At 38.1% G+C, this 101,028-nt stretch carries 94 protein-coding genes and 2 pseudogenes; 90 read left to right on the forward strand and 6 right to left on the reverse strand.

Features of this window, described 5'->3' with window-relative positions:
- A pseudogene (locus tag P9L98_04305) lies at positions 1-515 on the reverse strand (transposase).
- Positions 516-761: 246 nt separating this feature from the next.
- Between P9L98_04305 and rplU the strand changes: the two are divergent.
- From rplU to ilvC, 11 genes are read left to right on the forward strand one after another with little or no spacing between them, the layout of a single operon-like run.
- Positions 762-1,076 (forward strand): 50S ribosomal protein L21, encoded by a 315-nt coding sequence (gene rplU / locus P9L98_04310; protein ID MDP8216519.1) that lies wholly within the window; start codon positions 762-764, stop codon positions 1,074-1,076.
- A 1-nt stretch (position 1,077) separates the two neighbouring features.
- Positions 1,078-1,326 (forward strand): 50S ribosomal protein L27, encoded by a 249-nt coding sequence (gene rpmA, locus P9L98_04315; protein ID MDP8216520.1) that lies wholly within the window; start codon positions 1,078-1,080, stop codon positions 1,324-1,326.
- Between the two features lie 15 nt (positions 1,327-1,341).
- Positions 1,342-2,304, forward strand: a complete 963-nt coding sequence (gene obgE, locus P9L98_04320) for a GTPase ObgE (GenBank protein MDP8216521.1) — start codon at positions 1,342-1,344, stop codon at positions 2,302-2,304.
- Between the two features lie 37 nt (positions 2,305-2,341).
- Positions 2,342-3,427, forward strand: a complete 1,086-nt coding sequence (proB, locus tag P9L98_04325) for a glutamate 5-kinase (GenBank protein ID MDP8216522.1) — start codon at positions 2,342-2,344, stop codon at positions 3,425-3,427.
- Positions 3,424-4,677, forward strand: coding sequence for a glutamate-5-semialdehyde dehydrogenase (locus P9L98_04330; protein ID MDP8216523.1), 1,254 nt, complete (start codon positions 3,424-3,426; stop codon positions 4,675-4,677). Before proB ends, P9L98_04330 begins: the two co-directional genes overlap by 4 nt.
- On the forward strand, positions 4,658-5,257 hold the full coding sequence (gene nadD, locus P9L98_04335; protein ID MDP8216524.1) for a nicotinate-nucleotide adenylyltransferase: 600 nt from the start codon (positions 4,658-4,660) through the stop codon (positions 5,255-5,257). The genes P9L98_04330 and nadD overlap by 20 nt, the downstream gene beginning before the upstream one ends.
- Complete coding sequence (locus P9L98_04340) at positions 5,254-6,489, forward strand: hemolysin family protein (protein MDP8216525.1); 1,236 nt, start codon at positions 5,254-5,256, stop codon at positions 6,487-6,489. The genes nadD and P9L98_04340 overlap by 4 nt, the downstream gene beginning before the upstream one ends.
- Positions 6,486-7,457 (forward strand): CNNM domain-containing protein, encoded by a 972-nt coding sequence (locus tag P9L98_04345; GenBank protein MDP8216526.1) that lies wholly within the window; start codon positions 6,486-6,488, stop codon positions 7,455-7,457. Before P9L98_04340 ends, P9L98_04345 begins: the two co-directional genes overlap by 4 nt.
- A gap of 53 nt (positions 7,458-7,510) precedes the next feature.
- A complete protein-coding gene (gene ilvB / locus P9L98_04350) occupies positions 7,511-9,184 on the forward strand; it encodes a biosynthetic-type acetolactate synthase large subunit (GenBank protein MDP8216527.1) in 1,674 nt (557 codons plus the stop codon).
- Positions 9,185-9,223: 39 nt separating this feature from the next.
- Positions 9,224-9,700, forward strand: a complete 477-nt coding sequence (gene ilvN / locus P9L98_04355) for an acetolactate synthase small subunit (GenBank protein ID MDP8216528.1) — start codon at positions 9,224-9,226, stop codon at positions 9,698-9,700.
- A gap of 11 nt (positions 9,701-9,711) precedes the next feature.
- Positions 9,712-10,698 (forward strand): ketol-acid reductoisomerase, encoded by a 987-nt coding sequence (gene ilvC / locus P9L98_04360; protein ID MDP8216529.1) that lies wholly within the window; start codon positions 9,712-9,714, stop codon positions 10,696-10,698.
- 206 nt (positions 10,699-10,904) lie between these two features.
- Here ilvC and P9L98_04365 read toward each other — a convergent pair whose 3' ends face one another.
- Positions 10,905-11,804, reverse strand: coding sequence for a DUF1189 family protein (locus tag P9L98_04365; protein MDP8216530.1), 900 nt, complete (start codon positions 11,802-11,804; stop codon positions 10,905-10,907).
- A 217-nt stretch (positions 11,805-12,021) separates the two neighbouring features.
- Between P9L98_04365 and P9L98_04370 the strand changes: the two genes are divergently transcribed.
- Together P9L98_04370 and P9L98_04375 are read left to right on the forward strand one after the other, a co-directional pair.
- Positions 12,022-13,425, forward strand: coding sequence for an MBL fold metallo-hydrolase (locus tag P9L98_04370; protein ID MDP8216531.1), 1,404 nt, complete (start codon positions 12,022-12,024; stop codon positions 13,423-13,425).
- Positions 13,426-13,445: 20 nt separating this feature from the next.
- Positions 13,446-13,817, forward strand: coding sequence for a translation elongation factor-like protein (locus P9L98_04375; protein MDP8216532.1), 372 nt, complete (start codon positions 13,446-13,448; stop codon positions 13,815-13,817).
- A 346-nt stretch (positions 13,818-14,163) separates the two neighbouring features.
- Here the strand turns inward: P9L98_04375 and P9L98_04380 are convergent, their stop codons facing one another.
- Positions 14,164-14,592, reverse strand: coding sequence for a hypothetical protein (locus P9L98_04380; GenBank protein MDP8216533.1), 429 nt, complete (start codon positions 14,590-14,592; stop codon positions 14,164-14,166).
- Between the two features lie 140 nt (positions 14,593-14,732).
- Here P9L98_04380 and P9L98_04385 point away from each other — a divergent pair, with 140 nt between their 5' ends.
- The 4 genes from P9L98_04385 to P9L98_04400 all read left to right on the forward strand — a co-directional run bounded on the left by P9L98_04385 (position 14,733) and on the right by P9L98_04400 (position 18,613).
- Positions 14,733-15,551 carry an AsmA family protein gene (locus P9L98_04385; protein ID MDP8216534.1) on the forward strand — a complete coding sequence of 273 codons (819 nt, stop codon included), beginning with the start codon at positions 14,733-14,735 and terminating at the stop codon, positions 15,549-15,551.
- A gap of 1 nt (position 15,552) precedes the next feature.
- Positions 15,553-16,008: a phosphohistidine phosphatase SixA gene (gene sixA / locus P9L98_04390; protein ID MDP8216535.1), complete on the forward strand. Its 456-nt coding sequence runs from the start codon at positions 15,553-15,555 to the stop codon at positions 16,006-16,008.
- Positions 16,009-16,071: 63 nt separating this feature from the next.
- Complete coding sequence (locus P9L98_04395) at positions 16,072-16,614, forward strand: hypothetical protein (GenBank protein ID MDP8216536.1); 543 nt, start codon at positions 16,072-16,074, stop codon at positions 16,612-16,614.
- Entirely contained in the window at positions 16,583-18,613 is a 2,031-nt protein-coding gene (locus tag P9L98_04400; GenBank protein ID MDP8216537.1) for a hypothetical protein, read from the forward strand. The genes P9L98_04395 and P9L98_04400 overlap by 32 nt, the downstream gene beginning before the upstream one ends.
- 259 nt (positions 18,614-18,872) lie before the next feature.
- Here P9L98_04400 and P9L98_04405 read toward each other — a convergent pair whose 3' ends face one another.
- On the reverse strand, positions 18,873-19,316 hold the full coding sequence (locus tag P9L98_04405) for a hypothetical protein (GenBank protein ID MDP8216538.1): 444 nt from the start codon (positions 19,314-19,316) through the stop codon (positions 18,873-18,875).
- 550 nt (positions 19,317-19,866) lie between these two features.
- Between P9L98_04405 and P9L98_04410 the strand changes: the two genes are divergently transcribed.
- From P9L98_04410 to P9L98_04685, 56 genes are all read left to right on the forward strand, one after another.
- Positions 19,867-20,853, forward strand: coding sequence for an aldo/keto reductase (locus tag P9L98_04410; protein MDP8216539.1), 987 nt, complete (start codon positions 19,867-19,869; stop codon positions 20,851-20,853).
- A gap of 62 nt (positions 20,854-20,915) precedes the next feature.
- A complete protein-coding gene (locus P9L98_04415; protein MDP8216540.1) occupies positions 20,916-21,155 on the forward strand; it encodes a hypothetical protein in 240 nt (79 codons plus the stop codon).
- A 122-nt stretch (positions 21,156-21,277) separates the two neighbouring features.
- A complete protein-coding gene (locus tag P9L98_04420) occupies positions 21,278-22,678 on the forward strand; it encodes a DUF2779 domain-containing protein (GenBank protein MDP8216541.1) in 1,401 nt (466 codons plus the stop codon).
- Positions 22,679-22,999, forward strand: a complete 321-nt coding sequence (gene cutA / locus P9L98_04425; GenBank protein ID MDP8216542.1) for a divalent-cation tolerance protein CutA — start codon at positions 22,679-22,681, stop codon at positions 22,997-22,999.
- Positions 23,000-23,062: 63 nt separating this feature from the next.
- Positions 23,063-24,091 carry an anthranilate phosphoribosyltransferase gene (gene trpD / locus P9L98_04430; GenBank protein ID MDP8216543.1) on the forward strand — a complete coding sequence of 343 codons (1,029 nt, stop codon included), beginning with the start codon at positions 23,063-23,065 and terminating at the stop codon, positions 24,089-24,091.
- Positions 24,075-24,872, forward strand: coding sequence for an indole-3-glycerol phosphate synthase TrpC (gene trpC / locus P9L98_04435; protein MDP8216544.1), 798 nt, complete (start codon positions 24,075-24,077; stop codon positions 24,870-24,872). The genes trpD and trpC overlap by 17 nt, the downstream gene beginning before the upstream one ends.
- Positions 24,859-25,497 carry a phosphoribosylanthranilate isomerase gene (locus P9L98_04440; protein ID MDP8216545.1) on the forward strand — a complete coding sequence of 213 codons (639 nt, stop codon included), beginning with the start codon at positions 24,859-24,861 and terminating at the stop codon, positions 25,495-25,497. Before trpC ends, P9L98_04440 begins: the two co-directional genes overlap by 14 nt.
- Positions 25,473-26,009 (forward strand): DUF4416 family protein, encoded by a 537-nt coding sequence (locus P9L98_04445; protein ID MDP8216546.1) that lies wholly within the window; start codon positions 25,473-25,475, stop codon positions 26,007-26,009. The genes P9L98_04440 and P9L98_04445 overlap by 25 nt, the downstream gene beginning before the upstream one ends.
- A 3-nt stretch (positions 26,010-26,012) precedes the next feature.
- Positions 26,013-27,188 carry a tryptophan synthase subunit beta gene (trpB, locus tag P9L98_04450; GenBank protein MDP8216547.1) on the forward strand — a complete coding sequence of 392 codons (1,176 nt, stop codon included), beginning with the start codon at positions 26,013-26,015 and terminating at the stop codon, positions 27,186-27,188.
- Between the two features lie 20 nt (positions 27,189-27,208).
- Positions 27,209-27,985, forward strand: a complete 777-nt coding sequence (trpA, locus tag P9L98_04455; protein ID MDP8216548.1) for a tryptophan synthase subunit alpha — start codon at positions 27,209-27,211, stop codon at positions 27,983-27,985.
- Entirely contained in the window at positions 27,978-28,400 is a 423-nt protein-coding gene (gene ruvX / locus P9L98_04460) for a Holliday junction resolvase RuvX (GenBank protein ID MDP8216549.1), read from the forward strand. The genes trpA and ruvX overlap by 8 nt, the downstream gene beginning before the upstream one ends.
- Positions 28,384-29,454, forward strand: coding sequence for a site-2 protease family protein (locus tag P9L98_04465; protein ID MDP8216550.1), 1,071 nt, complete (start codon positions 28,384-28,386; stop codon positions 29,452-29,454). Before ruvX ends, P9L98_04465 begins: the two co-directional genes overlap by 17 nt.
- 7 nt (positions 29,455-29,461) lie before the next feature.
- Complete coding sequence (rpe, locus tag P9L98_04470) at positions 29,462-30,166, forward strand: ribulose-phosphate 3-epimerase (protein MDP8216551.1); 705 nt, start codon at positions 29,462-29,464, stop codon at positions 30,164-30,166.
- Complete coding sequence (locus P9L98_04475; GenBank protein MDP8216552.1) at positions 30,163-31,572, forward strand: phosphoglucomutase/phosphomannomutase family protein; 1,410 nt, start codon at positions 30,163-30,165, stop codon at positions 31,570-31,572. Before rpe ends, P9L98_04475 begins: the two co-directional genes overlap by 4 nt.
- Before the next feature lie 9 nt (positions 31,573-31,581).
- Positions 31,582-33,372 carry a translation elongation factor 4 gene (gene lepA / locus P9L98_04480; GenBank protein MDP8216553.1) on the forward strand — a complete coding sequence of 597 codons (1,791 nt, stop codon included), beginning with the start codon at positions 31,582-31,584 and terminating at the stop codon, positions 33,370-33,372.
- Between the two features lie 10 nt (positions 33,373-33,382).
- Positions 33,383-33,964: a nitroreductase family protein gene (locus P9L98_04485; protein ID MDP8216554.1), complete on the forward strand. Its 582-nt coding sequence runs from the start codon at positions 33,383-33,385 to the stop codon at positions 33,962-33,964.
- Position 33,965: 1 nt separating this feature from the next.
- Complete coding sequence (locus P9L98_04490; GenBank protein MDP8216555.1) at positions 33,966-34,856, forward strand: glycosyltransferase; 891 nt, start codon at positions 33,966-33,968, stop codon at positions 34,854-34,856.
- Positions 34,841-35,614: an ABC transporter permease gene (locus P9L98_04495; protein ID MDP8216556.1), complete on the forward strand. Its 774-nt coding sequence runs from the start codon at positions 34,841-34,843 to the stop codon at positions 35,612-35,614. Before P9L98_04490 ends, P9L98_04495 begins: the two co-directional genes overlap by 16 nt.
- Position 35,615: 1 nt before the next feature.
- Positions 35,616-37,505 (forward strand): ABC transporter ATP-binding protein, encoded by a 1,890-nt coding sequence (locus P9L98_04500; GenBank protein MDP8216557.1) that lies wholly within the window; start codon positions 35,616-35,618, stop codon positions 37,503-37,505.
- On the forward strand, positions 37,502-38,161 hold the full coding sequence (locus tag P9L98_04505) for a hypothetical protein (protein ID MDP8216558.1): 660 nt from the start codon (positions 37,502-37,504) through the stop codon (positions 38,159-38,161). The genes P9L98_04500 and P9L98_04505 overlap by 4 nt, the downstream gene beginning before the upstream one ends.
- Complete coding sequence (locus P9L98_04510; protein MDP8216559.1) at positions 38,154-38,921, forward strand: hypothetical protein; 768 nt, start codon at positions 38,154-38,156, stop codon at positions 38,919-38,921. The genes P9L98_04505 and P9L98_04510 overlap by 8 nt, the downstream gene beginning before the upstream one ends.
- Positions 38,918-44,671, forward strand: a complete 5,754-nt coding sequence (locus P9L98_04515; protein MDP8216560.1) for a radical SAM protein — start codon at positions 38,918-38,920, stop codon at positions 44,669-44,671. Before P9L98_04510 ends, P9L98_04515 begins: the two co-directional genes overlap by 4 nt.
- The gene (locus P9L98_04520) at positions 44,672-48,607 is read left to right on the forward strand and encodes a radical SAM protein (protein ID MDP8216561.1); all 3,936 of its coding nucleotides are present in this window, start codon (positions 44,672-44,674) and stop codon (positions 48,605-48,607) included.
- Positions 48,608-48,610: 3 nt separating this feature from the next.
- Entirely contained in the window at positions 48,611-49,792 is a 1,182-nt protein-coding gene (locus P9L98_04525; GenBank protein MDP8216562.1) for a glycosyltransferase family 4 protein, read from the forward strand.
- Positions 49,773-50,870, forward strand: a complete 1,098-nt coding sequence (locus tag P9L98_04530) for a glycosyltransferase family 4 protein (protein MDP8216563.1) — start codon at positions 49,773-49,775, stop codon at positions 50,868-50,870. Before P9L98_04525 ends, P9L98_04530 begins: the two co-directional genes overlap by 20 nt.
- A complete protein-coding gene (locus P9L98_04535) occupies positions 50,867-52,339 on the forward strand; it encodes a radical SAM protein (GenBank protein MDP8216564.1) in 1,473 nt (490 codons plus the stop codon). The genes P9L98_04530 and P9L98_04535 overlap by 4 nt, the downstream gene beginning before the upstream one ends.
- A gap of 3 nt (positions 52,340-52,342) precedes the next feature.
- A complete protein-coding gene (locus P9L98_04540; GenBank protein ID MDP8216565.1) occupies positions 52,343-53,278 on the forward strand; it encodes a glycosyltransferase family 2 protein in 936 nt (311 codons plus the stop codon).
- Positions 53,266-54,123 (forward strand): 3-methyl-2-oxobutanoate hydroxymethyltransferase, encoded by an 858-nt coding sequence (gene panB, locus P9L98_04545; GenBank protein ID MDP8216566.1) that lies wholly within the window; start codon positions 53,266-53,268, stop codon positions 54,121-54,123. Before P9L98_04540 ends, panB begins: the two co-directional genes overlap by 13 nt.
- Positions 54,116-55,309: a YihY/virulence factor BrkB family protein gene (locus tag P9L98_04550; GenBank protein ID MDP8216567.1), complete on the forward strand. Its 1,194-nt coding sequence runs from the start codon at positions 54,116-54,118 to the stop codon at positions 55,307-55,309. The genes panB and P9L98_04550 overlap by 8 nt, the downstream gene beginning before the upstream one ends.
- A gap of 29 nt (positions 55,310-55,338) precedes the next feature.
- The gene (locus P9L98_04555) at positions 55,339-55,698 is read left to right on the forward strand and encodes a hypothetical protein (GenBank protein ID MDP8216568.1); all 360 of its coding nucleotides are present in this window, start codon (positions 55,339-55,341) and stop codon (positions 55,696-55,698) included.
- Positions 55,699-55,719: 21 nt separating this feature from the next.
- Positions 55,720-55,875: a hypothetical protein gene (locus P9L98_04560; protein MDP8216569.1), complete on the forward strand. Its 156-nt coding sequence runs from the start codon at positions 55,720-55,722 to the stop codon at positions 55,873-55,875.
- Complete coding sequence (locus tag P9L98_04565) at positions 55,872-56,660, forward strand: M48 family metalloprotease (protein MDP8216570.1); 789 nt, start codon at positions 55,872-55,874, stop codon at positions 56,658-56,660. Before P9L98_04560 ends, P9L98_04565 begins: the two co-directional genes overlap by 4 nt.
- Positions 56,661-56,783: 123 nt before the next feature.
- Positions 56,784-57,752, forward strand: coding sequence for a hypothetical protein (locus P9L98_04570; GenBank protein ID MDP8216571.1), 969 nt, complete (start codon positions 56,784-56,786; stop codon positions 57,750-57,752).
- Positions 57,753-57,809: 57 nt separating this feature from the next.
- Positions 57,810-58,259: a hypothetical protein gene (locus P9L98_04575; GenBank protein MDP8216572.1), complete on the forward strand. Its 450-nt coding sequence runs from the start codon at positions 57,810-57,812 to the stop codon at positions 58,257-58,259.
- 686 nt (positions 58,260-58,945) lie between these two features.
- Positions 58,946-59,374 carry an integrase core domain-containing protein gene (locus P9L98_04580; protein ID MDP8216573.1) on the forward strand — a complete coding sequence of 143 codons (429 nt, stop codon included), beginning with the start codon at positions 58,946-58,948 and terminating at the stop codon, positions 59,372-59,374.
- Positions 59,375-59,405: 31 nt separating this feature from the next.
- Positions 59,406-59,690, forward strand: a complete 285-nt coding sequence (gatC, locus tag P9L98_04585) for an Asp-tRNA(Asn)/Glu-tRNA(Gln) amidotransferase subunit GatC (GenBank protein ID MDP8216574.1) — start codon at positions 59,406-59,408, stop codon at positions 59,688-59,690.
- Complete coding sequence (gene gatA, locus P9L98_04590) at positions 59,691-61,142, forward strand: Asp-tRNA(Asn)/Glu-tRNA(Gln) amidotransferase subunit GatA (protein MDP8216575.1); 1,452 nt, start codon at positions 59,691-59,693, stop codon at positions 61,140-61,142. It begins immediately after the preceding gene.
- Positions 61,139-62,563: an Asp-tRNA(Asn)/Glu-tRNA(Gln) amidotransferase subunit GatB gene (gene gatB / locus P9L98_04595; protein MDP8216576.1), complete on the forward strand. Its 1,425-nt coding sequence runs from the start codon at positions 61,139-61,141 to the stop codon at positions 62,561-62,563. Before gatA ends, gatB begins: the two co-directional genes overlap by 4 nt.
- Entirely contained in the window at positions 62,560-63,855 is a 1,296-nt protein-coding gene (locus P9L98_04600) for a S41 family peptidase (GenBank protein ID MDP8216577.1), read from the forward strand. Before gatB ends, P9L98_04600 begins: the two co-directional genes overlap by 4 nt.
- Positions 63,855-64,898, forward strand: a complete 1,044-nt coding sequence (locus P9L98_04605; GenBank protein ID MDP8216578.1) for a divergent polysaccharide deacetylase family protein — start codon at positions 63,855-63,857, stop codon at positions 64,896-64,898. Before P9L98_04600 ends, P9L98_04605 begins: the two co-directional genes overlap by 1 nt.
- Positions 64,895-65,893, forward strand: coding sequence for a tRNA (adenosine(37)-N6)-threonylcarbamoyltransferase complex transferase subunit TsaD (gene tsaD / locus P9L98_04610; protein MDP8216579.1), 999 nt, complete (start codon positions 64,895-64,897; stop codon positions 65,891-65,893). The genes P9L98_04605 and tsaD overlap by 4 nt, the downstream gene beginning before the upstream one ends.
- Positions 65,884-66,537, forward strand: a complete 654-nt coding sequence (locus P9L98_04615; GenBank protein ID MDP8216580.1) for an MgtC/SapB family protein — start codon at positions 65,884-65,886, stop codon at positions 66,535-66,537. Before tsaD ends, P9L98_04615 begins: the two co-directional genes overlap by 10 nt.
- A gap of 12 nt (positions 66,538-66,549) precedes the next feature.
- Positions 66,550-67,059, forward strand: coding sequence for a polymer-forming cytoskeletal protein (locus P9L98_04620; GenBank protein MDP8216581.1), 510 nt, complete (start codon positions 66,550-66,552; stop codon positions 67,057-67,059).
- A gap of 11 nt (positions 67,060-67,070) precedes the next feature.
- Positions 67,071-67,424, forward strand: a complete 354-nt coding sequence (locus P9L98_04625) for a helix-turn-helix domain-containing protein (GenBank protein ID MDP8216582.1) — start codon at positions 67,071-67,073, stop codon at positions 67,422-67,424.
- A gap of 37 nt (positions 67,425-67,461) precedes the next feature.
- Entirely contained in the window at positions 67,462-69,126 is a 1,665-nt protein-coding gene (locus P9L98_04630; protein MDP8216583.1) for a hypothetical protein, read from the forward strand.
- Positions 69,123-69,704, forward strand: coding sequence for a hypothetical protein (locus tag P9L98_04635; protein ID MDP8216584.1), 582 nt, complete (start codon positions 69,123-69,125; stop codon positions 69,702-69,704). The genes P9L98_04630 and P9L98_04635 overlap by 4 nt, the downstream gene beginning before the upstream one ends.
- Positions 69,705-69,741: 37 nt before the next feature.
- Positions 69,742-70,212, forward strand: a complete 471-nt coding sequence (locus P9L98_04640; protein ID MDP8216585.1) for a tetratricopeptide repeat protein — start codon at positions 69,742-69,744, stop codon at positions 70,210-70,212.
- 3 nt (positions 70,213-70,215) lie between these two features.
- Positions 70,216-71,010 carry a tetratricopeptide repeat protein gene (locus P9L98_04645; protein ID MDP8216586.1) on the forward strand — a complete coding sequence of 265 codons (795 nt, stop codon included), beginning with the start codon at positions 70,216-70,218 and terminating at the stop codon, positions 71,008-71,010.
- Positions 71,011-71,034: 24 nt separating this feature from the next.
- A complete protein-coding gene (gene polA / locus P9L98_04650) occupies positions 71,035-73,635 on the forward strand; it encodes a DNA polymerase I (protein ID MDP8216587.1) in 2,601 nt (866 codons plus the stop codon).
- A 16-nt stretch (positions 73,636-73,651) separates the two neighbouring features.
- Entirely contained in the window at positions 73,652-75,058 is a 1,407-nt protein-coding gene (gene glgA, locus P9L98_04655) for a glycogen synthase GlgA (protein ID MDP8216588.1), read from the forward strand.
- Positions 75,051-75,650: a dephospho-CoA kinase gene (gene coaE, locus P9L98_04660; protein MDP8216589.1), complete on the forward strand. Its 600-nt coding sequence runs from the start codon at positions 75,051-75,053 to the stop codon at positions 75,648-75,650. The genes glgA and coaE overlap by 8 nt, the downstream gene beginning before the upstream one ends.
- A 91-nt stretch (positions 75,651-75,741) precedes the next feature.
- Entirely contained in the window at positions 75,742-77,019 is a 1,278-nt protein-coding gene (rho, locus tag P9L98_04665) for a transcription termination factor Rho (protein ID MDP8216590.1), read from the forward strand.
- Positions 77,020-77,031: 12 nt separating this feature from the next.
- A complete protein-coding gene (locus P9L98_04670) occupies positions 77,032-77,676 on the forward strand; it encodes a TIGR00730 family Rossman fold protein (protein ID MDP8216591.1) in 645 nt (214 codons plus the stop codon).
- Between the two features lie 146 nt (positions 77,677-77,822).
- Positions 77,823-81,020 (forward strand): hypothetical protein, encoded by a 3,198-nt coding sequence (locus tag P9L98_04675; protein MDP8216592.1) that lies wholly within the window; start codon positions 77,823-77,825, stop codon positions 81,018-81,020.
- Positions 81,021-81,098: 78 nt separating this feature from the next.
- Positions 81,099-81,638: a lipid-binding SYLF domain-containing protein gene (locus tag P9L98_04680; GenBank protein MDP8216593.1), complete on the forward strand. Its 540-nt coding sequence runs from the start codon at positions 81,099-81,101 to the stop codon at positions 81,636-81,638.
- Positions 81,639-81,667: 29 nt separating this feature from the next.
- Positions 81,668-82,018: a hypothetical protein gene (locus P9L98_04685; protein ID MDP8216594.1), complete on the forward strand. Its 351-nt coding sequence runs from the start codon at positions 81,668-81,670 to the stop codon at positions 82,016-82,018.
- A 4-nt stretch (positions 82,019-82,022) separates the two neighbouring features.
- Here the strand turns inward: P9L98_04685 and P9L98_04690 are convergent, their stop codons facing one another.
- A complete protein-coding gene (locus P9L98_04690; GenBank protein MDP8216595.1) occupies positions 82,023-84,284 on the reverse strand; it encodes an MMPL family transporter in 2,262 nt (753 codons plus the stop codon).
- A gap of 307 nt (positions 84,285-84,591) precedes the next feature.
- On the opposite strand from P9L98_04690, the gene P9L98_04695 reads away from it, so the two are divergent.
- From P9L98_04695 to P9L98_04730, 8 genes are all read left to right on the forward strand, one after another.
- The gene (locus P9L98_04695; protein MDP8216596.1) at positions 84,592-85,098 is read left to right on the forward strand and encodes a hypothetical protein; all 507 of its coding nucleotides are present in this window, start codon (positions 84,592-84,594) and stop codon (positions 85,096-85,098) included.
- Positions 85,070-85,243, forward strand: coding sequence for a hypothetical protein (locus P9L98_04700; GenBank protein MDP8216597.1), 174 nt, complete (start codon positions 85,070-85,072; stop codon positions 85,241-85,243). The genes P9L98_04695 and P9L98_04700 overlap by 29 nt, the downstream gene beginning before the upstream one ends.
- A gap of 22 nt (positions 85,244-85,265) precedes the next feature.
- Positions 85,266-85,616 (forward strand): hypothetical protein, encoded by a 351-nt coding sequence (locus tag P9L98_04705; protein ID MDP8216598.1) that lies wholly within the window; start codon positions 85,266-85,268, stop codon positions 85,614-85,616.
- A 130-nt stretch (positions 85,617-85,746) separates the two neighbouring features.
- Positions 85,747-86,226 (forward strand): peptidylprolyl isomerase, encoded by a 480-nt coding sequence (locus tag P9L98_04710; GenBank protein ID MDP8216599.1) that lies wholly within the window; start codon positions 85,747-85,749, stop codon positions 86,224-86,226.
- Between the two features lie 21 nt (positions 86,227-86,247).
- Positions 86,248-86,697 (forward strand): hypothetical protein, encoded by a 450-nt coding sequence (locus P9L98_04715; protein MDP8216600.1) that lies wholly within the window; start codon positions 86,248-86,250, stop codon positions 86,695-86,697.
- Positions 86,698-86,903: 206 nt separating this feature from the next.
- A complete protein-coding gene (locus P9L98_04720) occupies positions 86,904-87,770 on the forward strand; it encodes a hypothetical protein (protein ID MDP8216601.1) in 867 nt (288 codons plus the stop codon).
- Between the two features lie 135 nt (positions 87,771-87,905).
- Positions 87,906-88,400 (forward strand): YajQ family cyclic di-GMP-binding protein, encoded by a 495-nt coding sequence (locus P9L98_04725; GenBank protein MDP8216602.1) that lies wholly within the window; start codon positions 87,906-87,908, stop codon positions 88,398-88,400.
- Between the two features lie 223 nt (positions 88,401-88,623).
- A complete protein-coding gene (locus P9L98_04730) occupies positions 88,624-88,872 on the forward strand; it encodes a bacteriophage holin (GenBank protein ID MDP8216603.1) in 249 nt (82 codons plus the stop codon).
- Between the two features lie 137 nt (positions 88,873-89,009).
- Here the strand turns inward: P9L98_04730 and P9L98_04735 are convergent, their stop codons facing one another.
- Entirely contained in the window at positions 89,010-89,198 is a 189-nt protein-coding gene (locus P9L98_04735) for a hypothetical protein (GenBank protein ID MDP8216604.1), read from the reverse strand.
- Here P9L98_04735 and P9L98_04740 point away from each other — a divergent pair.
- The 9 genes and pseudogenes from P9L98_04740 to P9L98_04780 all read left to right on the forward strand — a co-directional run.
- Positions 89,191-89,415: pseudogene (locus tag P9L98_04740) on the forward strand (RNA-binding protein). The gene P9L98_04735 and the pseudogene P9L98_04740 overlap by 8 nt on opposite strands.
- A 122-nt stretch (positions 89,416-89,537) precedes the next feature.
- Positions 89,538-90,929 (forward strand): DEAD/DEAH box helicase, encoded by a 1,392-nt coding sequence (locus tag P9L98_04745; GenBank protein MDP8216605.1) that lies wholly within the window; start codon positions 89,538-89,540, stop codon positions 90,927-90,929.
- Complete coding sequence (gene typA / locus P9L98_04750; protein MDP8216606.1) at positions 90,871-92,706, forward strand: translational GTPase TypA; 1,836 nt, start codon at positions 90,871-90,873, stop codon at positions 92,704-92,706. Before P9L98_04745 ends, typA begins: the two co-directional genes overlap by 59 nt.
- Positions 92,707-93,181: 475 nt before the next feature.
- Positions 93,182-94,504, forward strand: coding sequence for a hypothetical protein (locus tag P9L98_04755; protein MDP8216607.1), 1,323 nt, complete (start codon positions 93,182-93,184; stop codon positions 94,502-94,504).
- Positions 94,501-95,895 (forward strand): radical SAM protein, encoded by a 1,395-nt coding sequence (locus tag P9L98_04760; GenBank protein MDP8216608.1) that lies wholly within the window; start codon positions 94,501-94,503, stop codon positions 95,893-95,895. The genes P9L98_04755 and P9L98_04760 overlap by 4 nt, the downstream gene beginning before the upstream one ends.
- A gap of 244 nt (positions 95,896-96,139) precedes the next feature.
- Complete coding sequence (locus P9L98_04765) at positions 96,140-97,243, forward strand: hypothetical protein (protein MDP8216609.1); 1,104 nt, start codon at positions 96,140-96,142, stop codon at positions 97,241-97,243.
- Between the two features lie 320 nt (positions 97,244-97,563).
- Positions 97,564-100,095 carry a PKD domain-containing protein gene (locus P9L98_04770; GenBank protein ID MDP8216610.1) on the forward strand — a complete coding sequence of 844 codons (2,532 nt, stop codon included), beginning with the start codon at positions 97,564-97,566 and terminating at the stop codon, positions 100,093-100,095.
- Positions 100,096-100,113: 18 nt separating this feature from the next.
- On the forward strand, positions 100,114-100,359 hold the full coding sequence (locus P9L98_04775) for a hypothetical protein (protein MDP8216611.1): 246 nt from the start codon (positions 100,114-100,116) through the stop codon (positions 100,357-100,359).
- 308 nt (positions 100,360-100,667) lie between these two features.
- A partial coding sequence (locus P9L98_04780; protein MDP8216612.1) for a hypothetical protein occupies positions 100,668-101,028 on the forward strand: 361 nt, incomplete at its 3' end.

Here is a 101,028-nt window from a genome sequence, read left to right on the forward strand (position 1 = left end):
GGCCTATTCTTAACTCCATTAGACTCTTTTACATGAACCCAGATTCCGTCTACCATTAGATATTTATACTCATCGTTTATTTTCTTTGTTCTGAATTCAGTTAAGCTATTATCCAATATCTTCATTAATCTTGATGCTGTTCCATGGCTTACAGCATCTCCTATAAACTCTTTGAAGAACTTATGCTGTTTCCGTGTTGAAAATCAAAGTATCATAGACATTACTACCATCTGATCAAACTTCTTCTGTCTCCTCTGGTATTTCTCAAACAATGAATATCTTATCTTTGTCTTACCTTGTGTTCTGGGTATTTTTATTCTTGAACAGCCGAATGTTGTAGTTAAAAACCTTTCATACTCTCCTTTACGATTATCTTCTCTTCTATCATTTCTTTCATATTTGGCTGCTCTTATCTGTCCTGTAAATTCATGATAGATATCACTCTGAATAAGCTCTTCTACTGCTTTATGTGCTCTCTTCTCAAACCCTTCAACATACTCACTCAAGATCCCCATATCCCTAAAATTCCTCTTTACATACTTCCACTGAATTGCTAAATTGTCTTTTGAGAAGTTAACAGGCCTATTCATGGCATACTCTCCTGTCCACATATAGTGGACTGTTAATGTTTGTTATCTACAGGGTATGCCATCTCTTTATCCTTTTCAAAGAACTTTTAATCTCAAAGTGTCCAAAATATGTTACACTACTCATAACAGCTCCTTGACAAATTAATTTATCTGTGGCATATTCTTAAGACTATGAAATACGCAATAATAGAGACAGGCGGGAAACAGTATAAAGTTAAAGAGGGTGATACTCTTAATGTTGAACTTATTGAAGCCGAGAATAATAAGGTTGAGTTTGACAAGATCTTAGCTTTATCAGATGGTTCTAAATTAACTGTAGGCAGGCCTTATGTAGAGAATGTTAAGGTTGCTGCAGAGTTGATAGAGAATAAAAAAGCTGATAAGATTACAATCTTGAAATATAGAAGGCGTAAGAGTTCGCAATCTAAGAGAGGACATAGACAGATTCTGTCTAAAGTCAAGATAGAGTCTATTCCGGAGGCTTAATATGGCACACAAAAAAGGCGGCGGAAGTACCAGAAACGGTCGTGATTCTAACTCTCAGCGCCTTGGTGTTAAGAGTTTTGGCGGAGAACGTATATCTGCCGGCTCCATAATTATAAGGCAGCGCGGCACCAGATTTAAGCCTGGCTGGAATGTAGGCAGAGGCAGAGATGATACGCTCTTTGCTTTGAAGGACGGCGTTGTAAAGTTCCGTTCTCAAAGAACGGTTGATATTATCCCTGAACAATCCTAATAATCCTTCCTTAAGTTGAGTTTTGTAGATAGAGCTAAAATTTACGTTAAAGCAGGAGATGGCGGCAGAGGTTGTCTTAGCTTCTATTTTCACAAACCCAGTTCAAGAAGAATCCCTGACGGCGGAGACGGTGGCAGAGGCGGAGATGTTGTAATAAAGACAGATACCAATCTCTGGGATTTAACCCATCTTAAATTTCAAAAACACCATAAAGCTGAGAAGGGGAGACATGCCAGCAGCAACAACAAGAAAGGCAGGAGAGGTAAGGATAGGGTGATATCAGTGCCTTTGGGAACAGTTATTAAAGATTTAGAGAGCGGGTTTTTGATCCGTGATATGGCATCTGAGGGTGAGTCTCTCATTGCTGCAAAAGGCGGGGAGGGAGGGCGAGGTAATGCATTTACGAAGTCTGAGCTTGTTCCGAATAAAGAAGGTGAAGAAAAGGTATTAACCTTGGAGTTAAAGCTGCTTGCTAATATCGGCCTGGTCGGTTTTCCCAATGCAGGTAAGACTACTTTTATAAATACGCTCTGTAAAACAAAAAGTAAGATTGCGTCCTATCCTTTCACGACCTTAGAGCCTCAGCTTGGCGTCATCTGGTGTAAAGATAAGCCTATAAAGATAGCAGATATACCGGGGCTGATAGAAGATGCACATAAAGGCAGGGGTCTTGGAGATCTGTTTTTAAAGCATATCCAGAGAACTCAGGTGTTGATATTTGTTCTCGGGTTATCCGATACTGATATAAATCCGGATCAGGCTTTTAGAAAACTGAGAGCCGAACTTGGGGAATTTGACCCTACTCTCTTAGAGAAAGAATATATTTTAATTGCAAATAAGATGGACCTACCTGAGGCAGCTTCAAAATTAGAAAATTTAAAGCAGAGCCTGAAAGCTGAAGATATATTGCCTGTCTCTCTTCTGGATAAAACAGGCCTCGATAAGGTAAAGACCATGATGGGCAGTTATTTTAACTGATTGCAGAATAGAAAAGATATATTACAATAGTAAACAAATGTATAAAAAGATAGTCATTAAAATCGGTTCCAGTATCTTGCGTAAAAGCGGCGGCTCTCTCAATCTTGGCAAATTCAAAGATATTGCGAAAGAAGTATCTTCTCTTATAGAAAAAAACAGGAAGGTTGTGATTGTCTCATCAGGTGCTATTGCATCCGGTATGGGTAAGCTGGGTCTTAAATCTCGGCCTCAGATGATGTCACGCCTCCAGGCTCTTGCTTCTTTAGGTCAGATAGAGCTTATGAAGAGTTATCAAGACTCTTTCTCTAAATACAGGATAGAGATAGGCCAGGTTCTTCTTAACTGGGATGATTTTTCAGATAGGAAGAGGTATTTAAATGCAAAAGATACGATAGAACAGCTGATTAAGCTAAAAGTAATTCCTGTAATAAATGAGAATGATGCTTTGGCAGTTGAAGAGATAAAGCTTGGAGATAATGACAGGCTTTCAGCTATGGTTGCCTCTCTTATATCCGCAGATCTCCTGTTGATTCTTTCGGATGTAGACGGTATATATGACGGGGAAGGAAAAATTATAAGAAGAGTATCCGATATTAAGGGTGTAAAAAAACACTGTTTTGATACCGATAAAGATTATTGCGTAGGCGGTATGATCACCAAGCTTGAAGCTGTTGAGATTGCCGCTTCTTTAGGCATACCTTCTGTCATAACTAACGGCAATGATAAAAATGGAATTAGAGAGGGGATTGGGCTAGAGAGCGGTACTTTTATTGAGGCAGAGAAGAGACTCTCTGCTAAAAAACATTGGATTACCTATCTTTCAAAGGCTAAAGGCGTGATTACAGTTGATACTGGTGCAGAGAAGGCAATTGTTGAGAGAGGCAAGAGTATTTTGCCTATGGGTATTCTTAGTATCAACGGCCACTTTGATGCCGGGGATTTAATCACTGTAAAAAATGAAATAGGAACAGAGATTGCAAGAGGTATCTCTGGATACTCTTCTTCAGAGATAGAAAAGATAAGAGGGCGTAAGAGTAAAGAGATAGCGGAAGTCTTAGGGTTTAAAAGGCGGGATGAGGTTGTATATAGAGACAATCTGGTACTCTCTGAGGTTAAAAGATGAATTTAGACAAAAGGATTGAAAGAATAGCAAGAGAGGCTAAGGATGCTTCTTTCAAGATTGCAATACTCTCAAGCAGCAGCAAGAATAAGGCTTTAAGAGCTATGGCAGCTGCCATAGATAAGAGTTCAAGTTATATTAGTTCCGAGAACGAGAGAGACCTAAAAAAAGCTAAAAGAGATGGACTTAGTTCTACGATGATTGATAGGCTCTATCTCAGCTCTAAAAGAATAAAAGAGATGTCGAGGTCGCTAAGAGAGATTGCAAAGCTTAAAGATCCTTTAGGCGAAATCATCAGTCTTTGGGATAGGCCGAATGGTCTTAAAATAGGCAAGGTTCGTGTTCCAATAGGTGTGATTGCGATTATATATGAATCACGTCCCAATGTTACGAGTGACTGTGCTGGGCTCTGTCTTAAAAGCGGTAACTCTGTGATTTTAAGAGGGGGGAGTGAAGCTTACAGCTCTAACCGCGCTATACATCAAGTTTTAACAGCTGCGGCCTCTCCTATAATACCTAAGGATGCCATAAAGCTAATTCCAACGAAGGATAGAAAAGCGTTGGACTATCTTCTGAAACTTGGCAGTCAAATAGATCTTCTAATACCTAGAGGCGGTGAATCTCTGATAAGATATGTGACAGAGCATGCTGCTATGCCTGTAATAAAGCATTACAAAGGGGTCTGCCATCTATTTGTTGACAGATCGGCAAAGATAGATATGGCGATAGATATTGCTTTAAATGCCAAAGTACAGAGACCCGGCGTCTGCAATGCTATTGAGACGCTCATAGTCCATAAAAATATAGCTAAAAAGCTTCTTCCGCTTCTTGGAGAAAAATTAAAAGATGCCGGAGTTAAACTTAGAGGCTGCAGTAAGAGCAGAGCGGTTCTTCCTTGGATAGAGAAGGCCAAAGAGGGAGATTATTACAGAGAGTACCTAGATTTGATTCTCAATTTGAAAATAGTTGACAGTGTAGCTGAAGCCATCTCTCATATAAATAAATACGGCAGCAGTCATTCAGATGCAATCGTAACAGATGATCATGAGAGTGCTTACAGGTTTTTGAGAGAGGTTGATTCTGCTTGTGTCTATCTCAATGCTTCTACTCGTTTTACTGATGGTTTTCAATTTGGAATGGGGGCTGAGATGGGTATATCAACAGATAAGATACATGCTAGAGGTCCTATGGCGCTTGAGGAGCTGACAACATATAAATATGTAGTTTTTGGAAATGGTCAAATCAGAGTCTAAGCTTAAAAAATCAAAAAAAATTGGCATCTTAGGCGGAGCCTTTGACCCTATACATATGGGGCATCTTTTATTAGCGGAGTATGCTTTAGGTGAGTTTGAATTAGATAGGGTAGTATTTTTGCCTTATAATATCTCTGTTTCTAAAGAACCTCCTCAAGCATCATCTCAGGATAGATTGAATATGCTTAAATTGGCAACCATGGATAACCCTTCTCTCTCTGTCTCTGATATTGAGATTAAGAGGGGGGGAATCTCTTTCAGTTATGAGACTTTGAGAACTTTTAAAAAAGAAGAACCTAAAGATGAGACATCTTTTTTAATAGGCTCCGATGCTTTCTCTGAACTCAAGAGCTGGAAGAATTATAAAAGCTTAATCGGAATGACACGCTTTATAGTGGCTGTTAGGCCGGGAACAAAAGTCAAAAGTATTAAAGGGGCTAAATATGATAGGCTTCTTATTCCTCAGATAGCAATCTCTTCATCTTCTCTTAGAAATAGGGCAGAGAGCGGCTTTTCGTTGCGTTATCTTGTACCTGATAAAGTTAGGGATTATATTGTAAATTTCAGGCTCTATAGATGAATCTTGCTATACACTTTTTTCTTTTGCCGCTATTCTTATTTTTATCCGCGCTCTTCTCTTCTTCAGAGAGTGCCATTTTTTCTCTCACTGAATACGAAAAAACAAAATTCAAGTCCAGACACCCCAAAACTTATCAGAGACTTTCCTCTTTTTTAAAAGATTCTACCAAAACTATATCTTTGATCATAACAGGTAATACAATAGTCAACATTGTAACTACCAGCATAATGGGGATATTGCTCTATTATCTCTTTCCCAATATCTCAGTTATTCTTTTAATCTTTATTGTAACTTCGACAATACTTTTTTTTGGCGAAGTTATCCCAAAATTGTTGGCCTTAAGATTTGCAGGTAATTATTCCTTTTTTTCGGTGTATTTTCTTACTATAGTTTCTAAGATAATATTTCCGCTGGAGAGATTGCTTAATAGGGCAGCTATAAGGGTCTCATCACTCTTTTTTTCAGAAGGCGTTGAGATTCTTGAAGATAAGCCTGCACTATCTGAGATATATGCAATTGTAAAATCAGGAGAGGAGAGAGGGCTATTAGAGAGAGAGGAGAGAATCTTAGCCGAGAGAGTTCTTGATTTAGGTAAGAGCTGGGTAAAAGAGATAATGACACCGAGGATTGATATTGAAGCTCTAGAAGAGAGAAGCTCACTGGATGAATTAAAAGTATTAATAAAAAAAACAAAGCATACAAGATACCTAATTTATAGAGAGAGTTTGGATTCTGTTATAGGTGTTGTATATTCAAGGGATCTTCTTTTTTCGAAATTTAGTATTTGGAATAATCTAATCCATCCCGTTTTAACCGTACCCGACTCTATGGATATAGATGAGCTCTTGATTCAATTTAAGGAGAGAAACGAAGAGGTTGCCTTAATTGTTGATGAGTATGGCGGTACAGCCGGAATAGTTACCTTGGAAGATATTCTAGAAGAGCTTGTTGGAGAGATAGAGAATGAGTACAAGAGAGATAAAAACAAAATTAAGAAGATTAACTTAGATACTTATGCTGTTATGGCAAGCGTATCGCTGTCTGATCTCGGTGATGAACTGGGCATAGATTTGAAAACTCCTGGAATAGCATCTCTGGGAGGATTATTGCTCAATCTCTTCCAGAAGGTTCCTTCCAGCGGACAGTCTATCGAGTATAAGGATTTAAGATTCTTCATTAATGAGGTAAGTAGAAACAGAATTAAAAAAGTAACTATAAAAATAAGCAGATGAGTCTCTTAACGTTAATTATGACTATTGTTTTTTTTCTGCTAATTGCCGGCTTCTCTTCTGGTTATGAGACGGGGTTGATATCTATTCCGGTCTCTGTAGTCGAGGAGAGGCGAAATTTAAACAGAAAATCGGATCTCTGGTTAATAGATAAGATGCAGTATCTTGAAAAGCTTGTCTCTGCAACGCTTGTCATGACAAACTTTGCTCTAAGCGCAAGCACGATACTCTTTCTCTCTGCAATCGTGAGGTTTTTTACTGAATCACAGGCTGAGATAATTACTATTATTGTACTTGCACCATTGAGTATTGTCTTTTCAGAGATAGTACCAAAAAGTATTTTCAGGACAAAGCCGTCTCTGATTTTTAGAACAGTCAAAATATTCCGGATTTTATACTACGCTATCCACCCTCTCTCTTATCTGTTCTATCTCTTTCCCTCGAAGATGATTGACAGGTTTAGCAAGACACCTGCTAGAGTACGCTCTCTTGGTTCTAAAGAACAGATCAAAGTTGCGATAGTTAAGAGCGAGGAGAGAGGTGTTCTTCAGGAACATGAAAAGACAATTCTGCACAAGGTTTTTCATCTTAGAGAGAAGCAGGTAAAAGAGATAATGATACCCAGGAAGAGGGTTGTTTCAGTTTCAAGTGATTTAGATACGAACGTTGTTATAGCCGAGTTTAAAAAATATGAATTTTCACGTCTGCCTGTCTACGATAAAGATAAGCAAGAGTATCTGGGAGTTATAAACTATATGGACCTGCTGATTCAAGATATTGATAAGAATATAGATTTAAACAATTTTCTTCATGAGATCTTCTATGTTGATGATAATACATACCTGGATGATCTTCTGATTCAGATGCTTAGGAAGAATATCCATATGGTTGGGATACGCAGTTCGTTGGGTAAAGTTATAGGTATGGTAACCCTGGAAGATGTGATGGAAGAGATAGTAGGTGAATATTAATTTGTTTAAATAGAGTTGCGCTGAAATGATAATTTTGATATATTAATCGAGCTATGAAGATGACCGGTGCAAATATTGTAATAGAGGCTTTAAAACGCGAAGGCGTGAAGGATATCTTTGGTTATCCAGGAGGTTCCGTGCTGCCTCTCTTTGATGTCTTATATGATGCTCCTGTAAACTTTATCTTAACACGCCACGAACAGGGTGCGGTTCACGCTGCTGATGGGTATGCAAGAAGCACAGGCCGTGTTGGTGTCTGCATTGCCACTTCAGGTCCAGGGGCTACCAACCTTGTTACCGGTATTGCAACTGCTTATATGGATTCTATCCCGATAGTCTGTATAACGGGTCAGGTTAAGACTCATTTGATAGGAAACGATGCTTTTCAGGAAGCAGATACAACCGGTATAACGCGGCCGATAACAAAGTATAATTATCTGGTTAAAGATATAAAAGATTTAGGTAGAATAATAAGAGAGGCCTTCTATTGTGCTTCTACCGGCCGGCCTGGACCCGTTGTTATAGATCTACCTGTAGATATAACTTTAAAGCAATATGATTACAAATATCAGGAGAAGGTTTCGATAAGAGGATATAAGCCTGTCTTGAAAGGCCATCCTTTGCAGATCAAAAAAGCAGCTGAGATGATTGAGAAATCGAAACGGCCTGTCCTCTATACGGGTGGCGGTATTATCATATCTGAGGCAGATAGAGAGCTTAAAAAGTTATCCGATAAATGTCAGATACCCGTAACAACTACGCTTATGGGCTTAGGAGGGTTTCCTGAAGATGCGGAGCTATCTTTAGGTATGCCGGGCATGCATGGTACTGTCTATGCAAACCTTGCAATACAAAAGTCAGATCTTCTTATTGCGGTTGGGTCAAGGTTTGACGATAGAGTTACAGGTAAGATTGAAGCTTTTGCACCAGAAGCAAAGATTATTCACATAGATATCGATCCTTCGGCTATAAGTAAAAATGTGGATGTTGAAATTCCTATTGTCGGTGATGCAAGGAAGATATTGATTGAACTAAATAAAATAATTAAAAAGTCAGATTCTGCTGATTGGGTTAAACAGATAAAGAGCTGGAAAAAAGATTTTCCTTTAAAATATGAAGAGACTGCAGCTGGTCTAAAACCTCAATATGTTATAGAGCAGATCTATAAGCTGACAAAGGGTGATGCCATTATAACAACAGAGGTGGGTCAGAATCAGATGTGGGCAGCTCACTGGTATCAGTATACAAAACCCAGAACGTATATCTCATCCGGCGGCTTGGGTACTATGGGTTATGGTTTCCCTGCTGCGATAGGCGCCAAAATAGGTAATCCCGATAAAGTTGTAGTAGATATAGCCGGGGATGGCAGTATCCAGATGAATATACAGGAGCTTGCAACAGCTGTGAGCTATGAGGTCCCTGTTATAATTGCTATTTTGAACAATGGTTGCCTAGGTATGGTTAGGCAATGGCAAGAAATGTTCTACAAAGAGAGATACTCTTATACCTGTCTTGATAATCCTGATTTTATAAAGATAGCCGATGCTTACGGAGCAATCGGCATAAGAGTTAAAAAACAATCCGAGGTTGGGCCTGCGATAAAGAAGGCTTTAAAGAGCAAGAAGAAGCCTGTGGTTATCGATTTCATAGTAGATGGTTTTGAAAACGTCTTTCCTATGGTTCCTGCAGGCGAAGCTATAGATAGAATGATAGGCGGGATGGCTTAATTCTGTCAATAGCCGGGCAGTGAATAAGGAGATAATACCATGAAAAATTACGTATTATCGGTTTTGGTTGAAAATAAGGCAGGAGTTCTTGCGCGCGTATCAGGGCTTTTTAGCGCCAGAGGCTTTAATATTCGTTCTTTAGCTGTTGCTGAGACAGACTCTCCATCGGTATCGCGTATGTCTTTGGTTGTTAATGCTGATGAGAAGACATTTGAGCAGGTAAAAAAGCAGCTCAATAAATTAATAGATGTTGTGGCTGTGCAAGATTTTACAAAAAAAGATTTCTTTGACAGAGAACTGTTGCTTATAAAGTTACGGTATACATCTCAGAGCCGCTCTCATATCATAAAGATTATAGAGTTGCTTGAGGGTAAGATATTACATGTCGGTACCAAGGTAATCTGTATTGAGGTTGTTGGAGACAAAGAGAGAGTTGCTACATCTTTGCAGCTTTTAAAGCCGTACGGCATAAAAGAGGTTATGAGAACCGGTGTCGTAGCTATAGGAAAAGAGTGAGGAGGTTAAAAATGGCTAAGGTATATTATGATAAAGACGCAAATCTGGCGTTTATAAAAAAGAGAAAAGTTGCTATTATCGGCTATGGTGCCCAAGGCAGGGCTCAGGCCTTAAATTTACGTGACAGCGGAGTTGAGGTTATAATAGCGGAGTTAAAGAAATCTCCTAATTATAAAATTGCTCTTAAGGACAAGTTTAAACCGGTAACTGCAGTTGAGGCGGCGAAAGAAGCAGATATTATACATATGCTTGCTCAGGATCATATTCAGGCTGCTATATATAAGAATATTAAGCCATACTTAGAGAAGGGCAATGCAATAAGCTTTTCGCACGGTTTTAATATTCATTTCTCACAGATTATCCCGCCTGATTATGTCGATGTCTTTATGGTTGCACCTAAGGGCCCTGGAACACTCGTTCGTGATATGTATCTAGAGAGAAAAGGTGTACCTAATTTAATAGCAATATATCAGGATGCAACAGGCAAAGCAAAGAAGCTTGCCCTGGCTTTTTCCAAGGCTATAGGCGGTACGCGTGCAGGAGTTATTGAGACAACATTTAAGGAGGAGACAGAGACAGATCTCTTTGGTGAGCAGGCTGTTCTCTGCGGTGGAGCAACAGAGCTTGTTAAAGCAGGATTTGACACTTTGACTTCTGCGGGTTATCAGCCTGAGATTGCATATTTTGAATGTTTACACGAGTTAAAACTCATCGTAGATTTAATCTATAAGCATGGTATTCAAAAGATGAGATATGTTATATCAGACACTGCCGAATACGGAGATTATACCCGCGGCAAACGTGTTATAGACGCAAAAGTTCGCCGTGAGATGAAAAAGATCTTAAAAGAGATTCAATCAGGTTCTTTTGCGGAAGAGTGGATTAAAGAGAATAAAACCGGCAGAAAGAAATTTCTTGCAGATAGAAAGAAAGCAGAGGGAGAGAAGATAGAGAAGGTCGGTTTCAAACTTCGCGAAATGATGCCCTGGATAAAATAGCAGTATTAAAAAATCTGGATTTTAAAGTTAAGTGCAGTATCTTTAACAATACTGCACTTTTTATATTAGCAGCATTATAGTTGAAGATAGCGGGGTATAGTTTTATATTTTTAAGTGAGATTTAAGCTTTATTTATAAGTTTGCATGAATGCTGCTCTGTAGATTATTTGTTCAATTCTCAGCCTTGTAGCTGTCAATAAAATTAATTAAAGATTGATATTTTCCGAACTAGAGCTACTGTTGTTTTTAAAATCAGATTCAGTTTCTAATGGTATTTTTATAGGCTTAGCATTTAGTTTAATTACTTTATATATTAGCATGATGTAAATAGTGCTGTATAATACCCAACTTAAAGGTGCTTTTAGGTTTAATGTTTGCAAGATTATAGATAGAGTGGTAGGAGGCACTAAGGCGTATATCCCTATATTTAGAAGCTGTTTGTATCTAAGGTTTGCATTGAGTCTGTTGTTAAACATTAGACCGAAGATGCTAAAAAAGAAAAGATGTATTAATTTAGAGAAGAACAGAGTTGCTAAAAGTAGCATTAATAGTATTGGGAAAGCAAATACTGCAAGGCGCTTCATAAGGCGGTTTATAAAATCAGGTGTTAGGTCAAATTTAAATTCTCCGGAAGATATACTGATCCCTTCTTCGATTGGTGTTATAAGAAGCTCTTCAATATTTTTTAAGTCATAGACCTTAATCTCTGATTCAATCTTCTCTTTTTTGGATTTTGTAATCAAATTCTCTTTAGTCAACCCCAGGAGAGATTCTGATTCTCCAAGTATTTTATAGGGGTCGCTTTCATTTGGTGCGATTATAAGCGAGAACTCTTTCCACTTTTTTTGATATCTTTGGTCCGGTTTTATTGTCACACCGTCTTTAATCTCTATTGCAGGGATATCTGTTATGTTTTTCTCAAGAACTTGCTTTGCTTTGTAGGCAAGGCCAGGAAGCTCTCTATTTACAAATAAGGTTAGCTTAAATGCAAATAAGAAGCTTATTAGAAAAGTAAAAAAAAGTAAAAAAGAGATACTCTTTGAGAGTTTTTTGTCTTTTAAGAACTGGTATTTTTGAAGATTGAAGCTATCTGCTATCTCTTTCATGTTATTACCTCCACTTTGAATTTTGAATCATTATATAAGAAATTAACTTAAGATGTAACCGCTAAAACTCTCTTTATCCTGACTCTTTATTGATTAAGCAATTAATAAGAAGTATAATATAAAACATAGATTTAAAAAGGAGGCGAAGTGAAACTAGATGTTAAGGCTTTTGGTGTCAGCTGTTGACAAAATAAATATTTTACAATTGAGGTGATAGGTGGCTATATCTATTAAGTTTTGCGGCGGTGCTCAGACTGTTACTGGTTCAATGCATCTTATATCAACCTCTAAGTCTAAGATACTTCTTGATTGCGGTCTTTTTCAGGGTAGGAGAGATGAGTATTATAAGGTGAATTCTAAATTTACTTTTAACCTAAACAATATTGATGCCTCTGTTCTGTCTCATGCTCATATAGACCATTGCGGTAATATTCCAAACCTCGTAAAACAGGGTTATAGAAACTCAGTTTACTGTACCTCGGCTACAAAAAACCTTTGCCGTTTTATGCTTTTAGATTCTGGTTATATTCAGGGGGAGGATATTAAGTATGTTAATAAGATAAACAAGAGACGTGGATTACCTCCCAGGGAGCCGTTATATACTCAGAGAGAGGCAAGAAAAGCGTTAAAGCATTTAAGGTCTATTAGTTACCACAGGAATTTTCCTTTAACGAAAGACGTTAGCCTTACTTTTTATGAAGCAGGTCATATTCTTGGTTCAGCTATACCTTTGATTGAAATAAAAACAAGAAGAAGACCTATAAGGATAGCCTATGCGGTTGATTTGGGCAGAGTCGATATGCCGTTGCTTAAAAACCCTGAGATTCCTGGCGATGTGGACTATCTTATGATTGAAGGTACTTATGGAAACAGGGAACATAGCAGTATAAAGGATGCAGAGGTTGAGCTTGCCAATGCTATAAACAAGACTATAAAGAGGGGTGGCAAGGTTATCATACCGTCTTTTGCTTTAGAGAGGACCCAGATAGTAGTCTTCTTTATAAGTCAGCTGATGAGAAAGAAGAAGATCAAAAAGATTCCCATTTATGTTGATGGTCCTTTGGCTGTTAATGTGACTGATGTATTTAGAGAGAGCGCAGACTATTTTGACGTAGAGACCGCTAAAGAGTTTTTAAATAGCGGTGATCCTTTTGGTTATGATAATGTTACTTACGTTAAGGATGTTAGTAAGTCAAAACAGCTTCACAATGTAACAGAACCCATAATATTGATCTCAGCATCGGGAATGTGTGAAAACGGGAGAATATTGCATCATTTGAAAAACAATATTGAAAATCCCAAAAATGCTATAATAGTCATCGGTTTTATGGCAAATAATACCTTAGGTAAAAGAATAGTTGAGAGAGCTAAAACAGTGCGCATATTCGGCAGGATATACGAACTTAATGCAGAGGTTATAACAGTCAATGCTTTTAGTTCTCATGCGGACAAGAATGGATTATTAAACTATGTTAGAGGTATAGGTAAAAAAGTCAAAGGGGTTTTTCTGGTTCATGGTGAAATAGAACAGCTCAAAATGTTAAGGACAGACATAAGGAAGAAACTTAATATAAACCCTCAGATTCCTGCTAAAGGAGATACCATATATCTTAAGAGCTAAGATAGGTAGAGGAGGATTAGATGGCGTTATTTGGAATTTTTAAATCAAAATCTGAAAAAGCTAAAAAGGTGGCGATTAAAACCACAAAGAAAAAGACTATCTCCAAGAAGAAGGTTGAGTCAACTAAGCCAGCAAAAAAGGTAAAACCTAAAGAGATTGGCAGGATAACACATTATTTTGGTAAGATCTCAGTAGGTATTATCAAGCTTAAGGCCCCTCTTGAGGTAGGCACTAAAATCCATATTAAAGGTGCTAATGATGATTTCAAGCAGACAGTTAAATCTATGCAGTCCTATCATCAGAGTGTTACTAAGGCCAAAAAAGGGGAAGAGGTCGGAATAAAGGTGTCTAAAAAAGTTCACGAGAATGACAAGGTTTATATGGTTGAATAATGAAAAAGTGTCCTTATTGTTACGAAGAGATTCAAGACGAAGCTATAAAGTGTCGATTCTGCAATGAGTTTTTTAAAAAAAATACTCAAGAGAAGCGATTTTTTAAAACTTCATATTTGGTAATAGCATTTATCTGTTTTGGGCCTTTTGCTCTACCTCTATTGTGGTTAAACCCTAGATTTAGCAAGAAAAATAAAATTATTGTTACAGCTATTATTCTCGTGTTAAGTTATTTTTTAGGAAAATATTTAGCTCATTCAATTAGCACGACAATCGATTGCTATAAGTTTATTTTCTCTCAATTTTAAAATTAGTGCATTTTTTCAATCAGACTTGATGAAGAAATTTATTCTAGTGCTTCTGGATTACTATAAGTATAGGTGGCGATATTAACAGTCTTAAAGTTTTTATCGCAAAGGTGAATTTCAACCTGATTGCCATCAAAGACACCTTTTGATATAGTAGCGGCAAACATTGCAGCATTTTTAATAAAATCTTTATCGTTGAGAGAGCTTTCGTTAACAACTATACGAAATTGGTATGTATCGTTATCTTTTGTTATCTGCGAGCTGCCTTTAAAATCTTCATGGAAAAATCCTGCCTCAAACAAATAGTCTCCTAGTCTCTTGGCGTCATCCTTAGTTATTTTTGATGTGTAGTAGAGATCGCTCCCTTTATACTTGATGGATCTGCCCCATTCGGAATCTGTTTTGGAGCAAGATAGATTTAATAACAGTAAACAAATGATACATAGATAGTTTAATATTCTATGCATAGATCCTCCTTTAAGATTACTGCTTCAGCATACTCTATACAGCTGGTTTAAATCAACCTTTTTATCATGTCATTTCTATTGCTTGGCAAATCATATTTAGATACAATATAATCCACAAAATCGATAAAAGGAGGTTAGAGATGGCGAAGCTGTTTAAGGTGTTATTCATTCTCTGTATTTTAGTTCTAGTTTTAATTGGAGCTATGTTTGTATTTAGAGATCAAGTGGTGAAATTTGTGGTTTCAGCCGGAGTCAAGAAGATAACAGGATTGAGGCTTGATATGGCAGATTTAAATCTAGATATTCCAGAGACTATTATAAGTATAGAAGGTATGCAGCTTTATAATCCTAGAGGTTATGAAGATAAGCTTATGGTTGATATACCTGAAATCTATATTGATTACGATCTATCTGCAATATTAAAAAATGATATCCATCTTAAAGAGGTAAGGATCAATCTACGCGAGATGATTGTTGTCAAAAAAAGAGATGGCGAGTTGAATCTCGATTCTCTTAAAGTTGTTAAATCGGCAGATAGAGAGCAGGTTGCCGCTAAAGCTAAAGAAGAGAAGCCTGAAGAGAAAAAGAAGACAAACTTCAGGGTTGACCATCTTAAGTTAAAAATAGGGCGGGTTATATATAAAGATTATTCCTCCGGACCAAAGCCGGTTATTAAAGAGTATGATCTTAATATCGACGATAGTTATGATAATATAACTGACCCACAAGCATTGGCCAGATTGATCCTCGTAAGAGCACTTATCAACACAAATATTGCCAATTTTAAGATTAAGAACCTTCAAAGTTTAACTGCTAATACACTTAATATGACAATAGGAGAACTTGAAGGCGGCGTGAAGCAGGGAATTGGAATTAGTGAGACGTTAGGAGAGAGCGCGAAAGATATAACGGAAAAAGCGGGCCAAGCTATAAAGAATATCTTTAATCTTGGAGAGTAAGGTGAGGCTCTACTTGGTTAGGCATGGTGAGGCAGCTTCCGGCGGAGGCTTAGCAACTGATAGACCTCTATCGAAAGAAGGAATAGGAGAAGTCAAAAGAGTTGCTGATTTTATAAAAATCAAAACCAGTTCTATATGGGTAAGCAATAGGCTCAGGGCAAAACAGACTGCTCAGATATTCAGGGAATACAGGCTCTCTAATAATCTGATTGAGCGGGATGACTTGGCGCCAAATGACCCTGTAGATGCTATCTGTTCCGATATAATAGATTATAATGGTGATCTAATGATAGTGGGGCATCTACCATTCCTCTCTAATTTAGCCTCATCTCTTCTATCAGCATCAGGGGATAGTATCGGTATTGATTTCCATGCAGCATCCATCTTGTCTCTTGAAAGAGAAGATGAAGCATGGTCTCTCTCTTGGTTTCTTAACCCTGATTTAATAGTCGATTAGATTTTAAGTTTTGCTCTTCTATAGCTATTGTAATTTTAGTTGTTATTTTGATAGTATATCTAAATGAATAATGTCTTTAAAAGAAGAACTACTTTTTTGTATCCATTGACTCTATTTCTTCTCTTGTCTCTAGGCCAAGTTTTTGCAGATAATGCAGATGATATATTTATGCGTGCAAAGAAGTCTGCAAAGAGAGGGCAGTTGGATTTTGCTTTCTCAGACCTACACTTTTTGGTTGCTTTATATCCAGAGTCTGAACACTATGAAGATTCACTCTTTGCTCTTGGGGAATACTACTACGGTATCGGAGCTTATCATAGTGCTTTGAAAAACTTTAATGAAATTTTGAAGATAAATCCGGAATCGAAAGCGAGAATATTCATAAAAGTATATCTTATGGAAATAGCCAAGAAGAGGGGTGATTCAGATAGAGTAAATAAGTTCAAAAAAGAGATAGTAGTTTCTGAGCAGTTAAGCCTTCTCTTTAGGGATTTTAAAGAATATAACTATACTTCGGCTTTAACGAGAGAGTATAGAGCAGTATATTTTATTGACAAGATAAAGTTTTTTGTAGATGAAAAATTATTTTCAGAAATATATTATTAGACCGTTCTTCTTTCTAATCGGTATATTGATCTTTTTAACAGTTACTGCAACAGTCTTATTAAATATATACTTTTTGTCTTCACTGGATAATATTACTTTAAGGCTGACCGATTATATCGGCGAGAGCGTAAGGCTTGGGTCAATATATTATCTGCCTCCTGCAAGTTTAGTTTTGAATAGAGTTGAGTTTCTAAATATCTCTCAATCTCCGTACTTAAAGTATATAGACCAGCTGAAAATCTCTTTCTCTATCAAGAAGGCTCTGCTTAAAAATAGAATTATTCCTCAAAGCATCAAAATAAAAGAGCCTAAGATATACTACTACGGAGGAGAGAGGATAAAAAAAGACCAAATCTATGATATTGTAAAATTGCTAAGATTCTTTTTTAGCCAGAATCCCGCACTATGCAGTATAGAGAATGCTGCAATTATTATGCCTCAGAAAGATGGTATCCAAAGACGTATAACCCTGGACAGCTCTTTAAGGTTTAGCGGGATATCTTTTTATAGTAACGGTTCTGTTGATTTTTTAAAAGTTTATTCTCACGAAGGAGGAGAGCTGATATCCAATTCTGGAGTATTAAACTACAGCTTGGAAGGCTCTTTAACACAAAATGGTTTTCTGGTAGAGGATTTAAATCTTAAAAAAGATAATCTCTATTTAAAATTGCAAGGAGATTTTTTGGATAATAGCCTTCATCTTAACGGTTATATGACTGCCGGAGGTTTTCTTGAAACCTACCCTGATTATACAGATCTGTTTATAAAGCTAAAGTCCCTTATTTTTAAAAGCAAACCTTATATGCAGATAGTAGGTTCTTCTAAGTCTATCCTTAATATTCAGGATATAGATCTCTTGGTGGATATATCCTACCCTTTGATTCAGGTTAAGAAGGTAACCTTCAGCTTAAACGATGTTCCTTCGATGGTTTATGGCAGTGCAATGCTGATAGAATCTCCTTCTTTTGATTTTAATTTCCACAGTTACCCTGATCAAATGCCTGCTATCAGAATGAATAATACCAAAGCGCTGGACTTAAAGCTGACTGCGTCTTTTGCTTTGAATGGTATCAATGGAAATTGCAATATTGATTTTATAAGAGAAGGATTTGAAGGCAACAAGAGAGAGAGTGTTATAGTAGAGTTTAAGGGATTGAGCCGTTGTTTAGACCAAAACGGAGAGTTTCAAATCAGAAGCGACTATTTGGACGTATCTTATAAAGCAGGCCAAGATTGCAATCTCCGTTTAGATGATGCAATTATTGTTATAGATAATGCAAGAGAGATGAAGAATCTCAATTTTTCATCCAAGCTTTTCGGAGGTACTCTCAGCGGAGAGGGGTCTGTGGTTATCAAGGAGCTGCCTTTAAGATTCAATATCAGTTTTAACCCTGTTGATATAGACTCAAATAAGTTTGATTTTCTATTTTTTCCGCATATCTTCGGGAAACTAAGCGGAAATCTCAATTACAGCAACTATCCAGAGTCACAGTTGCAAGGTAATATAATAATAAAAGATGGTAGAACGGAGGATCTGGATTTTTTCGTCTGGTTTTCAGACTTTTTTGCAGCCCCTTCAATAAGAGATATAGAGTTTAACAACGTTAATTCATCTATAAGTATAACCGAGAGTTCAGTTGATTTTAAAAAGCTGAATCTTGATTCAGAAGACGTGAAGATAAAAGGTTATTTTAAGATTGATTCTGACAATCTTTTGTCTAGTAAAATTAGACTTTCACTCTCTAAATCTGTTATTGCAGAGTCAGCTAAATTCAGACCGCTTCTTAAAATATTAGGAGATGAACTTGATTATCTGGAGTTTGATTTTCAGCTCTCTGGACTTAAAGATGCAGCCAACTTTAAATGGCTTGAGTCTGAGTTTAAGGCTAGACTTCGCGAATCCATCCCTGGTTTTGTCGAGAGAGGGTTAGAGCGAAAGGTAGAAGAGGTTGTAAAATCATTCTCTTTACAGCCTCAAGAAGAGAACTCTTTGGAGTAAATCTTACAGCTGTTTAATCTCGTCTTAACTTGAAAAATATCACTCTGTGCAGAAATATGACACAAATTGGTACAATTTAGACACAAAGGAAATAGTTTGGAATACTTGAGTGCTAATCAAATATCCTATTAAAAATATCTATCTTTAACCTTAAGACAGCCTATACTTTCTACTCCTCAATGGTATAATCCTATCATACAAAGAACAAAATTCGGAATCTTGTCAGCTTATAACTATCTAATTGTCTAGCCCTAAGGGCTTACTCTTCACCTGCAGGATTTACAAACTCATAAAACAATTGGTATAGAGCAAGTTTACTTACCCACTGTGATTCACCAATCATAATGTAATCGTCGCTTTCTTCTTCAGGTATCATTCCGATGGATTCTATTAAACCTCTCTGAACCAGTTTTACAATTGCTGAAGACATTATCCAAAGCGATTCCCCAACAGAAACGTATTTTTGTTGATCCTCTGGCGAAAGATCATTATAAGTATCATCTCCTACTGCTGTTTGCAATCCAGGTTCTACAGTTACACCATTACCATCAACGCTAATACCTTGACGAGTTACAGGGTTGCCTGAAGAATCAGGAAAAGTATTCTCTTCAAATTTGCTATCATCATCCGCAATATTATTAGGACCAAAGAACCCAGGTAGTAATATAGTGGAATCTGGTTCCGTCCATATATCGGGTCCCATAGATTGCTCCTTAGATGGACCCATAGGGTTAACTGCTGGAGGCTTTGCAAACACTACAGTTGATGAGATAAGTAAAATAACTGTAATGGTGCTGCAAGTAAATATAACATTCTTCATTTTACTACCGCTCCTTTTTATTCGTAATTTCATTGATACTATCATTAATATACAATACGCAAGTTATATGCCAATTTTAGTCGTGTATAGCAAATGATGATAAGATATTGAATTTCAAGCAGTTATAAGAGAAGGTACATTTTTATATAGATTAATAATTGTCACAAAATAGATGAAAGTGACAGGTTTAGTTGCGATTTTAGTCTCATTGCTATTTCCAATTACCTTCTGATGCGGTTCTAAACAGTCACAATTTTGCTGCAATAAGGTTTCAAAATTAACCAAGAAGAGATATGCTTTATAACTTGTTGATATTCAAGGAGTAATAAGCATTGATTTAAATAGTTTGTGTATACGATTGATTGCAGTTTAAACGATCAGTATTTCTTAGGTCTTTTACTTTTTTTACTTTCTTTGTATAATATTGTTCAAGATGGATTATATTCAGATCAGAGATACAGATATTAAGCCTGTCTCCAGGATAGGCTTGGGCAGCTGGGCAATAGGCGGCTGGCTCTGGGGCGGAACTGATGAGCATGATGCGATAAATACTATTATAGCAGCACTGGAGCGTGGGATAAACCTCATCGATACCGCTCCTATTTATGGACATGGAAAGTCTGAAGAGTTAATAGGAAAAGCTATTTCAATATACGGCAGGCGTGAGGATGCGGTAATTGCGACTAAGGTTGGCCTCGAGTGGGACGAGAATAATGTTAGAAGAAACTTATCCAGAAAAAGAATACTTAAAGAGCTGGATGATTCACTTAAGAGACTCAATACAGATTATATAGATATCTATCAGGTACACTGGCCGGATGAAAATACTCCTATAGAAGAGAGTGCGGAGGCAATGTTTGAGCTTTATAACAGTAAGAAAATAAGGGCTATAGGCGTGAGCAACTATACTCCTCTTCAGATGGATAGATTCAGAGAGTACGCGCCTTTACATACATCTCAGCCGCCTTTTAATCTCTTTGAACAGTCTGCTGCATTTGATGTCTTGCCTTATTGCCGCACTCGTGGTATTACAACTCTCACCTATGGTACGCTTTGCAGAGGGTTATTGAGCGGTAAGATGAAGATGGATACTGAATTTCAGGGAGATGATATAAGAAAGATAGATCCTAAGTTCCAAAAACCTCGTTATGAGAGTTACCTCAAGGCGGTTAGTGAGCTTAATAATTTAGCTCAGAAAAAATACGATAAAGGTGTGTTACCTATTGCTGTTAAATGGGTGCTTGATCATGAAGGTGTCAATATAGCTCTTTGGGGTGCAAGAAAGCCGGAACAGCTTGAAATAGTAAATGAAGTTACAGGATGGAAATTGGATAGAGAAGTCAGGTTAGTTATTGAAAAAATAATTAAGGAATCTATTGCTACGCCTATAGGGGCTGAGTTTATGGCTCCTCCTGAATAATAAGCTTGAACTCTTATTTTTATTATATTATATTAATATTATAAATACAAAGGAGGTATGAAATGCCAGGATATGACCCGAACTTAGATGAACGTCTCTTTTCAAAAACTTGGGAGTCTGAGTTGGAGCGTTTAACAGTGAGTGTTTACTCTTACAACAAAGGCGCAAAGAAGCTCCAGATTGCTCGTGAGAATATGTCCAGTCAAGGTGAGTTTAGATATGCCAAGATGGGCCGCTTGACCAAAGAGGAATTGGAGAACATACTGCCGTTGATGCAGGAAGCGCTCCAGTGTATGGATTAATCAAGTTTAAAGCTACTTAAATTTCAATCTCTTTTTAATTTTTCATGTCTAGGATATTAATTACCAAATCGAAATATGTTTCAGGCTTGCAATGCCCCAAATATCTATGGGTAAAAGAGCATATGCCTGATAAGATGCCCGCTATTGACCTTGAGCTTCAATTCAGATTTGACCAGGGTAAAGAGGTAGGCAATATAGCAAAGAGAACATATCCTGAAGGTGTAGACCTAAGTGATTCTGATTTCAATCTAAATATTAACCGTACTCAACAGTTGATAAAGAAACGTCAAACTATATTTGAAGCCGGAATATTGGTTGATAATATTTATTCCAGAATAGATATTCTTAACCCGGTTGAAGAAGATAGCTGGGATATTATAGAGGTTAAGAGCTCTATGAAGGTCAAAGACGAGCATTATGAAGATGTTGCTTTCCAGAGATATTGTCTTATTAGGAAGGGTCTTAAGATCAGAAAGGTATATCTAATGCATATTAACCCTAATTTTATAAAGCAGGGAGAGATTGACCCTTATAAGTTTATGCTGACTAAAGATATAACAGAAGAGATAGATAAGATAGAGTTGTCCGATATCAGCATTAGAGTGGAAGAGATGATTGCATTGGCATCAAAGAGTAATATGCCGGATATTAAGATAGGCCCGCAGTGTTTCAGTCCTTATGAGTGCAGTCTTAAAAGCTTCTGCTGGAGCTTTATTCCTAAAAAGAACAATGTATTTATCTTTAACAGGGGCAGAACGCTTGGGTTTCAGCTTCTTAAGAGAGGGGTTCTGGAGCTTAAAGATATAGACGATGAAGAGGTGTTGAACGATAAGCAGAAGATTCAGCTTAAGAGCCATATAAATAATAAGGTGCATATAGACAAGAGTTCTCTATCTGATTTTTTAAACAGCTTGAAATATCCTGCATACTTTCTTGATTTTGAGACAATAAACCCTGCGGTTCCAATTTATGATAACTCCAGGCCTTATGAGAATATACCGTTTCAGTACGTACTCTATCTCTTAAAAGATAAGGATAGCGAACCTGAATTTTTTGGCTATCTCTCTAAGTCTAAAGAAGACCCTCGCCGGGAGATACTTCAAAATTTGAGCAAGATTATTACAATGAGCGGTTCAATAGTGGCTTACTTTGCAGTCTTTGAGAAAAAGGTACTCAATAAAGCTACTGAGGCCTATCCAGAATATAGAGGCTGGTTTAATTGCATTGAGGGAAATTTTTTGGATCTCTATGAGCCGTTTAGAAATTATTACTATTATAATCCGGCACAGCAGGGAAGCAACTCCCTCAAGAGCGTTCTTCCTGCGATTACAGGGAAAGGTTATCAGAATCTAAATATCTCTAATGGTGCGGCTGCAAGCATCAGGTATTTTAATGCTACGCTGAAAGATAGCTTGAACACTAAAGAACGAGATGCTCTCTATGCAGCACTAGAAGAATACTGCGGCTTAGATACGAAAGGTATGATAGATATAGTCGATAAATTAAAAACAATGGCGGCATAGGTGGAAGATTATATTCAGGTATATACTGCAACGGATAAGGATAATGCAGAGGAGATAGCTAAGGGATTGCTTGATAAAAGGCTGGCTGGGTGTATTCAGATAGTCGGCCCAATAAAAAGCAGTTATCGCTTTAAGGGTAAGATAGAAGAGTCTATAGAGTATCTCTGTATCATTAAGACAGAGAGTTCTCTCTTTAGTGCGATAGAAAAAACTATTAAAGAGCTCCACTCTTATGAATTGCCTGAAATAATAGCCGTTGCTATTACTTCCTCAAGCCGGGACTACCTTGACTGGTTAGATAAATCCTTAGTTGATAAGTAGTCTAACTACAGGATTCAGCATTCATCTTGTATTGAAATAGTATCTATAATATAATTAAAAGTTATGATAAGAGAGGCTATAAGATTACTTTCAGAGAGAGAGAACCTGAATGAAGAGCAAACAAAAGCTGTAATGCGTGAGATTATGGAGGGGGAGGTCTCGCCTGTGCAGATAGCTGCGTTTTTAACAACCTTAAAGATGAAGGGTGAGACCTCCCTGGAGATATCCTCTGCTGCCTCTATTATGAGAGAGAAGGCAGTTCAGTTTAACCCTAAGGTGGATAAACTTATTGATACCTGCGGTACGGGAGGGGATAATCTGCATACTTTCAATGTGTCAACCCTGGTCTCTCTTACAGTCTCGGCTTATGGTATAGCCGTTGCAAAGCATGGTAACCGTTTTGTCTCCAGTTCTTGCGGTAGTGCTGATTTAATAGAGGTTTTAGGTATACCCCTCATTAAGGATAAAAATATTATAGAGCGCGGCATAGAGGAGGTAGGATTTGGTTATATATTTGCACCCTACTTTCATCCCGCCATGAGATTTGCCATGCCGGTTAGAAAAGAACTTGGTATCCGTACGATATTCAATATCCTGGGTCCGCTGGCAAACCCCGCAAGTCCAAAATATCAGATACTGGGTGTATATAGTAAAGATTTGATCTCAATTGTTATCAAAGCGCTTAAGACCTTGGGCCTTAAAGGGGCGCTTGTCTTTCATGCTCAGGATGGAATGGATGAGATATCAATTTCAGCGGATAGTGATTATTCTCAATTAAAAGAAGGAGATATTTTAGATGGGATACCATCTATTGAGCCATCGAGATATGGGATTAAAAAAGCAGATTTAGAACTGCTTAAAGTCAATAGCCTGGAGGAATCCTTAAACAAGGCAAGAGAGGTTATAGCAGGGGAGGATTCTCCGGAGCTGGATATAGTAGCGTTAAATACCGGATGGGCGCTCTATGTACTGGAAGAGGTTGCTGATAGTATTGAAGGTTTTAAAAAAGCAAAAGATTTACTTAGGAGCAAAAAGGTTTTAGAAAAATTTAACCAATTAAAGGAGTATTACAGAGATGTCTCTACTGAATGAAATATTATTGGCTAAAAAAGAGCAGATAAGAGAGGCGAAAGAGAGATTGCCGCTAACTGAACTAAGAGAAGAGGTAGAGAATAAAGCTACCGCTAAGAGCCGTTTTCTCAAGGCTCTTAAGGATGATAACTCAGAGATTAAGATTATCGCTGAGATTAAGAAGGCTTCTCCTTCAGCAGGTGATATCTTAAGTTCTGATGCCGATATACTTGAGCTGGCTAAGCTCTATCGTATGAATGGGGTAAGCTGCATCTCAGTGTTGAGTGAGAAGAAGTTTTTTAAAGGTTCTCTCTGGGATTTAAAATTGGTTAAAGAGAGTATAAGCCTGCCTGTTTTAAGAAAAGATTTTATAATAGACGAGTATCAGATCTATGAGAGCAAGTATTTTTTGGCAGATGCAATATTGTTAATTGCCAGAATTCTTGAGCCTGGGGAGTTAGGCAGGTTCTCAGACCTGGCTAAGAGTTTAGGGTTAGATATACTTTTTGAGGTTTATGACATTTCGGATTTAGATAAAGTTATGGATTTAAACCCGGATATTGTCGGTGTAAATAACAGAGATTTAGAGAGTCTGGAAATCAGCTTTGCCAGCTCAGAGGAACTCATTGGACAGATACCGAAAGAGGTATTTAAGATTTCTGCAAGCGGTATCAAGAGCCATAATGATATTCTTTACCTCAAGAGTCTTGGGGCAGACGGTTTTTTAATCGGAGAATCTATTTTGAAGGTTGACGATAGAGCAAAGTATATAAGGGAGCTGCTGGGCTATGGTAAGGGTTAAGTTCTGCGGAATAACAAGGAGTTCTGATGCGCTGGCTGCCTCCAGGCTTGGCATACATGCTTTAGGTTTTATTTTTGTAAAAGAGACTCCCCGTTATATTAGTCCTGATAATGCGGCTGAGATTGTAAATGTTCTCTCTCCTATGGTTATGAGAGTGGGTATATTTATGAATCCGGAAATATCTGAAGTAGAGAACATAGCCGGTAAATGCAGGCTGGATATTATTCAGCTGCACGGCGAAGAGAGCAGCTGTCTCTGTTCTCAGATCAAAGAGAGTTACAGAGTGATAAAGACGTTAAGAGTAAAGAGCAGAGCTGTCTTAGATGAGATCCCGAAATATAAAGATGCTGCAGATGCAATACTCCTTGATACTTTTAGCGAGAGAGCTGCCGGAGGAACAGGGGAGAGTTTTAATTGGGAGATAGCCAGAGATGCAAGAAGCTTTGGACTGCCTATCATCTTATCGGGCGGGCTTAACCCCAATAATATAAGAGATGCCGTTAAAGAGGCAAATCCTTATGCAGTAGATGTCTCTTCAGGTATTGAGCAGTCGCCCGGAGTTAAAGACCAGGAGCTGATGGGAAGGTTTATAGCTTCAATATGGGAAGAGGAATGGGGCTTCTGAGAGAGGCTCGGCCTGTAAAATTGATAATAGCCATGCTTGTAAATAAGGTAGGCCTCTTTGAGAGAGCAGAGAGAGTTTTAGTTAGAAAGTTTGGCGCAATAGATTATGAGAGCAGAGTACTGGATTTTAATGTTACTAACTATTATAAGGATGAGATGGGAGACAATCTGCTGCGAAAGTTCCTAAGTTTTAAGCGGCTGATTTCACCAGGCAGGTTAAGAGAGATAAAACTTTATACAAATAGACTGGAGAAGAGATTTATGAGTAATAATAATAGAGATCTCAATCTGGATCCCGGTTATATTAATGAGGGAAAAGTAGTTCTGGCTTCTACTAAAGATAACCTTCAGAGGTTTTATCTGGGTAGAGGTGTATATGGAGAGGTTACTCTATACCTTAAAGGCGGGGAGTATCAGGACCTTGTTTGGACATACCCTGATTATAAGAGCCCTGAATATAAGAAAATTTTTAGTGAGATACGAGTATTATTTCGCAAACAGATAGGAAGGTGATAGATGTTGCCGGATAAAAAAGGATATTTTTTGGATTTCGGAGGAAAGTTTGTTCCCGAGACTTTAATGGCGGCCTTGGATGAGCTGGATAAAAGTTACGCAAGGATTAAAAAGACTAAGAAGTTCAGGAATATGCTCAACCTCTATCTTAGAGATTATGTCGGAAGACCGACACCTCTATACTTTGCTCGAAACCTTTCTAAAAAATTAGGTTTTAAGATCTATCTTAAAAGAGAGGATCTTGCGCATACAGGCGCCCATAAGATAAATAATACGATTGCTCAGGTGATTTTGGCAAAGATGATGGGTAAAGAACGCATAATAGCAGAGACAGGAGCAGGTCAGCATGGTGTAGCTGCAGCAACAGCAGCAGCATTATTCAGTCTGCCCTGCGTTGTCTATATGGGGGAGGAAGATATAAAGAGGCAGAGTTTAAATGTCTTCAGGATGAAGCTTTTGGGAGCTGAAGTTATAAAAGTAGTCTCCGGCAGCCGTACTTTAAAAGATGCAATAAACGAAGCTATGAGAGACTGGGTTACCAATATAGAGAGCACCCATTATGTTATAGGTTCGGTCATGGGTCCCCATCCTTATCCGATGATTGTAAGAGACTTTCAGATAGTAATAGGGGAAGAGGCGAAGGTGCAGATGGAGAGAGCTGAGAAGAGATTGCCTGACTACCTTATAGCTTGTGTAGGAGGGGGGAGCAATGCCATCGGGTTGTTTCATCCATTTTTTAAAAATAAGAAGGTGAAGTTTATCGGAGTTGAAGCGGCTGGAGATGGATTAAATACGCATAGGCATGGAGCTACTCTCTGTAAAGGTAAGATAGGGGTCTTTCAAGGTTCTAAGAGCTACCTCCTTCAAGATCAGAATGGACAGATAGAGATTGCCCACTCAGTTTCAGCCGGGCTTGATTATCCGGGGGTTGGACCGGAACATTCCTACTATAAAGAGATAGGGCGTGCAGAATATCATGCGGTAACTGATAAGATAGCGCTTTTGGGATTTAAACTTCTCTCTGATTTAGAGGGTATCATTCCTGCTTTGGAACCTGCTCATGTAATAGGTTATATACTTCAGAACAGAAACCGTTTTAAACCCAGAGATGTTGCGATTATATCTCTATCGGGAAGAGGAGATAAAGATATAGATATCGTAAAGGAGTATCTAATATGACGGGTCTTCAGAAGCAATTAATGGAAAAGGTTTCGCGGGGTGAGAAGCTCTTTATACCCTATATAACATTTGCTTATCCTGATATGAAGCTATTCCGCAATCTTTTAAAGATACTCCAGGAGAACGGTGCTGATGCAATTGAGATAGGAATACCATTCTCCGACCCTGTTGCAGATGGGCCTACTATCCAGAATGCTTCTGCTAAATCTCTTAAGAGAGGGGCTTCGCTTCGGAAAGCATTTATCGAACTTAAAAAGATAAGAAGCAATATAGAGATTCCGGTTCTCTTCATGAGTTACTATAACCCTATTCTGGCATTGGGTAAAGATAGATTCTTTAAGCTTTCTCAGGATTGCGGGTTAAGCGGGGTTGTGATACCGGATCTTCCGCTGGAGGAGGCAGGAGAGTTTACTCAGGAGGCAAAGGGTTCTGGTCTCGCTATAGCATCTTTTATCTCACCTACTACATTAAAAGATAGGATCAGGAAGATAGATAGAGAGTGCAGTGGTTTTATCTACTATATATCTTTAACCGGTGTTACAGGTGTCAGGGATATCTTCTCGGGTAATATCATTAGCAGAATAAGAGAAGTAAAGAAGATGGTCTCTAATCCGCTCTGTGTCGGTTTCGGTATCTCGGGAGAGAGTCAGGTGTTAGAGATTAAGAAAACAGCCGATGGGGTTATCATAGGCAGTGCAATTATTAAAATAATCGATCAAAATATAGGAGATAAGAGCAAAACAATAAAAGAGATAGCGCTGTTTTCCAGGAAGATAAGGAAGGCTCTTGATGAGTAGGATATTAGCACTTGACTTTGGAGCTAAAAGAGTCGGAGTGGCTATATCTGATCCTCTGGGAATATTTGCTCAGGGGCTGAATACTTTCAATATTAGAGGCAAGGCAGATCTTTTAACCAAACTCTCCAGATATTTTAACAGCTATGAGATAGCTGAAGTTATAATAGGAAATCCTCTGAATAATCAGGGAGAGGATTCTAAGTTATCTCAGGAGATAAAAAAGTTTGCTAAGATTCTTGGTGAGAATAGAGAAGTAAAGGTGATCCTCTGGGATGAGCGCTACTCCACAAAAGAGGCTGAAACTATCCTTAAGAGCTTAAATAGTAGAAATATAAAGTCTCAAGTTGATAAAGTAGCTGCTCAGATAATCCTGCAATCATACTTGGAAAGGATAAGAAGTGAAAGGGGCATTTAGAATACTTAAAGTATGGGATATAGATATAAATATCCATATAACTTTTTTCGTTTTACCGATTTTTTTCTGGTATATATACGGATTGACCGGTCTCTTTATAATCTTTGCAGTATTTACATGCGTTGCGGCTCATGAGTTGACTCATAGTGTTATTGCAAAGAGTTTCGGTGTTGAGGTAGATAAGATAACGCTGCTTCCTATAGGCGGTATAGCCAATATGCGCTCTTTTCCTCAAACATCAAAGCAGGAGTTTATAATATCCATCTCTGGACCTCTCTTCAATATTTTACTGGCAGTTGTTCTCTACCTGCCTTTGAAAGCAATCTTAGGTTTTGAGGTTTTGATGCATCCTAATCCTGGAACCTGGCCAGGAGCAGTTGCTTATGCTTTTTGGGTCAATCCTGTCTTGGCAGGCTTCAATCTTCTCCCGGCTTTTCCAATGGATGGCGGCAGAATATTAAGATCGCTCCTGGCAATTAAACTCTCTTATAAGAAGGCTACAAAGATAGCAGCAGTCTTTGGACATATATTTGCGCTGATATTTGCGTTTATAGCATTATTGATGCAGCCGCCTAACCTAATATTGCTTTTAATAGCATTCTTTATATTTCAAGCCGCATCTCAGGAGGATTCAGCAGCCGCTTTAAAAGATACCTTAGACAGGGTGAATGTGGGAGATGTTCTGGTAGATAAATTATATACCATATCTTCTCAGGCCAAGATGGAAGAGGTTTTGAATATTGCTCTAGATGTTGCCCAAAAAGATTTCCCCGCATTAGACTCAAGCGACAATACGGTTGGTTTCTTGCCGCGTGAAAAAGTAGTTGCGGCAGCGGGAAGTAAAGAGCTGGATAGAAAGGTGGAAGATTTTATGCTCAAGGAGTTCATATCTTTAAAGAGCAGAGAGCCGCTCTCTTCTGCCTATGTTAAGATGGAAAACAGCAAGTTAAAAGCTTTGCCGGTCATAGATGATGGAGTTTTAAAAGGTGTTTTGACGTTAGAGGATATAAGTAAGGTATATAGACTCTATTCGAGAGATAGAGGCAGGAGGTAAGGATAGAATGTTATACTATCCAGATATTAAGGTTGCACCTTCAATATTGTCGGCAGACTATTCTAACTTAGAGCGGGATTTAAAAGATCTGGAAGATAAGGGTGCAGATCTCTTCCATATCGATATTATGGATGGGCATTTTGTCCCGAACCTAACAATAGGCCCTGGAGTAATCAAAGATATCAGGAAGATTACCGATCTAGTATTGGATGTACACCTTATGATTGAGGATCCTGAGTTTTTTATTCCGAAGTTTATAGATGCCGGGGCTGATATAATAGACTTCCATGTTGAAGCATTTTTAAAAGAAAGAAAGCTGAACTTAAAGAAACTTACTGAAGTATATAACGGAGTAAAAGGAGTTCGCAAGGGCTTGACAATAAACCCGCCTACAGATGTTGCTTATTTTAAAAAGATATTGGCCAATATAGACTTGGATTTTATACTTATCATGTCGGTTAATCCAGGTTTCGGTGGACAGGCTTTTATAGTCCGGGTCTTAGATAAGGTAAGAACGTTAAGAGAGGAATATGGTTTTAAAGGCGATATTCAGATAGACGGCGGTATAAACGCAGAGACCTCATCTCCCGCTCTAGAGGCGGGGTGTAATATTTTAGTCACAGGTAACTATATACTTAATGCTCTTGATAGAGGAGAGGCTATGTCTAAACTTAGGAATAATATATCTAATTATAAAGGAGGAGCTGGATGATAAGGTTTGGTACCGATGGATGGCGTGCTGTCATTGGAGATGAATATACATTTCAGAACGTAAAGAGGGTGGCACAGGCATATGCTAAGAGTTTGAAATCAAAAAAGAAAAGAGACCTGAGGGTTGCAGTTGGTTTTGATACCAGATTTCTCTCTCCTGAATTTGCAAAAGCAGCAGCAGCAGTATTAGCTGCAAATGGAATAAAAGTTGATCTGTTTAAAACAGTTCTCCCTTCTCCTTCGCTCTGTTTGACAATAATTAACAAGGGATTATCAGGCGGGCTTATGATAACTGCAAGTCATAACCCTTACAATTTCAACGGAATAAAGATAAAAACTGAAAAAGGTTCGCCTGCTTCAGGAGAGGATACAGAGAGAGTAGAGAGATTGATTGGAACGTCAGCTTTAAAAGAGCTTGATTTTGAAGAGGCTAAAAAGACAAAGAAAATAAGAGAGGTTGAATATAGGCAGGAGTATCTAAAACATCTTAAGTCTTACGTAGATTTTAATTTGATAAAGAGTAAGTCTTTAAAAATCATTCATGATTCTATGTATGGTGCCGGTGGAAACCTGATAGCAGAGCTATTTAAGGATACCAAAGTTACTGTGGATACGATCAGAGGAGAGGTAAATCCTTCTTTCTGCGGAATAAGTCCTGAGCCGATACCTAAGAATCTATCTTTGACAATAAAAGAGATGAAAAAGAGAGAGTATGACCTGGCTATTGTAACGGATGGAGATGGAGACAGGATAGGGGCAGTTTTGCCGGGAGGTAAATTCTTATCCCCCGGCTGGATAATGGCGCTTCTTCTGATACATTTTGTCAAAAACAGAAAAGAGAGGGGAGCGGTAGTTAAGACTCTCTCTAATAGCTCTCTGATAAAGAAGATAGCCTCTGATTACGGCCTTAAGCTCTATGAGACCCCTGTAGGTTTTAAGCATATTGCAGAGATAATGCAGCAGCAGGATGTTCTTATAGGGGGTGAAGAATCAGGTGGAATTGGGTTTAAAGATTATATACCCGAAAGAGATGGCATCTTAAGCGGTCTATTGCTCATTGAGATGATGGCTTATGAAAATAGAGGTATTGAAGAGATCGTCTCTAGTGTTGAGAAGAAATTTGGGAACTATCATTACCAAAGAATAGATATAGATTATTCTGAAAGGTTGAAATCAAAATTATTTCAAAAGTTCAAACGTAAGAAGATTAAGAAGATAGCAGGTTACGATGTTGTGAATTATGAAGATTATGACGGCGTAAAGTTCACTCTTAAAGACGGAAGCTGGCTTATCTTCAGGTTCTCTGGTACTGAGCCGATATTAAGGGTATATTCAGAAGCAAAATCAATTAAAAAAGTTAAGGAGCTGCTTGATTTCGGTAGTAAATTTGCATTATCGATAAAGTAGTAAGGTCTGATGGATAAAAAACTAATAAGAAATTTTTCTATAATAGCGCATATTGACCACGGTAAGTCTACTCTGGCTGATAGATTGCTCTTATATACCGGAGCTATAACAAAGCGCGAATTTAAAGCTCAGATATTAGATGATATGGAATTAGAGAGAGAGAGAGGTATAACGATAAAAGCATCTGCGGTAAGGCTCTGGCATAGAGAGGGCGGCAAAAATTATCAGCTTAATTTAATAGATACGCCAGGCCATGTGGATTTTACATCTGAGGTGACCAAGTCAATCTCTTGTTCTGAAGCCGCGCTTTTAATTATTGATGCTGCACAGGGCGTAGAAGCGCAGACAGTAGCAAATCTTCATTTTGCGCTGGAGAGAGACTTAAAGATTATACCGGTAATAAACAAAATAGACCTTCCCAATGCAAGGGTTGATGAGGTTGAACAGCAGGTAGAAGATATACTGCAGATAGAGAGAAGAGATATCCTGAAGACCAGCGCCAAGGAGGGTCTAGGGATAAAAGAGATACTGGATAAAATAGTGCAAGATGTGCCAGCTCCAGCAGGGAAAGAAGAGAGCCCTTTAAAAGCGATGGTATTTGACTCTTACTTTGATGTCTATAGAGGAGTTATCCTATATTTAAGAGTCTTCGATGGTTCTATCAAGTCTGGAGATAGAATAAGATTGTTCTCTCAAAATAGTGAATACGATGTTGAGGAGGTAGGGATATTGACTCCCTATCCTGAGAAGGTCGACTCTTTAGGTGTGGGAGAGGTCGGCTTTATAGCAGCAGGCATAAGGTCTCCGCGTGATGTTATATCTGGTGATACTGTAACCTCTGTTTTAAATCCTGCAGGGGAACCTCTTTCGGGATTTAGAAAGCCTAAACCTATGGTCTATGCCGGGCTCTATCCTGTAAATAGTTCTGATTTTACGTTATTTAGAGACTCCCTGGAAAAACTATCTTTAACCGATTCCGCTTTAACTTTTGAACCTGAAAATTCACCTGCTCTTGGTCCGGGATTTAGATCCGGGTTTTTAGGGTTGCTGCATATGGATATAATTCAGGAGAGATTGGAGAGAGAGTTTGATATAGATATTATCATTACCACTCCCAATGTAAAGTATATTATGGTTAAAAAAGACGGAGCGGAGATAGAGCTTGATACTCCGGCAAAGTTTATCAACTCTAAAGAGATAAAAATTTTAGAACCCTTTGTTAAGGCTTATATTTTGGTGCCTACTGAGTCTATAGGCTCTGTTATGGAGCTTTCTCAGACACGCCGCGGAACATACAAAACCACAGAGTACTACGGTAAGGATAGAGTGGGTATAGTTTACGAGCTTCCTCTTGCCGAGATCCTTGTTGATTTTCATGATAAGATAAAATCGATCACGAGCGGTTACGGTTCTCTGGATTATGAGTTTTTGGAATATAGAGAGGTTAACTTAGTAAGGATAGACGTATTACTAAACGGCGAATCATGTGAGGCGCTCTCTGTTTTGATCAATAAAGAGAAGTCACAATACAAAGGTAGGCAGCTTGTACATCAATTGCGTTCGATAATACCTAAGCAGTTATTCGAAGTGGCGGTTCAGGCTGCGATAGGCAGTAAGGTTGTTGCCAGAGAGACAGTACCCCCCTTAAAAAAACATGTCACAGGTAAATGTTATGGCGGTGATATAACAAGAAAGAGAAAATTATGGAATAGGCAGAGTGAGGGTAAGAAACGTATGAAGAAATTTGGTAAGGTTGATATTCCGCAGGAGGCATTCTTAGCGATGTTAAAATTGGATTAAGGAGATGGTCATGGAAATATATAATCTCATATTAAATCGCAGATCTGTTAGAAAGTTTAAACAGAATAAAATCAATATTGCAACATTGAAAAAGATTGTAAATGCAGGCAGGGTTGCACCATCTGCTGCAAACCTTCAATTTATTGAATATATAATAGTAAATGAAGAGGAGGTAGCAGCCAAGATCTTTCCCCATACCAAGTGGGCTGTATATATCCAGCCGGAGGGCGGGCCTAGTGCTATAGAGAGCCCCAGTGTTTATATTGCCATTTTAATCAACCTCAAGAAGAGCCCCAATCCGGATTTAAGAGATATAGGCGCAGCTGCAGAGAATATAATGCTTGCGGCCGAGAGTTTTTCGCTTTCATCCTGCTGGCTTGGAGCAATAGATGAAAAAGAGCTCTCCAGGATATTTAAATTGCCTGGCGGTATAAAGCTGGATTCTCTTATTGGGTTAGGCTATGGTAGTGAGAGCCCCAGGATGCTGAATTCTGACAAGGATATTAAGTATTGGCGAGACAAGAGAGGGCAACTCTTTGTTCCCAAGAGAAGCTTTGAAAAGATAGCTCACTTTAATAGATACCTTAAATAGGATGAATGACCCTAAGACGGTAGTGGTTATAGCGGCATTCAATGCTCAGCAGTTTATAGGCGATTGTCTTAGCTCTTTAGAGAATCAGGACTATTCGAACTTGGAGGTTTGTGTGGTTGATAACAATTCGGAAGATGATACTGTAGGTATCATCCAGAGATTTAAAAATGTACGGTTAATGAGAAATAAAATTAATAAAGGGGTCTGTAGTGTTAGGAATAGAGTTATAGAAGCTACGGATTCTAAATATGTTCTTACTCTGGATTCAGATATGGTTCTTAATAAAGATTTTGTATCTACCATGGTAAGAGAGGCTGAAAATTCAAACCCCGATATAGGAATGTGGAGCGGGACCGTTATGAGTATGAGAGATAAAAAATCCATTGACTCTCTGGGTATTAAGTTGAGCAGGTTCTACAGGTTTTATGATGTCGGTTACGGGAAAAATATCTCTGATTTAAAAAGAGTGCGGACTAGAGGTATTATAGGGCCTTGTGCGTGTGCCGGTCTATACTTGCGTGAAATGCTGGAGAGCATAAGAAGAGATTTTTGCTCCGACTTTTTTGATTCCAAAATGCATTATCTGGTTGAGGACTTCGATGTTGCTATCAGGGCTCAGGAGAGAGGCTGGGGTTTTGAGTATATTAAAGGTGCGATAGGTTACCATTATAGGCATGGAAGTAATATAATTCCTAAAACGATAAGGTATCTCTCCTTTAGAAATAGATACTATCTTATTATAAAACATTTTCGCTTAAGAGATTTGCCGTATTTAATCTTGTCGCTATTTTTTTATGATCTGCCGCGAGTATTTTATTTGGCAACGGTTGATTATAAGATGGTAGAGAGATCTCTGGCTGATCTGAGTACTATGTTATGGAAAGAGAACTAATATTAAAGAACATAAAAAACCTTAAAGAGTTAACCGTTCGTAATATACGTTTAAAATATGCCTCTACACTCTTAGGCGTAGCCTGGGCCGGTTTGATACCGCTTCTTCTTATGGGTGTGATAGGCTTTGTTTTTATCAGAGTCTTTGGGGTCTCTAAGGAGAATTTCCATGTTTTTGTTCTTTCGGCTCTGATTCCCTGGCTCTATTTTTCCAACGTTATAGTCGAATCTACAGAGGCATTTATGAGAGAAAAATCTATTATGAATCAGTTTGACTTTTCAAAGATCATCTATCCGCTATCCATTGTTCTTTCAAATACGGTTGAGCATATAATAGCCATTCTCTTCCTATTGCCTGTATTTATCTTTTTTAATAAGGCCTTGATTTTTAAATTTCCATTACTGGTCTTACCGATTCTAATCGCTGTAGTATTTGCAGCTGCATTATCTTTGATGGCGGCTATAGTAACTCTATATTTCAGAGATTTCCGGCATCTTCTTGGAGTTCTCTTAATGGCTCTCTTCTGGCTTACCCCGGTTTTCTATTCGCCTTACATGGTTCCTGAGAATATAAGGTTCCTGATATTCTTAAATCCTTTAACATATTTTATCGAACTCTATAGAGGTATATTTATTGCCGGCTACAACCCCTTTTTAAAGAATACATACCTCTATGTTTTAATAATAGGGGTTATCTCTGTTTTATTTGGATTCCTGTTATACAGAAAAACAGAGAGAGAGATATTGAAGAGGAATTAAGATGAGCGATACTATAGCAGCAATAAAGATGGAGGGGCTCTGTGAGTATTACAGGGTAAGGTTTTCCTATCCCGATAAGTCTGTTGATAGAGAGATAAAAGCTCTTGAGGATGTAAGCCTTGAAATCAAAAAAGGAGAGTCCGTAGCGCTGCTCGGCCCAAATGGGGCTGGAAAGACTACGTTGCTTAAGTCGATTGCGGGAATACTCAAGCCGGACTCTGGGACTATAAATGTGGAGGGTAGAGTGAGAGGTATCTTTGCTCTTGAGGCAGGATTTATCCCCGATCTTACAGGATATGAGAATCTTAAAATGGTACTCAAGCTTTATGAGATAGAGAATGAGGCTGTTCTAAGAAATATAGTTGAATTCTCTGAACTTGGAGATTTTATATATGCTCCTTTAAAGACTTATTCCCAGGGGATGTATCTACGTTTGGCATTCTCTCTGGCCATACATACAGATCCGGATATCTTGATAGTAGATGATATTCTAGCAGTCGGAGACTACCATTTTCAGCGGAAATGCGTAAAGAGAATAAAAGAGATTACAGACTCTGAAAAGACAGTGATTATAGTGACCCATAATTTTGATTTAGCAGAACAGTTATGTTCAAAATGTATAGTTTTAGAGAAAGGTAAAATATTTGCAGAAGGTAATATAAGCGAGATGAGAAATATATTCTTTGAAATAGCAGGAGATCTCTGGGGCAGCGGTTATATCAAAAATAGAGATCTCAATGTCGTATTTAATAATGGGAAGATTATCTTAAGATATAAAGGTACTCCTTTAACGGCTGATATGGGCGGTTTCTTGAGTTTTAGAAAAGATGGCGGTGTTCTCTATTCGACCGATTTTAAATGGGACGTAAAAGAATACAAAGATAGATTGACGGCGTATGGGCTAAATAAAGAAGAGGAGATATGTAAGGTAGAGTTAGAGTTAAACCCTGAAGGTATAAACTATACTTTAGAGGGCAGATATCCAGAGCTTGAAATAAATTTTATGCTTAAAGATGTATATTTAGAAGCCCGGATGGATGATGATTCGATTGAGCTCCCTATAGTAGGAAGAGAACTTGCGAGAGAGTGGAAGAAGATAGCCGAGGCTAAGACAAACTATGTAAAACTGATACCCGAATCTGGCAAAGGATATCCCGAAGTATCTTTTATAGTTTACTCCGATAAAGAGGCAAAGATAGAGCTCTTCAACCATTATTTCAATACCTCTATGAGGATAGTACGGATTACAACATCTCAACCCCGCATCAATATCTGCATGATATTGAATCCTGTTCAAAGAGGGGGAGCGGAAAATATCGACTTAAAAAGTAATGTAGTCTTAAAAGAGTTAATTAAGCTAATAAACAGCAATCTGATGGAGCTGTGGAATATAGATACTCCTCTGTTAAAAGCGATTAACTTTATCTCTCATTTTCAAGAAGAGGTATTCGAAGATTTTAAATGCGAATTGTTAAATCAGTCAGATTTGTCAAATCTGCAAATGATAATAAAATTTTCTAAAATTGACGTCTCCCTGCTTTTGATAGTAAGCATAAACTCTTCGGGTTTAACTTTTAATTTTTCTTCTTTTACTCCCGGTGCTGCTGTCCATTTAACAGGTATAGGGTTTGTATTGGATTCAAGAGCAAAATACAGGTACTATAATTCCGATATAATTGAAGGGGTGGTTGGAGAAGAGACCAGTGTACTGACAACGGACTCTCTGACGCTCTCTTCTTCAAAAGACAACATGCCGGAATTAAAACTTACTTTAAACAACCCTACAAGTTTAGAGATTATAGAGGATTGGTATTATAAGAGTGCTACTAATTTAAATTTTTCGCCCCATTTAAGAGAGAATAGTTTTTCAATCAAAATAGCGGTATTATGAAGAAGAACCATATAGAGAGAGATGGTATTAAACTGGAGTTTCTTTTAGGATATGCCGCCTTAAGCTATAGGAATATTATACTAAGTAAAAGTTGTGGATTGTATTCCAGCATCTATCATAACAATACTTGGTATGATTCGCGCTTTGCAACATGGCAGATATTAGATTCAAATAAGGAGAGTATATCTTTATACGGAGAGTGGGCAAATCTTCCTCACAGACAGAGCTGGGATTTTAAGTTCAAAGACGGTAAATTACATTGGACTCTAAGATGGGAAAATTTGAGGGATTTAAGCTTAGATATGATCCAACAGAATTTTATGCTTATAGATGAATATACTGATTTTTTGGTCAAGGATTATGCTCAGGGTAAATTTCCAGAATATTTCTCTAATTTTAAAGGCTTGCTTTGGGATAGAATCTGGTCTATGCCTCAACTGAAAGATAGCCAGATAACATTTAAATCGGCCAATAGCTCTGTACCGAATTTAACCTGGATATCGGTTTTAACCAAAAAAGATACCTTATGTGTGATTGAGAATACAGGTTTTGAAGATTCAGCCAGAGTATTACAATTACTTTTTGTAAATACAGAAGGCGGTCCAATCAAAGACAACTGTACCATATCGCTAGAGAGTGTGCTGAAAATTGATTAAGAGAGCCAAGCTTATTTTAAAAAAACTGCCATCTTTTTTAAAAGATAAGGGTATAATTATAACTTCTATTAAAATCTATGAGTATCTGCTCTTTAGAACTGCAGAGAGAAAAAAGAGAAAGGCAAAACCACTCTCAATCTTAAAAGATGATATTACGGTAATCACAAACTCAAAAGGTGTAAGTTTAATAGCAGGGGGAAGATTTATCACAAATAATGTCGGGTTCCATAGCGCTATTAAAAATCTGGAAAAATGGCACGATTCAACACAGGCCGAATTTAAGTTTATAAAAAGAGCAGGTTCTCTTATTATCAAAGAGTGGTGGTGGAATCTGCCTCTTAAGTATAAATGGGTCTTTACTCTTAAAGAGAGAAGTATTCTTTGGAAAGGCTCGCTCATAGTCGAGAACTATATTATGATTGAAGTGATAAAAACTGGTTTAATTGTTAATAATATTTATGACAGTCTGGTTCTGGGTAAGAAGAGTCTGGACTTACCTGAAAAGAGCCTTCAATGGCAGGAGATGGATAGGATCGGGAAAAGAACTCTCTTGACTCTAGGCGTTAAAGATAACCCTCTCAGCTTCCCGGATTTGAAATTCAAGATAATCAACTCGCTCTATCCCTGTAAGATGATAGTACAGAATACAGATAATTATCTTAACGGTAGGTTGCTGCAGATGATCATGGAAGATGAGAGAGAGTACAGGTCGGGCGAATATGAGCTTTTTGAGTTGGAGATTTCGGTTATTAAGAAATGAAAGTAGCGCTTCTAAATATGCCTTGGAAATGTCACGGACTCTGGGGGGTAAGAGCGGGTTCACGCTGGCCTCATCTAAGAGATCCAAATAATGAAAGAGATTATCTGCCTTATCCTTTTTTCTTGGGTTATGCAGCGGCATTATTAAAAAAGAATGGATTCAGTGCGGTTCTCATAGATGCAATAGCAGAACAGATAGAGATGCCTGATTTCATAAGGGCTCTTGAGGAGGAGAGACCTGATCTGATAGTTGCCGAGACATCAACTCCCTCTTTAGATTACGACCTCTCTCTTGCTCAAAGAATAAGAGATATCGCCCCTATTGCATTCTGCGGTCCGGAACAGAACATAAGAGATGTAGATTTTTTAAAGGAAAGAGATTTTATCGACTATGTCTTAATCGGCGAATATGAAAATATACTTCTCAGCCTGGCTTCTGCTTTAAGAGATAGGAGGCCGCTCTCTAAAGTAAAAGGTATAATTTATAGAGAGAACGGCAGAATAGTTAAAAACGGCCAGGCTGACTTAATAAAAGAATTAGATACCCTTCCCTGGCCTCAGAGAGAAGGTCTTTTTATGGAGCATTATGTCGATGCTCCCGGCGGTATGCCTCTACCGTCTGCCCAGATGTGGACATCGCGAGGCTGCCCCTTTAAATGTATATTCTGTCTCTGGCCTCACATAATGTATCACGGTAATACTTACCGAATACGGGATATTTTCAATGTGGTAGATGAGATGGAGTATCTTATAAAAGAGAGATGTTTCAAATCCATATATATTGATGATGATACTGCAAACGTGAATAAAAAGTTTTTGATGGGAATTGCGGCTGAGATCAAAAGAAGGAAGTTGAAATTCCCCTGGGCTATCATGGCCAGGCCAGACCTTATGGATAGAGAGTTACTCTTTAGTTTGCGCCAGGCAGGGTTATATAGCGTAAAATATGGGGTTGAGTCATCTTCTCAGAGGCTTATTAAAAACGCCAATAAGAATATGGATTTAAAATACGCGCTTAAGATGATCAGGCTAACCCACTCTTTGGGCATAAAGACACATCTTACCTTCACTTTTGGACTACCTGGGGAGACAAAGAAGACAATAGAGAGGACGATAGACCTGGCTTGTGAACTAAACCCTTACTCGGTTCAGTTCTCTCTGACTACGCCATTCCCCGGGACAAGTTATTTTAAAAGTCTTAAAGAGAAGGGCTGGATTGAGCCGGATGATTGGAGTTCTTTTGACGGACATAAAGCCTCTATTGTAAATCTTACCGGTCTTAAGTCAGAGGAGCTGGAAAGGTCTCTGTTTAAGGCCTATAGAGTGTGGAATCAGAGTAAGAGAGACTCTCTGCTTAAGAAAACTAAAATCGAAGAGATAAAGTCATTTTGGAACTACCTCAATCTCTATGGTGTTAAATTTGCATTACAGAAAAAATCTTCTTACCTGCATGTAAAACAGCAATTAAAGGCTGAAGAAGGCAGCAGACAACAGCAAGCCGAGAATAATGCTGTATTGAAAGGTATCTTGAGCGGCCATACCACTTATAGCGGTCCCAAAATAGCAGTTATAGATATAACCAATAAATGTAATTTAAACTGTATAGGCTGCTGGCTCTATTCACCCTATCTAAAAGGAGTAAAGAGAGAGAGATTAGAAGAAGAGCTGGATTTAAATACCATAAAAGATGTTGTTGATGAGCTCCATAAGGGAGGGGTAGAGGAGATACAGATCTCAGGCGGCGGAGAACCGCTGATTCACCCTGATCTTTTAAAAATCGTTAAATATATAAAGATAAAGAAGATACGCTTACACCTTGTGACTAACTTTACTCTCTTCAACAAAAAACTCATAGATGAACTCTTTAAACTCCGGATAGACTATATTACTATCAGTCTCTGGGCAGGAGATGCAAAGACCTACCTTAAGACACATCCAGGTTCAAAGCCTGATATGTTTGAGAAGATAGCCGTAAACATAGAATATTTGCTTAAGAGAAGAGAGGAGGATAGACCGATTGTCAAAATATATAATGTGATATCCAAGGTAAACTATCGTAACATTCCTCAAATGCTGGATTTTGCATTAGATAGAGGGGTAGACTATCTTGAGTTTCAGTTGATGGAGCCAATAGAAGGCAAGACAGAGCATCTGGTTGTTACAAAGAAAGAGGCTCTTGATATTAATGAGATGCTTATTCGGTTTAAAGATCGCAAAGATTATGTACCGGATTTTATATCAAATGAAGATCTTGAAGTTTTTGAGTTGTCTTCACATAAAAACGAGCTTAAGGATTTTGGTAGATTTTTAAAGAAGTTCAGAAAGGGGTTCAACCTCACTAACGGCATAAGGCTGGCAAGATGCCCTGACGGAAAGTACAGCGAAAAGAGAGTACCTTATCCGCCAAAAGATGTAAGACATATAAACTATTATTTTAATCGGGATATATGCAGAGGGTGCAAGCTGCATCAAAAATGCTATAAGGAGAATAGCGAGACACCGCTTGAAGTAGATCTTTTGACGGTTTTAGGAATTGAGACTTTTCTGAGGCGTGTAGATTCAATATCCAAAGAACGCTTAAATTTAGATGGGGAGTTCGTAGATTCGCTGCCCTGTTATGTAGGATGGTATTTTACAAGGATAACCACCAGCGGTGATGTTAAACCCTGCTGCAAGGCGGAGGATATAGTGCTTGGCAATATTAAAGAGAGCCGTTTTCAGGATATATTCTCATCCAGCTCTTACAATAGGTTCCGTTATAACTGCAAGAATCTCTCTAAAAAAGAGGACTATTTCTCAACTATAGATTGCTACAGAGTCTGCGATAATCTCGGAATGAACCTAAATACCCATAGAGAGATATTGGATAATATTAGACTCAGAGACTATAGTTCTTCGGATGTTAAATACCATAAGAGAAGCATTGTAATACCGGCTAAAAGTTTTAAGTACGGTAATCTCAATAGAGATAACAACTCTTTTGGTGATGAGATAGTTGTAGATGGAGGAGCTGGTTTTGGGTATGCAGAGTACAGTATAGAGATTTCAACTCCCGGATTTTATGAACTCTATATTAGATATGCTTCCGAGATACCAAGACCTGTTGAGCTCAGGATAGACAATGAGTATCTTGGTAAAATCGCAAAAGCTACGACAGGCGGCTGGGAGAGAAAGTATCTTAAATATTCTAAAGAACTGGAGCATTATTTTGATGCAGGAATTCATAAGATAGAGATATACTCTTCTCTCTATATCCCGCACATAGAGAGATTTGAACTGAGAGTTAAAAACAGAGAGAGAGAGCTGCCTCTCTGTGACCCGTCAACGCTCTATGGTAAAAAAGCCCCCTTAGAAATAATAAAGGAATCATTTAAAACGCATGGAGCAAGACTAACTTTAAAGAGAATTTTAAAATTCTTAAAACCCGGCAATCTTATCAGCAGCTACCTGGATATTATAGGCATATTTGACTCAAAATATGCCTATAAGGGCCCTTTTCATGTCCAGATAGATCTGACCAACAACTGTAATAATGATTGTATAGGGTGCTGGTGTAATTCACCTCTCCTGGAGGAGCAGAGAATGCCCTCTGAATTAAAAAAACAGTATATACCTTTCAATACTCTCAAAGGTGTTTTAAATGAGGTAAAAGAGGTGGGTGCAAAAGAGGTCTATTATTCCGGCGGCGGAGAGCCTTTCATGCATCCTGAGATAATGGAAGTCTTAGAATATACAAAAAGGTTGGGATTGATCTGTTATGTAAACACAAATTTTACACTGCTTGACAAGAATAAGATTGATCGCCTGATAGCAATTGGAGTCGACCATCTGACAGTAAGTATTTGGGCTGGGAGTGCAGAGACTTACTCCGATACTCATCCTAATAAGAGCAAAGAGATATTCTATAAAATAAAAGAGAATCTGATATACCTTAACCGCAATAAGAATAGAGCTCCGCTGATAAAGCTTTATGAGGTAATATTCAACCTTAATTATCACGAGATAAAAGAGATGATCGATTTTGCGCGCAGCAGCTGCTGTGAATCCGTTGAATTTACTCTTATAGATACTATCCCGGGTAAGACCGGCAGACTCTCTTTAAATAAGAGGGAGAGAGAAGAGCTTTACAGTAATTGCAGCGAAATATCCAAAGAGTTAGCTCCTAACTTCAATTACAGAGGAGTTCACCTCTTCAGGTTTGATCAGTTCATGAGAAGATTGAGCGAAGATGAAGCTGTTAGAGAGGCAAAGTATGACAGGAATATCATTGACTCAATGCCTTGCTATATCGGCTGGCTCTTTGCCCGAATACTTCCGGATGGCAATATCAACACCTGCTTGAAATCGCACAGGTTTCCTGTGGGTAATATCTACGAGGGGAGCTTCCGTGAAATCTGGAATTCACCCAGACAGATATACTGCAGAGAGAAGATGCTTTGCTATGAGAAAAAGGATCCTTTCTTTAAGATTATCGGTAATGATCCAGACATAGAAGAGGCAGGATGTTATAAGAGCTGCGATGATATAGGGCGTAATCTTCACATGCATAAGAAGATTATGTCCTTAACAAAGCTGGAAAGATTAGTCTTGAGATTAATAGCCAAATATAAGAAGAAGAGCAGGATAAAAAGGAGAGACGGCCTTAAGGAGCTGAGTCAAGTTCAGATGGAAGATAAGGTAAGAGCAGGTATTATAACCTCCAGGAAGGCTTTTCAGGGGCCGGAGCATATTGTTATGGATTTAACCAACAGGTGTCAGTTGAGGTGTAACGGCTGCTGGCTCTACTCTCCTCTTCTTAAGACAAACAAGCCTTCGTCAGAATGGTTAAATAAGGAGATCCCGCTATATAGCGCTAAAAGCTTCATAAGAGAAGCAATAGCTATGGGGCTTAAGATAATACGTTTTACAGGCGGAGGAGAACCTCTGCTTTATAAAGGGGTCTTTGAATTGATTGAGATAGCCAAGTCAAACGGTGTTAAGACCTGTCTTACGAGCAATTTTTACGGTTTAGATAAAGAGAGAGTGAAAAGGCTTGCAGATTTAAATCTGGATGAACTTGCTTTGAGTATCTGGGCCCCGGACCCCCAGACTTACGCTCTGCTGCATCCCGGGACAGAGAGAGAAGATTTTCTTAAGATAAAAGAGGGTATAGCCCTCTTTAACTCTATTAAGGCTAAAGATACCAAGGTTACAATAGCGAATGTCATTAGCAGCCAGAATTTTAAGAAGATAAAAGAGATGGTCGATTTTGCTTTAGAGACAAGGTCGGATGCTCTATATTTCACTCTCGTAGATACATTTAAGGGGGAGACCGATACCCTGCTTTTAAAAGAAGATCAGCTTGTGCAATTGAATTCTGATCTTAAAAGTATTCTCTCCTCTCTTAAAGATAATAGAATAGAGATAGAGAACCTTAATGGTTTTATTGAAAGGCTGAATTCAAATAATAGATTTGGTAATTACGACAGAGAGAGGATCGATAGAGTTTCATGCTATGTCGGCTGGTATTTTCTGCGCATCTTGGCGGATGGTTCCGCTGTTCCATGCTGCAGGGGGGTAGATTATATTATGGGTAATATCAACATTTCATCGCTCTCTGATATCTGGTATTCCAGAAAGTATGATGGTTTTAGGCATAGAGCAAAGAATTTCAAAAAAGACCATCCTTTCTTTATGAAGATGGACTGCTATAAAGAGTGTGATAATTTTATGCATAACGAACAAGTCCATGAAAGAGTAAGCCGAAAATAGATGGAGACAGCTATTTTTCCTAATTATCTCATGGTTCAAACAGTTGCAGGCTGTAATGCTAGCTGTTATTTCTGCCCCTACCCCTATCTTAAAGGCAGGATAAAATCTCAAAAGATGGACTTTAAAATCTTCAGAAAAATAATCGATGAGTGTAAAGACTATAAGGATTTGAAAGTGGTGATGCCTTACCTAATGAACGAGCCCCTGCTTGATAGAGAGATAGATAAGAAGATAGTCTATATCAAAAAGAGGTTGCCCTGGAGCTCAGCTCATATCTTAACCAACGGCAGCCTTCTGGATGAAGATATGAGTCTTAAGCTTATTGGGAGCGGTATAGATTGGGTTGGGTTTAGCCTGCACGGAATAACCGAAAATACTATCAAGAAGACTATGGGCTTGGATTTAGAGAGAGTCTTGGATAATATATCGAACTTTATAAAAATTGCCCAGAGAGATAGAAAAGATATAGCCGATTTTATAATGCTCACTCTCATAAAAAATGAGAGATTATCAGAAAAGGAGCTTGAAGATGCAGTCAGTTTTTGGAAGAGAAAAGGCATTAAAAGAATAAGCAGATACTCTCACCCTATATCTAGAGCTGGCAATGTACCTCTGCTGAATAAAGTAAGAAATGAGAGACTGTATGGTTGTAACTCTATCTGGGCCGATAAGATGATCCATATTCTTTCAAATGGAGATGTAGTCCTCTGCTGCATGGATTGGAAGAGAGAGGCTCTGCTGGGTAATATTGAAAAAGATTCTCTCTATGATATCTGGCACTCAAAAAAATATAATAATTTAAGAAGTCAGATAGACGGGGAGACGGCGGCAGAGAAAGAACTGATATGCCTTAGGTGTGAATGCGCCCAGTCAGAACCCAGGAGAGAGAATAAGAAGATAACCTTGATCATTCCTCCACCCTGGGGTGTTGAGAGGCCCCCTGTTGGTTTAGCTGTAATAGCCGAGGTATTAAGAGCATCTGGTTATAGGGTAAGAGTCATGGACTTAAATCTTAAGATTCATAACTCTGTAGATGAGGATGATAGAAAGTATTGGGGGATGGACTGCTCCCTTTACTTTAGAGATAAAAGATTCATCGACTCTCTAATGGAGAAGTATGCTGATCTCTTCTCTGAAATAGAGGATGATTTTAAGAGCGACGATTCAGGTATAGCTGCATTCTCGGTACCTACAAATTCAATGTATCTAATGCTGAAGTGGATGATTGAGAAGATAAAATATAACCAATCTCGGAAGAAAATTATACTAGGGGGGATTTCGGTTACAGTAAAAGAGCAGAGAGACGAGCTTTTTGAGATTCTAGGCAATCTTAACTTGATAGATGCGGTAGTTCTTGGAGAAGGCGAAGATACCATTTTAAAGCTTGTTCATAAGTTATCCGGCAACAGGTCTATAGTCGATGTCAAAAACACCGTTATAGTTCAAGACGGCAATTTTATAGAGACAGAACCCGGAAAGATAGAGAGCTTAGACAGAATCCCTTTTCCTAAATATGAAGGGTTTTTGCTTAAAGAGTATACAAAGAGTAACAGCATCTCTTTAGAGCTCTCCCGGGGCTGCATAGGCAGATGTAGTTTCTGCAGCTTTAAGATCTTAAGCTCTTCTTACAAAAGAAAATCTCCTAAAAGAGTAATAGCTGAGCTTAAGTATTATAAAAAAGAGTTAAAAAAAGAGTATTTCTCTATCGTGGACTCATCGATAAATGCTGATTTAAAATGGCTGGAAAGATTATCTGAACTGATAATAAAAGAGGATCTTAAGATAAAGCTTACAGCCCTTGCAATACCGCGGGGAGATATGAACATGGGGCTGCTTAAAAAGATGAAGAGGGCAGGTTTCTATAGATTAGAGTATGGAGTAGAGAGCGGCTCCAGCAGAATACTTAAGCTTATGGGTAAGACGTTCTTGGCAGAAGACGCAAAAAGGGCTCTCTCTTTGACGAAGAGAGCAAATATAAAAAACGTACTCTACTTTATTGTCGGGTTTCCAACCGAGAGCAATGATGATTTTCAGAAGACACTTGATTTTATAGAATCGAATAAGACGAACATAGATTATGTTAAATCTGTAAATCCTCTCTTCCTGATGGCCGGCTCAGAGATATTTGCAAACCCTGAAAAGTTTAATATCAGACTGCCTAACGAAAGTCCTGATATCAAATGGTTCATAGAAGGGGAGAATGATTTTGATCTTAGAATGGAGCGGGTTAAAAGAGTACATAGGCTTTTAAGAGAGTTAAACATCTCTTATACCACTGAAGCAACGGCTTTACCGGATGAAGAGAGTAAGGTCAAGAAGAAGGATATAGCTCTTGTTACAACAGCTCCCTGGGGCATCAATAATCCGCCTCTGGCGCTTGGATATCTGGCAGACTATCTTAGAAAACATAACTATGACCCCGCTGTATTTGATTTTAATATTGAATTTTACAACTCTATAGATAAAGAGTTGCAGCATCTCTGGCATGTTGAGAACAAGAACTTCTGGAGAGACAAAGAATGGTTTGATATTATCCTGAAGATCTTTGACAAAGATATAGATTTGGCCGTAAACAGAATAATAGAGAGCGGTGCTGAAGTCATAGGGTTCTCTGTGGTAGATCCTAAAGAACGGCTGACAATAGAATTTATAAAGAGAATAAAGGCAAAGGATAGCTCAAAAAAGATCATCTTGGGCGGCCCTGCTACATTGACGGCACATTCAAGAAATATTTTTATAGATAACATCGCAGAGCATATAGATTTTTTTGTCGTTGGGGAAGGAGAGGAGACGCTCCTTGAGATAATGAAAGACGGGAATTGCAAGGATATTTCTGGAGCAATAAGGATGGTTAATGATAAACCAACTGCATTAAAAGAGAGAGCGGTAATAAAAGATTTAAATAGTATACCATACCCCGGCTATAGAGATTTTGATCTGAGTCTCTATCCGGGTGAGTCTCTTATTCTGGAGTGGTCCCGGGGCTGTATAGGAAGTTGTGCTTTCTGTATTAATCATGAGCTTATAAAAGGCTACCGTTCACGTTCTGCAGAGCATATCTTTGAAGAGTTAAGATATCACACGGATGTTAACGGTATAAGTAACTTTACTATCTGCGATCCGCTCTTAAATGGAAGCCCTCAAATTTTAGAGCGGCTTTGCGATAAGATCATAGAGAGTGGACTTAAAATAGAGTGGACAGGTGAGGTTATGCCTAGAAAGGATATGGAAATATCTACTCTTAAAAGGATGAGAGAGGCGGGGTGTGTTAAGCTTCAGGTTGGACTGGAGAGCGGTTCTGATAAAGTCTTAAAGAGGATGCGTAAGTTATACAACGTTAAGACAGCTGAAGATTTCTTGAGAAAAGCATCTCTTGCAGGTATGGAGACAGAACTTTTTGTCATGATAGGTTTTCCATCTGAAGATGAGATTGAATTTCAGAAAACAGCAGATTTCTTTAGACGTAACAAAGAGTATATTAACACTATCAAATCGATAAATACTCTTCACCTTATAGCAGGTACGGATCTATATAAAAATTACTCTAAATTTAAAATAAAGCCTTTACCCGACGACAACTGGCACTATCTCTGGGAGACCGAAGACGGCAACAGTTATCCTTTAAGGAGAGAGAGGGGTGAGTCTCTTCTAAGGTTGGCAGAAGAGCTGGGTTTTAAAGTTATGGAGACAAACCTAGAGGAGGGTAAGCAGCAGAGAGAGAATAATGTCGATATCTCTAGGCTAGAGGTTCTTGTAAACAGAATTCAGTCTCTTCCTCGGGAGAGAAGAGATTTATCAGGTGAGGTTTTAATTCCAAGAAAGCGAATCTTAAAACTGCCTTACCTGGTTTTGATAGTTGTTCTAACTTTGGCAGCAGAGGTATATCTTTGGTTCTTGAGAAAAGCAAGGAGAATGATAATCTTTCCCGGAAGTTAATATATGAAGATATTGATGCTGCATCCACATGACATCTTTCATTTAAGTGAGCCTTGGACGATAAGGATAAAATCTATAGCTAAAGAGTTCAAGAGAGAAGGTCATGAAGTAAGAATAGCCTATTTCCCGCTTAACCATAAAAGTCTCAGGAATTCGCTCTTTAACTATAGCGGTATTGATATAATAACCTTGGACAGAAGAAGAGGTCTGGGGGTATTCTTTAAAAATATCAAAAGACTTATAAAAGAGGTTGAATGGGCAGATATCGTCCATTTTCAAAAATGTTTTCACTACTGCTCTATTCCCGCTGTAATAGCAGCTTGGATAAAAAATAAACCTTTACATTATGATTGGGATGACTGGGAGACAAAAATATATTTTTACGGAAAACCGGCCTCTCCAGTTATAGGACTGTATATCTGGATGCTTGAAAGAGCGTTGCCGAAGTTTGTAGACTCTATCTCCCTCTCCAGCAGAAGGCTTGCCCAGCTCGCAACGGATAACTACGGTATATCCAAAAAGAGGATTACAGCTGCTCCTGTAGGTGCGGATTCAGATGAGTTCAAACCTGAGAATAGAGGAGAAGAGATAAGGAGAGAGTATCGCATCAATGGACCCATAGTCTTATACCTTGGTCAATTACACGGCGCCCAATATGCTGAACTGCTGATTCATGCTGCAAAGATTGTTATCCAGTGGCATCCGACAACAATGTTCTTTATTGTCGGAGGGGGCTATAGGTTGGAAGAGCTCAAAAAGACGGCAAGAGAGTTCGGGCTCTCAGATAGGATCATATTTACCGGCTCTCTTCCTCATAGTCAGATGAGGAGATATACAGCAGCAGCCGATGTCTGTGTAGGCTGCTTCGCCAGAAATGATATTACAATGTGTAAGAGTCCTTTAAAACTTGCCGAATATCTCGCATCAGGCAAGGCTATAGTTGCAAGCAATGTGGGTGAGGTTAGAAATATGGTCGGAGGAGTCGGTGTATTAGTAGAACCCGGCAATCATATTATCTTAGCAGGCGGAATAAGCGAACTTCTCTCTAGGCCGGATCTAAGAGCAAAGATGGGTGTCCTGGCAAGAAGAAGAGCGCTTGAAAGATATAACTGGAGCTGGAGCGCAGAGAACATTATGAGCATATACAGAAGAGTTCTTAAGGGTTATGAGCTTAAAAGATTATGAGCTGGTATTTATAACAAGAGAACCCCCTGAGCTTTCCGGAGCAAAGTACAGAGCTTATAATTTCACAAAGATATTAAAAGAGAGCGGGTATAGAGCCGAGGTTATATCCTACTCTGCAGACCTTGGAGCTTATTCGGGTATCTTAGAGCAGTATCTCTCAATAGCTGATAAGATAGGCTATAATTTAAAAGCCTATCTTAAGTTCAGGCAATACAAGAATCCTGTTTTTATAATTCAGCGCTTTAATTATCACTCTCTGGCTCCGCTATTGTTCTGTCTTAAAAACAGGATAAAATTCGTATATGATATAGATGATTGGGAGTTTAGGGAGAATATCGATTATTTTAAAGGTCTATTTCCAAGATCAAAAGCAGAGTTTCTGTTCAGAAAGACAGCAAAGAGAGCGGCTCTCTGTATAAGCGGAAGCCATTATCTGCAAAACTATATAATTACCATTACACCAAAAAGCTATTACCTTGCTCCGGGAATAGATACTGAATTATTTAAACCTGAAATGGAGAAGGCTGCTTTAGCCAAAACTTTAGCCTGGGTGGGAACAATGTTCAGAGAGGAGGATTACATCAATTTAAAGTATCTCTTCAAGATAATGAAAAATTTACCTCATCTTACACTTGAGGTAGTAGGAGACGGTCATTATAAGAATAAGATTGCAGCAGAGTCCAAGAGACTAGAGCTTAAAAATATCGTCTTTAGAGGCTGGATGGAGAGTTCCAGAATCCCTGAGTATCTCGAAAATATAAGCTTGGGATTATTTCCTCTTAAGGTGAAGAACAGATTTACAGAGGCTAAGTTTCCGGTAAAAGTACTGGAGTTTATGAGTAAAGGTATACCTACTGTTGCAACATCATTTGGTGAGGTTAAAAATATAATCAAAGATGGAGAGAACGGCTTACTTGCTGAAGATGAGAATGATTTTAAAGATAAGATAGAGATGGTATTAGAAGATAGCAGGTTATATTCCCGGATCTCAAAATCGGCTAGGGAGAGTGTGATAGCAAACTATTCTGACCGCAGGCAGACTCAGAAGCTGATATCAATATTGGATAGAGAGCTATGAATAAAAAGGTAGTTCTTATGAACTCTGTAGGTAAGGATGATATCGGACGCTTTATCATACACTCTCCTTCCAGGTGGTCTGAGGGTGTGGAGAGACTATCATCCTGGTTCTGTTATTATCCATGGGAGCTTGCTTATGCAACTGCCTTACTTAAGAAGAAGACCTCCTATAAAATCAAGCTCATAGATCCCTGCCTCGGGAGGTGGGATAAAGAAGAGACTCTGAGCAATATCTTAGAAGAAGAGCCGGACTGGTTGATAGTAGAGAGTGCTACGCGGACAATATCTGAGAATCTCTGGGTCGGAAAGAACATAAAGAGAATAACTCAGACTAAGATAGTATTCGTTGGCCAACATGCTACTGCTTTTCCTCAAGACCTTATCTCCAGAGGTGTAGATTATGCGGCTATCGGAGAGTATGAAGAGACATTACTTGAGTTGTTGGTAACCGAAGATAGTTCTATAGCCGGACTCTATCCAAATCAACGCAGGCCGTTAGTAGATATAACAAAATTACCCTGGCCGGAAGATAGAGATCTAAAGAGAATCGAATATGGCAGCCCTGGCGAACCAAGTTCAGAATATCTTGAGATTCAGGCCTATGCCAGCCGCGGCTGCTACAGAGACTGTCCTTTCTGTGTCGCAAGAAACGTATATTACAACCAATCTAAGCAGAGATTTCGTAAGGTAGCTGATATTATATCTGAAATAGAGTATCTAAAAAACAGCTATCCCCGGCTTGAGGGTATTTTTTTTGATGAAGAGTCTCATAACTCAAGCAAAGATTTTATCAGGGAATTAACATCAGCAATTATAAGTTCAGGATTGAATAGTTTAAAATACGAAGCTATGTGCGACCTGAGATTCCTGGATAGAGAGAGCATGGATTGTATGAAAAGAGCAGGATATTACAAGGTTCGTTTCGGAATAGAGACGGCTTCTGAAGAGTTGGCCTTATCAATAGCCAAGCCTATCTCAGTTGATAAAACTCTCTCCACTTTAAGTTATGCTAAAGAGATAGGGCTAAAGACCTATACTACTTTTATGTTTGGTTTACCTGGTTCAAACGTTAAAAGGGATGGTCAGACAATAGATTTCATCTCCCGTATCATAAAACAGGATTTAGTAGATAACATACAGATATCTCTGGCTACACCTCAACCGGGTACCCCTTTCTATAATTGGGCAAAAGAGAGAGACTTTATTACAGATAACGATCCTCACTCTTTTGACGGAGGAGGACCAGCTATTTTAAACTATCCCGATTATGGAAAAGAAGAGATAGAAGAATTATTGAAAATGGCTGTTATAAAAAGAGACCACCTCTTCTTTATGAATAATCTCAGAAAGCATCCCTTTGGTTTTATAGTTAAACGTTACAAGCGTTACGGTTTGAAGTTGTTGATAGAGAAACTGTTAAGGCGTATTAAAACAGAGCTGCTTTACTTAAAGCTCTCCAAGAGAAGGTAATCTATGGAAGAGACTATCTCAGTTGTAGTGGTAAATTATAACAGGAGAGAGTATCTTTACAACTGTCTTAAATCAGTCTCAAACCAAAGCTATTGCAATATTGAGCTTATAGTTGTAGATAATGGCTCATCTGATGGTTCTATTGAGATGGTCGAAGGAGAATTTCCGGAAGTAAAGATAGTTAAAAATAGAGAGAATATATTTTTGGCAACCCCTTATAATCAGGGCATAAGATATTCTATAGCTTCTCTTATACTCTGTATGAATAATGACGTTATCTTGGAGAGGGATTATATCAAAGAGTCGGTTCCGGTTTTTAAAAAAGATAGACGTATAGGTTCTGTAGCCGGCAAGCTTATAAACCCAATCACAAAGCTTATAGACTCAACGGGTCAGATATTAACACGCGCCAGGCGCGGCTGTGAGAGAGGTTACAGAGAAGAAGATTCCGGTAACTATAGTGAAGGATATATCTGGGGAGTAGGAGGAGCGATTGCTTTTTACAGAAGAGAGATGTTAGAGGATATAGAGATAGAGAATGAATATTTTGATCAAACCTACAAAGCCTATCTGGAAGATCTGGACCTAAATTGGCGAGGGAAGAAAAGAGGTTGGAAATCATATTTTAAACCCAGCGCTGTTGCTTTTCATTATCGGGGAGTAACGGGTTGGAGAGAGAGATCTCGTTTTGGGTTCTTAAACCTTAATAATGATCTAAAAGTACAGTATCTAAAGAATAGATACGCAACATTGATAAAGAATGAGACTCTGGGCGATTATATTAAGAACCTGCCTTACATCCTGCTCTACGATAGCTGCCTTCTGATTCTCTTGATTTCAATTAACCCCTTATGTATACTGTACCTCGTAAAAGATATCTCCTGGCTTAAGAGTGCTCTCAGGAGAAGGAGAACCATAAAAGAGAGATGGCTAAATTAACTATACCCCTGATAAAAGATAAGAAAGAGCAAAGAGAGAAGATCACAATGCTTACAGCCTATGATTATCCAACCGCAAGGTTGACAGAGAGAGCGGAGATTGACATGGTTTTAGTAGGAGACTCTCTCGGTAATGTGATATTGGGGTATGATTCAACCCTTCCTGTAACTATGGATGAGATGCTGCATCATACAAAAGCAGTTCGAAGAGGAGCAAAGAATACTTTCCTGATAGCAGATATGCCTTTTATGTCTTATCAGGTCTCAAATGAAGAAGCGCTGCGTAACGGAGGAAGGTTTATTAAAGAATCAGGAGCTGATGCTGTAAAGCTGGAAGGTGCAGAGATAGCGAAAGATAGGATAGAGACACTTATTAAAGCCGGCATACCTGTCCTGGGCCACCTGGGTTTGACTCCTCAAACAGCCGCTATTTTAGGAGCTTATAAGGTTCAAGGCAGAGAGCTCTCTTCGGCAAAGAAGATATATAAAGAGAGTCTGCTTTTGGATAAACTGGGCTGCTTTGCTATTGTCTTAGAATGTGTTCCTCAACAGCTGGCAAAGATAATAACAGGGGCTCTATCAATCCCTACCATAGGTATCGGTGCAGGTAAAGATTGCGATGGTCAGGTTCTGGTAACGTATGATATGCTGGGAATAGGAGAAGGAGAGAAGAGAAAATTCGTAAGAGAGTATCTTAATTTAGAAGATGAGATATTAGAGGCGCTAAAGAGTTTTAAATCGGATGTCTTAAAGAGTTCTTTTCCATCTCAAGAGAACTCATTCAATATAGACAAAAATATTCTGGAAAAACTCAAAAAAGATATAGAGGTAGAGAAGGGTGATTAAAAAAATAAAGAAGGTTTCAAAGGTTTTCTTTCTCTTTCTGAAGAGTATAGTCTATAATTTTAACCAGGATAAATGCAAATTGCATGCAGCAGCACTCTCTTTTATTACCATTCTTACATTGATACCCTTTTTAGCCTTAATATTTGCGATATCAAAGGGGCTGGGTATTCAGAATTACTTCCAAGATATTGTCATTCATAAGATTGCACTGGGAAAACAGGATATCTTCCTCAAAATTCTGCAATATATAGAGAATACCAATCTTAAGAATCTCGGGACCGCAGGCATCATTGTCTTGCTTCTTGCTATGATAAGGCTCTTAGGTTCAATAGAAGAGGTGTTTAACGCTGTATGGAATGTAGAGTCGGCTCGCAGAATAACAAGAAAGATATCTGACTATCTAACAATCGTAGTACTCTGTCCGATATTCGTATTTATGACTTTTACATTTACAGCAAGCTTGAGCTCCAATGCTCTTGTTCAGAGCCTGCTTCAGAATGACCTATTAAACAACGCCTACTTGTATTTTATTAGATTCCTGCCTTTTGTAAGCATCTGGGTTGCACTATCAATATTCTATATGTTTATGCCGAATATTAAAGTAAACCTGACATCGGGAGTGATCTCTGGAGTAATAGCAGGTACAATATGGCAGATATTCCAATGGGCCTATATTCAGTTTCAAATAGGGATTATCAAATATAATGCAATCTATGGGACCTTTGCCAGTGTTCCCATATTCATTGTCTGGATATATTTTAGCTGGGTAGTAATACTCTACGGGGCAGAGCTGGGTTTTGTATTTCAGAACCGGAAGAACCTTGAAGGTATTTCCAGAAAGGACGATGATTCATTGCTTGAGTTCAACGAGCTCTATAATTTCCTTAAACTTATTGTCAAAAGGTTTCAAGACGGAAAGTTCCCTCTTGATTACGAACTCATTCTTTCAGAGTTTAATCTTCAAAAGAGTAAGATAGTAAGGCTGATAAATTACCTCCAGCAGCATAAGATACTGAAAAGAAAAGAGAATGAGCTCTATTTTATAAAAAACCCCTGCAATGTAAAACTGACCGAGGTATTTCTGCCTCAAGAGATTCATTCAGACAACGAAAAAGCTGCTCAGATAATGCAGGGTATCTTAAAGAGAGAAGAGCTCCAAAACCATACTCTTACGGATATTATCTAAGAACATCTTTATTTAAAAAGGAGCGGGCTATGAAGAAAAAATCTTTAATCTTAACGGTAGCGGTCTTATTTCTAACAATAAGCAATTCGCTTTACGGTTCCGATCTTGACGATGTTTTAAAAGGAGTTTTCTCGGCTGTATCGGAGCCGGCCAAAACCTATATCTTTAGTGCGGGTGAGAAAATATTCTCTAACATGGGAGAGGAGCTCTATTACTCCGGTTATGAGTATTCAGGTAATAGAAAGACGCTGCTGCTTACATATATAGAGAGCGGCAGTGCTATATTGATGAAATTTCCAGAACCGGATTTAATCATCGTCCGGGATATGAGATTCAAGATAGTTGAGTTCAACAACCAGCAGTTTAGAATAGAGAAAGTATACCGTTAAGAAAAAAAAGGGGTTAAGTTTATGGGATTTAAAGATTTGCCCGATATAATGAGGCTTGCTCAGGAAGCTAAAAAGGTTCAGAGAGAACAGGAAGAGATGCAGAGAAAACAGACTGAGGCACTAGAGAGAATAGAGCAGGCTCTTACGGAAATACTTCTAGAGTTAAGAGAGAGATGAGTTTTCTTTTTAAAAAAACATTTCTTCTGTCAGGATTCTCATTGCTTCTCATTTCAGGCTGTACGGGGGTAAATTACAATATTCTTACCGGAAAAGAGAATCTTACTTTTATCTCAGAAGAGAGAGAGGTCAAGCTGGGAAAGAAAATATCCAAGCAAGTAGAAGAGGAGTATGAGATAATTCAGGACCCCAGAGTAAAAGATATTGTAAAGAAGGTAGGTTATAAAATAGTTGATAGCTGCGACAGAAAGGGAGTCGTATACTACTTCGAAGCTATCAAAAGAAAGAGAGACGAAGATAGAGAGGAGCCGAATGCTTTTGCCTTACCCGGGGGATATATCTATATAAACGACAAGCTTCTTGATCTGATCGGCTGGGAGAACGAAGATGAGATTGCTGCAGTACTTGCTCATGAGATATCCCATATCGTTTTAAGGCACAACATTCTTAAACTTCAGGAAGTAATAGGTACTCAAGCTCTACTTATAATGGTGGGTACAAGTACACCCGATGCACGTACTGCTAAAAACAGCCAAGTTGCCATGATATTGCTGCTTCTTGCTTACAGTAAAGAAAGAGAATTTGAGGCAGATAGATTGGCTTTAAAATATCTCCAGAAAGCTGATTTCAACCCCCAAGGAATGATATCTCTATTAAAGAAAATACAAAAATTTCAATTTGACTCACCAATAAAAAGATATTATCTAAAAACACACCCTTATTTAGACGAAAGAATCGAACAAGTTCAAAAAGAACTTAAGATATATAACAATATTCTGTATTAAATATTAATATCCACTCTTAAAAAATAGCATCCATCGTAGTTTTTTTAAAATCGCTTTTTTTGACAACCCATTATGTATGTGTTATCTTTATAACATAAGTTTATTGCTTATAATGGAGCGGGGATGAAAAAAATACTGTCATTACATTTAACAGTCTTACTTTTATTTTCTGTTGTCTTATCCAGTATCGATACAGAGCAATCCCTTCCTTTAAGAAGAATTAAAAGCACCTCTTTTATTGAAGATATTATAGGCAGCCGCAATATCAAATTAGTAGGCTTAGATTTAGATTTTACGCTCTCGGAACCATGTGAACCAATAACTATAGAAGTAATAGAGCAGCTCATAGCGCTTAACAAAGAAGAGGTTCATATCTGTATTATTACAGGAGCGCTTTTTAAAGTAGTTGAAAATAGAGTACTAAACCCGCTGCGCAATTTTATAGAAACAGAACAGGTAGATTTTGACTGGGAGAAATTCTACCTTTTTACCGAAACCGGCTCATCAGGTTATATCTTTAATTCATTAAGTGAAGAGAGAAGAATATTTCATAGAGAATTTGACCAAATGCAAAACGACGCTATAGATCAAGCCTGGGAAGATTTTAACTCCCGATACGGAAAGGACAGTACAACTGATACCTACAGAACATCCGGAAAATCCACTGTTTACTTTAAAAGTACCGGGATAGAACCGATAACAGAATATGTAAATTTCCTAAGAGAAAAACTCCAAGGTCTTGATATCGAAATCACAGCAGGCGGAAACTTGGAGTCAATTGATCTTACCTGCTGCAATAAAGGTGAAGCTGTTTCTGTTATTCAATCTCTATTGGGATTAAGAAGCAACGAATTAATGCTGGTTGGGGACTCTTTTAAATATGAGTTTTCCAATGACAGACATATGGCAGCAAATGGAGCATTGGTATTCAATGTTGGGGAAAAAGCAGAAAACTTAGAAGGGGCTTATAACACAGGTGAGCTCTTTCCATATCTTGCAATGGGTCCTCAAAGAACACTAGCACTACTGAGGGTTTTAGAAGACAGATTTACTAGTTTTAACAATATATTCCGCGATATACGGGAAGGTTAGCGCTCAACTTACTATAGAGAAATTCAATACAACGACTGCAGAATAAAAATACATGGTATGAACATGCCAAAACTTAATTCAAAGGGAAGCTTGCAATACGAAACAGGATTTCTGGCTATCAGCGTTTTTGATAATGAAGAAAAGATATTGGCCTATCACGTTATCTACCCAACTTCAAGAGGTTACCAAGTAGTAAAAAGCATAAGAAAAGATGCTGTTTTAAACTCTAGCTACACTGAATTAATTGCTAAGGCCAATGATGCATTTAGGATTGAGCCCTGCCTGACTGAACCAACAGATATGACAATACAACCTAGCAGCGCTAATATCCTGCGCTCTTATCTTGCATTCTATTTTTATGAACGTTTCAACACACCAGGCGCAAGCAGGTTAGAGAAATTCATCAACGCAGTAGATAAACTGAAAGAGATGGTAGAGGAATCTTTTCTGAAAGAAGAAAATATTCCAGACCCTAGAACAATCGCAGACAGGCTTAATATACCCTAATGCAAGCCTAGACAAAGGCACAGATTTCACTAATTATGGTAGATATTATTACCATATAGTAAAAAATTACCCCGGTGGAGTCCCGGCTTTAAGCAGAGTTTTAGATGAACTAATACAGGAAGACCGCTATTATGAAACAGCAAGAGTAAAAATTGCAGATTTTATACTTGGCTACATTGAGTCTAATTCTGAAAAATTTCTCAATGTAAAATTTCCATCTAATCGAGAAAGATTACGCTCGATATTAATGGATTTTGGCGAGGCCTTAGGTATAAATTACAAATTGTATATACGTGATTAAGCATTTTTTAGCTCTTCGGAAATTATTAATACCTAAAAAAATATCTAATATTTCAATTTAAACTTGACTGCTACAACCCCTAAGATGTAAATTAATACCATATAATTAGATAAGTTGCAAAAATAATTATTGCGGAGAAAACTTCTATGACTACCAGGAAATACCACCTTATATTTGCCCAAATTAGCCTTATTTTAGCCTTAATTAACACATTTTTAGTATATATATTAAATTGCCCTTCCTTTGTGATGAGCGGCAATTATAATTACCGGCCAACGACAATTAAAATTCCCGAAAAATAGGCTGGAGATGGTAATCTATTTAGACTAAAGATAAGGAGGTCTAAATGGTTATCGATCAACAGGTAAGGAGGTTGTTGTTACTCATGAAAAGTGAAAAAACTAAAGCAATAGCAGCGGCTGATTTTTTATATCGGCTGCAATATACAATTAATCAGCCGATAGAGAATATGCAGACAGATAATGGAAGTGAGTTTACCTGGCATTTTGACCGAACAGCAGATAGATTGAAAATAGATAGATATTTTTCCAGAGTTAAAACACCGAAAGATAACCCTGAAGCTGAGAGATTTAATCAAACTCTAAAATATGAGTGGTTATATGATAACAATTTAGATTTAGATTGTGATAGATTTAATAGAGAGTTAACTGAATGGCTGATAGAATACAATTTCAACAGACCTCATGAAACTCTTGATTACTTGACTCCTATGGAGCATATAGAAAACGAGTTGACTAAAATTAGAAGCCCTGTCAAAGTGTTACCTATGTGGTCAGCCAGAACATATTCTTGATTTTTTCACCCTGTTGTGATATACAAGTGCTATGCAAATCTCCAAAGATACTGTAACTCATACAGCTCATCTGGCCAGGTTATATTTAAACGATCGTGAGATAGAGCAGTACTTAAAACAGATAGAGGATATACTGAATTATATTGATAAATTAAAAGAGCTGGACGTTAAAAATATAGAACCTACCTTCCATGTCTTAGAGCTTAAAAACGTATTACGTAAAGATATTGAGAGACCGTCGCTTCCGGTAGAAGAGGTGCTTCAAAACGCTCCGGATAGAGAGGGTAACTCTTTCTCGGTGCCCAAAGTATATTAAATGAACCTCACAGAACTCAGCGCATATAAGCTCAAAGACCTTATAGATAAAAAAGAGGTTAGGATAAAAGAGGTTGTTGAATCTTATTTAGAGAGAATAGAAGAGAGTGATAAGGATATAAACGCTTACATATCAATAGATAAAGAACGGGCTATTGAAGAAGCAGAGAGACTGGATAGGGATAACAGCGATCTGCCGCTTAAAGGGCTGCCTATTGCAATAAAAGATAATCTCTGTGTTAAAGATGAGCCTACGACTTGCGGTTCTAAAATATTAGAGGGTTTTAAGCCTCCTTACAGCGCGACAGTAATTGAAAATCTAAAAAATAATGGTGCGATACTCTTAGGAAAGACAAATATGGATGAGTTTGCCTTTGGTTCTTCCTGTGAGACTTCCTGCTATGGCGTTACGAAGAATCCTCATGATACCTCAAGAGTACCGGGCGGCTCTTCCGGAGGTTCCGCTGCAGCGGTTGGAGCTAAAGAGGCTCTTTGGGCGCTGGGAAGTGATACCGGCGGCTCAATACGCCAGCCTGCATCTCTATGCGGAGTGGTGGGACTAAAGCCTACCTACGGCAGGGTATCCCGTTACGGTTTGATAGCATTTGCATCCAGCCTGGATCAAGTCGGTCCTCTGGCAAAAGATGTTAAAGATACTGCCCTGCTTCTTGAGGCAATATCAGGTTATGACCCGAGAGATTCGACCTCTTCCAATAAAGAGAGTCCAGAGTACAGTAAAAATTTAGAACCTGCTCTTAAAGGTATAAAGGTAGCGATAGCGGATGAATATTTCCCTAAAGGAGTAGATGGTGAGATTAAAGATAGAATAGATAGAGTGCTGGAGCTATTAAAAAAAGAGGGGGCTACTGTAGATAGGATAAGCCTGCCTCATACCGAATATGCAGTAAGCACTTATTATATAATAGCTCCTTCTGAAGCAAGCTCAAACCTGGCCCGTTACGATGGGGTAGAGTACGGTTTGAGAGTCAAGAACGCAGACTGGATAGAGGGGGTAGCAAACCCAATGGTTAAGATGTATCTGGCAACAAAGTCAGAAGGCTTTGGAGAAGAGGTTAAGAGAAGGGTAATATTGGGAACATACTCATTATCAAGCGGATATTATGATGCCTACTACTTAAGAGCGGCCAAAGTAAGAACTCTTATAAAGAGAGATTTTCAGGAGGCTTTTAAGAGATATGACTGCATTATATCTCCAACCTCTCCTACAGCCGCTTTTAAGCTGGGAGAGAAGAGAGAAGATCCTCTTAAGATGTATCTATCTGATATCTTTACGATTCCAGCCAATCTGGCCGGAATACCAGCAATATCAATACCTGTAGGTAAAAACAGTGAGAATCTTCCCTTAGGTCTCCAGATAATGGCTGACTATTTTCAGGAACAGAGATTATTGAATATAGCTTACGGGATAGAGAGAGCTTATAGCGGACTATGAAATATAAGACTACGATAGGGCTTGAGATACATATCCATCTTGGGAGTAAAACAAAGATATTCTGCTCTTGCTCTACAGCATATACAAAAGAGCCTAATACGCATACCTGCCCTGTCTGCCTTGGCCTTCCTGGGGCACTCCCGGTCTTAAATGAGAGAGCCTTTCATTATGCTATAAAAGCTGCTCTGGCCTTAAACTGTAAAGTTTCTGAACATGTCAGTTTTGACAGAAAGAACTACTACTATCCGGATCTACCCAAGAACTACCAAATATCTCAATATAGTTTTCCGGTGGGCAGAGCTGGAGTTTTGAATATTAACGGTAGAGATATCCGTATCAACCGTGTCCATATGGAGGAGGATGCCGGGAAATTGATACACTCAGAAGATAATAAGAGAAGTTTCATCGATTACAACAGAACCGGAGTTCCGCTGATAGAGATTGTAACCGAACCCGATATAGATTCACCTCAAGAAGCATATGACTTTCTTCAGGAGCTTAGAACTACGATACTCTATCTTGGTATATCTGATTGTAACATGGAAGAGGGGAGTTTAAGGTGTGATTCAAATATATCTCTATCTAAAGAGGATGCAAAAGAATTGGGAAGGAAGATAGAGTTAAAGAATATGAATACATTCCGGGGTGTTAAAGAGGCCTTGGAATATGAGATAGAGAGGCAGAGAGCGGTGCTTGAAGACGGTAAAGAGGTTGTTCATGAGACCCGCCTCTGGGATGAGAGCAGGCAGATGACGGCTGCGATGAGAAGCAAAGAGGATATCCATGATTACAGATACTTTCCTGAGCCTGACCTGGTTAAATATGAAATACCGGAAGAGCTGAAGAACAGCATTAAAGAAGAGCTGCCGGAGTTACCGCCGAAGAGAAGAGAGAGGTTTAAGAGCGAATACAGCTTGAATGATTACGACACTGAATTACTGGTAAAAGATAAGAGTATTGGAGATTATTTCGAAGAGGTTTTAAAGAACTATGATAATCCCAAGCCGGCCTGCAATTTTATAACATCCGATATAACAGGGGCGGTCAATGAGCGCGGAATAGATTTTAAAGACATAAAGCTTTCTGCTTTAAGTTGTGCTAAGCTGCTCAATATGATAAAGGATAAAAAGATATCAATAAAGATAGCAAAAAGCATTCTGCCTGAACTTATAGAGAGAGAGCTTGACCCTCTGGTTATTATTGAAAAAAAGAATCTGATGCAGATAAATAGAGAATCCGATATTCAAAATGTAATAGTCCAAGTCATAAGAGAAAACCCCGGGGCTGTTAGAGACTTTAAAAGCGGCAGGAGAGAGGCGATTAAATTTCTTATAGGACAGATTATGAGGGTAACAGAAGGAAGAGCAAACCCTGGAATAGTTAATAAGCTGTTAAATCAGGAACTGGGAGGCCTAATATGAAAAGAGTTCTATTGTTAATCGTTACCATGACAGTTATCTCGATAATCTCGTATAATATCTCAAGTTATTCGCTGGATATTGAGCTCAATGAACCAACCAGTAGTAACGATCAAGACTTATATTCAAATCTTGAGGTATTCTCTGACGTTATAGCTCTCATTCAGCAAGAGTATGTAGAGGAAGAGCAGCCAAAAGATATGATCTACGGAGCACTTCAAGGGATGCTGGGAGCACTGGACCCTTATAGTCAGTTTTTAGAGCCTGACATCTATCAAGAGTTACGAGTAGAGACCGAAGGTGAGTTTGGAGGTATAGGGATAGTAATTGCCATAAAGACCGGAGTGCTTACGATAATATCGCCTCTTGAAGGTACGCCGGGATATGAAGCAGGGTTACAGGCCGGAGATAGGATAGTAAAAATAGCTGATGAGAGCACGAAGGGAATTACTCTTATGGAGGCTGTCAAAAAATTGCGGGGTAAACCCAAGACAGAGGTTGCTCTTACAGTACTAAGAGAGAGCGAACAGAGACTAATAGGGTTTAAAATCGTAAGGGATATTATAAAGATAGAGAGTGTTAAAGAGAATAAGATTATAAGTGACAATATAGGCTACATTAAGATTCTTGAGTTTCAAGAGAACACATTGCCTGATTTCAAAAAAGCACTAAAGAGCCTTAAAGATAAAAAGATCGAAGGTCTGATAGTCGATTTAAGGAATAATCCCGGCGGACTTCTTGATGTAGCAGTAGCTATAACAAGTGAGTTTTTGCCTAAAGGGAAGCTGGTAGTTTATACCCAGGGTAGAAATGCTAAGCAGGATATGAAGTTTCACTCTATAGGGGGAAGTTTTTTAAAAGAGCCTCTGATTATTCTCATAAATAGAGGCAGCGCAAGCGGCTCTGAGATTTTTGCCGGGGCAATAAAGGATAATAACAGAGGGCTGATTGTAGGTCAGACTTCGTTCGGGAAAGCCTCCGTACAGACAATCATACCTTTAAAAGATAATTCAGCAGTGAGATTGACAACAGCTCATTATTATACTCCAAGTGGAAACTTGATACATGAAAAGGGAATAGAGCCCGACGTTAAAATAGATAGGAAGAGATTCGGGTCTTTATCTAAAGAGACTAAACCTGAGTTAGATACCGAAACTATGTTTGAGGATATCGAAGAAGGAAAAGAAGAGATATCGATTGAAGAGAAAAAAGATAAGCTGGATTTTGAGCTTGAACGAGCAATAGATATCATGAAGGGGTTGGTCAAGTATAATAAGATGCTCTCTGAATCTTAATGAGACTCTCTTTAAAGCTATTAATTGCGCTATCTGTTACAATCTCTCTTTTCTATTTTTTACCTCGGGACTATATCAGGAAGACAGAGAGAATCGAATCCTACTTAAAGAACTACTTAGGTTGTTTCGGTATTGACAGTTATGCATTAAAAAAAGAGTCTAGAGAGATTTATAAAAAATCCGGCTCCAAATATCTAATAGTAGAGAGAGAGTACGAAGTGCCTCCTGATTTCCCTTTCTATGCATTTCGGGAAGAGCTCAAGAGCATATTGGAAAAAGAAGGTTTTTTTATAGAAAGAGATAGAACGTATAGTGAAGCAGGGTATAGAATAATTTTTAAAAAACTACCGCTGTATATCATCAGATTGGTTAAGAAAGATAGAGGCTATCTGGCTATAGTTCTTGATGACTTTGGATATGACAACAAGACTCTCCACTACTTAAAAGAGATAGCAATACCTTTAAACATATCGATACTTCCCAGTCTGAAATATTCAAAGAGTGTAAGCCTCACAGCCAGCAAAAACGGCCATGAAGTACTTCTCCACCTGCCGATGGAACCAGTTAAAAGTAAAAAGATAGAGAGACACCTTGAGAAAAGTACGATTAAAAGCACGACCCCGGATGAAAAGATAATAGAGGAGCTGCACGGTTTTCTGAATGAACTAAGAGATGTTAAAGGGGTAAATAACCACATGGGTTCATCTCTATGTAGAGACAGAGGGAAGATGACTGTTATTTTAAAGATTCTCAAAGAGCGGGATCTCTACTTTTTGGATAGCCGTGTGGTGTCAGACTCTAAAGGTCCGGAGGTAGCAGAAAAACTGAATTTAAAATGTTTTCAAAGAGATGTTTTTATAGACAATATTGAAAACAGCGAATATATTGAAAAACAGATCAGAGAGGCGATACGTCTGGCAAAACGGAAAGGTTTTGCAATAGCAATAGGCCATGACAGAGAGAGAACACTTAAGACCATATTAAGCATGTTAACCGAGATAAAAGAGGATACCTACCCGATTAAGTTATCGGAGTTAAGATGAGAATACTGGGAATAGAGACCTCATGCGATGAGACTTCAATAGCCATTGTCAAAGACGGCAGTATTGTAGAATCAAATATTGTAGCTTCCAGCATAGAACTGCATAAAAAATATGGGGGAATAGTACCTGAGATAGCAACACGTCACCACGTAGAGGTAATACTTCCTGTCTTAAAAGAGGCGCTCTCTGAATCAGGGATAGAGTTATCCAAAATAGACGTTCTGGCCGTTACACAAGGGCCGGGATTAATAGGCTCGCTTATGGTGGGTATCACATTTGCAAAATCTATCGCCTATGCTCTGGGGCTACCGCTAATACCGGTAGACCATATTTTAGCCCATCTATATTCACCCTACCTAAATCAAGCAGGCATAGAGTTTCCTTACTTAGGTCTTGCTGTTTCAGGCGGCCATACAAGCCTATTTGTAGTTAATGGTTTTTGCGATTTTAGACTAATCGGAAAGACTAGAGACGATGCCTTGGGTGAATCCTTTGATAAGGTTGCTAAGATGCTTGGGCTCGGTTTCCCCGGAGGCCCAGAGGTAGAGAGAAGGGCAGAGAGGGCAAAAAAAAGAGATACTATCTTTACCCCGCCGAAAATAAGAGATGGTTACGACTTAAGCTATAGCGGTCTTAAGACCGCAGTGCTCTACCATCTAAAGAGACAGGAGAGACTTGAAGATTCTGATATTGATGAAGTATGTTATGGATTTCAGAAAGCAGCTTTAGAATCCCTGCTTTTCAAGGTAGAGCAGGCTTTGGCTGATTTTAAACTCAAGAGGGTTCTTGCCGGCGGAGGGGTCACAGCTAATAGCAGACTAAGAGAGTTACTGAAAAAATTAGAGGCAGATGTATATCTGGCTGATAAAAAATATTCATCAGACAATGCAGGAATGGTTGCAGGTCTTGCCTATCGACTGTATAATAAAGACAGAGAGATAGGCTTTGATTTAAATTTTGAACCTTATTCGATATTTGGAGAGAGATGGACTTAGCCGATATTTTTAAAATCTTGCTGGCATTGATACTCTCAGGGTTGATTGGTCTTGAGAGAGAACGGCACGGAAGAGCTGCTGGTTTCAGAACCCATATGCTGGTTGGAATAGGCTCTGCTCTGATGATGATCACATCAATAAATATGCACAGACTCTACGGTGCTCCTGCAGACCCATCCAGGATAGCAGCACAGGTTATAAGCGGAATAGGTTTTCTGGGGGCAGGAACAATAATACGTTTTAAAGCCTCAATACGCGGTTTAACTACGGCAGCATCTCTCTGGGCTGTTGCCGGAATAGGGCTTGCAGTAGGTTCCGGCGGATACAGCTCAGCAATAGTAACAACTGCGATAATTCTAGGAGTTCTTTTTCTACTGCCTGACTTTGAAAGAAATATTTTAAGAAGCCCCACTTTTAAAACTCTACAGATAGAAGGTTCAAAAGACTTAAAAATACTTCAGGAGGTTAGACTGATACTGGCTGAATACAAGAGTGAGATAAAAGATTTCAGCATCAAGACTCTATCTGATCAGGAAGATAGCTGCTTGATAGAGCTTAACCTAAAGATGCTGGATAGATATGCTGAAGATATTAAAAACGATCTCATTAGGATAGCGGGTATAAAATCAATAAATTGGATCTAAAGGAGGTGTAATGTGGCTGTCAAAAAGAGAAGCAATGAGAAAATTTTAGAAATCAACGCTACGATGCAGGGTGAACTCACTTTTAAAGACCCTGTAAACCTTACCATAAACGGAAATTTCCAAGGTAAGCTTAATACGAAGGGTGCGCTTTTAGTAGGAAAAGATGCCTATGTAGGCGCAGAGATAATCGGCGAGGATATTACGATTGCAGGTAAGATAGACGGGAATATAGTTGCCCAGAAAAGATTGACTCTAATACCGCCTGCCAATGTTAAAGGTGAAATTAAGACCCCTATCTTAATCGTAGAGGAGGGAGCGACATTAAACGGTGAGTGCATTATGAAGTCTGAGATAACAAAATTTTTGACGCTTGAAGAGATGGCAACCTATCTTAAGATTGACAGAGAGACTCTTCTTAATTGGGTAGAAGATAATAAAATACCTGTCATGAGAGAAGGCTCTAAATACCTCTTTGACAGAAAAGAGGTTGAGAACTGGCTTTCAAAAGAGAAGGTTTCTTAACTTGAAAAACAATGGATAAGCTTTTAACTCTTAGCGAGTCAGCCGCATTTCTCGGAGTTAGAGACGAAGTATTTCAGGATCTGATAGATCAGTATAAGATCCCGCACTATAAGATTGCCGGTAAGTTTATCCGCTTCTCACAACAAGAGCTTGAAAAGTACAGAGATACAGTTAAAAAGGGCGGAGGAGATAAAGATAGCAATAAGAGGAATGCGGCAGAGATAGAGAAGATAAGAGAGATTGAATATAAGAGAGAGAGCCTCTCTCCTGCTGTAAAAATCTCAGAGTTTCTTAAATTCAATGATTTCTATATATTGAGTCTAATAATAATCATAATGCTGCTGTTCTATATAATAAAATTCTAACTATGCTAAAAGCAGAAGTTTATGGTATAATTAAAAAATGAAAAGGTTGAGAATAAAAGTTGTTATTTTTATTATTTTATTCTCTGGTTTACTCCTTTCAAAGATTTTTCTTGCAGAAGCAGAAGAGGTCTATCCAGAGTGGAAAATAAAGCTTGCCTATACTTTAAGTGCAAAAGGCAGTGATATTAAAATCCATGACCCGGAGTTAGCTAAAGAGTATTATGCCCGTGCAAAGAGGTTGTACCCCTTGGCAGTATCAGGGAAAGAGGAGATGAAAGTTGTAAAGAGTATAAAGTTAGAGAAGATCGCAGCAGTAGAAGTAAAAGAGAAGGTTGAGGTTAAGCAGAAATCTGGGAAAACAGAAGAGAAAAGCAGTAGACCTGAACTGTTGGCAAGAGAGGAGAAGAGGCCGTTAATAGAGGTTACAAAGAGAGAAGAAAAGTCTCTGCCTAAAATAACTAAACCTACAGAGAAAAAATATAAAACTGAAGAATACAGCGATTATCCAGAGAGTGCAATAATAGCAGAATTTAAAAGCGTAGATGCGCGTAAGGTCTATGGGGCTGAAAAATTAGGTCCGACAGTGAATACGCTGCTTGACCCTTACTACATGAAGCATAAGAACTTCAGGATTCCTTACTATAAAGACCGCGAAGGATTAAAGATCCATCCCTGGATAGGCGTAAGAGGCGAATATAAATACGATGAGCAGAGAGTAGGGATAGAGAGCTTAATGATGGAGGCTCAGGAGTTTAATCAGAGAAGAAATGACCAGATACGGGACTACATATCAATCAACAAGAAAGAGTACTACAGGGAAGAGGTAATCTTACATATCAGAGAATGGCTTCCAAAGTTTACTTTTATAAACCATGAGGAGATTGTAAAGAGAACATGGGAAGCCAAAAAAATATGGTCTTCAAACAATAATACCTATTACGATAATCGCAACAAAAGGTATTACCAGCTTGAATATACCATTCCACGTCTTAAAAGAATAGGCTATCTAAAGTTAAAGCTGCGCTATGGTGATGAGCTATCTTACAGAACAAACGACCCTGCTGCATACCTGCCTTACGAGTCTCATCTGGTGGGATTTGAGACTTCTCCTCATATCTCACGTCTTGGCAGATTGAAGATAAAGTTTGAGTATGAATATTGGAATGGGGAATACAAACAGGCTCAGAATCAAGGCTGGTCTGAGAGGGATGCCTGGGGGAGAGACTACTTACTAGAGTTTGAACTCTATAACCAGAAAAAATTCTTAAGGATTACCCCGCATTTTAACTGGAAGAAGGAGCAGCACTCTCCAAGCCATGACACCTGGTGGACAAAGAAGACAGGTTTAAAGCTGCAGAAAAATATAAATGGAAAGCTAAGTTATACAACAGACTGGACATATATTGATTATACCAGGACAAAGAGTCCGGAGACCTCATCTGCGCAGACTATATCTACCTCCTGCTGGACTTGGGAAAACGAAATGGAGATCGAACTATTGCGGGACCTTAAACTTATAGTCGGACTTGACTATGGAAACGGACTGGGCTTTAGCGGATTCGACAATATAACCGGCAGAGGTGAGCTGATGCTTAGAAAACCGGGATTAATAGATCTACGTTTCGGCTATAGATATACAGATTATATTAACGTTAATGATAATGTAGATACGGTCTACTTTAAATTAGGGTTATTCATATGAAGAGAATACTGCAATTATTAATTTTAATACTGATGCTTAGGCAGCCTCAGCTATTCTGTGAATATTTAAAGATTGCTGATTTTGACAGAGGCGAAAAACCCAACCTTATCAGCGGTGATTATGGTTCCTGGAATAGGACAGAGCGGGACAGAACGCAGTTCTGCAATGAGGATCTTACCACTGACCCCCAAATAGTTTACGGCGGACGAGGCTGTAGTCTCTCTCTCTATTACGATGTTGATTCGCCCAACCCTCCGGTATATAACGGATTCTGGATGCGTCTTGAGAGAATAGATTTAACGGTTTGGAAATACCTCTCTTTTTATGTAAAAGGTGATGAAGAGCATGGCTACACTTCAGCCTTTGAAGTCCAAATTAAAAATATTCAAGGGAAGCTTGCATCCTTTAATATTGAGGGTGTAACATCCAAGTGGCAGCAGATAATAATACCGTTGAATAAGATGAACGAGGAGGCTGATTTCTCAGAGGCTTACGAGATGGTTATAGTGTTTGACGAGAGAGACGCAACCCGAAAAGAGGGAAGAATATTCCTGGACGAATTTTGCCTTTACAGATAAAGTTTAAAATGCTAACCTACTTAAAAATGAAGAAGTTATGAAGCCTTTATTAGTCTCTATAATCCTATTAACTGTTCTATTTAATTTCGGGTGTGGAAAAAACTACAGAACAGAAACAATAATCAGAGAGGAGGCTTTCAACTATCAAAAAATCGGAAGAGATGCTCAGAGCAAGAATGATTGGAATAAAGCCGTAAATTATTACAAAAAAGCAACCTACCTTGATCCTTACAATGCAAAGATATACAATGATATGGCTGTTATATACGAAAAACAGAAACTATATGCTCTTGCTGAGGGTAGCTATAAAAAAGCAATAGAGGTAGATAAAGATTTCCTGGCTTCTTACTTTAATCTTGGGCGCTTATATGAGAAAATGGAGATGGTAGATGATGCACTTTTCTATTATAAGCAGAGAGTGAGATTGGCTCAAGAAGAAGATGACCCCTGGGTTTGGAAAGCAAAAAGTAGAATAGGGTATTACGAATCTATAAATTCGGAGAAATAGAGAATGAGAATAATTAAGACCTGCCTGCTCTCTATGATAGCATTAATCTTGTTGAGCAACCTAAGCTTTGGCGGTGATGATTTTATAAAAGAGTCCAGAGTTTACAGAAAGAAAGGCTATGAAGCACAGCAGTCTGGAGATATAGAGATGGCTCTGGTATACTACAGAAAAGCCGCTGCGTTGGACCCATTCTATGCTATACCCCATAATGATACAGGAATAATATATGAGATGAAGGGCTACTTAAATAAGGCCCAGGAGGCATATCTAAAAGCAATTCAGATAAATCCTGAATTTGCAGAAGCACATATGAATCTTGCTTTGTTATATGAGCGTATAAATGAGATAGATAAAGCCTTGCCGCATTTTATCAAGAGGGTTGAGCTAGATAGTAAGAACAGTTCCTGGGCAAGGAGGGCTTGGCAGAAACTTTGGAAATATGCCCCAGAGCAAGCAAGAGAGGTAGAAGCCAGAGTATTGGCACGTGAAGTGGCAAACAGAATGCAGGAGCAGAAAGAGACAAAAAAAGTACTTGCAGCTAAACATTATCAAAAAGGTATCTACTACCTTAAGAAAGATCTTTATGAGAATGCCTACAACGAACTGAAGCAGGCGGTAATACTATTTCCGGACAATGAAAGTTATCAGAAGAACTACAGGAAGGCAGAGAGAAAGCACATTGTAAACCGGATCAGTATCTACTGCAAAAACGGAAGCGACTATATTGAATCAGGCGATTATGTAAAAGCCAAGCAGGAGTTAGAGAAGATTATCGAGTTGGTTCCCAGGCAAAATTAATTCTGATCTCATCGTTGTTAAAATATGAATCCTAAAACAATCTACTTAATTGACGGCAGTAATTATATTTATAGGGCTTATTATGCGTTGCCTATGCTATCAAATTCCAAAGGGCTTCCGACAAATGCTATCTACGGTTTCTTAAGCATGCTGAGAAAGATAATAAAAGAGAAAAGTCCTGATTATATTGCGGTTGCATTTGACCATAAAAAACCAAGCTTCAGAAAAGATATCTATAAAGACTATAAGGCAACAAGGAGACCTACGCCGGAGGACTTGATAAGGCAGTTTCCAGCGCTAAAAGATGTTCTTAGAGCTTATAGGATAACTCTTTTTGAGATAGAAGGGTACGAAGCAGACGACATATTGGTAACGCTGGCAAAAAAAGCCAAAAGAGAAGGGCTGAAGTCTTACATAGTAAGCTCTGATAAAGATGTTATTCAGGCAATAGATGATAGTATAGAGGTGTATGAGCCCAAGAAAGATATCTACCTCGACGTAGATACAGTCAAAAAAGTCTATTCTATAACACCGGATATGTTTGCAGACTTTCTGGCTCTAAGAGGTGATAAGACAGATAATATTCCTGGTGTTCCGGGAATCGGTGAGATAGCAGCTCAAAAATTGATATCTCGGTACGGTTCAGTAGAAGAGTTGCTGAAAAAGACAGAGAGCCTGCCTGAGAAAACAAAAGAGATCATAAGAGAAAACAGAGATCAGCTTCTGCTGAGCAAAAAGCTCACTCTTCTTAAAAGTGATCTCGATTTTAAAGTAGATTTTAAGGCTATGGAGAAGACTATGCCTTGTTATGAAGAGTTGATACCTCAGCTTGAAAAGTTAGAGTTTAACAATCTGACAAAAGAGCTTCTTCTATCAGTAGATCCCTTGCGGCTGCCTGAATATAAGGAGATTAAAGATAATAGAGGGTTGTCGGCCTTGATTAAGAGTATAGAGTCTGAGAGATGTTTTAGTTTCTATATGGCGAAGGGAGAGAAGGAGGAGGTGGCCTATCTTTTAATATCCACGGCAAAATCTATATCAGTCATACCTCAAAACTTAATCAAAGAAAACAGAGAGAGTTTAAACAGTGTTTTTTCTGATTCCAGGATTGAAAAAATATCTTACGGGATGAAAGAGCTGTCCAAACAACTTAAAGATTATAATATCTCACTCAGAAGCCCCGGATTTGATGTCAGGATAGTCTCTTATCTGCTTAATCCATCCTGGCAAAAATATGAGTTGTTTAAGATAGTATTGAACTATCTTAAGAATGCTACCAACCTCTCAGCTCTTTTAATAAATACCGAGCAGAAAGGATATGATATTCTCAAAAAAAACATAGCAATAGTATATACGCTTAGAGAGCTCTATTCTCACTTAAAGAAAAGAATAAAAGAACTTGGTCTTAATAAACTATATTATGAAATAGAAGAACCGTTGATATTCTTACTTTCAAAGATGGAAGAGAGGGGTATAAATATAGACAGAGAGTACTTGGAGAACCTGCTTGAGGATTATAACAAGAGGTTATCTTCAATCACCAATGATATCTATGAAATAGCAGGAGAGAGATTTAATCTCAACTCTCCCAAACAACTTCGGGAAATTCTATATGATAAGCTCAATTTAAAGCCGGTCAAAAAGGGAAAGACCGGACCTTCAACAGATGAAGAGTCGCTGCAGAAACTTAAATATCTCCATCCAATAGCAGAGCATATCCTTAAATTTCGTGAGCTGAGCAAAATAAGAAGCACTTACATAGAAGGGTTGCTTAAAAATATATCCGATGACGGCAAAATACATACTTCATTCAATCAGGCTATCACGCAGACAGGGCGCTTAAGTTGTTCTAAACCAAACCTGCAAAATATCCCAATACGTTCTGACCTAGGTAAACAGATACGAGCTGCATTTATACCGCTTAAAGGTTATCTCTTCATATCTGCAGACTATTCTCAAATTGAACTAAGAATACTTGCCCATCTCTCAGGGGACGAAAATCTGATAAGATGTTTTAAGGAGAATAAGGATATCCACAAGCAGACTGCCTCGTTGATATTTGAAGCAGCAGAGAAGAATGTCACACCTAAGATGCGCTCTATGGCCAAGACAGTAAATTTTGGTATCATATACGGAATCTCTCCTTATGGGCTTTCAAAACAACTAAATGCCAGTATTGACGAAGCTTCTGATTTTATAGATGCCTATTTTAAGCTCTATCCCGGCGTTAGAAGGTATATTCAGCGTGAGATAAAAAAAGCTCGCAAATCCAACTCTACAGAGACGCTATTTAAAAGAATACGTTATATACCGGAAATAAACTCGGATATTGTCAATATACGCGAATTTGGGGAGAGAGTAGCGATAAATACCCCTATTCAGGGTAGTTCGGCCGATCTCATAAAGAAAGTTATGTTAAAGATCCAAGAAAAAATAGATGGAGAGAGAGTAGATGCCAGACTTCTTCTTCAGATACATGATGAATTACTCTATGAAGTCAGAGAAGAGGATTTAGAGAGAGCTTATAATATCATACAAGATAGCATGGAAAACATTCTCACTCTCGATATCCCGTTAAAAGTAAACATATCAACAGGCTCTACCTGGCTGGAGCTTAAAGGCTGAATCTGAAGGGAAAAATATGTCTAAAAGATTAAAGGTATTATTTGTTTCAACAGAGGTCACGCCTTATGCCAAGGCAGGCGGATTAGCAGATATAGCAGGAGCACTTCCACCGGTTCTCAAAGAGATGGGCCTGGATATCAGGGTAATCATGCCTAAATATAAAGGAATAGATATAGAAGCAGATCAAACCTTGCTAAACAACTCTGTTCCGCTTTACTTTATAGAGAATGACAGTTATTACAAAAGAGAGTATATTTACTCTACGCCCGAAGGTGACTACCCCGACAATATGGAGCGGTTTGCTTATTTCTGTAAAGAGATACTTAAAAGAATCAAGAGAGAAGGGTTTAAACCGGATATAATCCACGCCAACGACTGGGAGACAGCCCTTATACCTGTATATCTTAAAACAACTTATAAAGATGATGAATTTTTTAAAGATGTAAAGACTGTATTTACAATCCACAATCTTGCCTATCAGGGAATATTTCAGGCTTCTGAGTGGGATAAAACGGAATTGAATCCTGATATATTCAACCTTCAGGGGCTTGAATACTATAAAAAGATAAACCTTATGAAAGGAGCACTCATATTTGCAGACTATATCACAACGGTAAGCCCTAGATATGCAGAAGAGATACAGGGCGATGAGTATGGATTTGGGCTTCAGAATGTATTAAGCTCACGTAAAGAGAGTATCAGCGGTATAATAAACGGTATTGATTACTTATACTGGGATTCAGAGAATGACTCCCAGATACCCCAAAATTTTACCATCAACTCCCTGAATAAAAAACCTATCAACAAACAGCACATTCAAACAGAGATGGGAATGGAGATAGGCCGAGACATCCCGCTAATAGCTGCAATAGGCAGGTTAACAGATCAGAAAGGCTGGGATTTAATAGTCGAATCAATAGATAAAATATGTGAAAAAGACCTCCAGTTGATAGTTTTAGGTGAAGGAGAGAAAAAGTATCAAGATATAATGACGGAAATATCCAAAAAATATCCTCTTAAGACTTCAATAAATATAAAATTTGACCTTGCTCTGGCAAAAAAGATATATGCAGCAGCCGATATATTTCTCATGCCTTCTAAATTTGAGCCCTGCGGCTTAGGTCAACTTATAAGCTATAGGTATGCAACTCTACCTCTGGGGAGAGAGACCGGGGGGCTGGCTGATACCATAACTGATTACACAAAAGATAAGGCTCATGGAACAGGATTCCTCTTTAAGAACTATAAAAGCAAAGATCTTGTTGATGCTATAGAGAGAGCATTGGATGTCTATAGAGACCGCAGAGCATGGAGAAATATTCAGAAAAGAGTAGTAAAAGCTGATTACTCCTGGAAACATTCAGCCAAGGATTATAAAAATCTTTACAAAAATGTAATAAAAAGCTTGAAAAGAGATGTCTAAATCAGGTAAAATTATAATAGCAATAACTGGTGAAATAGGGGCAGGTAAATCTACCTACACAGAAGAGTTTGAAAAACATGGCGCCTGTCCAGTTTATACAGATGCAATAACACATGAGATTCTAAAACTTGATGAAGTCAAATCCCTAATCAAGAAAGGTTTTGGAAAGAGTCTGTTTCAAAATAATGGAATTAATCCTAAAAAGCTGGCAAATAGAGCATTTAAGAACAGAACCGATTGGCAAAAGCTTATTGATATAACTCACCCTTATATATTAAAAAAAACTAAAGAGATAATAACTAAAAGTACATCTGACTATTGTGTAGTTGACGCACCGCTGCTCTTTGAATCTAAATTTGATAAAAATTCTGATTTTGTAATACTTATCAAGGCTGATGCTAAGTTAAGGAAAGAACGGCTTAAAGGCAGAATGGACTGGAAAGAGGTCAAGAGAAGAACCTCTTACCTTATTCCAATAGAGGAGAAAGAAAGGTTAGCAGATATTGTAATAGAGAATAACTCAAAAGAGAAAAGGAAGGTGAAAGAAAATGTTGAAAAAATCTTCAGAAGAATCAAAAGCAAAAGAGGCTAAACAGTCTGATAAAAAAGAGGAACAAAAACAAGAGAATGAGAACAGAGAGATTCAAAGCAAAGAGAGAAAGCTCTCCCCCAGAAACAGCAATATGGATATAGCACAGCTGCAGCACATGGGAATGCAAAACCTTTTTAGCCTGGCAAAAGATTTAAGGGTAAACGGGATATCGGGCCTTAAAAAACAGGATCTGATATTTAAGATTATAAAGACAAAGGCTATGAGGGAAGGCGAAGTCTCCGGCGAAGGCGTGCTTGAAGTATTGCCGGATGGATTCGGTTTCTTAAGATCTCCTAATTACAGTTATCTTCCTTCACCTGACGATATTTACATCTCTCCTTCTCAAATAAGAAGGTTTAGTCTTAGAACCGGTGATACTATAGCCGGTCAGGTCCGTCCGCCTAAAGACGGAGAGAAATATTTTGCCCTTCTTAAAGTAGAAGGGATAAACCATGCGAATGCCGATGATAATACTTATAGGATACCATTTGATAACCTTACTCCATTATATCCGAATGAACGATTTCTGCTTGAGACTAAGTCTACCGAGATAACAACGCGGATTATCGACTTAATTGCTCCCATAGGAAAAGGTCAGCGTGGATTAATAGTAGCACCGCCTTATAGTGGAAAGACGATAATCTTACAGAAGATAGCCAATGCAATAAGCGCAAACTATTCCGATGCAATCTCCATTGTATTATTAATAGGGGAGAGGCCTGAAGAGGTTACTGATATGGAACGCTCTGTGAAGGGTGAGGTGATAGGCTCAACTTTCGATGAGCCGGCAGAACGTCATATTCAGGTTGCAGAGATCGTAATGGAGAAAGCCAAGAGACTTGTTGAATCCGGAAAAGACGCTGTGATATTGCTCGACAGTATGACTCGTTTAGCTCGTGCGTATAATACAGTAGCGCCTCATAGCGGAAAGGTTTTAACCGGCGGTATCGATTCCGGAGCTCTGGATAGACCCAAGAAGTTCTTTGGTGCGGCAAGAAATATCGAAGGAGGAGGTTCTTTGACAATACTTGCAACCTCACTTGTCGATACGGGGAGCAGGATGGATGATGTCATCTTCGAAGAGTTCAAAGGAACCGGAAATATGGAACTACAGCTGGACAGGAACCTATTCCAGAAGAGAATCTACCCTGCGATAGATATCAGGAGATCCGCTACAAGACGTGAAGAGCTGCTTCTCGACCCTGATGAGTTGAAAAGAATCTGGGTTTTAAGGCGGGTATTACATGATGTGAACAATGAAGAGGCAATGAAAACGCTGATGGCCAAGATGAATAAAGCTAAAAACAATGTTGAATTCCTCTTAGGGCTGGATATCGAAGCTGTAGAATCATCCGAACCTACCCTATAAAAGGAGCCAGATATGAAAGATATTACAAGAGACCATTTTACGGAAGAGGATCCCTGGAGAATATTCAGAATAATGAGTGAGTTTGTTGACGGGTTTGAAACCCTCTCTCAGGTTAAGAGAGGAGTCTCTATTTTTGGTTCTGCCAGAATAAAACCGAGAAGTAAATATTATAAACTGGCTGAAGAGACTGCTTATCTATTTACAAAGAGAGGCTACTCTATAGTAACCGGTGCCGGTCCGGGTATAATGGAGGCAGCCAATAAAGGGGCGTCTAAAGCAGGGGGGGCATCCATTGGCTTGAATATCTTACTTCCCAGTCAGCAAAAATGCAATAAATACGTAACAACACCCATTGAATTCAGATACTTTTTCTGCCGTAAGGTTATGTTTGCAAAATATTCTAAAGCTGTTCTTATCTTCCCAGGAGGATACGGTACCCTGGATGAACTTTTTGAATTTTTAGCGTTAATTCAAACTGAAAGAATAGATAAGTTTCCTGTGATACTCATATCTAAAGAGTTCTGGGGCGGTCTAATAGACTGGATGAAAGAGAGACTGCTGAGTAAAAATATGATAGAGAAGAATGATTTAGCTATCTTCCATATCGTTGAGAATGGGGAAGAAGCGTTTAAGATAGTTAAAGATTTTTATAAGTAATCTCCTGTCCTGTAATTCTAATAACATAAACTCTTTATTTACAGCTATTTAGTGTCTGTTGTGTAACTTTATAATAGTTTTAATAAAACTTTTGTTATAGTTTGACATTTTGTTGCTTATGTGGTATAAATATTACAGGCAGAAAGATGAAGAGAGAGAAGGTAATAAAAATTGCCATAGGGAAAGCACTTTTAAGCATAACACTTCTAATCTTTACATCTGCAGGGATCTCCAATGCCCAGGTAGTATTTGATGCGGGAGGATTTGGAGGTGGGAATATAACCCTTCCGGCTGCAAGCCCAGTAGAACAGTTGTGGGAAAAATTGGAAATAACTCCTTTTGAGTTTGGAGATAAACTTGATAAAATTCAATTCGAAATATACTTGATCGCAAATAACCCTCTATCAATTATTTCTCCTGTTAACCGTCTAAATGAAATCAATACCATACTAACTGATTGGGTCAACATATTTAATACTTGTGACGTTAGTGCCGATTCAATTATACCATTGCAGGGCACTATCCATGATACTCTAAAAAAAATGGAGCGGGTGGAGATAGAGCTTGGTACCCCAATAGACGAAATTGCAGAGATATTAAAAATTAGAGAACAAGAATTAGAGTTGTTATATTTCGTACCGCGTGATTCAGATTTTTATAAGACCCAAGTATTAGATTATACCGCAACTATCTCAAAGCAGATTGATGGATGGAAAGAAGTATTTGAAAATTCCGGATTTGCAGTAGACGTTTTCAGCGATTTACAAGAAGACATAGCAAAGATACAAAATAAATTATCGGGTCCATTAATTTCAGCACATGTCCCGGTCACGTACGGAGGAATATTAGTTTTACCTTTTGAAGACTTGCTAAAATCTTCTGATACATCTCTTAGAGAGTTTTTTGCCGAAACCTATATACGCAATGTAACAGAGGAAATACCTCAGTATATTGAGGATTTAGGTATAGCTTTGGAAAAAGCCGAAGCTAATCCTTTGCTTTTTAAAAATTTTGATGCGCCTAAAGTTTTTAGCCACTTAACAGACATTCATAAAAACCTTGAAGGCTTGAATAAAAACGGATTTCTACAAATAGCAAATGAAACAATGGGAGCATTCCAAAATTTGATACCTCTCGATGAACAAATAAATAGACTGCAAATACAGATTGAAGCGGTCTCAAGCATTGCACAAGATGGTAACATCAATAAAATCGAACCGTCTACAGATTTAGAACAAGAGCTCGAAATTCTGAAAGCAAAAAGAGCGGATGTATATCTTGAGTTTTTAGTCAAGTTTTCATCTTTAACAGAAAGGAATCATGAATATATCCAAGATAAAACAGACGAATTACAACTTGAAAAAGAACTACTCAGCAGTGCTCCTATTAGGAATATGCCTTCTGAAGACGCTGAAGCTATAAGGAATGCCATGGAAGAGGCGGCAACAAAAAAGGATTTCCTTAAAAGTATTGATGGTCTAATTTTACAAACGTTAAGGTCAATTACAGAAATGATAGGTTCTATTATATCAGAAATAATTATAGAAAATGACTCTTATTATGAGGAAAAAACGGCTATTATTTCTACGACAATCTCAAACCTTAAGACGATAGAACCGTATCTACTTTATGAAGAAGCTAAATCTATCAATAGTGCGATTGAAAACTTAAAACAAGTGCAGCAGCAGCTCGTTAATTTCTACAACAATACAATTCAACAAGAAGCAAATGTACCGCAGACATCTCAATTATATACCAAAACATATCTTGATGTTATTAGAACAACGGAAACATCAGGGTTAGAACGAAGCATTGAAAGAGTAGACCAGTACTTAGATAGCCAATTGAAATATATGGAAGATGAACTACAAAGGAACATCAAACAGAGGGATAGTTTAGCCCTTCTTCCCAATAATATGCTTCCCGATGATAGGGAATGGATTGAAAAAAGTATACAAGATTTAGAAGCAAAGATTGAGCTCTTATCAGAAAGTATTACGCTAATGAAGCAAACGATTGAACCTCAATCAAGGACATCCAGCTTAGATCCTGCAGTTGCACCATCTAATAATTCTGAATTACCCTTCTCGCTACCTGTACCATCGGGTGTCAAAAAAGCGGAGCAAATTTTCCTTAATAATCCTGAATCATCTTCACCACCTGATAACAATACCCCCTTTAGCTTACTTAAAGATACTAGTCTAGCCTCTGAACCTCAATCAAGGACATCCGGCTTAGATACTGCAGCTGCACCATCTAATAACACTGTACCACCTTCACTATCTGGCAGCATTACCCTTCCAGTAATAAATTCGTTAATAAAAAGTGTCTCTTCTAATTTTACAGAAATAGGGCCGGAACCAGGAATTGCTACTCTATCAGCGGGAAATATTGAAACTACTACTTATGAGAGTTTAAGTGAAGAAGAAAGAGTTTTCGTAGACAGCATGCTAGGGGTACTAAGAACAGAAGATCCGCAGGTCATTGCAGAAACAATATGGAGAGCATTACGTGATAGCGGTGGTAATCGTTGCTTTATGATGGACATTATTATGACATTACCTGCCGAAGGAGATATTGGAAACGATCCTAAGTATCAAGAGTTTATGTCTACAATACGTTCACTTGATGCAAAGCTTCTTCAAGAAGAATTAAGTGAAATGCCGGAACAGATAGATCGACTATTAGAGAATGAGATTAAAGAGGATTTAGGTGAAGTTAGACAAGAAGTGGCAGGTACGTCAGAAAATCTTGCAAAGTTGGCGATAGAGATAGGGGAAGAGCATCCCGGTGCAAGGGTTACAGCAGATGGAATAGTTGTTGCTCCGATATGGATATCTAAAAATACTGGCCGAGAGATAATATCTATTAAAATCGACGGCAAAATTGTTAACTATACCATCAGTAAATTTAAAGAAACAATTAGTCATATAAGCCAGGCTCTAGAAGTATCGGAAGAAGTACTGCATAAGCTCTTAGGTAATATTATCGAGAAAGGCGAAGGCGTCTATGATGTTATATGGATTACTTTAGATAACGGTAAAACAGTACATTACGTAAGACGCAGTGATACCATCGTCTATATTAACTCAACCAACCCGGCAGAAATTGCAAAGGAAATTATAAAGAAAGTGTTTATAAAGCGCCCCGATGCATCAAGCGCAGTGGTAAACAGAATATTTTTGTTCATGGTTATAGCAGGCTTAATATGTATAGGATTTGGAGTAACACTAGCGGTCTGCATAGCCAAAGCACAGATTAAGAGGTCAGAGTATCTCCCTCCCGCGTTGAGAGTAAAAAAATCCTTCCAGCACAACTACGCAGCTAATTGGAAAACAAGGTAGGGATTTTAAAATAATTCTCTTGTCTTTTCATCACCTTCATTAATATAATATACAAAATTATAAACAAGGAGGTTGTAGATGAAGAGAGTCTTAGTAGGTATTGTGTTAGCTATCATAGTAACAGTATCTTTACCGGTCTATGCCGGCTGGAATGCAAAAAGCTCATCAGATGCAGTAGAAGAGGCTGAATTAACGGTTAAGAAGTTCAAAGAGTCTGACTCTGTAATGGATAGATTCTTTGATAAAGCATACGGCTATGCTATATTCCCAACTGTCGGAAAAGGCGGCATGGGAATAGGAGCAGCGTACGGCAAAGGTACGGTCTATGAACAAGGTAAGATAATAGGTTCAACAACCTTAAAACAGCTCAGCATAGGTTTTCAACTCGGAGGTCAGGCATATAGTGAGATAATATTTTTTAAAGATAGACGTGACCTTGAAAATTTCAAAAGCGGTAACTTTGAACTCGGTGCAACAGCTTCTGCAGTTGCTGTAACAGCCGGAGCATCAGCTGACGCAGACTACAGTGACGGAGTTGCCGTATTTACCCTTCCCAAAGGCGGATTGATGTATGAGGCAACGGTTGCAGGGCAGAAGTTTACTTATACAGAAGAGTAAAGTTTAAAGTTAATAAAAGGAGATGGAATATGAAAAAGGTAATCATAGCTTTGTTAATTTTCTTATTGTTTCTTTCGCTAAACTCTCTTGCAGGACCATTTGATACCTGGGATGAAGAGGCAAATGTCACAGCTCAGTTTGTAAGAAAAATTCTGGGCGGAGATAGCTTTGATGAGTCTTTAAAACTTGATTACCCCGGAAGCACAATTAACTGGGGAGGAAGGATATCAACAACAGATAAGTTTGGAGGAGCAACGTATATAGTATATTGTGAGATAGTAGAACCTCAAAAGGACCCTACATACTACTATTATGAAGTTGCATTCTCACCGGTAAATGATAATCCTCAGCTGCTACAGAAATACAATATCGGCTATTGATATATTAAGTCTTTTTTTCAACCGCTATCTCAGACTCTGATAATCTGCCTATTCTTATCTTTTTAACTAGAAAGGGCATTACAAAGAGAGCCGTTAAAGAGGCGAATATCGAACCCACAAGAATTGCAAGTCCGAAACGCTGGGTAGGTGGGAAGCTTGAGAAAGAGAATATTCCAAAACCGATTGAGATAACAAACATAGCCGTTAAGATAGGCTGCCAGAGATGGTCTTTGACTCTATCCCAATTTTTAAGCCGCTGAAAAGCTTTTATCATATGTATCATTGCATCTATCCCTATGGCTATTGCAATATTTGAAGCCGGAGCCGATATAATATCCAAAGGAATCCTATAAAGCCCAATAAGCCCTAATATTGATACAGGAAGGATGGCAACGCTTAGGGTAAGGGCAAGTGTTATTCTGAAAGAGCGTGATATCATAAGGCCTATTACTGCAAACAAGAGTACTAATTTGCCAAGCCCGTTAATAAGACTGATAGCAACAAGCTTGGCCAGATGGCCCTGGAGACTGTATATTCCGCCTATTATTTCGGGAGCGAAACCCTGAGCATAGACAAGCTCTTTTATCTCAGCTATTATCTCTAATCTAGAGCGGACCCTATAGGACTCGGTCATTCGGAGCATGAAGAGACCATACTTGCCGTCAGAGGATATAAAGCTCTTTGCAATTGCATCACACTCGGGTTTCTTGAGAACGCTTATTAAGGCGTCCATCGATATCACAGAGACAAGGAAACCTAAAGGAGTCTTACGTGCCTGAGCAAGTAATACAGGAAGGGATAAGACAGAACCAACCGAACGGTGCTGTTCCAGAACCTCCTGCAGCCTCCAGAGATCTTTAAAAGTCTTCTGAGAGACTATCTTCTCGTCTGATTGAGATTTAACAACAATTATAAGCGGAGAGCTGCCTCCATTGCGGTCTATATAACCCAAACCGTTTCTTATCTCGCTTCCTTCTGCAAAATAGGAGAGCAGACTGGGATCAGAATCAATAGAGAAGAGTCCCGGTAGGACCATAATAGAGATAACAACGATAATAGTTATAATATAACTTCTCTTTCTGTTTAAAAAGCCGTAGATATTACTTTGAATAACTTCAATCTTAGGCTTACTCTGAGCCATTCTTTTCTGTTTCTGGACGCTGGATGCCTTTAAAAATGCAGGGTAGATGGTATAGGCAGCAAGAATTGCCATCAAGGTTCCTATTGCACCAGATGCTCCCAGGTCTCTTAAAGGTTTTGCCTGAACAAATATAAGACTTATAAAACCAAGCAGCGTTGTGAACATGCCCCAGAAAGAAGGCGGGAATGTAAGTATCAAAGCTTCAACTACCGGGGTAAACGACGGCAGAGAGCTGTCATCCTGTTTTTTCTTGAAGAATAACTTTAAAGGAAAGCCCCAGAGTCTCGGACGAGGAATTAGAGGGGTCGGAGCATAGCAGGCACTCTTCCAGCTATAGGTTAGGAATATAATGTGTGATAGAGTAAGAATACATATTATAGTACCCAGATTAGCTGTAAGTATTCCAATCGGAATGCCTAAAAAATCTGTAAGCATGAAAGTCCAGATGCAGGCATTGAGGCAGGTTATGAGAGTACCAAAAAAGGCTCCTTTTGAACGGAATAGAGCCAGTATTATGAGCCCAAAGACTAAGATTGCTACAGTAGAGAATACCTTTATATCTCTAAGCAAGCTTCTTCTTATAAGTTCAACTATGTAGGGCATACCTGATACACGAAGCTTAAAATCCTGATCCTCAAACTGATAGACTATATCTTCGATGAATGGAACCATTAGATCGGAGACATCTTCGTCTAGAAGTACAATCAGGTTTGTGGACTTCATATCGTCTGATAAGACCAATCGTTTCCACATCGGGCTTTTAAGAGCGTCTTCAAAATCGTTGGGTCCATGCGTCAAACTACTTACCCCTGAGACACCATCTAAACCCAGCAAGGATTCACTTAAATCAGCTATCTTTTCCTGATAGAGAGAAGAATTGATATCTCCAGTTGCGCTTATAATAACCATGCCGTCGTTTCTGACGAAAAGTTTGGATATCTTTTTCTCATACTGAAACTGAGGATCTTCGCTGGAGAAGAAGAAATCATCGGTAACTTCGGGCACTAAGCTTACAAAGTTAATCAAGATGGTGAGGCCAAGAAGTGTTACAATAACTGCCGCCCAAACCTGAGGATTAAGCAGTCCGGTTATATTTTTAATCTTTAGAGAGAACCTTGATAACATAACAGCTAATTATATATGGATAGAAAGACTTTCGCCAGCTGTTTTATTCTGGTCTCCAAATTGACAGCAAATGTTAAAAGGTGTTGAAATCCTTCCGTAATATATAATCCTGATGATTACAGAAGTACTCTCCTTGTCAGAAAGCATAGGTAGACCGACCCTGATTAAAAATAGCCTGCATAAAACAGTTGCTAATTTAGACTTGCCTACCTATACGTTAAAGATATAAAATATTTTACATAATGCAGTATAGAAGCTGCATAAAAGATATAGATTAATAACAGACAACCTCTGGGGATTGTTTATTATGAGCCCAAAGAGATATCATCTTATATTTGCTGAGATAGCCCTTATTTTAGCTCTGGTTAATACTTTACTGGTATCTATACTGAATGGCCCCTCTTATTTAAAGTCATGCCTGAATAAGCCCAAAAATCCCGTTATCCTGCTTTTTATACCTACATTAGGTATTATTTTCGCCTTAATTGTCATAATAGGCTGGATAAAACGACATTATTACAGGGGTTTTGAAACTAAATCTGATTTTATAAAATACGGTGCCATAAAAGGATTTCTACTGCCGATTACAACACTCTTAGGAGGAAGCGTTGTTGCCCATTCAGTCTCTATATTCTACGTGTTGAACAACAGCTTAACCCCCGGAATCTGGACTGTTATAATACGTTGGTCAGAATTCTATCTTTATCTTCTGCCAACCGTTATCTTTTCTCCTTTATTGATTATCTTTATTGCAACCGGAGCATTAATTGAAAAAAGAGCATATCATGAAAAAAGGAGCGAGAAGAATAACTAAAGAGAATAAGATTGAAATCTTTAAGATTAAAATTAGGAGTAGTTGTGTTGCTGTATGTAACAACCATCTGACAGAAGGTGTAAGTCGCATTCAGGCACTTGAGAGAATACATAAAGCTCTTAAGAGAAAAAAGAGAGCAGTTTAATGCAAAAGGAGGTTAAGTTAAAATGAAGATTGGGTTGTTAATAATTCTATCCCTTATAGTTGTGTTCTGCTTTTTTGCCGAAGCAGATGAATATGATCATCTTTACACAAATGGCTACCTTAACGGCAGAACATTTGATTATGAAACAGACGATTGGGAAGGAGATGAGTGGTCTTATGAGAATGACGTCTACATGTTTGGATTGATAGACGGGCTCTTCTGGACAAACTATAATACTATGATTAGGTTGTATCCCGAAACCTATTATCCAAACAGGGAAGATATAGCAGATAAAGCAAGACAGTACTATATCAATACTCCTTCGCGAAAAGATAGACCAATAGTAGAGTTAATGCTTAGTGGCTGTAATTGAATAAGGTTGCTGCTTATAGTTTTAATAGTAATCTTGTCAAGATGTACTTGTTAAAGTCTTGGTGTGTGGATATTATATACTATATCTTTCCAGATAATAAATTACTTCAATAAGCAGAAAGGAGAATCTTATGAAAAGAGAGTTGGTAACGTTAAAGACAAGCGAAGGAGAGATCAAAATTAAACTTATGAGTAATGCTGCGCCTAAAGCATCCGAGAACTTTCTGGGTCTTGCAAAAAAAGGTTATTATGATGGAGTCATATTCCATAGGATTATAAAAGGCTTTATGATTCAGGGAGGAGACCCTGCAGGAACGGGAGGCGGCGGAGAGTCAATATGGGGTAAGCCTTTTGAAGACGAAGTAACTGAAGAAGTAGTATTTAACAAGCCCGGCTTAGTTGCAATGGCAAATTCCGGATCTAATACCAACGGCAGCCAGTTTTTTATAACAACCGCTCCAACTCCCTGGCTTAATATGAACCATACTATCTTTGGTGAGGTCGTTGAAGGCTATGATGTAGTTCAAAAATTAGAAGAATCAGCTACTGATAGTCAAGATATGCCCATAGAAGAGAAAAAGATATTAGAGGTTGAAGTAAAGGCTGAGTAATAAAACAATACAGGGAGAGATTTGAAGAAGACACATATTGTCTTAATCATAGCCATTCTGTTTAACATATCATCTTTTGCCCCAGGAGAAACTCAAAAAAGAAAAGAGATAATAGGGGGGATGTGTGAATACAGGCTATACTCCGGAAAAATTAGAGTCTTAGATATCAAAAAGACTGAACGTTCAAAATTACAGGCCAGAATGTACGGCGGGCCAGAATATGAAGGTTATGAGATAAACTACAATTTTATTTCTGATGAGACGATAGAGGAAGGGTTTGCAAGGGAGTGGATAGAAAGAGAGCAGATTTTCAGATTCTTCAACTCCTGGCTTCCATCAGAGAAATATATAGTGACTCACGATATAGAGGTAGGAAGAATCTATCCTGCAGAGATGATGGTGATACAGAAAGGCACCTGTACGCCGGTTCTTGTTGAAATAGAGGGCTGGGAGAGAAATATAAGCTACTGAAAATACTCTTTAGATTGGCCATTCGAATTAATCCTATTTAAAAAACATATATACAAACGGTGTATTTATCTTTTACAGTAAGATTCTTATTTCCAATACTTTAGAACACATCTCTACCATTAATTTCTAATACAATTTGCAACATTATTTAACATATGATATATTTAGTTAAAGGGGTTTTGAACTATACACAATGAAGACCAAATATGAATAAGGTAAATATTGCAATTACAACAATGCTGATTTTTCTGCTTCTAAGCTGCACTGCCAATGCCAGACGAATCAAAACACCCTTATCGCTACCTTTAGCTGCATTCTTTCAATCAGATAATTTTATTCTAGAGCAGTGGGATAATCTTGACCAAGGCATTAGCTTTGAAGTAGGGGGTGATTACAGCATAATCTCTGCCGAAATAAAAAGAGTTGGCAGCTGGATAATATTCAATATTGTAGGATTATCTGCAGAGGAACTAACATTTGAGATTCAGGATTTTATAGCTGAAAACTTAGAGAGCTCTCTTCTTGAACGCCAAACCTCTGTCGTGGTTATTCCTACTGTAACAAGTAGAAACCTGCTAATGGAAGATAGAGCCAGCATATTCAGTTTATCGCTTAAAGAGCTGAGTATGATTATTAATGACCTCAATAACGAGGGGGATGGTTCAGGATTTCTCCTGCTTAAGCCGGAGAAGAGGAATGTTTTACATGATTTAGCAATATTCTTAGATGAAGAGTTAACATTGATCAGCAACAGAAGTGAAAGAGAAGAGATATTGAGCGCCCTTTCCAGCAGTAAAGAAAATTTGCTTGGAATCTTAAAGGAGATGTATGATAGATATCAGGACGTAGACCTATCTTCTGAATATATATCAGTTGGCCATATAGCTATGCCTAATGAGAGAATAGACAGAAAGATCGAATGTATAAGAGAAGCTATATATCTACTAAAGACAGATATCTCAAATCTAATCTATAGAATATTCTATTTTAGATATATGCAGCGGAGATTCAGAATAACAGATTCAGGAACTATAATTTGGAATGGCCAGACATCCTCAGGCAGTTTAAATTAGAATCTCCCCATTTTCTTTTAAAGTTAAACCCACCTTAAAACAGAGCTATACTTATAGACTTTTTGCTTTAAATTGAAAATGATAATCAATAGTGTTATAATCCAAAAAATGATAAACTAAAAAAGAGAGGTAAATATGGCTAATTTTTCTTTTGATGTTGTTTCTGAGGTTGATCTTCAAGAAGCAGATAATGCAATAAATCAGGCCAAAAAAGAATTATTCAGGCGTTACGATTTTAAAAACAGTAAATCTTCTATCGAATTTGATCGCAAAGAGAAAAAGATAACCTTAACAGCAGATGATGACTATAAATTACGTGCTCTTAAAGATATTCTCTCAGCAGGTATGGCTAATAGGAAGATATCTATTAAATCTCTTAAATTTAACGACTCTGAGAAAGCATCTGGAATGAGTCTTCGTCAAACAGTAGATATCTGTACAGGTATCGAGAAGGAAAAAGCGAAAGAACTTGTTGTCGGAATAAAGAAGCTGAAATTAAAAGTGCAGACTCAGATAGAAGGAGAGAAGCTGAGAGTTAGCTCTCCCAAAAAAGATGATTTACAGGCGGTCATTGAGTATCTTAAGAATTTAGATTTCTCCCTACCTCTTAGTTTCTGTAATTATCGTTAAGGTAGCATTTATGCTGTCAAGCAAAAGAAATATAGACCACACCCGTAGTATGCAACAACTGTAAAATCACCATATATTCAAGTATCACCTCTCGCTTGACAAGTATAACTTCATAGTAGTAAACTATTTACACCATGCGGCAAGGTAGTTACAGTGTAAAATCTGGATAAAATAAATAAAAGCAGCCCAAGAAGGGTTATTTTTATCTTAAAGGAGGTGAAACATGGCAAAATTAAACGCAAAAGCTCTCGGCCTCAGCTTAGGTATTATTTGGGCGGTTGCTGCATTTATTATGGGAATTCTTGCAATGACCTTCGGATATGGAGGAATTTTTGTCAAAGCATTAGGCTCTCTTTATATAGGCTATGAAGCAACATTAAAGGGGAGTATAATCGGTGCTATCTGGGGCTTTATTGATGCTGGAATTTGTGGAATTATTATAGCCTGGCTGTACAATAAGCTGGCAAAGTAAAACAGAGAGCAATATAAAAAAAGGAAGTAAACATGGAAACCTCATCCTGTTGTTTGTTTTTTCTCTACTGCATAGTATAATTACGGAAAGATTACTAGAATAGTTTTAAAAAATAATTTTAAATGTTTTATTTTCTATTAAGAATAGTACTCATTTATCTCTTTTTTCGTTTCATCTTTAAGGTTATCTTCTTCTTTGTCAATCTTAATAAAGACAGGTCTGGCATTTATCAAAAAAAGAGAGATGATAGATTCAACGATAAGAATATAGTAGACGTCGAATCCAAAGAGATGGAATAAGAAAAAGAGAGATGAAAAGATGAACATACTGGTTAGAAATCTATCACGGGATACAAACGAAGTAGAACTTAAAAAACTATTTTCACCGTTTGGTAAGATAGCATCATTCAATATAGTAGTCGACGGAGCAACAGGGGAATCCAAAGGGTTTGGATTCGTCGATATGCCTAATAAAGAAGAAGCAGTTGCAGCCATAAAACAGTTGGACGGTGAAACTCTTAAAGGTGAAAAGATAAGGGTTAAGACGACTAAGAGAATCAATACCGCTACTAAAAATAAGATGATAAGGCGTTATAAGAATTACAAATTAAATAGTAGCTCAGGGAGCTCAAAGCAGGCAAAGAGACTCAGGTAGTACATTTTCCTATGAAGTCTAATAAAAAAATAGCACTACAGACAGATACCCAAATCCCGCCTGATTTTGATTACAATAGAGAATTTAAAAAAGCTTTCAGCCTGATGGAAAACAGCGATAAGAATATTTTTGTAACAGGTAAAGCCGGTACCGGGAAATCTACACTCTTAGAATATTTTAGAATAAATACCGATAAGAGAATCGTTGTATTAGCGCCAACAGGGGTAGCGGCTATTAAAATTAGAGGTCAGACAATACACTCTTTCTTCAGATTTCCGCCGCGGCTAATTCAAAAGCAGCATATTAAGAAGCTGCGTAACAAGAATCTAATAAAGAATATAGACGTAATAGTGATAGATGAAGCATCAATGCTGCGAGCCGACCTATTGGACGCTATTGACTACTCCTTAAGATTAAATAGAGCTAATGATATACCTTTTGGCGGCGTTCAATTGATAATCTTCGGAGACCTCTTTCAACTACCGCCGGTGGTTGAATCTGAGGCCAAAGATCTAATGACCGATATCTATAAGAGTCCCTATTTTTTCAGTGCAAAAGTATTTAAAGAGATCGATTTAGAATACATTGAGCTAAAAAAAATCTATAGACAGAGAGATAATGATTTTATAGAGCTGCTCAACAGAATACGGGTAAAGAAGGCCACAAAGGGAGATCTTGATTTTCTAAACAGACGCTTAGATTACAACATAAAAAATAATTCTACTGGTATAGTCACCCTGACAACCACGAATAACCAGGCAAAAAATATCAATATCAGCTACTTAAATGAAATTAACTATAGAGAATATCAATACGACGCAGAGATAAGTTCTAAATTCAAGGAATCATCTTACCCTGTAGAGGCCAAACTGAGGTTAAAAAAAGGAGCTCAGGTGATGCTGGTTAGAAATGACTCTCTTAAAAGATGGGTCAACGGAACGATTGCTGAAATAGTAGGCTTAACTCAATCAGATATAAAAGTAGCTATAGATGGAGAGATACATAAAGTTCATAGAGTATCATGGGAAAAGATAGAGTACAGCTACAACTCTTTAGATGACAAAATAGAAGAGGAGATTGTGGGTTCATTTGAACAATACCCGATCAAATTAGCCTGGGCTATAACGATTCATAAAAGCCAGGGCCAAACATTTAATGACGTTATTATAGATATGGGCTTCGGTGCTTTTACACACGGACAGACCTACGTAGCGCTTAGCCGCTGCAGGACCCTAGAGGGAATACTGCTTAAGAGCCCCATAACTCATAGTGATATTATCTTTGATGACAGAGTCTATCAATTCCAAAAATCGTTTAAAAATGAAAAAGGAGAACTAAAAAAATATGCCGAACCAGAAAAGAAGAAAAGATGTAAGAAATCTTGCGATTATAGCGCACGTTGACCACGGGAAGACTACCTTAATAGATGCACTTCTCAAATATACGGGCGCCTATGATTTTAAAGAGGGTGAGGTTGCTGTAATGGACTCAAATCCTCTTGAGAAAGAGAGAGGTATTACCATTTTCTCTAAAAACGCTTCCCTGCAATATAAAGGGGTACAATTCAACATTGTCGATACACCCGGGCATGCTGATTTCGGCAGTGAGGTCGAGCGTATTCTTAAGATGGTTGACGGCGTGCTTCTTCTTGTTGACGCTTTTGAAGGACCTATGCCGCAGACTAAATTTGTTTTGAAGAAGTCACTCCAGCTGCATTTAAAACCAATACTTGTGATAAATAAGCTTGATCGTCTCCATGCCCGTCCGGATGAAGTAGCAGATATGACATTTGATCTTTTCTGTGAGCTGAACGCAACTGACGAACAGCTTGATTTTCCGGTTATTTATGCCTCAGGTAAGGATGGTTACGCGACTCTTGATCTTAATGAGCCCAGAGACTCTATGAAGCCTCTCCTGGAGACTATCCTGCATAGAGTACTACCGCCGATAGCTAACCCTGATCTGCCTTTTCAGATGCTGGTTACAATGCTTGATTATGACTCTTATGTTGGACGAATTGCTATCGGGCGGGTTTTTCACGGGTCTATCTCTGTCGGGGATCCTATGGCGCTTGTGAAACGTGATGAAACTATTACAAAAGGTAAAGCAACTAAGATTATGAAGTATCGCGGCCTAAACCGTATTGAGGCCGATAAGGCTGCAGCAGGAGATATTATATCTATTTCCGGGATAGAGGATGTAGAGGTTGGAGAGACACTCGCGTCTATTGATAAGCCGAAAGGATTGCCTACCATCAAGATAGATGAACCTACAATCTCTATGAATTTTTCTCATAATACAAGCCCTCTCGCGGGTAAGGATGGAGGTAGATTCCTAACATCACGGCATATACGGGAGCGTCTTGAGCATGAGGCTATGATTAATGTCGGCATCAACGTCGAAGAGGTTGCGGGAACTGAGCGGTTGAAGGTTTCATGCCGCGGTGAACTGCATCTTGCTATTCTTATTGAAACAATGCGCCGTGAAGGGTATGAGATGGAAGTCTCAAGACCCCAGGTTATTTTGAAGAAGATGGGCGGTCAGACGCTTGAACCTGTTGAAGAGGTAATAATCGAGGTAGAAGATGAGTATCAGGGTGTTATTATGCAGGCGCTTGGAGTTCGCAAAGCTCAAATACGCAACCTAAAGACAACATCAACAGGTGCTATCCGTATGGAATTTGTTATTGCCTCAAGAGCGTTAATTGGGTTTAGAAGCGGGTTTCTTATGATGACCCGAGGCAATGGTATCATGTACCAAAATTTTCTTGAATATCAAACCTATAAAGGAGAACTGCCCAGCCGTCAAAGCGGCGTTCTCATTTCACACGGATACGGCGATGCAGTGGCATATGCGCTTTATAATTTACAGGCACGCGGGGAGATCCTTGTTAAACCAGGAGAGAAACTATATCAGGGGATGATCGTCGGCGTAAACAACAAAGGAGCCGATATTGTTGTAAACGTTTTACGTGGAAAAAAATTAACCAATATGCGTGCCTCAGGAAAGGATGACGCAATTGTACTTATACCTCCGCGTCAAATTACTATTGAGTTTGCTCTTGAGTTTATTGAGGACGATGAGTTGGTTGAGATAACCCCCAAACATATAAGGCTCAGGAAATTGCTTTTAACGGAAGTAGATCGCAAACGGATAAACCGTAGTGCAGAACAAAAATAATATTACATTAAAGGTATTGTAAGGTTGGCATTAAATGATAAATTGTAGAAAACTATTACTTCTGAATGTTTTATTTATTTTAGTGCTGGCCGTCTTTATAAATTCAAATAACCTTCTGTTTGTATTTATTAAATTTTTATACATTTTATTTTTGCCCGGGGGACTATTACTCTGTTTTACCAGAAAAGAGGAGGAGACATTTCTAGCGTTTATCTTTAAAGCTTTTTCGGTTAACCTAATTTATCTTATAATTTTTACAGCGTTGATAAAATTTGTCTATCCCCCTTTAATGCTCAGTAAACTCTATCTGATAAACATAATTTGTTCCGTGGCTTTTCTATTTTTCCTTCCGAAAATCCGTCTCAGGGTTATTCGTATATCAAAATCAGATATAAAAATACTTATTGTAAGTACCTTTTTTCTGTTTTTATTCATATTCTTGTTTAAGAATTACTTATTTTCCAGATTGGAAGATATGGGTTCTGTGGTTTACAGCAACTATACATATCATTTTGAAGAAGATAAAATTCAACCGCAGTCCCGCACGTTTGGAAGCGTCTGGAAGAAAAAAGATCAGACATATTTTCTCGAGAGTAGAAAAACAGGAAAGATTTATTTTCAAAGTCCGCAACAAGAAAGGTCTATCTGTATCACTTTGGCAATAAAAGGTAATGTTGGCAGCAGCGTTGCTCTTAGATGGAATGGGGAACCTTTGGGCGATTTTGTTGTCAAACCATTTAAGTACGAGGGGGGTGCACCTTTTTTGAAAAATTATGTTAAATTTGCTAAACGCGGTGTTATCTTCTTTGAGTATACACTAGAGAATATGAGTAAAATAAATGTTTTAGAAATTAACTCTACGCAGAGCGATATTTATTGTGAAGCAAGCAGTGAAAAAAAACTTTCCTCTGCTTCAAAATTCCTCTCTGCATATACACTATTTGATTTAATGGAGGTTTATACTTTTAGCAAGGAATATTTAGAAAGAAACCGAACTGCAGCAGCACAGCCCTTTTTGCATTACTACATAGGAAGCATCGGTTTTCTTTTTTTTGGGATGTCTTATAAAACACTAGTATTTATATTTTTAGGTGAATTATTTCTTATCTTTTTGGCAATACAGTCGTTGATAAAGCGAGAGAAAGCATCATTTTTCATAGGTCTTGTTTGTTTGACGCTTCTCTTTCTATATCTTAAAGATTATGTTTATACATGGACTTTTATTTTATTAGACCCTATATACGTTTTAAATTTTCTTCTGTTTATATATTTTTTATTAAAAAGAGAGTTCTTTTGGTGCGGGGTATATCTGTTTTTAATGTCATTAGTAAGGTTTCCCGGGTATTTCCTGGGGGCAGGATATTTATTTCTCTATTCAATATTTTTTGTAAAACGCAACATTGAACAGAGAAAGATTATAAACAGAATCTTTGCTTATACTTTTGTCGGAGCAGTTTTCTTCAACGTTATTTATCCATCCATAATACACGGATTTTCAAATTGGTTCAATGTTCTGTATTTTGAAAATATCGGGGAAGAGCACTATAGTAAAGACTATGTATTTTCATTTGATAATTTTTTTAATTTCTTTAAAAACATTTTCTGCTATACGTTTTTTACGCCATTTTTAATATTATTTCGAAGAGACAAGCTCGCATCTTTTTTGATTTTAAGTATAATTCCCTACAGCTTGATTTTGGCAACAGTTGAAAACGCTCAGCTTTATTATATGTTTCCAATAGTATCTATCTGGTTAATCGGAGGAATGAAAATCTTAAATCCCGAAAAAAGGAAATGAAAATACTGCTAATCAACCCGTTTACAGAGGGAAGGATAGTATATGGAGGTCTATCGCCCTTTTCTCCATTTTTACCGCCGCTGGGACTCTGCTATTTAGCCTCTTTTTTAGAGAAGAACGGCTACGCTGTTAAAATTTTGGATTTAAATATTTTAAGTAATATCAATATCATTGATTCTATCAATTTATTTGATCCGGATATCATCGGCGTTACATCGACAACCGTAGCTTTTAATTCTGCAAAAAAACTTTTACAGATTATAAAAACAAGCTTTCCGGACAAAATCACTGTACTGGGAGGACCTCATATAAGTGTTTTACCCTCGGAAGCTATGGCTGAGTGTCCGGATATAGATATCGGTGTCATTGGTGAAGGGGAGGTTACGTTTTGTGAACTCTCTAATGCTATAAGCAATAAACATGACCTTGGTTTGTGCAAAGGAATTATTTTTAGAAAAAATAACACTACGGTAAGGACAGGTTCCATGCCGCTAATCGATAATCTTGATATATTACCTTTACCGGCCCGACATCTTTTGAATGATTTTAATAAATATCATCACCATTTCTTAAGAGGAGGAAAGAAAATCTCCTCTATGATCACAAGCAGGGGGTGCCCTTATGCATGCACATTCTGTGATCAAACGGTTTTTGGCAGAGAGGTAAGAGGGCATAGCCCGGGCTATATATGCGAAGAGATTAAAATGTTAAAAAGAGATTTCAATATAGATTTTATCTCCTTTGAAGATGATAGTTTCAATTACAGCAGCAAAAGATTAAGAAATATCTGCCAGGAAATAATAAAAGAAAACTTAAATATTTTCTGGGGATGCAGCATACGAATAGACACTATCGACAGAGAAGACGTACAGCTCATGAAGAGGGCAGGTTGCAATAAGATTTATATAGGAATAGAGACGCTGAACAATAGAATTCGTAAATTAATAAATAAACAGACAGAAGACAGTCTGTTAATGGAAAAGATAAAAATTGTTAGGGATTTCGATATAAAAATTAATGCATCATTTATGATAGGATTTCCGACAGAGACAGAGAAGGAGATAGCAGAAACAATAGATAGGGCAATAAGACTACCTGTTGACGGAGAAATTTTCTGTCTCTATACACCTTACCCCGGAACTCCGTTACGAAAATTAGCTAAAGAGAATGGTGTAGTGAGCAGTGATTGGAATACCTATTCTAATCATCTCAGTACTAATGCCTTTTATCCGAACAATATAGATGTAAAGATATTAAATAAATTGCTTTTTTCAGCATACAAAAAATTTTACTTCAGTTTTAAGTTTCTCAGAAAAAATTGTTATAACACGCGTATTCTTAGACAGTTAATAAAATATTTACTTAGAGAACGGCTTAAGAGTGCATATTGACTTACTGAAATATTAAAAACATGAATATAATAAAACTCCCGAAACTTTTATCTGTTTAAACAAAATCTTTATGCAACGGCTTTTGTATATTCTGATCATATAAGGCTGCAAAAAAATATTTGCACCTTCAAAGAACTTTTAATCTCAAAGTGTCCAAAATATGTTACACTACTTAATCTCTGCATTATTTGCAATTCTCTTAACTGTATGGCATACTTTATAAAGAGGGGATTTTTACGCAAATATGAATAAAACAAAGGCGATAGGTATTACTTTATCTATATTGGGGATTATCTTATTTATTCCTAATCTTGCAGATGCCAGGAGAATAAGAAACAGCTTAGATACACCAGAAATACGTGAATTATTACCTCTTATTGTAGAAGCAATTACAAACCAGGACAAAGAAGGGCTCAGTGCTCTTATTAATAGGGACTCTGCTATTAGTAGTAAGAACTGTTGGAATAATCTATTAAGCAATTTAGATAAAGATAGCTGGAAAGCAGAGACATACCGTGCACTTGCAATTACATCTAACTGTATCGGGGAATACAGAAATTCTGTTGAATATAGCAAACAGGCCGCAGAAGAATTTAAAAGCTTGGATATGATTGAAGATGCAGGAGATAGTCTTAAACAGGCCTCTACCATATTGAAACAGAACCTCTCCTGTTACGATGAAGCAATAGATCTGTGGATAGAATCTGCTGAGTGCTATAGGCAGGCAGAAAATTATTTGGAAGCGGGTAAAGTGTACTCTTGGGCTATAGACATTACTCTTAATAATGTAACAAAATACAATGATGATTCACAGTGGCTCTTTGATACTTACCTTGCTTGTGCTGAATGCTTTAAGAAGGCAGGAAGCTATAAGAAGGCATCAGGGAAATATGATTCTGCAGCATATTTTGCATCTCAAAAACTGTATGATTTTGAATTATCCATACGTTATAACGCCAAATCAGCAGAATGTGCTTTAGGAGCAGCGGAACAATTCCTGGTTGAAGATAAACTGCAAGATGCACTGTTAATGTTTAGAAAAGCTGTCAAAAAATATAACCTTGCTGCAGCATTGTCAATAACAAAGCTAAACAATAAAGCTGGCTCTGCGCTTTACAATAGCCTTATAGGTGAGACCTATTTTAAAATAGCTGAACTACATAATAAAATGGAAGAAACAGCGCTTGAAAAAGAAGCATGGAAAAAGGCAGCCAATCATTATAAAATTGCAATACGGATGTACTGCTTATCAAATAACAGATCTTTAGCAGAAGAGTTCAAGCTAAAAGTAGCTCTGAAATTTGAAAATGTAGGCATGTTCGAAAAAGCTGCGGAATTCTATGATTAAAGAGATCGTTTATATAAATGCGCTATAATTTTAACAACATAATAGAGGGAGTAAGGTAAAAATAACAAGCTTTTTATTTAAATTTATATTGATTGCAATAATTTTAGATTTATTTTTCATTCCTAATCTCATTCAATTTAATTTAATAAAAGAATAAACGCTCCTATACAAATAGAGATAAACAAATTCAAAAATTTTATCTTGACGCTGCCTATAGATAGCGTAAGATAAAAGAATACTTTGGGTAAATCCTAATTCAAAAAGGAAAAGAGGGGCTGTAAAAAAATAAGACTGTTTTGAAAAAAAGGAATGGTATGATTATGAAAAAACTATTATTTACCCTCGCGGTAGTTTTTTATGCACTATCTCTATTCGGATTTAAAGCTTCGGCCTATGTGATCCCTTATCAGGATACCAGGGCAAGGGCATTTTATGTCTTTGGTCTCGAAGGTAATAATTTAGCCGGCGCAGAAGACAACAGGATGGAGATTGTTATTGATATACCGTCTGATGAACTATCCAGCGTGGTTATAGAGGTATACGACCCCGACACAGGAAATTTCTTTGACTGGCGGGAACCTATCTATGAAGTAAACTTTAAACCTACTCTTAACGAATGGAATACTACTTGCAGATTTGAATTTTACGGTAGGGAGCTTCTTGATTCGGTTGAGCTTAACCTTTCGCGAGAGTGGGACAGAAAATGGTATCGATTCGGCCCTTACGACAAAAATCAGGGTGAAAAAGTTGATAAATATTACCGTTTTCGACTTGTTGCTACCGGAATTAGCGGAAGCGACCAGAACCTTTTCAAGATCCGAATATCTCCCGAAAGTGCCCAAAGCTACTCAGAAAAAGTTAAAATCCGCCTGCACCCAAAGGAAGGTAAAGAGATGTTTTTTTATCCCCAAATTCCAGCTGGAACTAAGAATGTAGTAATTGAAAACTACGACCTTGATATTGACGGCGGCACTAGCACTTTTGCCTCAGATGCCAGAAAAAGAGGACATAAGATAAGTGTTTCTGAGAGCGGCCAGTGGAGTCAGACAGTTGTTCCGGTATATTCCGATACTGGAGGCAGCATGGTATATACCATTACCAAAGGTACTCAAAGATATTCAAATGTAGCAATACAGATGAAGACCGATAAGGGAGAATCTATCCCTATATATTTCAAAAAAGGTACTTATAGAGTAGTAAAAAAAGTTGTGGCTCCAGTAAAACCGAAACCGGCTCCGAAACCGACTCTGAAACCTATTCTAGAGAAGAAAACTCAATGTAATAAATTTACTTTTGATGCCACCAAATCTTATGATCTCGATAAGAAGGAACTTAATTTTCTCTGGGACTTTGGTGACGGTACCACCAGCACAGAACCTGTTATAACTCATATATATGAAAAGGGCGGGGAATATACAGTAACGCTTACTGTTAGCAATGATTCCGGGCTGCCCTGCGATACTTCAGCAACTTCCCAAAAGATATTCGTTAATACTCCTCCAATAGCGAATTTCAGCTCGCCTAATGTTGTCTGTTTATCAGATACAGTCTATTTTGATGCTAGCAGAACTTTTGATGATGACCCGGAAAAATTAACTTATAGCTGGGATTTTGGAAACGGATCCCGCGGCCATAGTGAGAAAGTAAGCCACATATACAGCAAGAGCGGCACTTACAATGTAACACTAACCGTAGATGACAATGCAGGTACAACATGCAGCATTGACAGCATGCAGAAAGTTGTTAAAGTAATTACTCCGCCTGTAGCTAATGCCGGCGGTGACATCAATCTCTGTCTTAAGTCTCTGGATGAGAAATATATCGTAGTATTGGATGGTTCTAGATCAAAAAATCCCGACGGTACACCTCTCACTTATACCTGGAATTTAGGTGATGGTACTATTTTAAATGGTAAGAGAGTAGAGCACATCTATAAAACCAGCGGTATTTATGCGGTTACTCTTGTCGTAGATAACGGCATCGGCCTCTCCTGCAGCAAAGCTTCAGATACAATTACTGTAAAGTTAAATAAAACACCCCTATCTTCTGCCGGCGACGACAGAAAAGCATGTGTCGGTCAAGCTGTCAGTTTTGACGGTTCAGCCTCTAAGACCGAATCGGGAGAAAAGCTCAGCTATAAATGGGATTTCGGTGACGGTAGTAAGTCTAAAGGTATAAGGGTTAGTCATACTTATGAAAAAGGCGGCAAATACCCAGTCACTCTTACCGTAAATGATAATATGGATACAGCATGTTCTACCGATATGGATGTTGCTTTTATAGATATAAACTCTAAACCTTCAATAGTACTTGCTAAGGTTAGTAATAGCTGCGTAGGTAAAGAGATTTTCTTTAATGCTTCAGGTTCTAATGATCCTGATGGTGATACTCTTAGCTATACCTGGGACTTCGGAGACGGTGTTATTGAGAAGAGAGCTTCTTCCAGGGTAGTCCATGCCTATAAGGAAGGCGGTTCTTATACCGTTTCAGTAACGGTTGATGACGGTAGTGAATCTGCCTGTTCTTCTGCTTCCGATTCTCGTAGAATCGATATAAATACTCCACCGGTTGCAAAGCTTGATATGATTAACCTTTGCTGTGTTGGTATGGAACAACAGTTTGATGCTTCAGAATCTTTTGATGCCGATGGAGACACCTTAAGCTATACCTGGTATCTAGATGACGGTACTATATCTCAAGGCGTCACAATATCTCATGTTTACGATAAACCCGGAAGATACAGGATTATTCTTGAAGTCAATGATGGTTCAGGAACCGAGTGCAGCTCCGATTCTATAGCAGAGACTATCAAAGTCAGCAGCCATCCTGTTCCGATAATTGAAATAAGATAATAAGCGGGATATAAAGTTTTGAAACGAGGTTGTAACTATATAAAGATCACACTGCTTGTTTTATCATTGTTTTTATTGCCTGCTTACATCTATGGACAGGATGCACCTGTAATAGAAGCAATAGACTCTCCTTGGGATTTTGGACAAGTTAAAAGAGGTGAAATAGTTAGGGATTATTTTAATTCTTATAGGAATTATTCTGTCTATTCCAAATTAAACTTACTCCAGACCAAAAACACCATTGCTCTTTCAAGAAGACGTTGACTACTGTTATATAGCAAAGTATAATATCGTAGGTAAGCAGAGAACACGTTTAATCTGGAAAAAAACTAACACAGAAAGAAGGAGGAGTACCAATGGGTGATAAAGGTCAGAAAGATAAGAATAAGCATAATAAACAAGCAAACAGAGCAAGGAACGCAAAAAACGAAGCAAAAAAGAAAAAACAAGAAAGGACATACTAGCAGAAAAGAAGAAGCGATATAAAATCTGTATATTAATCAGCCTCTTTAAAGTAACTGTCCTATCCTTGACAAATCTAAATTTAAGCATAAAATGAAACAAAAGGAATTATGGAAAAGAAAAGATCAGTTGGAACAATAGTATTTCCTATCTTCTTATTGCTTTTAGGAACTGTAACTACAATTTTTATGACATTGTTCATAATAGCGTTTCTTATTCCAGAGAGTCAGTTTTCAATTAAGATATTAGCAAGTATAAATATTAATAAGATGCATCAAGAATTTTGGTCGGTCTCATTGCATGAAATACCTATCTGCTTGATACAGATGTTCTTTGGAATATGTGCTTTTGTTGCCGGTATTGGCATCTTAAAACTTCAGGATTGGGGACCAAAGCTATTTATGTTACTTGCAGCGGTCGATATACTTACGCATATAATCAATAGCATAGTCTTTAAACAGTCATTATTAC

The sequence above is a fragment of the Candidatus Kaelpia imicola genome (assembly GCA_030765505.1).
Classification (GTDB): Bacteria; Omnitrophota; Gorgyraeia; order Kaelpiales; family Kaelpiaceae; genus Kaelpia; species Kaelpia imicola.

Excerpts from the sequence above, each read along its gene's own strand:
- rplU (MDP8216519.1), top strand. The coding sequence starts at position 762 with ATGAAATACGCAATAATAGAGACAGGCGGGAAACAGTATAAAGTTAAA.
- rpmA (MDP8216520.1), top strand. The coding sequence starts at position 1,078 with ATGGCACACAAAAAAGGCGGCGGAAGTACCAGAAACGGTCGTGATTCT.
- proB (MDP8216522.1), top strand. The coding sequence starts at position 2,342 with ATGTATAAAAAGATAGTCATTAAAATCGGTTCCAGTATCTTGCGTAAA.
- P9L98_04330 (MDP8216523.1), top strand. The coding sequence starts at position 3,424 with ATGAATTTAGACAAAAGGATTGAAAGAATAGCAAGAGAGGCTAAGGAT.
- nadD (MDP8216524.1), top strand. The coding sequence starts at position 4,658 with ATGGTCAAATCAGAGTCTAAGCTTAAAAAATCAAAAAAAATTGGCATC.
- P9L98_04340 (MDP8216525.1), top strand. The coding sequence starts at position 5,254 with ATGAATCTTGCTATACACTTTTTTCTTTTGCCGCTATTCTTATTTTTA.
- P9L98_04345 (MDP8216526.1), top strand. The coding sequence starts at position 6,486 with ATGAGTCTCTTAACGTTAATTATGACTATTGTTTTTTTTCTGCTAATT.
- ilvB (MDP8216527.1), top strand. The coding sequence starts at position 7,511 with ATGAAGATGACCGGTGCAAATATTGTAATAGAGGCTTTAAAACGCGAA.
- ilvN (MDP8216528.1), top strand. The coding sequence starts at position 9,224 with ATGAAAAATTACGTATTATCGGTTTTGGTTGAAAATAAGGCAGGAGTT.
- ilvC (MDP8216529.1), top strand. The coding sequence starts at position 9,712 with ATGGCTAAGGTATATTATGATAAAGACGCAAATCTGGCGTTTATAAAA.
- P9L98_04365 (MDP8216530.1), bottom strand. The coding sequence starts at position 11,804 with ATGAAAGAGATAGCAGATAGCTTCAATCTTCAAAAATACCAGTTCTTA.
- P9L98_04375 (MDP8216532.1), top strand. The coding sequence starts at position 13,446 with ATGGCGTTATTTGGAATTTTTAAATCAAAATCTGAAAAAGCTAAAAAG.
- P9L98_04380 (MDP8216533.1), bottom strand. The coding sequence starts at position 14,592 with ATGCATAGAATATTAAACTATCTATGTATCATTTGTTTACTGTTATTA.
- P9L98_04385 (MDP8216534.1), top strand. The coding sequence starts at position 14,733 with ATGGCGAAGCTGTTTAAGGTGTTATTCATTCTCTGTATTTTAGTTCTA.
- P9L98_04395 (MDP8216536.1), top strand. The coding sequence starts at position 16,072 with ATGAATAATGTCTTTAAAAGAAGAACTACTTTTTTGTATCCATTGACT.
- P9L98_04400 (MDP8216537.1), top strand. The coding sequence starts at position 16,583 with ATGAAAAATTATTTTCAGAAATATATTATTAGACCGTTCTTCTTTCTA.
- P9L98_04405 (MDP8216538.1), bottom strand. The coding sequence starts at position 19,316 with ATGGGACCCGATATATGGACGGAACCAGATTCCACTATATTACTACCT.
- P9L98_04410 (MDP8216539.1), top strand. The coding sequence starts at position 19,867 with ATGGATTATATTCAGATCAGAGATACAGATATTAAGCCTGTCTCCAGG.
- P9L98_04415 (MDP8216540.1), top strand. The coding sequence starts at position 20,916 with ATGCCAGGATATGACCCGAACTTAGATGAACGTCTCTTTTCAAAAACT.
- P9L98_04420 (MDP8216541.1), top strand. The coding sequence starts at position 21,278 with ATGCCTGATAAGATGCCCGCTATTGACCTTGAGCTTCAATTCAGATTT.
- trpD (MDP8216543.1), top strand. The coding sequence starts at position 23,063 with ATGATAAGAGAGGCTATAAGATTACTTTCAGAGAGAGAGAACCTGAAT.
- trpC (MDP8216544.1), top strand. The coding sequence starts at position 24,075 with ATGTCTCTACTGAATGAAATATTATTGGCTAAAAAAGAGCAGATAAGA.
- P9L98_04440 (MDP8216545.1), top strand. The coding sequence starts at position 24,859 with ATGGTAAGGGTTAAGTTCTGCGGAATAACAAGGAGTTCTGATGCGCTG.
- P9L98_04445 (MDP8216546.1), top strand. The coding sequence starts at position 25,473 with ATGGGAAGAGGAATGGGGCTTCTGAGAGAGGCTCGGCCTGTAAAATTG.
- trpB (MDP8216547.1), top strand. The coding sequence starts at position 26,013 with ATGTTGCCGGATAAAAAAGGATATTTTTTGGATTTCGGAGGAAAGTTT.
- trpA (MDP8216548.1), top strand. The coding sequence starts at position 27,209 with ATGGAAAAGGTTTCGCGGGGTGAGAAGCTCTTTATACCCTATATAACA.
- ruvX (MDP8216549.1), top strand. The coding sequence starts at position 27,978 with ATGAGTAGGATATTAGCACTTGACTTTGGAGCTAAAAGAGTCGGAGTG.
- rpe (MDP8216551.1), top strand. The coding sequence starts at position 29,462 with ATGTTATACTATCCAGATATTAAGGTTGCACCTTCAATATTGTCGGCA.
- P9L98_04475 (MDP8216552.1), top strand. The coding sequence starts at position 30,163 with ATGATAAGGTTTGGTACCGATGGATGGCGTGCTGTCATTGGAGATGAA.
- lepA (MDP8216553.1), top strand. The coding sequence starts at position 31,582 with ATGGATAAAAAACTAATAAGAAATTTTTCTATAATAGCGCATATTGAC.
- P9L98_04485 (MDP8216554.1), top strand. The coding sequence starts at position 33,383 with ATGGAAATATATAATCTCATATTAAATCGCAGATCTGTTAGAAAGTTT.
- P9L98_04490 (MDP8216555.1), top strand. The coding sequence starts at position 33,966 with ATGAATGACCCTAAGACGGTAGTGGTTATAGCGGCATTCAATGCTCAG.
- P9L98_04495 (MDP8216556.1), top strand. The coding sequence starts at position 34,841 with ATGGAAAGAGAACTAATATTAAAGAACATAAAAAACCTTAAAGAGTTA.
- P9L98_04500 (MDP8216557.1), top strand. The coding sequence starts at position 35,616 with ATGAGCGATACTATAGCAGCAATAAAGATGGAGGGGCTCTGTGAGTAT.
- P9L98_04505 (MDP8216558.1), top strand. The coding sequence starts at position 37,502 with ATGAAGAAGAACCATATAGAGAGAGATGGTATTAAACTGGAGTTTCTT.
- P9L98_04515 (MDP8216560.1), top strand. The coding sequence starts at position 38,918 with ATGAAAGTAGCGCTTCTAAATATGCCTTGGAAATGTCACGGACTCTGG.
- P9L98_04520 (MDP8216561.1), top strand. The coding sequence starts at position 44,672 with ATGGAGACAGCTATTTTTCCTAATTATCTCATGGTTCAAACAGTTGCA.
- P9L98_04525 (MDP8216562.1), top strand. The coding sequence starts at position 48,611 with ATGAAGATATTGATGCTGCATCCACATGACATCTTTCATTTAAGTGAG.
- P9L98_04530 (MDP8216563.1), top strand. The coding sequence starts at position 49,773 with ATGAGCTTAAAAGATTATGAGCTGGTATTTATAACAAGAGAACCCCCT.
- P9L98_04535 (MDP8216564.1), top strand. The coding sequence starts at position 50,867 with ATGAATAAAAAGGTAGTTCTTATGAACTCTGTAGGTAAGGATGATATC.
- P9L98_04540 (MDP8216565.1), top strand. The coding sequence starts at position 52,343 with ATGGAAGAGACTATCTCAGTTGTAGTGGTAAATTATAACAGGAGAGAG.
- panB (MDP8216566.1), top strand. The coding sequence starts at position 53,266 with ATGGCTAAATTAACTATACCCCTGATAAAAGATAAGAAAGAGCAAAGA.
- P9L98_04555 (MDP8216568.1), top strand. The coding sequence starts at position 55,339 with ATGAAGAAAAAATCTTTAATCTTAACGGTAGCGGTCTTATTTCTAACA.
- P9L98_04560 (MDP8216569.1), top strand. The coding sequence starts at position 55,720 with ATGGGATTTAAAGATTTGCCCGATATAATGAGGCTTGCTCAGGAAGCT.
- P9L98_04565 (MDP8216570.1), top strand. The coding sequence starts at position 55,872 with ATGAGTTTTCTTTTTAAAAAAACATTTCTTCTGTCAGGATTCTCATTG.
- P9L98_04570 (MDP8216571.1), top strand. The coding sequence starts at position 56,784 with ATGAAAAAAATACTGTCATTACATTTAACAGTCTTACTTTTATTTTCT.
- P9L98_04575 (MDP8216572.1), top strand. The coding sequence starts at position 57,810 with ATGAACATGCCAAAACTTAATTCAAAGGGAAGCTTGCAATACGAAACA.
- P9L98_04580 (MDP8216573.1), top strand. The coding sequence starts at position 58,946 with ATGAAAAGTGAAAAAACTAAAGCAATAGCAGCGGCTGATTTTTTATAT.
- gatC (MDP8216574.1), top strand. The coding sequence starts at position 59,406 with ATGCAAATCTCCAAAGATACTGTAACTCATACAGCTCATCTGGCCAGG.
- gatA (MDP8216575.1), top strand. The coding sequence starts at position 59,691 with ATGAACCTCACAGAACTCAGCGCATATAAGCTCAAAGACCTTATAGAT.
- gatB (MDP8216576.1), top strand. The coding sequence starts at position 61,139 with ATGAAATATAAGACTACGATAGGGCTTGAGATACATATCCATCTTGGG.
- P9L98_04600 (MDP8216577.1), top strand. The coding sequence starts at position 62,560 with ATGAAAAGAGTTCTATTGTTAATCGTTACCATGACAGTTATCTCGATA.
- P9L98_04605 (MDP8216578.1), top strand. The coding sequence starts at position 63,855 with ATGAGACTCTCTTTAAAGCTATTAATTGCGCTATCTGTTACAATCTCT.
- tsaD (MDP8216579.1), top strand. The coding sequence starts at position 64,895 with ATGAGAATACTGGGAATAGAGACCTCATGCGATGAGACTTCAATAGCC.
- P9L98_04615 (MDP8216580.1), top strand. The coding sequence starts at position 65,884 with ATGGACTTAGCCGATATTTTTAAAATCTTGCTGGCATTGATACTCTCA.
- P9L98_04625 (MDP8216582.1), top strand. The coding sequence starts at position 67,071 with ATGGATAAGCTTTTAACTCTTAGCGAGTCAGCCGCATTTCTCGGAGTT.
- P9L98_04630 (MDP8216583.1), top strand. The coding sequence starts at position 67,462 with ATGAAAAGGTTGAGAATAAAAGTTGTTATTTTTATTATTTTATTCTCT.
- P9L98_04635 (MDP8216584.1), top strand. The coding sequence starts at position 69,123 with ATGAAGAGAATACTGCAATTATTAATTTTAATACTGATGCTTAGGCAG.
- P9L98_04640 (MDP8216585.1), top strand. The coding sequence starts at position 69,742 with ATGAAGCCTTTATTAGTCTCTATAATCCTATTAACTGTTCTATTTAAT.
- P9L98_04645 (MDP8216586.1), top strand. The coding sequence starts at position 70,216 with ATGAGAATAATTAAGACCTGCCTGCTCTCTATGATAGCATTAATCTTG.
- polA (MDP8216587.1), top strand. The coding sequence starts at position 71,035 with ATGAATCCTAAAACAATCTACTTAATTGACGGCAGTAATTATATTTAT.
- glgA (MDP8216588.1), top strand. The coding sequence starts at position 73,652 with ATGTCTAAAAGATTAAAGGTATTATTTGTTTCAACAGAGGTCACGCCT.
- coaE (MDP8216589.1), top strand. The coding sequence starts at position 75,051 with ATGTCTAAATCAGGTAAAATTATAATAGCAATAACTGGTGAAATAGGG.
- rho (MDP8216590.1), top strand. The coding sequence starts at position 75,742 with ATGGATATAGCACAGCTGCAGCACATGGGAATGCAAAACCTTTTTAGC.
- P9L98_04670 (MDP8216591.1), top strand. The coding sequence starts at position 77,032 with ATGAAAGATATTACAAGAGACCATTTTACGGAAGAGGATCCCTGGAGA.
- P9L98_04675 (MDP8216592.1), top strand. The coding sequence starts at position 77,823 with ATGAAGAGAGAGAAGGTAATAAAAATTGCCATAGGGAAAGCACTTTTA.
- P9L98_04680 (MDP8216593.1), top strand. The coding sequence starts at position 81,099 with ATGAAGAGAGTCTTAGTAGGTATTGTGTTAGCTATCATAGTAACAGTA.
- P9L98_04685 (MDP8216594.1), top strand. The coding sequence starts at position 81,668 with ATGAAAAAGGTAATCATAGCTTTGTTAATTTTCTTATTGTTTCTTTCG.
- P9L98_04690 (MDP8216595.1), bottom strand. The coding sequence starts at position 84,284 with ATGTTATCAAGGTTCTCTCTAAAGATTAAAAATATAACCGGACTGCTT.
- P9L98_04695 (MDP8216596.1), top strand. The coding sequence starts at position 84,592 with ATGAGCCCAAAGAGATATCATCTTATATTTGCTGAGATAGCCCTTATT.
- P9L98_04700 (MDP8216597.1), top strand. The coding sequence starts at position 85,070 with ATGAAAAAAGGAGCGAGAAGAATAACTAAAGAGAATAAGATTGAAATC.
- P9L98_04705 (MDP8216598.1), top strand. The coding sequence starts at position 85,266 with ATGAAGATTGGGTTGTTAATAATTCTATCCCTTATAGTTGTGTTCTGC.
- P9L98_04710 (MDP8216599.1), top strand. The coding sequence starts at position 85,747 with ATGAAAAGAGAGTTGGTAACGTTAAAGACAAGCGAAGGAGAGATCAAA.
- P9L98_04720 (MDP8216601.1), top strand. The coding sequence starts at position 86,904 with ATGAATAAGGTAAATATTGCAATTACAACAATGCTGATTTTTCTGCTT.
- P9L98_04725 (MDP8216602.1), top strand. The coding sequence starts at position 87,906 with ATGGCTAATTTTTCTTTTGATGTTGTTTCTGAGGTTGATCTTCAAGAA.
- P9L98_04730 (MDP8216603.1), top strand. The coding sequence starts at position 88,624 with ATGGCAAAATTAAACGCAAAAGCTCTCGGCCTCAGCTTAGGTATTATT.
- P9L98_04735 (MDP8216604.1), bottom strand. The coding sequence starts at position 89,198 with ATGTTCATCTTTTCATCTCTCTTTTTCTTATTCCATCTCTTTGGATTC.
- P9L98_04745 (MDP8216605.1), top strand. The coding sequence starts at position 89,538 with ATGAAGTCTAATAAAAAAATAGCACTACAGACAGATACCCAAATCCCG.
- typA (MDP8216606.1), top strand. The coding sequence starts at position 90,871 with ATGCCGAACCAGAAAAGAAGAAAAGATGTAAGAAATCTTGCGATTATA.
- P9L98_04755 (MDP8216607.1), top strand. The coding sequence starts at position 93,182 with ATGGGTTCTGTGGTTTACAGCAACTATACATATCATTTTGAAGAAGAT.
- P9L98_04760 (MDP8216608.1), top strand. The coding sequence starts at position 94,501 with ATGAAAATACTGCTAATCAACCCGTTTACAGAGGGAAGGATAGTATAT.
- P9L98_04765 (MDP8216609.1), top strand. The coding sequence starts at position 96,140 with ATGAATAAAACAAAGGCGATAGGTATTACTTTATCTATATTGGGGATT.
- P9L98_04770 (MDP8216610.1), top strand. The coding sequence starts at position 97,564 with ATGAAAAAACTATTATTTACCCTCGCGGTAGTTTTTTATGCACTATCT.